The following is a 115,343-nucleotide window of genomic DNA, read 5'->3' on the forward strand; positions in this document are numbered from 1 at the left end:
GTCATCATATTCAGGAAATTGTCAAACATTCCAGTCAAAAAATAGAGATTTTATTGAATGTTGCAATTCCGGATTCTGAACCTATTATTTTAAGTAAAAAGGAAATTAATAATTTTAAGAATTGGTTGGATTCTTAAAACAGTTTGTGCTTAGTTTTTTTTAAACACATAGATACATAGATTTTACAGCTGAAAAAGTCATTTCATTTGTAATAAAACTCATAGCCTTTTGTTTTTTTAGAAACGTTTTCTTTTTATATATCGCTCCGCTGGAGCTTTGAATGAGATCCCGAAAATATTTACTATAAATATAACGCTCCTCCGGAGCTTTCTTTTTCTTTTTTAATTAATGATAAAAAGTCCCAGAGGACAATGTCATTAAGTTAAGTAAAAATCAATAATATTATGCAAAGTCTCTCGAAAATCGAAGATTTGTCATTTCGACGAAGGAGAAATCACACGCGGGATTCGACAAAGATTGGCGATTTTGATTGTAGAATTTCTATTGTGATTTCTCCTGCGTCGAAATGACAATATTGTGTTTAAACTTTGCGTCTTAGCGCCTTTGCGAGATTATTTTATTTTCTAAAAGCTTCTACAAAATGCTAAGTCCAAGGGTGGTGGAATATATTTAAAACTATCAATCGAATGTTTATTTTTTCTCGCATTCTTTAACGATTGCACTATGCGGTAATATTTGCAAGTGAAACGTCTTTTAAGCGATCTTAAAAGCTATGTCTCTATGTGTTTATTTTTTTCTCGCAGATTTGGCAGATTGAGCAGATATTAAAAAACTTTTTAATCTGTGGCTATTCTTTTCTCAAGTAGTTCGCGATTGCTATCTCTATTGTTTAAATCAAGTCCATAGTTTAAAAATAAAATCTGCTCAATCTGCAAAATCTGCGTGAAAAAATATTTATCATAGATTTAACTTGACAATCAATACAGAATCTATGTGTTTAATTTTCTTCAATCCTAATCAAAATTTACAGATATTTGCAGCAACCACTTCTCTCCTATTTTCAAAACAAATGAAAAAAATAATCCTAATTGCTGTTATCGTTTTAGCTATTTTATATTTCCTTAAACAAAAGGTTTACAATCCTTATATGTGGAAAAAAGCCATTAATAGTGAAGAACACCAACTTAAAGTAGGAAGTTTTATTTTTAGTAAAGAAACCGGTATTAACGGAAGTCAGAGTTACCAGAAATATTATTTTATATTTAAAGTAATCGAAATTGACGGCGATTATGTCCGACTTTCGGTGATCAGGCAATTGTCACAAAAAGATAATTTGAAGGAATCTGATTTTTCTATGACTTCAGATCAATATCAAAACTTAAAACAGAATATAAAAAGTCTGACTATCACGCCCATTTTATCTTCAGATTTATACAAAGGCGATGGAGAACCATTCATTTTAAATGATTATTTACTAAATAAATATCCGGTTTTAAAACAATCCAGATATTATTACGAAGACATTCCCACAGAATCAAAAAACAAAGGTTTGCCAGAAAACCCAGCTGATTTAGAAATGTATTTCAGCCTTGTTTATTCTAAAAAAGAAATCCTCAAAAACGGAAACCTTATTCCTTGGACAATGACGAATAGTTTTAATGGTAAACCATCATTATCTCAATATTCAAAAAATATAGATTTAATTATAAATTAATAATCCCTTTAAAATCAAGGGTTTTTAATTTATTTCATGACTTTTTATATTTTTTTTCAAAAATTTGTCCAATATCAAAAGTTCAGTTGTCATTAGGGTATAACATTTAAAATTATACATTATGGAAACTAGAATTAATGCATTCGAAAAAGGTCAAAAAGCGTTAAGCACATTATTTGCAATTACAGGTTATATCAAAAAATCAGGACTTGAAAAATCATTAGTTGATTTAGTCGATTTTAGAGTATCACAAATTAATAGTTGTGCGTATTGTTTAGACATGCACTCAAAAGAAGCTTTGGCAACTGGCGAAACTCCGCAACGATTGTTTGGTTTAAACGCCTGGAGAGAAACTCCTTATTACACATCCAGAGAAAGAGCAGCACTTGCCTGGGCCGAAGCTGTAACGGCTTGTGAAGTTCATGATGAAGTTTATGCCATTGCAAAAACCGAATTTTCTGATGAGGAATTAATCGATCTTACGCTTGTTATTACCACAATAAACACTTGGAATCGTTTTAATCTTGCTTTTCCTAACACGCCCGGAACTTACAGAGTGGGACAATTTGGATAAATAAATCAGACCGTTTTTTATCTGATGTAAAACACTAAATTTATATCTCAGATAAAAAACAGCTTCTTATAAATTATTAGACATAGACACAGATTAAAGGTTTAAAAAAATTTTATTTCACGCAGATTTGGCAGATTGAGCAGATTTAATTCGGATAATCTTTCTTGAATTTGCTTAAATCTTTTAAAATCTGCGTGAAAGTATTTGAAGACGTAGAATATAAACTATGTTGCTATGTATTGAAAATAAAACTTTTTTTTTATTTCACGCAGATTTGACAGATTTGAGCAGATTTAATTTGGATAATCATTTTTTAAATTTGCTTGGATCTTTTTGAAAATATTTGAACATATAGGATATAAATTATATTTCTATATGTTAAAAAAAATATTTCACGCAGATTTGGCAGATTGAGCAGATTTAATTTGGATAATCTTTTTTGAATTTGCTTAAAACTTTTAAAATCTGCGTGAAAAAAATCTGAAGACGTAGAATATAAACTATGTTGCTATGTATTGAAAATAAAAGTTTTTTTTATTTCACGCAGATTTGAGCAGATTTAATTCGGACAATCATTTTTTAAATTTGCTTAAATCTTTTTAAAATCTGCGTGAAAAAAATCTGAAGACGTAGAATTAAACTATGTTGTATGTGTTGAAAATAAAAGTTTTTATTTCACGCAGATTTGGCAGATTGAGCAGATTTAATTTGGATAATCTTTTATGAATCTGCTTAGATCTTTTTAAAATCTGCGTGAAAAATATTTGAAATCAAACCTATAAAAAATAAAACAATGAACGAATTCATATTAATATTCAGAAGAGATTTTTTGACCAAAGAAAATCAGCCTTCACCAGAAGAATTACAACAACATTTAGCGCAATGGCAAAACTGGTTTGGAGGTTTAGCCGCGCGGGATAAGCTCGCAAGACCTTTGCAACGCTGGGATGGCGAAGGAAAAATTGTAAGCAAAGCAAAAGGCATCACAAACGGACCTTTTGTAGAAATCAAAGAATCTATTGGCGGATTAATAATCATTAAGGCCAAAGATTATGACGAAGCCGCCGAAATCGCGCAAGGTTGTCCGGTTTTAAATTTAGGCGGAAATGTAGAGATCCGTCAGGCGATGTAGATGATTGTTAATGGTTGATTGTTGATTTGTATTGAGAATAATGCCCACGGGTTTTTACGGGTTGAACGGGTTGACGCTGGTTTTTTATTTTTCTTTGATCATTGTCAAAGTTTGTCTGCGTATTTTTGTCATCTCGAGGCACGAGGGATGACAAGATTGAACAAAAAATAAAACCCGCGTAAACCAGCTAAACCCGTTAAAATCCGTGGGCAATTTATTAGAATTTAGAATTTTAATATTGGAATTTTAACCTTTACTTTTATGAATCAGGAACTTATCCCCAACTTATTTCGGACGGAATATCAGAAAATCGTTTCGGTGTTATGTAATTTATTTGGTATTCATCATATCGAAATTGCGGAGGATATTGTGAGTGATACTTTTTTGGCGGCTTCAGAAACCTGGGCGATAAACGGAATTCCTGAAAATCCAACGGCTTGGTTGTACACCGTTGCCAAAAATAAAACCAAGAATTACTTTAAGCGAATTGATATTTTTGAAAAGAAAATTGTAACAGAAATCAAATACAATTCTGCTATTAATAATCCTGAAATCGAAATTGATTTATCTGATCAGAATATTGCTGATAGCCAATTGGCGATGATTTTTACGGTTTGTAATCCCTGTAATCCTGATGAAGCCCAGATTGCATTGGCTTTAAATTTATTATGCGGATTTGGGATCAACGAAATTGCCGATGCTTTTTTATCTAATAAGGAAGTGATTTATAAAAGGATCAATCGCGCAAAAGACAAACTCAAGGAAGAGAATATTAAGATTCAGAATCCAAATTCGGTTGAAATAAACGATAGGATTGATACGGTTCTTAAAACTATTTACCTTTTATTTTCCGAAGGCTACTACTCTACTTCGCAAAATTCTACTTTACGAAAAGATCTTTGTGCCGAAGCGATGCGTTTAACTTTTCTGTTAATTCAGAATCAATCCACAAATTTACCGGCAACAAATGCATTAATGGCGTTAATGTGTTTTCATTCTTCGAGATTTGAAGCCAGAACTGCCGAAAATGGTGAAATTATTTTATATGAAAATCAGGATGAATCTCTTTGGAATCAGGAATTAATTGATAAAGGCACTTATTTTTTAAGTCAGTCTTCGAGCGGAAACACGCTTTCAAAATACCATCTTGAAGCCGGAATCGCTTATTGGCATACTCAAAAAAAAGATTCGGATCAAAAATGGCAGAATATTCTCGAATTATATAACAATCTGATCATTTTAGAATATTCGCCAATCGTTGCTTTGAACAGAACTTATGCTTTATCAAAAGTAAAAGGCAAACAAGTAGCAATTGTTGAAGCTGAAAAATTAAATTTGACTGACAATCATTTCTACTATTCTTTACTTGGCAATTTATATGCTGGTTTTGATGACAAAAAGGCCTTACAATACTTTGAGACTGCATTTGGCTTAGCCAAAACAATTTCTGATAAAAATATTATCAGTAAAAACATAAAACTACTTAATATATCGGAAATTGAAAAAGGAAACAAACTTTCATGATTATGTCATTATTTTACATTATTCCCATCTTTAGCGTCAAAGCATTTTTGATAAGGTTTGATTATTGCTAAACAGCTGTTAAATCTTTAATAAATTATAATTGTTAATATTCTAGGAAACCGTATATTTGAGTTAAATAGAATATTAAATATCGTGCAAGAACAAACAAAATCACATAGTTTTATATTTCCCAAAACTCCTACAGGAGTTGACGGCCTTGATGAGATTACTGATGGAGGATTCCCTAAAGGACGACCAACTTTAATCTGCGGTGGTGCCGGCTGCGGAAAAACATTGTTATCGATGCAATTCCTTATTAAAGGTATTACAGAATATAACGAACCCGGAGTTTTCATGTCTTTTGAAGAACCTTCGGATGATCTTACTTTAAATGTAAAGTCCCTTGGTTTCGACCTTGAAAAGCTTAAAGCTGATAAAAAACTCGTCGTAGATCACGTGCGTGTTGAAAGATCTGAAATTGAAGAAGCCGGCGAATACGACCTTGATGGCTTATTTATCAGGTTAGGCTATGCCATTGATTCAATAAAAGCAAAACGTGTTGTACTGGATACAATTGAATCTTTATTTGCAGGTTTAGATAACCAGGCGATTTTGAGAGCCGAATTGCGAAGATTATTTCATTGGCTTAAAGCCAAAGGCGTAACGGCAATTATTACCGGAGAACGCGGTGAAGCAACTTTAACGCGTCAGGGATTAGAAGAATATGTTTCTGATTGTGTGATTGTGCTGGATCATCGTGTGATCGAACAGGTTTCTACAAGAAGACTTCGAATTGTAAAATACAGAGGTTCAACGCATGGTACAAACGAATATCCGTTTCTTATTGATGAAGACGGAATTTCGGTTCTGCCTATTACTTCATTAAAACTAAATAATGAGGTTTCATCTGATATTGTTCCTACGGGATTATCAGGATTAAATGAAATGTTTGAGGGCGGTGGATTTTATCGCGGAAGCAATATATTGGTTTCGGGAACTGCCGGAACTGCAAAAACAACTTTGGCTTGTTACTTTGCGAATCAACAATGCGAGAACAACGAAAAAACAATTTATTTTGCTTTTGAGGAATCGCCGCAACAATTGGTTCGGAACATGAAATCAATAGGTGTTGATCTTCAAAAACATATTGACAGTGGTAATTTGCAAATTCATTCGTCCCGACCGTCTTTAAATGGTCTTGAACTGCATTTGCTTACGCTTAGAAAATTTATCAGGGAATTTAAACCTACCACTATTATAATAGATCCTATTAGTAATTTAATTACGGTAGGAAGCGAACATGAAGTACGTTCAATGCTTGTAAGGCTTATTGATATGCTGAAAGCGAATAATATTACGGCACTTTTTACTTCGTTAAACAAACAAACGGATAATTTCAGGCCTGATCTTGCAGAAGAATCTGTATCATCATTAGTTGATACGTGGGTTACGGTTCGTGATATGGAAGGAATTGGCGAAAGAAACCGCGGAATTTTTATTGTGAAATCAAGAGGAATGGGACATTCTAACCAGGTTAGGGAATTTGTTATTACAAACGAAGGAATCAAATTACTTGATGTAGAATTAGGACCGCAAGGAATTCTTACGGGCGCTGCCAGACAAACGCATCAATTCACGAAAACAATATCTGATATTAAACTTCAGAACGAGATCAATAGAAAAGACAGGGAAATTGAGCGTAAACGCCGGGTTCTTGAAGCTAATATTGAAGCGCTTAAAAATGAATTTGAATCGGCTGAAGAAGAATTAAGCATCCTGAAAGCAACAGAAGAATTACAGGAAAAACTTGCTTCTAAAAAAAAGAAATAAAATGAAAAAGGAAGTTGTAGCAGAGTGGCAATTAAGACTTTATATAGCGGGTCAAACCCCTAAATCTATTACTGCGCTTGAAAATATAAAGAAATATGCCGAGGAATATTTAAAAGGTAAATACAGCATTGAAATTGTTGATTTACTTAAAAATCCACAATTGGCAGAAGGCGATCAGATTTTTGCTGTACCGACATTGGTAAGGAAATTTCCTGAGCCTATTCGTAAAATTATTGGCGATCTTTCAAACGAAGAAAGAGTACTTGTTGGGCTTAATATTAAACCCTTAAACTCTTAAAAAAATGGATATTTTATCTGATGAAGCAAGTACAACCAAACACAAGTTTATGCTTTTCGTTTCAGGTATGTCTGTAAAATCAGGACATGCAATCGAAAATCTACGCAGGATATGCGATAAATATCTTGAAAATAATTATGAACTAGAAATTATTGATATCAGTCGGGACAGCGAACAGGCCGTAATTCATCAAATTGTAGCAATTCCTACATTGATAAAAATGCATCCTGCGCCAAGGAGAATCATTTTAGGTGATTTGTCTGACAAAGAAAAGGTATTAAGAATACTAAATATAAGAGAATAATTTGCAGGAAAATAAAACAAATATCGAATCCTTATTAGCCGAAATAGAAGCATTAAAGGAAAAACTTTATGAATCAAATAGTATTGTAGATGCTATAAAGGACGGAGATGTTGATGCATTAGTAGTAAACACAAACGGAACTCCTCAGCTTTATTCACTTGAAACCGCGGATTATACGTTTAGATTGCTAATCGAGAAATTTGGACAAGGCGCTTTGAGTATTTCAAGAAACGGGCTCATATTATATTGCAATGATTATTTTTCAAAGCTTATAGGTTTGCCATGCGAAAAATTAATTGGCAACTATATATATGAGTACTTTGATAATCAGGACAATTTTGCTTCTATTATAGAAGCTTTAAAATATGGTGTTACCACGCATGAAATTATATTTAAAACAATAAATGACAAAAAAACTTTTCCCGCCAATATATCTTTGACAGATCTTGAACCTGCTGTTCAGGGAATTGGAGTCATTATTACAGATTTAACAGAGAAGAAAAAACACGAAAACGTGCTGTTAAACAATCAAAAAGAACTTGAAGAAAAAATCAACGAGTTAAATAAAACAAATGCTAATCTGGAGGAATTTATTCATGTAATATCACATGATTTAAAAGAACCTCTTAGAAAAATTGTAATGTATAATGGCAGAATCGATGCCAGTTATCTTACTGAAGCTGATACTAAATCGATGAATGTCATGAAAGTATCGGCGTTGCGATTGAATTCTCTTGTGGATGATTTAGTGAGTTATTCATCGCATACAGCGCAGGAAGAACGTACGGAACTTAATTTATCTGAAGTAATTTCTGAAGTAACTGATGACTTGGAAATTTTAATTAACGATAAAAAAGCTCAGATTAAAATTGGAAATTTACCAGTATTGCGAGCTTCAAAAGTACAAATGCGACAACTTTTTGCTAATCTTATAACTAATGCTATAAAATATTGTAAAACAGATCATCCGCCAGTAATTGAAATTGCACAGATCGATAATTTTGAATCTGAAACCCAAAATCAGGATAATCAGTTTATCAAAATTCAGATAAAAGATAATGGAATTGGAATGGAAAAAACACATCTCCTTAAAATTTTTACTATCTTTCAGCGTTTACATGCTAAGAATGAGTACTCCGGAAACGGAATTGGTCTCGCTATTTGCAAAAAAATCATGGAAAACCATTCGGGAAATATTACCGTAGAAAGTAATCTGAACGAAGGAACTACCTTTAATTTATATTTCCCAATTCTATAAAATGTCAAAATTAAATAACTTACATATAATTATTGCCGAAGATGATTCTGATGATGCAGACATTATTTCTCAATCGTTTACTAAAAATCCTGATTTTGCAAAAGTAAGTCTTGTTGCAAATGGCGAGGAACTTTTAAACTTTTTAAAAGACAGTACAAACGAAGTTCCTGACGTTATTTTAACGGATATAAATATGCCAATAATCGATGGTATTGAAGCTTTACAGGAAATTTTAAATAATAATCAATTAAAAAATATTCCTTGTTTTGTTTATTCTACCAGTATAAATCCGGCCTATAAAGCAAAATGCGATGTACTTGGCGTGAAAGCGTATCTTATAAAACCATATTCTATTGAGGATTTTGATAAAATTCCTACCAGTATTCTTTCTTTTATTGGGTAATAATATAATAATCATAAATTTTTTGAATCCAATTATAAAAAGCTGGGGTTTGTGGTTTTGAATCGTTAATTAATACAAACCTTATATTAAAATATTGTAGTTGCCCGAAAACTACATTGAAATAATACAATCTTATATATTATAAAAAAGAGCTGATTTTAAAATTAGCTCTTTTTTTTGTTTTTACTGGTTATTATCTTCAAAAAACTCTTATTTACTCTCTTTTCAACAATAAGCATGTTTTCAAAATTCACTATGCCAACATAGGAAATAACCTAAAATATTCTTTTTAAAATTAAAAAATATATCATTTTTTTCATTATCTTAGTATAAATATCCTACTTGTACTACAAAGATTAATTGTTAAAAAAATGAGAATTATTTAATTTTAACAGTATTTGAAAGATGTTTTTTATGAGAATATTTTATGATTTAACACATTGTCTTATTATTTTTTCGTAGCCAAAAAATTACATATTATTTTCATTTTGCACAAAAAACGATTTCAGTTTAAATGTTTTTATTTTTTATAAAATTATTCTTACCGATTGTTTTTCGTATAAATGTTAAATAATTTATTTCATGAATTTTATTTACCCAAATCTAAAATTATCCTATGAAGATCAGAAAGTTAAAGTTATTATTAGCCTTATTTGTTTGCTTAGCTTATAAAAGTTATGGCGCTCCTGCACCTCCGCTTCCGCAGCCAGAAGCAATTCCTCCTCCGGTAGGTGATCCGGCTCCCATAGACAGCGAAATTTGGATCTTAATGTTAAGTGGAATCTTGCTGGGTGGTTTTTTTCTTACAAAGAAAACAAGTCCAAAAGCTGCAATCTATACTTTACCGGAACAAAAATCAATCAATAGCAAACATATCAAGCTATTAAACTCTAAAAAAATATAAGTTATGAAAAAAATTACATTACTTATTTTAATATTTGCTACCACAAAATGTATCTCGCAAATTTATTTTGGAGCCACAGCAAATATGTATGTCAAAAATGAAGTATTATTTGTAACACAAGACATAAATTTAGCGGCTACATCAAATTTATATTTAAGAAATAATGCGCAATTACTTCAAGGTACAACATCAACTTCTACAAATACCGGAGCTGGCGTAATATCTGTTTATCAAGAAGGTACGTCAGACAATTTTGATTATAATTACTGGTGTTCTCCTGTTGGGAATGCGTCTGCGACTATTGGAAACGAGAATTTTGGAATTACAATGTTAGGCAAACCTACAACTTCAACTGCTTCAACAGCGGCAACAATTTTGCCCGCCACTAATTCTAACGGAACTTCTAATCCATTGGCTATAGCTGCAAAATGGATTTACAAATTAACAAATGCTAATAATTATTCGCAATGGGTATTTGTTGGCGGAACTTCAGCATTAGCAGCCGGCGAAGGTTTTTCTATGAAAGGCACAAGCGGTACGGACGCTACAGATCCTGAAGGAACGGGTGTTACAAATAATCCCGGAGGTGCTCAGCGATATGATTTTATAGGAAAACCAAATGATGGCAATATCACTATTACTCTGGGCGCAAACAATGCGACTTTAACGGGAAATCCATATCCATCTGCTTTACATTTAAATGCTTTTTTATTAGATGGTTCTAATTTAGCAACAAATGGTATCGCGTACTTTTGGGAACAGGACAAAACGGTAAATTCTCACACACTTATTGCTTACAAAGGAGGTTATGGATCATATGCTCCTGTAGATTTAGTTTCTTCCGGTGTATATATACCTGCAACTTTTAATTCTTATAAAGCAGATGGTTCATTAAACTCAACAGGACCTTCTTCGGGTCTTGCAATCGACAGGAGATATTCTCCTATTGGTCAAGGCTTTGTAATTAATGCAAATGCTAACGGAACTGCCACATTCAAAAATAGCCACAGGGTATTTGTGAAAGAAGGAACTAGTGCCTCGCAATTTGAAAAACATGTTTCTACCGAAAAAACTGCTAAAAAAGACGAAGTAACCGGGGAAGTCATTGAGGAAGTTTCGCATTTTAAATTAAATACGATCATCAACAATGAATTTACAAGACAAATAGCATTAGCATTTGTTCCTCAGGCAACGGATGGAATTGATGTAGGTATTGATGCATTAAATATGGATGATGCATTGCCAAATGATGTGACTTTCTGGTTACAAGATGCGAGTTATGTAATTCAGGGAATCAATTTTGATGAAACCAAGAAAATTGCACTTAACGCAAAAGTGACGACCGCTACAACTTTTAAATTTTATATTCCAGAAGTAATAAACTTTGACAACTCGCAAAATATTTACTTGTACGACGCTCTTGATAACTCTTATCATGACATTAAAAATGGTACTTATCAGGTTGATGTAGCACCGGGAATATATAATGACCGATTTAAAATTACGTTTAAAAGTGAAACTTCACTTGGTACGGGAAGTGAAACGTTTAAAAAATTCTTTATCACGCAGGATAATACTAATAGTAAATTAATCGCTTCAAACCCGAATAACTTATCACTAAAATCATTTAAGTTATATGATGTTTTAGGCAAAACGGTATTATCTAAAAAAGATTTGGGAACAGATGAAAATTATACCTTCTCAACCAGCGGATTAAGCAACGGAATTTACATTACAGAGTTTTTAACAATTGATAATGAAAGATTCACTGAAAAAATTGTCATTTCAAATGCAGGTAAATAAAAAACACATATAAAAAAATAATCATTTAATATTAAAATTATGATCAACAAACCTACTCTACAAAATCATAAGACATTCTTGTTGTTGTTTTTCTTTCTTTTGACTTTAGCAGGAAACGCACAAATAGGTATTGGAACAACAACACCCAATGCAACTTCAATTTTAGACATTACTTCTACCACAAAAGGAATGCTTACGCCAAGAATGACAACCGTTCAGCGAAACGCAATAGCAACTCCCGCAGATGGTTTAACGGTATATGATACTGATTTAAAAGTATTTTATTATTACTCAACCGGAACGTCGGCATGGGTTCCAATAATTAGCGGAGTACCCGGAAGAATCAATTTTAAACGTATAAAATCTACAGATAATCTAGCGACTGTATTGGCCACTGAACTTGCGAATGGCGGAGGAACAAAATATTTACTAACGGCTAATACATTATATGAAATCAATGGTTCGGTAGTATTTAATTTACCTATTGATTTAAATAATGCTTACGTACAAGGATTAGACGCAAATGAAGATGTTATCTCAAAAGCTAACGGTAATCTTTTTGAAGGTGCAAATGGAGGAAGCATCAGAGGTGTAACTCTAGTAGTCCCAAACGGACTTGTATTTAACCTTACCGGAGCAGCAACCCAAAATTTAATTTTCAGGGACAGTATTGTTGCCGGGTCTAATACTGTAGGTACAATTTCAGGTTTTGGATTGGTATTTTTAAGTATCGTTAACTATTCAGGAAATGCAAATGGGGTAACATACAATAATATTACACAATTATTGCTTAGTAATACGGCGTGGTTTGGTAATAATCAAGGAGTTTATGAAAAACTGACAGGAACTTTTACTCTTGTGGAAAAACAAGGTGGTTTTAGCCAGGTTGAAGGGACTGCCGTAGGTTTTGATGTGTCTGCAAACCCAACGATAAATGGTGATGCTGTATTAGAATCAGTAGTATTTACAGGAGCTACTACTGCAGGATATGTAAAACCATACACTGGTACAGGAACATTTACAGGTTACAATTTTACTAATAGCTGGACCGTAAGAGCTGCCGGAATACCTACTGAAGGAGATGCAAATGCAGTGGGTGATTTTGCTATAGATTATCCAGTTGGTTCTGGAGCTGCTACTTCATTCACCACCACTAATCCTAGTAATACTGTAAAAGTACTTGGAACTTCAACATCGGCAAATTTATTTAGATTTTCAACTGATGGAGGAATCAGTAACAGACTAAAGTATTTAGGTAAAAAGAAAAGAATTTTTCAAATAGTCGGCTCTATTTCTTTTCAGGTGCCGGCTGCAGGAACGTATATTATTTATGTCGCTAAAAACACAGCTGTTATATCCCAATACAAAATTTATGGTAGAGGTCAGGTAAATGGTGATATTATTGTTCTTCCGTTAAATGCCTCGACTGAATTAGTAAATGGTGACATTGTCGAAGTGTATGCGCAACGTTACACTGGAGGAACCGCAGATATTATTGTTCCTAATATGACATTAACTATTAGATAATTTAAACATCAAAATCTTAAGAAAATAACCATAATCTAACTTTATTGCAAATAGGCTGTCATTTTATGACAGCCTATTTTATTTCATTACTATTCTATATTTTAAAATTTAATAGCAATTTTTCCAATAGTTTTACCTGATTCCAGTAATTCATGCGCCTTTCTGAAATTTTCTACGTTTAAACCAATAAGCGTTTCATTCAACGTTGTTTTTAATATCCCTTCATCTAATAAATCAGCAATTTTATTCAGGATATTATGTTGTTCCTGCATATCATCAGTTTCAAACATTGAACGCGTGTACATTAATTCCCATGAAAATGATACGCTTTTATTCTTCAATTTGTTTAATGCAACAGGATCACTACTTCCCGTAATTGAAGCAATATGTCCTTGTGGTTTAATTAGTTCCACCATTGTATCCCAATATAAATTTGTATCAACAAAGTCCACAATAAAATCCACATTTTTAAATCCCGCTTCATGAACAGAAGTGATTAAATCCTTGTGATCTACAACAAAATCAGCACCTTGTTGTTTACACCAATCAATCGTTTCATGACGCGATGCTGTTGCAATAACGGTTAAACCTGCAATTTTTTTAGCAAGCTGAATCGCGATTGAACCAACTCCGCCAGCACCGCCAATGATTAAAATCGATTTGCCCTTGTCTTTTTCAGGATTGATTCTGATACGGTCAAATAATATTTCCCAAGCCGTTAAACCCGTCAAAGGTATTGCTGCGGCTTCTTCATCACTAATTGATATTGGTTTTCTGCCCACAATTCGCTCGTCGATAATTTGATATTCGGCGTTGCTTCCTTGTTTGATAATATCTCCGGCATAATAAACGGCATCGCCCACCTCAAACAAACTCACATCAGATCCTACAGCTTCTACAATTCCAACAGCGTCCCAACCAATAATTTTTGGCGTTTCTAAAACTGTATCTTTTGCACTATTCTGACGTATTTTATAATCAACCGGATTAACCGAAACGGCACTTATTTTTACAAGCAAATCACGCGAACCGGCAACTGGTTTTGGAGTTTCAAATGATATAAAACTCTCTTTTTCAGTTATTGGCAATGATGTTTTAAATCCTATAGCTTTCATATTCATTATTTTTAAGTTGTAATTCTATCACAAAGATAATCTCAGATTCAATTTTAGAAATGGTATAACTTGATTGTATATCTGTATAAATTTATCAATTTGATTTTCTTTTTTCATAAAATTGAAACCAAAAAAAAGCCGATTATATATAGTATACAATCGGTTTTTTATAATAAATAATTTACTTAAAACTTCGCAGCGAATTCTTTAGCAAAATCTTCTAATTTGATTTTTCCGTCAACAGTAGTTTTACTTCTTAGAAAATGTTCCTGAATTTTTCCACTTCTTAAACCTGAACCCATTTCGGCATATAATTGGGCAATTTCAAGTGGCAAACCAGCTTCTTTCATTCCGCCAAGAGCTTGTTCATCAGTAAATTCGATCCACGGTAATTCTGGTTTATCAATCGCCAGACCTAAAACCTTTGCAACCTCACCTGATGTACGAACATCGCTTATAATATAACGAATGTCTTTTTCTGAAGGCTTTTTTTGCAATTCCTCAGCCACAGCATCTGCAATATCTACAGGATGTACAAACGGAATTGTCGTTGCAGCAGAATAATTAGATCCAATGATTCCTGCGCCTTTTATCATTGGCACATCATTATATAAATTAGTAAAGAAAAATCCCGCACGTAAAAAAGTTAATGAAACGTTTTCTAAACTCTCATATATTTTTTCGATGTTGTAAAGTCCCGCAATTGGACCATTTCCTCCGGATAAATCCGCTCCAATACTGCTTAGCATTACAACGCGCTTTACTCCTGCTGCATTAATTGCAGCTGCAAATGCTTTTCCGGCATTTATAGTATTGGCAATAACATTTGATCCGCCAATATTTGGTGGCGTCATTGCAAAAACGGCATCAGCATTTGTAAATGCATTTTTCAAAAAAGCAGCATCACCAACTAAACCTACGGCTGCTTTTGCGCCCAAAGCTTCAATAGCTTCTACTCTGTCATTATTACTTGTAATCACCGTTACATCATGTCCTGAAGCAATAAGTTTTGTAGTTAAAGGTTTTCCAATGTTTCCTAATGAACCTGAAATTGTAATTTTCATATCTAAATTATTTTTTTATTATCTCAAACAAAGGTATATTTGTACTTACTTTTAAACAAGTACTTACCCTAAAGTATGCACCATGACAGCAATTAAAGAATCATCGACAATTCAGGAAAATAAGCAATATGCCTTAGAAAAATGTCCTGTAACTTATGTAATGGAAAAAATTGGCGGATATTGGAAACCCATTATTATCTACCATCTTTCCGGCGGAAGTAAACGCTACAGCGAATTAAAAAGAGCGATTCCGGCAGTAACCGAAAAAATGCTGATTCAGCATTTAAAGCAGCTTGAAGCAGATAATCTTGTTATCAGAGAAGCAAAACCAGTTGTTCCGCCCTTTGTAACTTACAGACTTAGTAATGCCGGAAATGGTTTAATGCCCGTTATTGAAGCAATGGCATTATGGGCTTTTAAAGATAAAGAAGATGGTTTTAATGCTTCGTAAAAGAAATTCATAAACCAAAATCTGGGCTGTTGGATTTATAAAAATTGGTATACCAAGTTGTCAAACATCTCTATATATTTACGTAAAAATTATAAAGATGAAAAACATATCAATACCACATGCAGGTTTAATTTTAAGAGTTGTATTTGGAATCACAATGTTATCCGCCGTTGCGGATCGCTTCGGGTTTTGGGGCGCGCCTGGTGCTCCGGGAGTTGCGTGGGGAAATTGGGAAAACTTCATCGCCTATACTCAAACCTTAAACTCATTTGCCAGTAAATCTGTAGCCGGAATATTAGGTGCATTAGCAACATTTTTCGAGATTTTATTTGGTTTTTCACTAATTCTGGGCTTCAAAACCAGATATGCCGCTTTAGGAACCTCAGCATTAATGTTACTTTTTGCAATTAGTATGGCGATTTCGGCTTCAATAAAAGCACCATTTGATTATTCGGTTTTAACAAGTGCCGCAGCCGCTTTATTACTTTCTGCCATTGGCAAAACTTCATTTGCACTTGACAATAAATAGTTTTCAATTTTAATGATTTGTAGCTATTCCTGCTCCCGAAGCGGGACGCTTGTATCTTTTCGTTGCTAAAAAGCCAAAAAAAGGATACCGCTATCATGGCTAGGTCTTTAATTTTTATAAGAAATTCTATTTTCCAAACGACTGCGAATCATTTTAAGATATTAATAATGAGTATTTATAAATAACAATCAGAAATCTTGTAAAGTATAAAATTGGTAAAGATGTAAATTTGAAATAATTAATTATTAGAAGAGTTTTTTTTTATTATATATAATCTTACAAATATATTTATTTAATAATATAAAATCCTATTACGGCTAATTTTAAATTAATGAATTATCCAAAATATGATTTAAAAGCTAATTCTGATTTTACTATTTTTGAATTTATTAGTTCCGGTTTACAAGGAGATATTTCTAAAGTAATAAAATATACCGTGACTAATAATCCTGATCTTGTGAATTTAGGTTTTGGGGATAAAATAAATATTAGTACTATTGATGGCACATTTGATATTGATGATATAAATATTACTGACAATGGGGATAGAAATATAATTCTGGCAACTGTTGCAAATGCAACTTACACTTTTACAAAACTAAATCCTGACAAATTTGTGTTCTTTTCAGGAAGTTGCAATATTAGAACCAGACTTTACAGAATGGCTATTACAAATAATTATAAAGAATTAGCTGAAACTTTTATTATCTTTGGTATAATACAAAATCCAGATACAGCAAAATATTACAATATACCTTTTAAAAGCAGTACAAATTTTGTCGGTTTTTTAATTAAAAGAAAATAATCATGAAAAATCCAGATAAAAAAATATCGATACATAAAGATACTCCAAAGATAAAATCTACTATTTTAATAGATAAAAAATTAGACAAAATCAAAAACGTAAATTTTGTTTCAAATAAAATAGAAGAAGTCAATAAAATATTGAAAGATTTTGAGCTATCATTTTAAAATAGTTCTAATTACCAAACTTACCCTAACCTCTTCCTAATTCTGCTTAACGATTGACTTGTAATACCTAGGTAAGACGCAATATGAAATAAGGCAATTCGGTTAAGAATTTCGGGTTGTTCTTTTTGTAATTTTGTATAACGCTGTTCAACATTATTAAAAAGTAGTTCTTCCATTCTGGATTGGGCGTAGATAAAAAACAATTCGGCTAAAAGCCTTCCGGTATTTGCCCATCCGTTATTGACGCTATACAAATTCTGAAGATCTTTGTATTTGATAGCGTATAATTCTGCATCTTCCATAGCTTCAACATAATAAGCGCAAGGATATTGGTAAACAAAACTGGCAAAGGACACGATAAATTTCCCTTCAGAAAAGAAAAACATATTTCTGTCTTCCATTGCTTTTTCATCATAATAATAGATTCTGAAAATCCCTTTTCGGATAAAACCAAGATCAGAACACACAAAATTCTGCATATTAAAAAATTCTCCTTTTTTAATCGTTCTTGTATACCAATATTGATTTCCTTTGTCAAAATCTACTTCTGAAAGATTCGAAAAATGGTTTAAAAAATCAAATAATTCCTTTTTATCATTCATATAATACATCTAAGCCCAGCTCTAATGAACCGGGCTTAAAAATATGAAATAATATATTACTTTGTTTTTAAAAACTCCAATACTTCTTTAGCATGAGCGGCACCTTTAAAGAAATCTCGAAATTTATAGATTACGATTCCTTTATCGTTTAAAACGAAAGTTTCTCTACCGGTTAAAAACAAGGCTTTTTTAACTCCAAATTGCTTAATTACCTTGTTTCCCGGATCACTTAATAATTTAAATGGCAATCGGTTTTTGTCGGCAAAAGTTTTATGGCTTTCTATACCCGCGCCATTAATTCCCAAAACCTGAATGCCGGCATCTGTAAAATCGTGATAACTGTCACGAAAAGCACAAGCTTCTTTAGTACAAACGCCACTTTCATCTTTTGGATAAAAATAAATTACCGTTGTGATTCCAAGCGTATCAGTTGCGCTGTTAAAATTATTTCCGTTTTGATCCTGTAGAGTAAAATAAGGTACTTTATCTCCAACTTTTAATTCATTTATCATTTTTAATATGTTTAAATTTTATAGTGCAAATGTGATCCTAAATAATAGTTGCAAAATTAACTTAAGGTAATTTCTATTTAAAAAGTTCCATTTATAAAACAGAAAACATTCTATCTGTTTGGTTTTAAAACCTTATTAAAAACAGAATTATACGCTTTACATTTTTAAGGTTTATTTAAGCTCGTAAATCCTCTAAGAATAAATATGTATTCGTAAATTAGCATCAACAAAATTTATCCGAATGACAGTACTTACATTTACCCTGATTATGATTCTTGGTGCTTTTTTAGCAGGTTTTATTGGTTCATTATCAGGTTTGGGTGGCGGAATTATCATAATTCCCCTTTTAACAGTCATTCTTGGCGTTGATATTCATTATGCAATTGGCGCGGCATTGGTTTCTGTAATTGCAACTTCTTCAGGTTCAGCCGCGGCTTATGTCAGGGAAGGAATTACAAATATGCGATTGGGAATTTTTCTCGAAATTGCAACGACAATTGGAGCTGTTTGTGGCGCTTTACTTTCTACTATCGCTCCTACTTCATTTATTGCCGTCTTGTTCGGACTTACTTTAATTTTCTCGGCTATCAATTCACTTCGTAAAAAAGAAGAACATATTGTTTTAGAATCTAGTCCTTTAGCTAAAAAACTGCGCCTTGAAGGAACTTATCCTACGCATGATGGCGAAGTTATCAGCTACGGAACTAAAAATGTGGTTGGCGGTTTCGGAATGATGGGAATCGCAGGAATGATGTCCGGTTTGTTAGGGATTGGTTCCGGTGCTTTTAAAGTTATTGCAATGGATAATATTATGAGAATTCCGTTTAAGGTTTCTACCACAACAAGTAATTTTATGATGGGCGTTACAGCAATGGCAAGTTCTGTGATTTATATTCAAAAAGGATATATTGAGCCCGGAATTTGTATGCCGGTTGTAATTGGTGTTTTATTTGGCGCAATGGCGGGAGCAAAAGTGCTGGTAAAAACAAATCCTAAAAAACTAAGAATCTTTTTTGCGTGCCTGATTTTTGTGCTTGCAGTAAACATGATATACAACGGACTTAATGGAAAAATCTAAGGTTATGCAAAAAGAAAAATTTGGAGAAAAAGATTTTCAAACCATCATAGGAAATTTATTGCGCTACGGTGTCTGGATTTCATTGTCAGTGGCTTTTATTGGCGGAATTGTCTATTTAATGGCACATAGCACAGATATTGAAAACTACTCAGTATTTCATGAAAATGACCGCAATATATTTGAGGTTATTGCCGCAATTTATAATGGCGCGATCCAGGGAAATGGGGAATCTTTGATATTTGTTGGAATTATTTTATTATTTCTAACGCCGGTATTACGTGTTTTACTATCGTTATTTTCTTTTTTATTAGAGAAAGATTATTTGTACGTAGTAATTACATTGATCGTTATTATCATTATTCTGATCAGTGTTTCCCTTGGATTCTCACATTGAAAGATGCTTTAAGCTATAAGCTTTGGGCACTAGGCTTTCAAGCTTGCGCATAAAAACCTCTAAAGCTAAATAACAACAATTGCTAAACGCGAAAAAGCTTAAAGCTTATCGCCTAAAGCTAAAAAAGTATAAAAAAATGGAAATAGGAATTGATAGTTTTGCTTCGGCAATGTACGGGGACAATAATACTTTGAGTAGTGTTGATGCGATGGAACAATTACTGCAAAGAATTGAACTGGCGGATCAGGCTGGTCTTGACGTTTTTGGAATTGGAGAACATCATAAAAAAGAGTTTTTAGATTCGGCTACAGCCGTAATATTAAGCGCTGCCGCTGCCCGTACAAAACGTATCAGGTTAGCAAGTGCGGTTTCGGTTTTAAGTGCCGTTGATCCTGTAAGATTGTATCAAAGTTTTGCAACGCTTGATTTAATTTCGAAAGGAAGAGCCGAAATCGTCGCCGGACGCGGATCTGCAATTGAAGCATATCCACTTTTCGGATATAATCTAAATGATTATGATGCCCTTTTTAAAGAGAAATTAGAATTATTACTTCAAATCAGGGATAATGAATTTGTAACGTGGTCGGGGAAATTTCGTCCTGCTTTGAATAATCTTCCTGTTTATCCCAGAGCAATACAGGAAAAAATGCCTATTTGGCTGGGCGTTGGCGGAACTCCGGAATCTTTTGTGAGAGCCGGATCAATGGGATTGCCTTTAATGGTCGCAGTTATTGGCGGACAAACACATCGTTTTAAACCTTTGGTTGATTTGTATCGTGAAGCCGGAAAAGCCACAGGTTATAAACCCGAAGAACTAAAAGTAGGTTTGCATTCACCTGGTTTTGTGGGAAGTACTACCGAAAAAGCCATATCAGAATATTATCCGGGTTATGCAGAACTTTGGACTAAATTAGGAAAAGAACGCGGATGGCCGCCTGTAACTAAAGAAAAATTTGACATGCTTATTGATGATGAAGGCGTTTTAGTTGTTGGCGATCCTGAACGTATTGCTGAGAAAATTTTACGCCACAGCGAATCTCTTGGTGGAATTTCAAGGTTTACTTTCCAAATGGATAATGCAGGTTTAACGCACACTCAATTAATGAATGCCATTGAACTTATTGGTTCTAAAGTTATTCCGTTGATTCATAAAGGATAGTTTTTTTAATTATGAATTGTTAATTATAAATTATTAATCAGTGCTAACAAATTCACAATTTATAATTTATAATTAAACAAAAAAGCATCCGCCATATCGACGGATGCTTTTTTTATGCAAAATTCATTAAGAAATATTCTTAAAATTTATATGTTACACCAACTCTAAAGTTAATTGGCTGTTCTGTTTGCCAGTAATACGCATTAAGATAGGAGTAGTAAGAACCACTGTAAAGATATTTATTTAAAATATTAAATACGTTCGCTGTGATTTTGAACTTTTTAGCATCATATGATAAACCTCCATCCAATTTGAAATAACTTGGTAATTTTTCAAGTCCTACGCTCCATGTATCAGTTTGGCGTCCGTCAAGGAAAGTTCCTCCAATTGATGCACCTAATCCTTTTAATTTCCCGCCTTGAATCGTATAATTTAACCAGGCATTAGCGGTATGTTTTGCATATCCGGGAACAATAGAACCTTCCTTAATAGTTGAAACATTAGACTCAAGTACAATAGATTCTGTAAAGGCGTAATTAGCAATTAAATTAAGACCATCAAAGATTTTTCCTCTTAAATCAAATTCAACACCCTGCGCTCTTTTTTCTCCAAGAACAACACTATATTGTTGACCTGGAGTATTCATTGGGTCAGAAGTAAGTTCATTTTTCTTTAAGATATTATAGGCAGATAAACTTGTACTCCAAGAACCATCAAACCAGTCTTTTTTGATACCTAATTCAATATTATTTCCAGTAAGAGGTTTTACTTCGCCATCTAAAACAATACCTGATTGTGGTGTAAAAGCCTGATCATACAATCCGTAAATCGCAGTACTTTCATTTACAGAATAACTTAATCCTACACGAGGTGTAATGTGACTGTCTTCCTGTGTTTCACCAAAACTTGACTGACTAATCCAGGTATATCTTGCTGCAAGAGTTAATCTTAATTTATTTTCAAAAAAACCAAGTTCATCCTGAATATAAGCAGCAGCATATTCAGAATTCATAAGTCCGCCTGCTCTAGTGCTAAGAGGGGTTTCATGATCAAATGCCGGAAAACCGTTAGATGGTGTGCCATAATTAGGATTGTAAACATTAAATGGATTTTCGGCAGTATCAAGATCATGAGATTGTCCCCAATCTGCCATATAATCTTTGCTTCCTAAATCTACTCCACCTAATACTTTGTGGCTGACTGCTCCCGTATTAAATTTTCCGTTTACGAATATTTGACCTAAATACATATTACTTTCCGCATCCCAAATACCAACATTTCTGATAATATTACCTTTTCCAAGAGTATCATCATCTGAACCAACAGCACTTGGCCAGGAACTATATCCTTGTTGAAGATATTTAAAATAAGAAGTTTGTGCCGTCAATTTCCAGTTATCATCAAATTTATGTTCAAACATAAGATATCCGCTATGATCCTGAATATTAGTGTCCGGCAATCCTGGTTGTGTCATTGTAAATCCAACTGGCAAAGTTGCATATCCTTCAGATTTAGGACCAAATACATAATAAGAACCAACCTCAGTCATGTTTGCATACTGAAAATTATATTCGGCTGTAATTTTTGTTTTATCATCAACCTGATACGAAATTACCGGAGCAATTACATAACGGTCATTGTGTTCAAATGCTCTGTGAGAACCTTTGTTTTGTGCCGCTGCATTAAAACGATATAACAATTTTCCTTTTTTATCCAGTTTTCCGTCAAGATCAATACTTGCTCTGTAAAAATCATAACTTCCCGCCATTACAGTAGCTTCGCCTTTAGTAATTCCAGTTGGTTTTTTAGTAACCACGTTGTAAAGTCCGCTTGGATCACCGCTTGAAAGCATAAATCCTGCCGGTCCTTTTACAAATTCGATATGATCTACAAAGCTCATATCCTCTGTTAGCGGTCCCCAAAAAGAAGAAACCACATTAAAACCATTACGAAAAGCCTGGATTTGAGAGCCACGCATGGTAATATTAGTATACATATCACCCCAGTGTTCTATACGGACAGCACCACTCACGTTTCTGATAACTCCATCACTCATACTCGTAATTTGTTGATCTTTTAAAGTCTGACCACTAATAATTTGAATGTTTTGAGGAATTTCAAGCACCGGAGTCTGAAGACGCAATGACAAAGAAGGTTTATCTTGCTTGTACTTATTTTTTGTAATCACTACTTCGTCAAGATCTTCCTGACTTTCAGAAAGCATGAAGTTTTTAATTGTAGTTTGTTTTGCATTCACAATAATTTGATCTTCGATTGGGTGAATTCCAACAGCATGAATACTAATTGTATAGCTTGCAGGTTTTACATTTTTAATTTCATACTGTCCTTTTTCATTTGTAACAGCAGTATATTTTGTTCCTCTAAGAACTACAGAAACATTCTCTGCGGGTGCGTTTCCGCTTAGCGAAATTTTTCCTGTTACTTTTCCCAGTTCCTGACTCATCATGGGTAATGAGCTTAGAAACACAAGAAATAATAAAACTTTTTTTATTGTCATGTTATTCATTTTAATTGGTTTTGATTGCGGTGGCAAAAGTAATAGCTAAAAATCTGTTTTCCAAATTATTTTTAATCATTCTAAATAAAAATAAATTATGAAGTGTGATTTTTTTCCACAGATTAAAAGGATCAAAGGATTAAAACTTGTTTTAAGAAATCTTTGTGTATTTTAGATAAGTGAAACGCCTTTTTTTTGGAGTATAAAATCTATGTCTCTATGTGTTAGAAATTAATCTGCATTGCAATGAATAAATCTTTTTAATCTTTCAAATCTGTGGCAAAAAATTTCTTTTATATCGCCACAGATTAAATGATTCAAAGCATTAAAAAACTTGTTTCAGAAATCTTTGTGCATTTTAGATAAGTGAAACGCCTTTTTTTTAGAGTATAAAATCTATGTCTCTATGTGTTAAAAATTAATCTGCATTGCAATGAATAAATCTTTTTAATCTTTCAAATCTGTGGCAAAAAATTTCTACCTACCTTTAATCTTTCGAAAAAAACTAATCTTATAGATATATGAATACCACCTCTACAGTTAGAAAAGTTGCAATTGTTGGTTATAACCGGATTCCATTTGCAAGGGCTAATACGGCCTACGCCGAAGTTGGAAATCAGCAAATGATGACCGCCGCACTTAACGGACTTATTGAAAAATACAATCTGCAGGGAAAATTACTTGGCGAAGTTGCCGGAGGTGCCGTAATCAAACATACTTATGATAATAATTTGATTAGAGAATGTGTAATGAAAACCGCTCTTGATCCCGCAACTCCCGCCTGTGATTTACAACAAGCTTGCGATACCGGAATTGAAAGTGCCATTTATATTGCCAACAAAATTGCTCTTGGACAAATAGAATCCGGAATTGCCGGAGGAGTTGATTCTATAAGCGATATGCCCATTGCGGTTAGTGAAAAACTACGCAAAATTTTACTGAATGCGCGAAAAGCAAAATCATTAGGCGAAAAAATAATACTATTTTTAAGCCTTCGCCCAAAGGATTTATCGCCTTTGGTTCCAAAAAATGAAGAATCACAAACCGGACTTTCAATGGGCGGTCATACCGAGATTACCGCAAAACATTACCAAATATCCCGTGAAGATCAGGACAATTTAGCGCTAAAAAGCCATCTAAATATGGCGAAAGCGTATGACGAAGGTTTTTTTGATGATATGATTACTCCGTTTAACGGATTAGACAAAGACAATAACCTGAGAAAGGACAGTACTCTTGAAAAACTGGCAAAATTAAATCCCGCTTTCGATAAAATAAACGGAACGCTTACCGCAGGAAATTCAACTCCATTAACAGATGGCGCTTCTTGCATACTTTTGGCCAGTGAAGAATGGGCAAAAGAAAATAATCTTCCTATTCTCGCTTATATTACTTTTGCAGAAATTGCCGCAATTGAATATGTCAAAAATCAGCAGAATCTTTTATTAGCGCCTTTATTCGCTGCCAGCAGAATGCTCGATAAAGCCGGATTGACTTTACAGGATTTTGATTATTATGAAATTCATGAAGCTTTTGCCGCACAAGTTTTGGCCACTTTAAAAATTTGGGAAAGTCCTGAACTCAGCGCACAATTAGGTTTAAAGAAAACACTTGGCGCAATTGACAGAAATAAACTGAATGTAAAAGGAAGTTCTCTTGCAGCCGCGCATCCCTTTGCCGCAACCGGAGGAAGAATCATTGGCGTTATGGCAAAATTATTAAACGAAAAAGGTTCCGGAAGAGGTTTTATATCCATTTGTGCCGCCGGTGGTCAAGGCGTTACCATGATTATCGAGAAGTAATTAATGACTTAATATAAAAAACGAAGGTCATTATTGTCAGGCTGAGCGGAGTCGAAGCCCTTTCTTACAATAAAGCCTTCGACTCCGCTCAGGGTGACAGTAGTTTTCATAAAGACAAACCCGACAGATTTTAAAACCTGTCGCGTTTACTAAGTTTGACATAAATTATCTTCAGTCCCAGCGGGACAATATATTTATAGAAAATTAGAAATTTATAGAACAGAACCCCATCCGGGTGGCATATTTAATTTTACGAAATAGATATATCGCTCCGCTGGAGCTTATTTCATTCTCGTTGTCAATATGCTATAAATATATTGCTCCTATGGAGCATTTATAAATGCGTCTCTAACTTTAATATTAATAAAATACGACAAACGCGACAGGTTTATCCCGAGGCTTCGGGACTGTCGCGTTTACTAAGTTTGACATAAATTATTTTCAGTCCCAGCGGGACGACATATTTATAGAAATCAGAATTTTACGCAAATAGAACCCCATCGGGGTGATATATTAATTTACAAAAAACGCATATATCGCTCCGCTGGAGCTTTATTTCATTCTCGTTGTCATTATGCTATAAATATATTGCTCCTATGGAGCATTTTAATACATGTCTAGTTTTAATATTTATTCTATACGACAAATCCGACAGGTTTTTAAAATTGCCGGGGTTACTAAGTTTGACATAAATTATCTTCAGTCCCAGCGGGACAATATATCTATAGAAAATTAGAAATTTATACAACAGAACCCCATCGGGATGGCATATTTAATTTTACGAAATAGATATATCGCTCCGCTGGAGCTTTATTTCATTCTCGTTGTCAATATGCTATAAATATATTGCTCCTATGGAGCATTTATAAAATGCGTCTCGAGCTTTAATATTAATACTATACGACAAACCCGACAGGTTTATCCCGAGGCTTCGGGACTGTCGGGGTTAATACAACTACGAAAATGTCCAACAATCGTAATTTTATCTTCAATTTTTAGAAAGCAAATTCTTCAACTGCAGTCAAAGCTTTTGGTAAAGCATTCTCAGCAAAGTCAGGAATTGCAGTTCCTTCTACACGAAAAGTCGTAATATCGGTAATACCTAAAAATCCTAATACCGTACGTAAATAAGGCTCTGAAAAGTCATAACTTTTATAAGGTCCATCAGAAAATATTGCACCTGAAGCAATCGATAAAAACACTTTTTTATCCGTCAATAATCCTTTTGGTCCATTTTCATCATAACTAAAAGTTTTACCTGCACGCGCAACCTGATCGATCCAGCCTTTTAATACTGCCGGAATTCCAAAATTATAAAGCGGAACGCCAATAACAACGATATCAGCTTCTAAAAGTTCAGTTGTTGCAAGATCAGATTGTCTTAAAGTTTCTTTGTGGGCTTCTGTACGATTTTCTTCCGGAGTATAAAAAGCACTAATATCCAATTCACTCAAGTAAGGCAGAGGCGTTTTAGAAAGATCAAGCGTTTTAACCTCGGTTTCGTTATATTCGATTTTCAGTTTTTCCAGAATTGCATTCGATAATTTATTACTAAAAGAAGCATCACCTTTAATGCTTGTTACTATATTCAGAATCTTTTTGCTCATATTTATTATTATTTTGTTTATGATACAAACTTATCTACATTTGCTATCTCTTTTATAGTACTATCCTGGAGGATAGCGCTTTCCTTGAGGATAGTAACATCATTTATATGGAAACAAAAATCGATAATTTAAAAGAATTAGTCTGTGAACCAGAAGAATGCCTAGCTTCATTAAGACCCGTGAGAGATGCATTAGAAGTTTTAAGCGGAAGATGGAAAATACCAATATTAATCGCTTTATCGAACCGACCGAAACGATTCAAACAAATTTCGAAAGACATCAACGGCATAACCGATAAAATGCTGTCGAAAGAACTTAAAGATCTGGAAATAAACAAGCTTGTAACCCGTACTGTGTATGATACTTTTCCGCCAACAGTTGAATACGCCTCTACAGAACACAGTAAATCTTTAAATAATGTTATTATGGCATTAAAAGACTGGGGAACTTTACATCGCAAAGAAATCATTGGAAATTAAATAATTAGGCAGAAAAAGTTTAAATTTGGTTACCCGAATATAAATTCAATCTGAATAATTATGAAAAAAAATCTACTTACCTTTTTCCAAAAGCAGCATTTCAGGCCTATTTTGTATGTCTTTTTTCTATTGCTTTCCTCACAGGCAAATTGCCAGTATATTACACAAAACCTTGCTCCTACAGCAGTAATTAAGGAAGGACTTGCGTTAGAACAATCAGCTGACGGGCGAATATTTATTGCAGAAAGAGGCGGAATTGTAAAAGTATTTCAAAACAATACCGTTTCGACCGTTTTTACAGTAGCAACCGTAACAGATAATGAACAAGGTTTACTTGGACTTACTTTGCATCCGGATTTTGCCACAAACGGTTATATTTATGTGTTTTATTCTATTAACGATGGTGTAATACGTCACCGAATTGAAAGAATAAAAATAGACAATGCCAATCAGGTTGTGAGCAGACAGGAAATTTTACTGTTAGAGCCTATTGGACAAGGTTTTCATAATGGTGGCGATTTAAAATTCTTTAACGGATATCTTTATGTAACCGTTGGAGACAGTCAGCAAAACACAAATGCTCAGGATCTTGATACTTATAAAGGAAAAATCCTAAGAATTACCGAAGATGGTCTGCCCGCACCCGGAAATCCATTTTACGGAACCGGTTCTGTACAAAAACAAAGTATCTGGGTTTATGGTTTCAGAAATCCGTGGAGACTTGTTGCCAATCCCGTAGCCAATAAATTATTTGTTTTAGATGTTGGAACTTCGTGGGAAGAAATCAATGAAATCAGTAACCCGACAATTCGCAATTATGCATGGGGACATCCGCAAGGTGGAGACGGAAAACAAACCGAAACTGATATTTTTACCAACCCAATTTTTACATATGCAACCGGAAGTATCGGAAACGCTTTAACAAATGGTTTACTCTACAATCCTGTAACATCCCGTTATCCTGATTTACAGGGAAAATTTATTATTAAGGATTTTGTCCGAAATGCAATTCGTTCTTTCGACCCCAATATTGCTGATCCGGAATCAACCGAATTTTATACGGCGCCACAACAGCAAGCACTAGGAATGATGTTAGGCAATGATGGTTATATCTATTATTGTGCATACGGAAATACCGGATCTTTAATCAAACTTGATTATATCGCAACCGCTGCGCCAACTATAGTAAATCATCCTGTTTCTCAAACCATAATGCAAACTACGCCCGTAACTTTTACAGTTTCGGCAAGTGGCGTGGGACTTACCTATCAATGGCAATTTAATAATGTAAATATTCCCGGAGCAACAGCGGTCAATTACACAATTCCAACCGTTACTACAGCAAATGCAGGCGCTTACAGAGTTATTGTAACCAATACGGCCGGAAATGCAACCAGTAATCCTGCAACTTTAACAGTAACACCATTTAACAATACGCCTGTAGTTACTATAGTTTCGCCATTGACATCTTTAAAATGGAATGCTGATGATGTAGTTCATTTTGAAGCAACTGCAACAGATGTTGAAGACGGAATATTACCCGCAAGTGCGTATTCATGGAATATCGATCTTTTTCATGAAGACATTCCCGGAGCAGGACATTCACATCCGGGCGGAAGTCCGCAAGGTGTAAAATCAGGAGACTTTACAACATCGAATCAAGGTGAAAAAACACCAAACGTCTGGTATAGATTTACTGTAAAAGTAACGGACAGTAATGGCTTAACAGGAACTGCTTTTGTTGACATTAAACCTAATTTAGTCGATGTAACCGTAACAAGTACTCCCGCTTTATTGGCTTTAGAATTCAATCAGAAACCCGTAACGGCACCATCTACAAAACAAGTTGTGGCTAACGCGACTGTACAAACATTGAATGCACCAACACCGCAATATGTTGGCAATATCAGATATGATTTTGATCATTGGGCTCACGGCGGAGCGGCAAACCAAAACTTCAAAGCTCCTGCATCCGGAACAATCACTTATACTGCCGTTTATACTGCAACGACACTTGGTAATGCTCCATATTTAGGAGTTGTAGCACAAATTCCCGGCATTATTGAAGCCGAAAATTATGATGTAGGACCAACCGCTTATTTTGATACCAATGGCGGAGGCGATGTACCATACAGAGCCGGAGATCGCGTAGGAACCGAAGTTTGTAACGAAGGTGGATTTAATCTTTCCTACGTTTCTAAAGATGAATGGCTTAAATACACAGCAAAAGTAAATACAGCCGGAAATTATACGATTAATTTCAGAACTTCATCTCCTTATGCTAACCGAAAATTACGCCTTGAAGTAGATGGCGTAAATGTAACCGGAACAATTAATATACCTAATACAGGAGGTTTTCAGACGTGGCAAACGACCGCAATTCAAAATATTCCTTTAACTCAGGGCGCTCACGTAATCACTTTGTATTTTGAAGAAGCTGATATCAACATCAATAAAATGGAATTTGTATTAACAGGAAGTACCGCTGCACCAATTGCTGATTATGAAGTAAATACTTCAATGGGATGTTTGAATACTCCCGTGACATTTACCTCTGTTTCTATAGGAACCGTTGATAATTATGTTTGGAGTTTTGGCGAAGGCGCACAACCTGCAACCGCAACAGGAGCTGGTCCTCACACCGTAATTTATGGTACCGAAGGAACAAAAACCGTTTCGTTAACCGTGAGCAATACCATAGGAAATAACATAAAGAACAATTCACCTTTTATGGTTCATAATTGCAATCTTGGTATTGAAAACCCGAACGAAGAATCAAATAAAATCACCGTATTTCCTAATCCTTCAACCGGAATATTCCATTTATCAAAAGAGTTGGAATGGACTGTTTATTCACCTTTAGGGACTCAGGTAAAACAAGGAAAAGGAAACTTAATCAGCATTTCAGAACATCCATCAGGAATTTATTTTATTAAAGTAAAAGGAACTGGCAAAGCGATTTCTATAAGTAAACAGTAAAATCACGTTGATTGTAAAATATTTCAAAACATAGAAATAAATTGCACCCAACAGTTTTAAAAACAAATTGTAATAAATGCAAATCCCAAATCTAATATTAGATTTGGGATTTTTTTATAACTTTCATTACATCACTCTTTCTTCTTCAATCTCTATTCTCCACTTCAATCTTTCCACTTCAATCTATACTCTTTCCTCTTTACTCTTTCCTCTCCAATCTTTCCTCTATACTCTTTCCTCTTCAATCTCTACCCTTTCTTATAAATCTTCTCCTGTCCATTCTGATATATTCTCTTAATTTCTGTCACTCCGTTTTTATCCGAAATAACTTTTATACGAAAATCATCAATTCCGTTCAACAGAAACAAATCCTGATCCAGCGGAATAAGCAAAAAAGTCGCAATATTATTCCAATTATAATACAAATTATCATTCTCGTATTTCAGTTCAGATTTTCCGAATTTACCTTCGTAAGATTTTAAAATTAAAGGTTCAATGTGTGCCGCTTTTTGTCTGTTTTTAATTATGGGAATAAACCAATTAAGATTGTTGCTCAATGAATCCTTATTTTTTAAAGAAAGCTTTTGTAACGCTAAAAGATGCGATTTATTTACAGCTTCTTCGCTTTTGCATAAAACATCAGGCATAACCCCTTTTCCTTCAAAATCGGTATTTGTAACTGGATCTTTTACTTCTCCAAAAGGTATATTTACAGAAAAACCATTTGGTAATACTTTCCGATCAATTGGGTGTGCACCTCCAGCCGTTTTTTCGCCCACAATCGTAACGCGTTTTAAGTCTTGAAGCGAATAACTCATCCATTCAGCAGCCGAAAAAGTAATTTCACTCGTTAGAATATAAATATCAATATCCTCCATGCGTTTCCCCGGAACAGATGGCAATAACCACATTTCCCTGTCCACTTTTTTTCTGTTCTTCTCGTAGTAATAATATTTATAAAGAGGTAATTCCTTATTCGAATAAAAATAACTGCTTAAAAATTGTCCCATTTCCATAGCTCCGCCGTTATTTTTACGCAAATCAATAATCAGAGCATCCGCATTATTTAAAAATTGCATTACACTTGCAGCCTTTTCGCTTGCGATTGCAGGATCTTCAAAATAATTAAATTCTAAATAACCAACATTCCCTTCCAGAATTCGTGCTTGCTGAAAACCAAAATTCCTTTTTTTAGCCGCCGCTAATTCTTCTGCTTTAAGCTTTTTCTGCGATTCTATACTATTGTTTTTTTTACTGGCCGTCCATTCAGGATCATACATCACACTAAAATGCAAATCTTTACTGACATCGATAAGATCTGCGCTCAGTTTTGAAGCAAATTCATTAGGCTTTGAGAGGCTTTTATAACTTCCCTTCTTATAATTCTCGTTCAGTTTTTTAGTTATAGCATCAATCGCTTTAGGTCGGATATAAAACTCTTCCAGTTCCTTTGATAATGAATCGATAATTTGTTTTTGATGTATTTCAGTAAGATAAAAATCTTCATTTGCAGTTTTATTTTGTTGAGAATAGGAACCAATCGAGATTGATAATAGTAAAATTAAAAGGTATTTCATTTTTATGAAGTTTTACAATTTGAAATTATTTTATTTAGAATTTTGTCCAGTAATTCGATTTCTTCACCTGAAACACCGTTAAGAGCAGTTTCTCTGTTAAGCTTAAAAACAGGCGTGAGCAAAACAACCGTTTTTTTGCCCTTTTCGGTTATTATAAGCTTAGTTTTTCTTTTATCAAATTCATCAACTTGCCTTGTCAAATAATCCTTTTTAACCATCAATTCAATGATTCTTGTAATCGAAGCATTGTCCTTGAAGATTAATTTTGCAATTTCTATTTGAGAAATCTTTTCATTATCGTTTAGGATAATTAATACCAAACATTGGTCAACTGTAATATCATTGACAATCTTCTGGATATTTTTCTGGCAAACTTTCCGGTATTCCTTTATTGCCTGTTCGATAGAATAAAGTACGGTTCCTGTGGGCGTTTTCTGTTTCATATTTTCAAAAGTATTTGATATATCAAATATAAATAAATAATTGATATATCAAATACTTTTTTTTTATTTACGTAATCGTCACAAGTAAACCTGACAGGTTTTAAAAATGTGTCGGGTTTAATGCCGAAAAACTTATAAGAAACTTTGCGCCTTCACGCAATGTCATTAAGTTAAACTTTAAAAAATAAAATTATTGCAAATCAAATCCGTTTTTATCCGCATTTTTACGAAGTAAATCTGTTTTAACCGCGTCCAAAATTAGATACTGATTCCACTGATTCGCTAAAGCGAAAACGCTGATAAAACGGATTTTTCTAATTACTTTCTTGATTAAACTATTAAGTAATTTTATAGATTTCCCCTTAACTTAATGACATTGCCCTTCGCGTCTTTGCGAGATTAAATTTTCAAACCCTTAAAAAACCAAATAAAAAAATCCGATAAATACTACAGTGAATTTTTTCTTAAGAAAATCACAAAAAATAGACGTAAAAAAAGCTTTCAAAATGTACAACTACATATATTTTCAGTAGATTTACGACCTGATTGCTCAAATAAAATCAGTAAATAATGGCTTACAATAACAAAGAATTGATTCGCTTTTTAGATGCGCAAAACAAATTATATTTATCTGCACTTTCAGAAATTAAGAAAGGCAAAAAAGAATCACCCTGGATGTGGTTTATTTTTCCGCAGATAAAAGGACTTGCCTCTTGTGATACATCAAAATTTTACGAAATCAAAAATGTCGATGAAGCAATTGCCTTTCTCGAACATCCAATTCTTGGTAAACATCTCATAGAAATCACTGCCGAACTAATCAAAACAGATGAAAAAACGGCCGAAGATATCTTTGGAAATCCTGATAATGAAAAATTGCAATCCTGCATGACGTTGTTTGCCAGCATTCAAAATAGCGAACCCTTATTTAATGATGTCTTAGATAAATATTTCGACGGATCTTCTGATTTTCATACGCTGCAGCTATTATATAGCAACTTCTAGAAATTAAATAAAGCCTATTTTTTAACACATTTTAATATCGATCAATACGCTAATAATTTACTAATTCCAGTATTCGCAACTAAGTTGCGTTAGATAAAAACTCAGAAAGTCCGCTATCTGTAAGGATTCTCAAACAAAAAAAAGAAAATCTTTTTAATTTTTTTACATTTACACTTTTGTCATAATTGTTTAAATTTAACTTCTTTTAGTTGAACCTTTATCTTGCTTTACATCACCATTATAAAACACAACAAAATGCCATTTGTCCGAATCAGTCTTCCAAAAAAGCTTTCGCAGGAAAGTAAAAACAATATTTCAGTATCAATTCACGATTCATTAATAGCCGAATTTCATATTCCTGCAGCTGATTATTTTCATGTTATTGAAGAATTAGAACCTCATCAAATAAAATACCCTGAAAATTATCTTGGTATTTCTCATTCTCAAGATATAATCTATGTTCAGATAACCGCCGGACAAGGACGAACTTTAGAACAAAAGAAAAACTTATACCATCAAATTGCTACGAGAATTTCAACTTCTACAGAAATCCTGATCAATAATGTGATTATTATTTTACTGGAAAATAATGGTTTAGAGAATTGGTCTTTTGGAAACGGAGAAATTCAGGAACCTAAACATTTAAAAAAGTAGTTTAAGTGATTGACTTTATCCGAATACATTAAATATTTTATCAGTCTAAGAATGATATATGTTCTTTATAACTGTAGTTATTCAGAATAAGCGTAAATAAAACAATCAAAATATTTATAAAAAGCATAAAAAAGCCGTTTCAAATTGTCATATGAAACGGCTACATTTTTTATATTATTTTATAATTAAAACTTCATTTTCTGAATCCTTACGGCATTTAATATGGCTAACAATGCTACGCCAACATCGGCAAAAACGGCTTCCCACATTGTGGCTAATCCGCCTGCGCCAAGAATTAGTACAAAAGCTTTGACTACAAAAGCCAAAGTAATATTTTGCCAGACAATTTTTTTGGTTTGTTTTCCAATGTTTATTGCCATTGCAATTTTGCTGGGTTTGTCGTCCTGAATTACGATATCTGCCGTTTCAATTGTGGCGTCACTTCCCAATCCTCCCATCGCAATCCCAACTGTACTTAAAGCGATAACCGGAGCATCATTTACACCATCGCCAACAAAAGCTACGGTTTCGTTTTTGGCTTTTATTTCGTTTAGTTTATTGACTTTATCTTCCGGTAATAAATCCCCGAAAGCATTTGTGATTCCAAGTTTATTGGCAACAAATTGTACAACATTGCTTTTATCCCCGCTTAACATGGTTACTTTAACGCCTAATGCTTTTAGTTTGTTTACAGATTCTTGTGCGTCAGCTTTAATTTCATCGGCAATCGTTAAATATCCTGCAAACTTTTTATCATACGCAATTGCAATTGTCGTGTAAACAACCTCATTTGGATCTATGTCATAATTAATATTGAATTTATCCATCAATTTGAAATTCCCAACATGCAATTCTTTTCCGTTAATCTCTGCTTTTAAACCATGTCCCGAAATTTCTTCAACGTTTTTCAATTCAATTGAAGCATCGATTTCTCCCACGTGATTATGAATTGCCGTCGCCACAGGATGTGTACTCTGACTTTCCAGAACATTAACGAATTTCAGGATTTCTTCCTTATTAAAATCATCGGAAATAATAACTTCCTGAACTTTAAAAACGCCCTCGGTCATGGTTCCGGTTTTATCCATCACCACATTCTGAATCGTTGAAATACTATCAAGAAAATTACTTCCTTTAAACAGGATTCCGTTTTTACTTGCAGCGCCAATTCCGCCAAAATAACCTAACGGAATACTAATTACCAAAGCACACGGACATGAAATTACCAAGAAAACCAAAGCTCTGTACAACCATTGATTAAAAACATAATTGTCAACAAAAAGCATTGGCAGCAAACAAATTGCAATTGCCAGATACACGACAATTGGCGTATAAATTTTAGCAAATTTTCTAATAAATAATTCTGCTGGAGCTTTTTTGGTCGTGGCGTTTTGTACCATTTCCAGAATTTTAGATAATTTGCTGTCGTTATAAGCTTTGGTTACTTTTACTAATGCAATTGTGTTGCTATTAATCATTCCGGCAAGAACAGATTCTCCTTTTACCTTCGTATCAGGTTTACTTTCACCAGTTAACGCTGCGGTATTAAACGAAGCAGTATCTGATAATAATTCACCGTCTAATCCTAATTTTTCTCCCGCTTTAAGCTGAATAATCGATCCAATAGTTACATCAGCCGCTTTGACTTTTGTGGCAACATTATTTTCTAAAACATTAACTTCATCAGGACGCTGGTCCAATAAACTTTTTATATTCGATTTTGCCCGACTTACCGCTAATCCCTGAAAATTTTCACCAATCGTATAAAACAACATTACGGCAACTCCTTCCGGATATTCTCCTATTGCAAAAGCACCAATTGTGGCAATACACATGAGGAAAAATTCTGAAAAAACATCGCCTTTCATAATGCTTTCATAAGCTTCTTTCAAAACGGGAAGTCCAACCGGCAGATAAGCGACAATATACCAGGCAATTCTAACATAACCCGCAAACCAGTTTTGCGGATAATAATGATCGAAGCCAACACCAATAAGCAATAAAATAAAGGATATTATTGCCGGCAGAAACATTTGAAAAATACCGCCTTCGGCATTATGGCTGTGATCGTGGTCGTGTCCGTCATCATCTGAATGTGCGTTTTCTTCATGCGTAGAACAACATCCGGATTGGTTGATTTTCTTTTTTGTTATTTTTTGTTCTTTATGTATATGTTCCATTTTCTCATTTAAAGATTCATCTCAAAGTATTGTCATTTCGACGAAGGAGAAATCTTCGTTGGTTACTCACGTTGCGGAGATTCCTCCTTCGCCGGAAAGACAAGCTGTTGGGGATTATTATTATTATTTAATACTTTCTAAATTTACGGATTTTGTCTTAATAGTTTCCATCCAAAGTTATTTTAATCACGCAAAGTCGCGAAGTCGCAAAGTTTTCTTTCATAATGCTTTTTAGCTTCGCGTTATTTTTGAATTGCCTCCAGCTTTAGCTGAAGATTATAAAAATCAATTTTCGATGGCTTTAGCCGAAATATGAATTTGGCTAAAGCCATTTTATCACAAGTTTATACATTTAGATTGTGTTAGATGCACTGCTGTGCATCTCTACGGAAAAACTTTGCGAGATTAAATTTTTTTCATTCTGAGAGAACGTCAAACTTGAAACAAACAAAACCTGAAACAAAATTTTTTAATGTCCATGTTCTCCCCCGCCCTTCAATGCCGAAAGCAAATAAAAAGCACCTTTTGTAACTATTTTTGCATCGGCTGGAATTTCATTTATAAACTTCACTTCGGTAAAACCTAAATCTGTGGTTCCGGGAATGACTTCAATTGCTTTAAAATGAATTTCTTTTTCGTGAGTTACTGCACCTTCTGTTTTCTTTTCCTGATGTTCCTCATGCTTTTCTTCTTCAATAAAAACAAAGTATTTATCGGCATTCCGAACAACTGCATCTTTTGGCAAAGCGGGAACTGTGGCATTTGTAATGTTGATATTCGCCGAAACGTACATTCCGGGAATTAGTCCTTTTGCATCAGCCGATTCGATTTTTGCGTGAACGGCAACGGTTTTACTTTCATTCGAAAATGATTTATTGATTCCGAAAATCTTTCCTTTAATCGATTTATTCGACTGATTTGTTAAGACAAAATCAATCACTTGTCCAACTGAAATTGAACCCAAATCTTTCTCATAAACATTCAAATCTAAATGCAGCTGGCTATTGTCTACAACCTCAAACAGTGAAACTCCGGTTTGTGCATAAGCGCCTTTTGCAATGCTTATTTTTCCAACATAACCGCTAATTGGCGAGACAATTGGCACTAATGATGTGCTTCCTTTTGTACTTACATGCAAAGCTTCTAATTTGTTTTTTGCTGCCTGAGCTCTCGCTCTTTCTGCTGCTAATTTTGCTTTTACTTCCTGAAAAACTTTCCTCGGATTTACATTTTCATCGCTTAAAGTTTTCTGGCGATTGTATTCTAATTGCAAATATTCAATATTGGCTGTAGCCGAATGGTAATCTTCCTGCATTTCAATTACTTCCAGATTCTGAATCGTTGCCAGGACTTTTCCTTTGTTTACAAATGTTCCTTCCAAAACAAAAATATCCTTTACCGTTCCTCCTATTAAAGTCGAAACTTCGGCGGAATTTTGTGGCGGAACTGTTGTATATCCGTTTGCTTTTATGACTTTATTGAGATTTCTGTTTTCAACTAATCCCGTTTCGATTCCTACAGTTTTATATTGAGATTCGTTTAATGCAACTTCAGTTTCTGATTTTTCTTCTTCAGGTTTTTCTTCTGTTTTTTTCTTCGTACAAGAAACAAGAGAAATAGCCATAAAGAGTACAAACGCAAGAAAATGCAAATTTTTCACCACAGAGTGCACAAAGATTTTATCGTAAAGTTCACTAAGTTTAAATTCTTTGTGAACTTTGTGTTTTTCTCTTTTTGCGAACTCTGCGGTTAATTTTTTTGCGGTTAAACTATTTATATTTTTCATTTTAATTGTTTTTGAGATTTGGAAATTGAAGTTCAATGGCACTTTGATTAAAGTTATGCGTTGCCTCAGCATATTGTTTTTTAATATCAATTGCCTGATTTAAAAAACTGATGTACGACCAATAACTCATATCGCCATTTGCATAGCTTTTTTGTGCTGTATTAATAATCTGATCCGCGTATTGCAATCCTTCCTTCTGATAATAATCCAGTGCTTTTTGTTGCTTTTGAAAGTTATTTTGCAATTCCTGTTTTTGCAGATTCAGCGTTAGTTTATTTTTATCCAAAGCCAATTGCGATTGCGAAATACTAATTGCCGAAGCCTGAGCTTTTGCAGTATTTACGCCTCCAAACAACGGAATCTGTAATCCTGCGGTAAAACCCTGAAACAAAGATTCAGTATTGATGGTTTGCGCAAAATAACCCAATCCTAATTTTGGCGTTCGCATGGCTTTATAGGTATTTGCTTCTTTTTGATAAACCGAAATTTGCTGTTGATAATAATCGGTTAATAAACCTTCTGCTTTTGAATTTTCTTCTTCTTTTAAAATCGAATATTGTAACAATGTGTTTTCATCAGGAACAATATTTTCATCGGTCTGAATAAAAAATTGCAATTGCTTTTGATAAATCGCCAAATCATATTCTAATTGTCCTTTTTGTGTTTCAATCTCTTTTACTTTCGCTTTAGCGCTAATAACTTCAATGTTTCCGCTTTCTCCGGTTTTAAAACGCAATTCGGCATTCTTTAAAAATTTGGTATAAATATCATTTAATTCCAAATTCAATTTCTGAATCGAAACACCATACAAATATTGATAATATGCCAGTGTTACGGCTTTTTCTATTTCATATGATGATAAAGCTTTTCGTTTCTCGGCAAGTTTTACCAGTTCTTCCTGTAATTGTCGGTTCGCTTTTGTGATGTTTCCTATTGGGAAAAATTGCTGAACCGAAACATTATGATCAAAATCGGCACTATTAAATTGTCCGCCCTGATATTGAACCTGAAGCGGTTCCGGCTGAAATGCTGTCTTTTTTAGAACGGTTTGTTTTTCTATTTCTTTATCGGCGATTTTTAAATCAATGTTGTTTGATTTGGCAAGTTCTATTGCTTTTTCTAAACTAATTCTTTCTTGTGCCGATGTTAATGTGGTTACTAATAGGAACGCTATTAACCGCAATGTTCGCAAAGGAAGATTCTCAAAGTTCACAAAGGCTGGTACGTTGATTTTATATATTGAATTCATTTTTTTCTATGTTTTAATTTTCTTTGCCTTAATTTTTTTTCACGCAGATTCTGCAGATTTTAGCAGATTTAATTTTATAAAGTTCATATGATTAAAAATCTGCGCTTATCTGCTTAAATCTTTTAAAATCTGCGTTAAACAAAATCCTATTAATCTGTGGCGAAAAAAAATTATGATTCTGTCTCTTTATTCTTAAACTTCTTCTCTAGCAACAAATACAAGATTGGTAAAACGATTAACGTTAATAATGTGGCTGAAAATAAACCTCCAATTACTACGGTTGCTAAAGGTTTTTGAACCTCTGCTCCTCCGCTGGTTGATAATGCCATTGGCAAAAATCCTAAAGATGCTACCGCTGCGGTCATTAAAACGGGACGTAATCTTGTTTTTGTTCCAATTAAAACTCTTTGTAACGGATCTAATATTCCTTCGGTTTTTAGCTGATTGAAATACGAAATCAATACGATTCCGTTTAAAACCGCGATTCCGAATAAGGCAATAAATCCAATTCCTGCCGAAATACTAAATGGCATTCCGCGTAACCAGAGCGCAAAAACGCCTCCAATTGCTGAAAGTGGAATCGCCGTAAAAATCAAAGCTGCCTGTTTGAAACTTTTAAAAGTAAAATAAAGCAAGACTAATATTAATCCTAAAGCGACCGGCAATGCTATTGAAAGTCGTTTTGTGGCTTCGATTAAATTCTCAAACTGTCCGCCATAAGTCACATAATATCCTGCGGGAAGTTTTAAGTTTTTATCTAATTTTTGCTGAATTTCCTCTACAACGCTTTTAATATCGCGTCCACGAACATTTAAGCCAATCGTGATTCTGCGTTTTCCATCTTCACGTGTAACTTGAACCGGACCTTGCTCATAATCAACTGTTGCCACTTGCGAAAGCGGCACTTGTTGTCCGTTTGGTAACGGAATAAACAAATTACTTACATCCGTAATATCTCCGCGATTGTCCTGATTCATTCTCACAACAACATCAAATCTTTTGCTTTCGTCGTAGATTTTTCCGGCACTTTCTCCGGCAAACGACGATCTTATTATTTGATTGATATCTGAAATATTCAATCCGTATAAAGCGATTTTATTATAATCATATTTGATCGTAATTTGAGGCAATCCTGTCACTTTATCAGCTTTTAAATCGCCAATTCCTTCGATGCTTTTTATCTTCGAAATTAATTCTGTGGCTTTTGCATCGAGAACTTCTAAATCATCACCAAAAATTTTAATGGCAATATCGCTTCGGCTTCCGGTCATTAATTCGTTAAAACGCATTTGAATTGGTTGCGAAATTTCAATATTAGCGCCCGGAATTACTTCCATTTCTTCTTTCATGGCGTTTGCCAATTCTTCCCAGTTATGGTATTTTCGCCCCCATTCTTTTTTGTCTTTTAAAACAATAATCAAATCGCCGCTTTCAATTGGCATTGGATCTGTCGGGATTTCCCCGCTTCCTATTTTGGTTACGATGGTTTTGATTTCAGGGAATTTGGCTTTTAAAATCTGTTCGTATTTTGTGGTCGTTTCAACCATCTGCGTAAGCGAACTTCCGGTCATGATTGTAGCATTTATAGACAAATCGCCTTCTTCGATTGTTGGGATAAATTCTCCTCCCATATTATTAAAAACTATTATTCCGAGTGCGAATAAAGCCAATGATATTCCCAGTACGATCTTTTTAAATTGCAGTGCTTTTTCTAAAAACGGCGTATAAACAGCTTCTAACCAGGCCATCATTCTGTCGCTGAAATTTTCTTTGTGTTTGGTATTTTTAGATAGGAACAAAGCGCTCATCATGGGTACATAAGTCAGCGAAAGGATAAATGCTCCGGCAACGGCAAAACCAACGGTCATTGCCATAGGTTTGAACATTTTTCCTTCGGTTCCTACCAAAGCAAGAATTGGTAAATAGACAATCAAAATGATGATTTCGCCAAACGCGGCACTATTCCTGATTTTTGAAGCCGAATTATAGACTTCAGCGTCCATTTCGCTTTGCGTTAATTCTTTATTGCGTTTGAGTTTTTGCAAATGATGCATCGTGGCTTCGACAATAATTACGGCTCCGTCGACAATAATTCCAAAGTCAATTGCGCCTAAACTCATTAAATTTCCGCTTACGCCAAAGGCATTCATCAATATAATGGCAAAAAGCATTGCTAACGGAATCACAGATGCAACGATTAAACCTGCACGGAGATTTCCGAGGAACAAAATCAGAACAAAAATCACGATTAAAGCGCCTTCGAGTAAGTTTTTTGTAACGGTTCCAATCGCGTTATCGACTAGTTTTCCTCTGTCGATAAAAGCTTCTGCAACAACGCCTTCGGGTAAACTTTTATTGATCTGAATCATTCTTTCTTTAACGCTATGAACGACTGCGCTTGAGTTTTCGCCTTTTAACATTAATACCATTCCGGAAACAATTTCTCCTTTTCCGTCTTTGGTTGAAGCTCCGTAACGCAAGGCAACCCCTTCTCTGACTTCGGCAACATCACGGACTAAAACTGGTGATCCGTTTCGGTTTTTGACTACGACATTTCCTAAATCCTTGGTGTCTTTTGCCATTCCAACGCCACGAATAAAATAGGCTAACTGATCTTTTTTAATATAAGCTCCGCCCGTATTCTGGTTGTTTTTTTCTAAGGCTTCAAAAATTTCTGTAATCGTAACGCCCAGACTATTTAATGTATTCGGGTTTACGGCAATTTCGTATTGTTTCAGTTTTCCGCCCCACGTACTTACATCGGCAACGCCTTTAACGCCTTGCAATTGCGGGATAATAATCCAATCCTGAATGGTTCTTAATTTTACCGCATCGTATTTGTTTTCATAACCTTTTTTGGCATAAACATCATACTGGTAAATTTCTCCTAAACCTGTAGTAATTGGCGCTAATTCGGGCGAACCGGCATAAGCAGGAATATTTTCTTCGGCTTTTTTTAAGCGTTGAAATATTTGTTCTCTTGCCCAATAAATATCAACATCGTCCTCAAAAACTACGGTAACAACGGATAATCCGAAACGGGAAATACTGCGAAGTTCTATAATATCAGGAACTGTTTTTACGGCTTGTTCAAGCGGATAAGTAATTAATTGCTCGACTTCCTGACTTGCCAATGTAGGCGCTGATGTGATAATTTGAACCTGATTATTGGTGATATCCGGCAAAGCATCAAGCGGCAATTGTTTGAGTGAATAACTTCCCCAAGCTATTAATATAAGGGTAAATAGTAGTATAACGAACTTATTCTTTATACTAAACTGTATGATTTTATCTAACATTTTGATGGTATAATGATGTGAGAAATCAGAACAAAAGTTTTGTCTGTTAAATGCTGTGGAAAATCCACAATTCTCTAACCTGAACTTAATCAGGCAATTATTATACTATTTGCGGTGGCTGCCAGATACTTCCCAAGAAATTGGAAGCAAAAACAGAATTATAATTGGGTAATGGTACTGAAATAAGGGAATATGCTACAGGAAAATCAAAACTTAAAGAATTTTGATAGCTTAAAACCTGTGCTCCACAACAATTACACGCACAAAACGGTGAACATAAATCGTTGTCTTTATCATGTGAATGATTTGCTTCTGATGAAAATTGGGCTGTTTTATGAACAGAACTATTTATCTCCATATCTGCACAAGGCATATTGGAAAGCGCCATTAAATAAATTGATAATATAATTGTAATCCATTTCACCTTGCAAAAGTAATATATATTTCTTTTATAAAATTTAAATAATTGAAAATGATGTAATATCACAAAGGCGCTAAACACAAAGTTTAAACACAATATTGTCATTTCTGACCGAAGGGAGAAATCACATTCGTAATTCGGTATCTAAAATTCGCTAATCTTTGTCGCGTTTCTTGTGTGATTTCTGCTAAAGTCGAGATGACAAACCTTTGCGATTTTGCGCGGTATGCAATATTAATTGCCATAACCAATGATATATCGCTCCGCTGGAGCTTTAATTCAGAAATAAAACAATTGAGCTATAAATAATGTACTTCTCCGAAGCTTACAAAAAAAATTAGATTCTATATTAAAAATCCCACGAAAACATTTTTTATTCAAAATATCAATTTCTTAAAAAATATTACAACTGGTAAGAAAATTTATTTAACTTTAACAATAATTAACACATAAAAACTTTCGTGCCTTTTTAAGCCAAAATCCCTACTACACTACAATACAAAAAGATACGCAGACATTCCTTTAAAAACATTAGTACATATTTATTTTACGCAGTTCTATTTTTTAACAATTATAAACACGAAAATCAATGAAATGTAATACACTAATATCCGCCTCTTTATTATTTTTTAGCATACAGATTTTTGGTCAGGTTTACACCGAAAAAATTGTAGGGGCAAAAAATCAGGAGTTAAAAGACAGTCTTAAAGTCGAACCCTATCCCTATGCTTTACCAATTTGGGGAGAAAAAGTAGCTCAAAAAGGGTATAAATTGCCGTATTCCGCAGGACTTTCGGTAAATTATTTCTGGCAGGATTCTGAAATTGACATTACAAATTTACAAGTTGGCTTTAATAATGGTCCTTTATATGATCTGGATGAAATTGTTCGTTTTGATAAATCATCTGTAGAAGTTGGCGCAATTACTATACGTCCTGATATTTGGCTCCTTCCTTTTTTGAATGTCTACGGAGTCTTTGGAAAATCAAAGCCTATAACTAAGATAAACGCGGGAATCTGGATTCCTGACGGTGATAATAACTGGTCACAAATTGCGAGTTTTAATACTAAAGCTAATTTTGATGCCACTACTTTTGGATTAGGATTAACGCCAACAATTGGTATTGGCGGCGGATGGCTGGCACTTGATATGAATATGACATGGAGTGATGTTGATGCTCTGGATAAACCTGCTTTTTCCTATATTTTTGGTCCAAGACTGGGTAAAACTTTCAATCTTCCTAAAGCTGACAGAAATATTGCAGTTTGGGTGGGTGGCTTTAGGGTTCATATTGAAGGAAATACGCAAGGAAATATACCTTTAGCTGATATATTTAATTTAGATAATGCTCAGGAAAAGGTTGATACCGGCTTGAATAAAGTGGCCGAAAACCAAACAAAAGTTGATACCTGGTGGGACGGATTAACGCCTGTACAGCAAAATAATCCGGCAAATGTTGCGAAACACAATACTGCAAACAGAGCATTAACATCAGCAGGTAATTTTTTAGCGACGCTGGACGGTGCTTTGAGCACAGCAGGATCATCAACGGTGCAATATTCATTGCAAAAAGCGCCTAAGGATATGTGGAATTTTATTGTGGGATCTCAGTTTCAATACAGTAAACATTATATGTTTAGGGTCGAAGCCGGATTTTTAGGAACCCGTACGCAATTTTTAGCAGGTCTTCAATATCGTTTTGGACTTTAAACCCAATTATATGAAAAAAGGTTTATTATTACTTATCGCATTGTTTTGTATGGCTCCGGCACGTTCTCAAGTTTTAATTTCCTTACTTTTTGGAGATAAATTAAATTCGCCTTTTCTGGAATTTGGTTTGGATGGCGGGATAAATTTATCTACTATTTTCTAATCTCGATAGTTCAGGAACTAATTTGGGCTTTAATCTTGGTTTTTATTTTGACATTCGATCTAAAAAAAATCCGGCATGGATGATTAATACTGGCGTTATTGTAAAGTCGCCTATGGGTGCACACGGGATTCCGGTTTATTCTTTGAACGATGAAAATCTGGACAATACTTTTGCGGGCGGAAGCGTGAATCGCGAAATCAGGTATTTTAATGTTCCTATTTTGATTAAATATCAGTTTAAAAATAATATTTATCTTAAAACCGGTCCGCAATTTGGATTATTAGCAAAAGCTTTTGATGAGTTTATTAAGGAAGTCGACAAAGATAATGTGGTTTATAAGAAGAATATCCGCGATCAAATTCGGGTTATTGATGCCGGAGTTGCTCTTGGCGCGGGATATCATATGAATGTTGGAAATGGCTTAAATATTACGCTTCAATATTATTACGGATTAGTTCCTGTGATGAAAGGTGACGGACCAAATGTGTATAACAGATCTTTATATCTAACGGCGGGAATCCCTATTGGGAAAGGAAAAGCGGCTCAAAAAAGGGCTGAAAAAGAAAAAGAATTAAATAAAATTATCCTTCCGGAAGATGAAGAACCGAAAAAGAGCAATTAATTTTTAACTGTTTATCGAAATAATAAATCGAAGGATTTCGTTGATGTTTAAAATGTATTCCGGATCGTTATATAAAATCGCGTTATTGGGCATAAAAGGCATATCTGCCGAAAGCGGATTTTGAACTGCAATTGTTCCTCCTGCCTCCTTGATCATTTTTAAACCCTGAGTTCCGTCAGAATTTGAGCCTGACAATAATATTCCGACTAATGATTTGCCGTAAATTTCTGCTGCTGATTCAAAGGAAACATCAATACTTGGACGGCTATAATTAATTTTTTCTGAGATATCTAATGAAAGGGTTTCGTTTTTTTCAAAAAGCAAGTGATAATTTGATGGCGCAACATATACAAATCCAGGCAAAAGCGGCACCTTGTCTTCTGTCATTTTAAACGGAATGCTTGACTTTAACGTGATAAGATCTTCTAAAGTCTGATCGTCTGTACTTTTGCGATGTACAACGATTACTATTGCAAAACCATTTAAGTCCGGCAACTCAGGCAGGATTTGCATTAAGGCATTTAAGCTTCCGGCAGATCCTCCTATAATGACTACTTTACAGCCTGATATTATTTTACCTTCCTCCATATTTTTTCCTTTTCTAACTGTTTGTATTTATTCATAGGAATAGAATATTTGATGGTTTCTTTGGTTCCTAAAGCTAAGAAACCTAAAACGGCTAAACTTTCATCAAATAAATTAATGACTCGTTTTTGAAGGTCATTATCAAAATAAATTAAAACATTACGACATAATATTAAATCAAATTCATTGAATGATGTATCTGAAACTAAATTATGTTGTGAGAATACCATTTTTTCGGCAAGTTCTTCATTGAATTTCGCAATGCCATAATTGGCAATATAATAACTGGAAAAATCTTGCTGACCGCCGGCATCCCGATAGTTTTCTGAGTATTCTTTCATCATTCGCAAAGGGAAAATTCCTTTTTTGGCTGTTTCCAGAACTGTGGCATTTATATCTGTGGCGTAAATTAGGGATTTGTGCAGCAATCCTGCTTCTTTTAGCATTATCACCATTGAATAGACTTCTTCGCCTGTTGAACAGCCTGCGTGCCACAATCTTATAAAGGGTTTTGTTCCTAATAATGGTAAAATTTCGTTCCTGACTACAGAATAAAATGCGGGATCGCGAAACATCTCGGTAACATTTACCGTGATTTCGTCGACCATTCTTTTATAATATTCCGGATCATATCTGACTTTGGACAGAAATTCATGAAAATGTGTAAATCCATCTAAATGAAATAATCTGTTTACACGCCTTTTTAATGAAGCTCTGGAATAGCAGCTAAAGTCAAAACCGTAATATTCATAAACATCATTTATGAGTGTTTCTAATTCGATATCCTCAATCATACTTCATTTAAATTTTGCTTAATACAAGCAGTAATTTATCTACATCAACAGGTTTTGAGATATAATCATCTGCTCCTGCGTCAAGGCATTTTTCTTTATCTCCAATCATAGCTTGCGCTGTTACGGCCACAACAAAAGTCGATCTCCTGTTAGGAAGTGCTTTTATTAACGGAATCGCCTCGTAACCATCCATTTCCGGCATCATCATATCGATTAAAACGGCATCGATGTTTTCATCTGTACTTAATATTTTCAAAGCTTCTTCAGCGCTTAAACAAGACAGGCAATCAAATGATTTGGCACGCAAAGTGTGTTCTAAAGCAAAAATGTTTCTAGAATCATCATCAATAATTAAGAGTCTTTTTTTATTAATATTGTCCACTTTTTAAAAATTAAATTTTGTTTGTTTTTATTTTTTTGCCACAGATTAAAATGATTTTTCCTTAAAATAATCTATGCTAATCTTGTTGCCTTTTTTGCCACAGATTAAAATGATTAAAATGAATTTTTCTAATCTGTGCGAATCCTGTTGCCTTTTTTACCACAAATTAGCGCAAATTAGCGCAAATTTTTAAAAATTAATTCGTGTAAATTTGTGTATCCCGATAGCTATCGGGAGTGGCTAACTTTTTCTTTTCTTTTGCCACAGATTAAAAGATTAAAAATGATTTTCTCAAAATAATCTATGCTAATCCTGTTGCCTTTTTTACCACAAATTAGCGCAAATTAGCGCAAATTTTTAAAAATTAATTCGTGTAAATTTGTGTATCCCGATAGCTATCGGGAGCGGCTAACTTTTTCTTTTCTTTTGCCACAGATTAAAAATGATTTTCTCAAAATAATATTTGAGAATCTTGTTGCCTTTTTTACCACAAATTAGCGCAAATTAGCACAAATTTTTAAAAATTAATTCGTGTAAATTTGTGTATCCCGATAGCTATCGGGAGCGGCTAACTTTTTCTTTTCTTTTGCCACAGATTAAAATGATTAAAATGAATTTTTCTAATCTGTGCGAATCTTTTTAATCTGTGGCTAATTTTTCCATTTATAATTAATAATTTATAATTAAAAATTAAATCTTATCATACAGCCAAACTCGCAATAAGGACAGTAACTGATCTATATCTACAGGTTTTGTGATATAATCTGATGCTCCGGCTTTGATGCATTTTTCCCTGTCGCCGGTCATTGCTTTTGCTGTTACGGCAATTAAGGGTAAATTAAGAAATTTAGAGTTTGCCCGTATTTTTTCGGCTGTTTCATAGCCATCCATATTTGGCATCATCATGTCTAATAAAACGATGTCAGTATCAGGATGTTCCTCTAAAATCTTGATGGCTTCTTTACCATCAAAAGCTGTAATAACATTCATTTTAAAAACTTCTAGGGCTTTTGTCAATGAATAAATATTACGAACGTCGTCATCTACAATTAATACCTTTTTTTCGTGCAGGATATTATTTAGTAAATTTAGCTTTTTATGGCTTTCTTTCTTTTCTTTTCCTTCTTTTTTATCTTCAACTAAATGAAGGAAAAGCGAAACTTCATCCAGCATTCTTTGGTATGAATGTGCTGTTTTTACAATAATCGAATCGGCGTATTTTTTAATTTTCACTTCTTCTTTCATCGATAAACTTTTTCCTGTAAATACAATTACCGGAATATTTTCTAATCCGGGGCTTTTTTTCACTCCGTCTAAAATTTCATAAGCCTGTTTGTCCGGAATTCCCATATCCAGAATTACGCAATCAACTTCTGTTTTGTTTAAAGCGTCTAATCCTTGTGAAACTTCGCTTTGTATTTCAGAATTGATATTGTAAGTTTCTAAGAAATATGCCAAAGCTTTCGCATGTTGCGGATTGTCTTCGATAATTAAAACTTTTTTTGCTTCCTGGTTAATAATGTGTTCTATTCGTAAAAACACATCGGGGATTTTATCAAAAGCAACGGGTTTATCTAAGAAATCAACAGCTCCTTTAAGTAAACTTTCCTGTTTTAATTTGTGCGATGACATAATATGTACCGGAATATGTTTGGTTCCCGAATGATTTTTTAATTCTTCAAGTACTTCCCAACCACTTTTTATTGGCAATTCGATATCTAATAAAACGCCAACCGGTTTGTAAATCAATGTAAAATTTAAAGCATAATCTCCCCGAACGGAAACAACTCCTTTATACCCTTTTTGACGTGTAAATGCCAAAAGTGATTTTGCGAAATTAATATCGTCTTCAACAATTAAAATTACTTTATCACCTGGCAAAATCGAATTTCTGTCGTCATCGATTTCATCCGGAATAGTTGCGCTTAGATACCTGTTTTTTACCGGAGCCTTTTCATCTGCTGTAATTTCAGTAAATTCTGTTGGAGGTATTTTTTCGACATTCATTTTATGAATTGCAGATCCAAAAACGGGTAAACACAATGTAAACGTACTTCCCACATTTTCTGTACTGTGCAGGATAATTTCTCCTCGAAGTAATTTTGCTAATTCACGGCTTATTGACAATCCTAAACCGGTTCCGCCATATTTACGTTTTGTAGAACCATCGGCTTGTTGAAAAGCTTCGAAAATTAAAGGTTGTTTTCCTAACGGAATTCCAATTCCTGTATCTTTTACAATAAAACAAATGATTTTATCATCGTCTGTATTTATTTTAATTTCAACACTAACTGTTCCTTTTTCAGTGAATTTAATCGCATTCGAAATCAGGTTTTTCAAAATTTGCTCTAAACGCATTTTGTCGGTTTTAATGACAATTGGTGCATCTTTAGAAATAATTTCTAATTTAATTCCTTTTTCTTTTGCAACCTGATTGAACAAATTCCATAAATTATCCGTGATTTCTTTGGTGGAAACATCTAAAAATTCAAGTTCCATTTTACCGGCTTCAATTTTAGATAAATCCAGAATTTCATCAATCAATCCTAATAAACTATTTCCTGAACTCTGAATTACTTTTGCAAATTCAATTTCTTCCTCGACCATGCTTTTGTTATTATTTTCGGATAACAAACGGCTTAAAAGTAAAATCGAATTTAAAGGCGTTCTTAATTCGTGCGACATATTCGCCAGGAATTCTGATTTGTAGCGTGTTGTAAGTTCTAAAGCTTCTGATTTTTTCTGGATTTCATTGTTTTTTTCTTCCAATAAAACACTTCTTTCAGACAATTCTTCATTGGTTTGTTCCAACTCTTCCTGTTGTACACGAAGTTCTTCTTCTGATGCCTGAAGTTTTTCTGTTTGTGCTTCTAATTCGGCATTAATCGCTTCTAATTCACTGTGTTGAACCTGAAGTTCTTCAGACTGAGATTTAGTTTCTTCCAGCAATTCCATCACTCTTTTTCTATTTTGAGTCGATTTAATTGCGATTCCTATGTTGTTTGCTACAGCTTTTAAAAACTCCAGATGCAAGTCTGAAAATCCGTAAATACTCGCCAGTTCAATTGCGCCTTCAACTCTGGTATCTAATAACGGAACGGCTACAATATGAGTTGGTTTAATTTCGCCCAAAGCATAATTAATATGAATATCATCTGATGATAAGGCTTTTAATTCCAGTATTTTTCCTGAAATTATAGCTTGCCCAATTAAGCCGTCGCCTTTTTGAATTCGTTCACGATTTTTACTTGGTATATAACTGTATCCGCCTGAAACAATAAGTTCACCTTCATCTAAAACATATAAAACTCCCGCGCTGCTATTGGTATATTGGCATACAAATTCAATAACATCTTTTGATAATTTTTGAAGCGTTTTATCTCCTAACATTACATTATTAAGATTGGCAATACCGGTTTGAAGCCATTCTTTTTGTGATAATAAATCGAAAGATGATTTTAAGGAAACGCCCATACTATTCAGCGATTCTCCCACACTTCCAAGCGCATCTGCCTGATTATCATCTACCCGAATATCATAATTTCCGCTTGAAATATTACTCGCAATTGAGCTGATCGCAAGAATTCTGTCTGCGGTTTCTTTATCTTTTTTGATTAATTCACTTTGAAGCAAACTACGCTCGTTAAAATCTTTCAAAATTCTGATTAAAAAGACAATTGAAATAACAAAGGCAATAATAAAAGCAACAATAATCAAAATGATACTGTAAGTTCCGTAACGTTCTGAGTTTTCGTTGCGTTCTTTTAAAAGATTTTGCTCTGTATTTTCAACTATTTTAATTTGTGCGCGCAATTCACTCATCATATTTCGTCCTTCGTTAAGGTCAAATGTGACTGAATTTTTCCCAATTCGCTTTTTAACGATTTGATTGTTAAGATATTTAAAAAAATTACTGCGAAGTGTTTTTAGTTCTTTTAATTGCCCTTGCTGAGACGGATTATCAACTGTAAGTTCCTGTACTTTATCAAAATAAGCATTAGATCTGATTTCGGCATCATTATATCTTTCTACAAATTGTTCGTCGCCTGTAATTAAATAACCGCGCATACTGGTTTGCGCTTCAATAATTATAGCCGAACCTTCGTTCAGGTTATAAATTACTTCCTGAGTGTGATTTACCCAGAAATTACTATTTAATAAGCTTTTAATACTAAGAAATGAAGCGGTGGAACTGATCATTAAAACCAGTAACGAAACCATCGAACTTATTAATAAATTTCTTTTAAAATTATTATTCTTCATTTTGCCAATTGTGAATTTAGATTATATGTTGCTTGGGGTGTTTTTATGTTTTTTGCCTGAGATTGAAAATTTCAAATGATTTTTAAATCTCTTAAACGGCGATATTATTTATACGTATTTTAAAGGAAGGATGATAATAAAGCTTGCGCCCTCGCCTAACGTACTTTTTGCGGTGATTAATCCGTTATGTTTTTCGATGATTTTTTTGGCAATTGCTAATCCTATTCCAGTTCCTTCATAAGATTGTCGATCGTTTAAACTTTGGAAAATAATAAAGATCCGGTCGAGGTAAATTTCATCAAAGCCAATTCCGTTATCTTTTACAGTGATTCGGCAAAATTTCCCTTCTGACGAAACCGGACTTTCAAAAGATTTTTCGGCAATTAATTCAGATGTAATTTCGATTAATGGATTCTCTGAATTTCCGGAAAATTTTAAGGCGTTCCCAATCAAGTTCTGGAAAACCTGCCTTAGCTGACTCGGAATACTGTCTATTGTGGGAAGTTCGCTGGTTTTTATGGTAGCTTTTTTTCGTTCGATCAGATAATCAAAATCCGAAAGTACTTCTTGCAAAACCTCGTTTAAGTCTGTAACTTCAGGTTTTACTTGTGATGACAATCTTGAATATGCTAATAAATCTGTGATTAAAGTCTGCATTCTTTCTGCTGATTTAATCGTTCTGTCAACATAATCAATTGCTTTTGCATCATCGGCAAGATAAAGTTCTTTGATGATTTTTATAAAGATTTGGATTTTGCGGATCGGTTCATTTAAATCGTGCGAAACTACCCAGGAAAATTGCTGCAGTTCGTGATTTTTCATCTCTAATTCTTCGTTTTTCAAAACCAGTTCTTTGGTTCTTTCGGCAATTTTAATTTCGAGATTATCCTGAGCTTCTTTTCGTATAATGATTTCTTTTGAAAGTAACTCTTTTATGCCTTTTAATTCTCTTTGCTGATCGTAAATCTTAAGGAAAGTTTTTACTTTTAAAATCAGCAAATCGCTGTCAACGGGTTTTGTAATGTATTCGACAGCACCGGTTTCATATCCTTTAAAAATATATTTTTTTTCGATATTAAGTGCTGATAAAAATATAACCGGAATGTCCTTTGTGCGCTTATTGCCCGAAAGAATTTTTACTACTTCAAAACCATCAAGTCCCGGCATCTGAACATCCATAATGATCAGACAATAGTCGGTTTTTAAAATTTTTTTAAGGGCTTCTTCACCAGACTCGGCAGTATCTACATTAATGTCATGCAGCTCTAATGTTTTCTTCAAGGCAATAATATTTGCCTTTATATCGTCAACGATTAATACCATACTGGGTTGGGGAGTAAAGTTTTATGAATTAAAATTTGTTTTTTAGTTTCAAAATGTTTGAAAAATGTTGGTTAAAACAGCTGATTCTATCTTAAATAACGTCAGTCAAACCTTCAAATTTATAAAAAAAATGGAGAAACGTCTTTTACTGAAAATCTAATTCGTTACATAATTCCCATGTTTAAATATGAAATTATTTAACCCTATTTTTTGAGATAATCTTAAATTTCTTACGGTTAATATGTCTTTCAAACTTTAATTATTTTAGAGTCAGATTAATGCTCAAAAAATATAATGTTATGAAAAAGCCAACAACATTTCCTGAACAAAAACAAAATCTTCCGGGTAATGAACACGAAATGAATCCTGAACCGGAAATTATAAGAGAAAACTACGCCGGAAGCGGAAAACTGCTGGGAAAAGTAGCTTTTATAACGGGCGGTGACAGCGGAATTGGCCGAAGTGTTGCCGTACATTTTGCCAGAGAAGGCGCTGATATTGCGATTGTTTATTTAAAAGAAGATAAAGATGCTTTAATAACGCAGGAACTTATTGAAAAAGAAGGCAGACAATGTTTGATTATCAGTGGAGATTTGAAGGACGAAAAATTTTGCAAAAGCGCGGTAAAAAAATGCCATACTCATTTTAAAAAACTAAATATTGTGGTGAATAATGCTGCGGTGCAATTTCCTCAAACTGAATTAGAAGATATCACATCTGCACAACTTCATAAAACTTTTGAAACTAATATTTATCCTTATTTTTATATTACAAAAGCAGCGCTTCAATTTCTACACGAAGGCGATTCGATTATCAATACAAGTTCTGTAACTGCTTATCGCGGAAGTGAACATCTGGCGGATTATTCGAGTACAAAAGGCGCGATTGTTAGTTTTACCAGATCAATATCAACGATGCTTGCCAAAAAGAAAATTCGTGTAAATGGCGTTGCGCCAGGACCAATTTGGACGCCGCTAATTGTGGCAACTTTTGATAAAGTATCTGATTTTGGCAAAGATAATCCTATGGAAAGAGCGGGTCAACCCTCAGAAGTTGGTCCTGCATATGTATTTCTGGCATGTGAAGACAGCAGTTATATCACCGGACAATTTATTCATATTAATGGCGGTGAATTGGTTGGGGGATAAATGTTGTGAAGTCTTGAAGAAGAAAGATGCAAGAAGAAATATGTGAGAAGAAAGATAATAGATGCAAGAACAAAGATTTAATTGAAGGTGATGAAAGATTGGAGATTGAAGATAATAAGAAGAGTAAAACTTTCCAAAACTAAAAACTTAGAACCGTAGCAACTCAGTACCTCAGAACCTTTTAAAAACAAAAAAATGGACTATACAGATATTATTGGGCTTTTTGCCGGAATTTGTGTTACTATTTCGGTGGTTCCGCAGATTATTAAAGTTTGGAAGACAAAAAAGGTGAAGCAAATTTCGCTTAAAACCTTCGGAATTCTGACTTTTGGATTATTCATCTGGATTATTTACGGCATTATCAAAAATGATTTGCCTATAATAATTACCAACAGTGTCTCTTTTTGCCTGAATTTAATGATGGTTTATTTTATTATTTATTATGAGAAGGAATGAAGGTTCTGAGGTGCTAAGTTGATAAGGTTCTGAGTTTTTTGCTGCGTATTTTTGTGGAGTTACTTGCGTGTCCTTCGACTTCGCTCAGGATGACAAAAATTACCGTAAAACTTTGTCTCGTTCGACTTCGCTCAGGATGACAAAAATGAGCATACAACTTTGTGTCATTCGACTTCGATCAGAATGAGAAAAATACAAGTAAAAAAATTCGTTTTAAATCTGCGTTTTCGCTTTAGCGAATCCGTGTCATCCGTGTGCCATTCTCATTTCCTGCGAGCAATTCTTTACATATATAAATAAAAAAACAGCTCATCAAAAGCTGTTTTTTCGTAAAGTAGAAGTGTATGTATTGCTTTTTAGCTAGCTAATTTTTGATTGTATGGCTTATATGATAAAAGGTATTTTTCTTTAAAGATACGTGGCAGATAATTACGGCTCGCTAATCCTGCAGCACTAATTACTTCAGAAATATTCATATGTGAAATTCGTTTGATTTCATTAATTTGTTTTGTGGCCATATTTACAATTGGATCAAAAGTGTTGATATAATTATAACTATGTTGCGCAATCTCCATTTCGATAATTTCTTTTAAAATTACTTTTTTAAGCAGGTTTCTAACAACTCCTTTTTGCGGAACCGTTTTAAGTTCCTGCCATTTATTAGCAATTTTTGCATTTTCAGATCCTGTATAAATGTAGTTTCCTGTTTCATTAATGAATCTTTTCTTAAGCTGAGAAATGATTTCAAAATTCTCATCTTCAGCAAATGCCATTGTTGGCACGCCTATTAAAGAGAATTGAATATGTTTATGACTTTCAAAATACAAAACACTATTTATAACCGATGTGTTGCTTAAAACCCCAGTCTGATTTTCTTTAAGGATTTTTTTCTCACCATTTGCACCAAAACTATGCGCAAATTTTCCACTTTCGCAATAAGCAAAAAGTATTGGAGAAGCCTGAAAAGATTCCATACTTATAGATACATCCTGATTCAATACAAGGTCAAAATGCATATGCGACATATTGTTATCAAGGCAAACTCCGCTAATTGATCCTTTTGCCCATTTTGATTTGAATGTCAAATTGTATTCATTATTGCTGGTGGTCAATTTACCATCAAAACTCTCTTTAAGATCGTTAAAAATGGCGTTGAATCCGCCTGTGTTTAAGTATAGTTTTTTCATAATGGCTGGTTTTAATAAAATGCTTTGTACTTGCTTTTGTACAAAATATAAATTTGGTTTTTTATCTTATTTTGATAATTCAAATTTCATACATATTACTAATCAAACCTTTATACAATTTCAGTAAGATATTTCATAATTAAAAGGACGAGAATTTATAGGATTAAAATTGCCCACAGATTTTACGGATATAACTGGTCTTCACGGGTTAAAAATTTTTAAAACTAAAAGCCTAAGAACTTTTGCAGCTTTGAACCTATGAACCTTTCGTAAAAAAAACTTAGAACCTCAGAACCTTAGCAACTCAGCATCTTCCAAAAAAAAAGCAGCTGCTCCAGATAAATCTGAAACAACTGCTCCCCAGCAAAATAAAAAAAATACTAATCTATTTTTCGTTATGTCAATTCACTAACATCGGCATTTGTTGAATAATTTTCTTCTGGAATATCCTTAAAAAATTCAGCTTCTTCAAGATCCGCCGTTGGACCATATCCTATTAAATGAGTTCCTTTTTTCTGGTCTTTTGTTTCTATTATGTACAAGATCGACATATCATCAGGATCGCTCATTCCTTCATATCTATGATGGGCTACAATAAAAATCTCATCGGGTTTATAAGCATATTTAGATTCTGAATCGATCAAACATCCATCCTGAAATAAATAATTAGTCATATACCCTTGATCCTGATATTTTTTTATATAGTCGGTTTCGTGTTTTTGTTCTTTTTTCATGATCCTCTGAGTTTATGATTTTCTCAAATCAGTTAGTAATTCAAATTTCATCAATCATAACAGATAAAATTAACTCAATAGATTTAAAAATTACCTCATTCAAAAAAAACAAATTAGATGTGTTTTTATTTTACTAATTTTAAAAACTGTCAAAGTTCAATATACAAATGATATAAAATATTGGACAATCACAAATATATTCAAACACATAAAAAACATATATTTTAGAATAAAAAAGAGGTTTATATGATAAATATATTTCTTTCAGATAATTAATAATAAGCGTTTTAAAAAATTGAAACGCCTTTTTAAGAATAAAAAAATCTATGTTTCTATGTGTTAGAATTCAATCAACACAACTAATTATTATATTTATACATCAATATTATTGTTTTAAACCTAAAAACAAAACAAACTTTTAATGAATACTTTAAATCACGATTTCCTTGCAAGAGGAGGCGAAATGGGCGCATTAACACGCGCTAAAGACTGGAGTAAAACACCTATTGGTGCCATTGAATTATGGCCTCAAAGTTTGCGTACTACTTTAGGTATTTTATTAAATTCAAAATTTCCTATGTTTTTGTTTTGGGGACCAGACCATATTTGTTTTTATAATGATGCTTATCGCCCAAGCCTGGGTAACGATGGGAAACATCCTGCGATATTAGGACAAAAAGGTGCTGAATACTGGCCGGAAATATGGGATTTTATAAAGCCATTGATCGATCAGGTTCTTACCGAAGGCGAAGCAACATGGCATGAAAACCAATTATTACCTATATATCGTAACGGAAAAATGGAAGATGTTTACTGGACTTTTAGCTATAGTCCCGTAAATAATGACGATGGAAAAATAGCCGGAGTTCTGGTTATTTGTGATGAAACTACCGAAAAAGTAAAGTTAGTTCAGAATTTAGAAGACAGTAATATACGCTACAAAGACAATATTTTACAGACTCCAAATGCAATGTGCATTTTTAGAGGAAAGGATTATGTTGTAGAAATTGCAAACGAATTAATGCTGGAAATTTGGGAGCGAAAAATAGATCAGGTTCTCAACAAGCCTGTTTTTGAAGCCTTGCCTGAAGTTACAGGACAAGGTTTAGAAGATGTTCTATTGAATGTTTATACCACCGGAGAACGATTTACGGCGTATGAACTTCCGGTTAAACTAACACGCAAAGGCAAGGTTGAAAATACTTTTATCAATGTTGTTTATGAAGCTTTAAAAGAACCTGACGGAACAATTTCAGGCATTGTTGCTATTGCAAATGATGTTACAATTCAAGTCATTGCGAGAACAGCTGTTGAAGAAAGTGAAAAACGTTTTCGAAATACCGTGAAGCAGCTTCCGCTTGGGATTGCAATTCTTAAAGGCGCTGATTTAATTGTTGAAATGGCAAATCCTACTTATCTTCAAATTATAGATAAAACGGAAGATGAAGTTTTAAACAGGCCAGTATTTAATCCGGTACCTGAGGCAAAAGACGTGGTTTATCCGTTGCTTTCAAAAGTATATCAAGACGGAATTCCTTATTATACAGATGAATTAGAGGTTACTTTAAATCGTCATGGAAAACAGGAAGTTTGCTATTTTAATTTGGTTTTTCATCCTTTAAAAGATGAAAATGATGCTATCGAAGGCGTAATAATTGTGACATATGAAGTTACAGAAGCTGTAAATGCGCGTTACCTTTTAACAGAAAGTGAAAGGGCGTTTCGTAATTTAATCATGGATTCTCCTATTGCAATGGCAATTTTTAGAGGAAAAGATCATATCATAGAAATAGCGAATAATGCCATGATGAAAACAATCTGGCAAAGAAAGGAAAAGGAAACTATAGGAAAACCTATTCTTGAAATATTCCCCGAATTACGAGAACAAAAATACTCTGAATTGCTGGATCAGGTGGTTTTGAATAAGAAAATTGTTCGTGAAAATGAGTCACTTGCTTATGTAAATATCAAAGGAAAAATGACCAGGTTTTATTTTGATTATCAGTATACGCCGTTACTTGAAAAAGACGGAAATGCATCCGGAGTTATGGTCACTGTAAATGATGTAACCTCACAGGTAGAAGCCCGTAAAAAAGTTGAAAATGCTGAAGAAAGAGCCAGATTAGCGGCTGAAATTGCCGAAATTGCTACTTGGGATTTGAATGTTCCTACGCAGGAATTAATCTATTCAGAGAATTTGCCTGTTATTTTCGGACATGATAAAGCTTTAAAAATAACGCGGCCTGAAATCCATCGTCAGTTTCATCCTGACGATAAAATTATTTTAAAAGAAGCATTTCAAACAGCTCTTAAAACGAGTATTTACAAGTATGAATTGCGCATTATAAAACCTGATAATTCTATTTCATGGATTAGGGCGCATGGGAAAATATTTTATGATGAAAATAAAATTCCTGCAAAGATGCTTGGTACTATCATGGATATTACCGATGAAAAAAATAATCAGCAGATTTTGATGGAAAGTGAAGAGAAATTCAGGCTCCTCGCCGACTCTATGCCACAACATATCTGGACGAGTGATGCACTTGGAAATTTGAATTATTTTAATGAATCTGTTTTTAGCTATTCAGGAATTCCTGTTGATGATGTGGTAAAAAAAGGATGGCTCCAAATTGTTCATCCTGATGATCGCGAAGCAAATGTAAATGCATGGATGGACGCTATAAAGACCGGAAATGACTTTTTATTAGAACACCGTTTTCGTCGTTATGATGGTGAATACAGATGGCAATTAAGCCGTGCGATTGCACAAAAAGATACTGAAGGAAAGATTCAAATGTGGGTGGGTACAAGTACTGATATTCAGGATCAAAAGAATTTTACAAATCAACTTGAAAAAGAAGTTCAGGAACGAACGGCTCAGTTAGAACTCAAGAATAAAGACCTCATCAATATGAATATTGAATTACAGTCTTTTGCTTATATTTCAAGTCATGATTTACAGGAACCATTACGAAAAATTCAGACTTTTGTGAGTCGATTATCTGATTTAGATGAAGGAAATATTTCGGCGAAAGCCAAAACTTATTTAAGCCGAATTGAATTTTCAGCCAAAAGAATGCAGACTTTAATTCAGGATCTTTTAGAATATTCCAGAACAAACTCTGCCGAAAGAGTATATATAAAAACGAATCTGGATGATATTGCTCAGGAAATATTAAGTGACTTTTCTGATCGTATTGAGGAAAAAAATGCCGTTGTGAATTTTCATCCTTTAGGCGAAGCAACTGTTATTCCGTTCCAGTTTAGGCAATTGCTTCATAATTTGGTTGGAAATGCCTTGAAATTTTCTAAAAAGAATATTCCTCCTGTTATTGATATTAAGGCAAAAAGCATCAAGGGAAGCGATATTAAACAAGATATCAATTACCTGGATAAGATATATTATCATCTTCAGATATCAGATAACGGAATTGGTTTTGATGCTGAATATAAGGAACGTATTTTTGAGGTTTTCCAGCGTTTAAATACTGAAAGTGAATTTGCAGGAACCGGAATTGGTTTGGCAATCGTAAAAAAGATTGTAGAAAACCACAAAGGATTTATTACGGCAAGTGGCGAAAAAAATAAAGGCGCCACTTTTGATATCTACATTCCTGAATTATAGTTTTTTAACTATGTTTTGTAAACAAAGTTTTTATCTGTTGGATTAAATTTTTTCCAGTCGATTTCAAGTGCGTGTTCTATTGACTTTACAATATCTTTCATTAAAATAGGCTTTGTAATGAAGTAATTAGCACCTAATTTGCGACATCTTTCGATTATGCTTGGCTCGTTTGAAGTTGAAAAAATAATCACCGGAATATCGTTTTTCATTTCAGAATTTCGAAGCTCAGTCAAAACATCAAATCCATTTTTTCCCGGCATATTCAAATCTAAAAAAACTACGTTGGGAGTTGGCGGAGGATTGTAAATGGCATTTAATAATTTTTCTCCTCCTGAATAGGTCTTAAGCTGAATTTTTTTTGGTAAGGATTCTATTGCATCTATAAAAATGCTTAAATCATCTTCGTCATCATCAGTATAAAATATAGTCAAATCAGTCATGTGGCGTTTTGTAAATTGGGTATTTTCTTTAAACAAATATAACCAAATTTTCAGATTAATCAATTTGCTTTAATATTATCATTTAAAAAAATTAATAATTGAAATCTCATAATTTTTAAATCTAATTGTGTAAACGCAAAAGAGATAAAAACAGCAACTTTACTATTATCAAAATTTAAGTAAAACCCTTATTATACCATACACATAATGAGACTTTTAAAGGTTTTACTTGAAATAATTACAAACTAAAAAAAATATAAAATCATGGGAGATCATAAAGACCTTACAGACGAATTTGCAGTAGATAAAATTAAAGATCTGGCAGAAAACATAAAAACATGCATGTTTTGTACTTACGACGAATACAGGTTGCAATCGCGCCCAATGTCGGTTCAAAAAATTGATGATTTAGGTCAGCTTTGGTTTTTATCTGACAGAAATAGTACACACAATGCTCAGATTACTTTAAATCCGCAGGTAGAATTGTTTTTTGCTGAACCACACGATAAATTCCTGACGATTCACGGTACCGCAAGTATTGAATACGACAGGGAAACAATTAAAAAATTATATGACCCAATTGTGAAAGTCTGGATGCCAGGTGGCGAAGATGATCCCAATTTAAGCGTGATAAAAGTTGTTCCTGAAGATGGTTATTACTGGAATAATAAAAACGGAAATATCGTTGCTATCGCTAAAATGGCAACCGCATTTGTAACAGGAAAAACCATGGATGACGGTATTGAAGGTAACTTGCAATTGTAGAATTTGACCGTTTATTTTAACCGCAAAGTCCACAAAGATTTACGCAAAGCGCGCTAAGATTAATTTTTTAGACAGCTTTGCGTTTTTTTTATGCTTGTTTTTAGTAACATTTCTGTCATCATTGGCAAGCCTTTGGAACCATAAAGCAGCTTCAATATTGTCAGTCCTATTGCTATGATAAAAACAATCTTTTTCATAAGGATTTGTTTTTATTTCTCGCAGATTTTGCAGATTGAGCAGATTTTTATTTAACAAAGACTATCATCCCGAACGAGTAATCTCGCAGGAAACTACACAAGCATTTTTACATTGTCAAGCCTGAACGAAGATTCTTTGTTCCTCAAAATGGAAAAGCTGGCACGTAACTCAACTGGCGTAACTTCAAACTAGCGTCAATATTGTCATTCTGAGGAACGAAGAATCTCCGCAAGAAACTCTACAAAGTTGTAGGTGATAATTGCGACGGATTAACTAACGAAGATTCTTCGTTCCTCAGAATGACAAGCTTGCGCGTAACTCAAATTTATCCAATATTTTCATCTTAATGAAAATGAAATTTGAACAAATTCAAGAAATCATCATTCCAACATATGTTTTAACTCTAAAGCATTTAAGATTCCGGCTTCGCTGGCGGTATTGTTAAAATACACAAATGCTGATTTTGAATGTATTGCATTCTTTATATAAAGTAATTCTTCAGGTAAATAACTGGAGTAAAACATTTGAGGTTTTCCATGTAGTCTGATGAAAATCAGTGGGAAATCTGTGAAAATAGTATCTGGTAATTGTGGATGACTGACGCTGCAAAACGTAATATTGTGCTTTTTAAAGGCGTCCCAGACTTCCTGATTCCACCAACTTATATGCCGAAATTCGACTACATTTTTGAACTTTAAATCGAGATTATCGATGATTTGATGCAGTTTTTCCGGGCTAAATTGATAACTGGGCGGAAACTGGAACAAAATACAGCCTAATTTCTCTTTTAAACCCGTTTCGCAGATATCATAGAACTCTGAAATCCTTTCCTGACAATCGTCAAATTTCTTGATATGTGTAATTTCCTTGGGTGCTTTTACCGAAAAAATAAAATTTTCAGGCGCTTTATTGTACCAATTTTGAAATACTCTGACTGTGGGAAACTTGTAAAAGCTTCCGTTGAACTCATACGTGCTAAAATGCTGGTAATAAAACTCGAACATCTTTGAAGATGACAGGTTGTCAGGATAGAAAATCCCCTTGCAAAACCGATTATTGAAACTGGAACAGCCTATTTGAATTTCATTGTTCATATGTGTAATTGTTGACAGTTGGTACAATAAAAACTTCTTCTGTTTTTTTTGCCTGTATGCTTTTTTACAAAAGGAAGATTACATCTCAGGCACGTTTTTTTAGTATGAGCAAGCCAATGTTTTTTTAATTCAAATTTCTTTTTCCAATACAGGAATTCGAAACTATAAATCGAACATTCGGCGATAAGCTCATCGAGTTTTTCTGATGGGATTTTTCCAACTAAAGATTCGGGATGAAGTCGGCATCTATACAAAACTTCATTTTTAATAATGTTCCCTACTCCCGAAAAAATATTCTGATCAAGAACTGCATCACAAATCATTTGGTCCGGAATTAAATTCAGACTTTCCTTTGCTTTTTTCGGATCCCAATTTTCATTCATCACGTCGACACTCCAATCGTAATATTGATTGACATCGCCTTCTAAAATTTTAATGGAACAGGTATAGAAATTAATTTCTCCGTCATCAAAACTCAAACTTAATCTTGGCGGAGTTTCCTTCCGTTCGTTTACGCGATAAGTTCCAAACATGAGTAAATGTATTTTAACGGAAAAGTCATCAAAACAAATTAAAAAGTTTTTCCCCCAGGTTTTAAAAGCAAGTATTGTTTTATCATTCAGGCGTTGAATATCGATGGAGCTATTTCCGGAAACAGAAATTATTTTCTGACCAGTAAATTGCTGCACATCTTCTTTTAAGATTAATATGGATGGACCTTCGGGCATAATATGGTTTTTAGATTAATGGGTTTCATTTTTACTGGCTGTATCTTTTATGTAAGATTATTTCACTATTTAATATCTCATAAAATTACTACGTTGACTATCAGTCTAATTATATATTTATTTATTAAAATTGCATTCTAAACACCTGTATATTATACAAGTAGATTGTAGAATTCTGTAAAACATTTTTTTAGATTGAGTAATAGATTTGTAGTAGAAAATTTTATTACAAAAACATACGTCATGGAAACATATAACGATCATACTTATCAGGAAGCTGAACTTTACTTTCAACAAAAATATCAAAGAGGACATTTAGATATCGATACCGCAATTTTAATTGATAGAGCGATTGATTCTCTTCTTAAAAAAGACAATATCACCAGAAATGAAAATATCCCAAATGAGGAACAGGTAATTAATGAAGATGATCATATCACGAATACTGAAAGTGAAGAAGATATATTAAATCAGCCTGAGGAATTTGAAGAGGAAGAAGAACATATTGAAGACGAAGATAATTTTGACGATGATGATTTAGAAAGAAACGATAATTAGTTTTCCTTCCCTTAAATTAAAATATATAAAGACTGTTATTTCGCGATAACAGTCTTTTTTTGTTCGTTTATAATCATCTGTTAATTATACAATTACATGATATAATTCTATAAGAGAAACCATTTTTTTCGTCCGAGATTTGTAATATAGAAATATTAAAAACTAGAAATCATGAATACTTCAGACCAAAATAACAGTATGATTAAAGGAAATAAAGATCCTGAAAATCAGAATCCAAATACAGCCGATAGAAATGATCTTATGAACGAAGAATTATATGATATCGACGACATTAAAGAAACCGATGACGATAATAGCGCAATCGCAGAACGCGGTTATACGGTTAGAAACGGGCATAATCCTGACACCCCAAATCCCGATGAACTTACGGATGATGAAGAGGATTTGACGGATGATTTTCATAGCGAAAGCGACCTCAACTCAAATACTGAGGATTTATACGAAGAAAAATTGGATAACAACGGTAACAATGTTGATGCAATCGACGAACTTGATAATCCGTCTGAAGCTTCATTGGAAAGAGAAGATGAAGATTTCAATGAAACCGAAGATGTCCTGGAAGACATAGACGACGAAGAAGAAGAAAACGATTATGTCGAAGATGATGTTCAGGAAGAAGAAGATACGGAATATCCGGATAATGATCCTAGAAAGTTTTAGAGGAAGGTTTCTTTTAAAAGGTTAAGAGGAACAAAGGTTCAAAGCGACAAAGTTTATTTTATAAGAAGCCGTTAAGTAATTAACGGCTTCTTTTTATGCTTTTTATTTACAATCTTGTCATCCTGACGCAGGAAGGATCGCACAAGTGAATCCGCAAAGATTGCGGAATTACTTTGTAGAATTTATTTTGTGATCTTTCCTTCGTCAGGATGACAAAGCTGGCGGAATCTCTAATTTTTTTTCAAACCAATAAACTCAATCTTGTCATCCTGACATAGGAAGGATCGCACAAGTGAATCCGCAAAGATTGCGGAATTACTTTGTAGAATTTATAATGTGATCCTTCCTCTGTCAGGACGACAAAGCAGGCGGAATCTCTGAACCTCTTTGCCTCTTTTAAAAAAAAACCTTAGAACCTCTGCCCCTTTGAACCTTTGTCCCTCAAAAAAAAAAACCTAATCCCCAATAATTTCCAAAACCGGAATATCATCCATTTTTTCCAATCTCTCCGCCAAACCTGCTTTTGCTTCTTTTAATTCTTCTTCGGCTTCGGTTAGTTCTTCGAGTAATTTTTCTTTTTCTTCGGGAACTTTTCCCATTTTACGCATAATTTCATAAATCTCGCCTTCGGCTTCCATGATTTTCAGGCGTTTGTAATAGGTTAGGGTTTCGGTCATGTGCGCTAATGCAATCATTGCCGTTAGAAACGGATGATTATTAGTTACATTCACATCTTTAATTTTGCCGTGTTCAAGTTCTACTTTTAAGGCAAAAGCAAATTCTTCCATATTAAAAGCTTCATATTTACTTTGCGGATTCAAATATGCCTTAATCGATTCAACATTGTTCATTGTAGACAAATCAACATCAGTTTGTTTATTTTCGCTTAAATCGTTAAAAACAACGTTTCCTATCACTCTTGCTTCGGCAACTGTTGGGTCATTATCAGGATTTTCAAAATCACGCGTCGACCAATCCCAATTTTCAGGATGAACAGGTTTTATATATTTTTCACAAAAATCTGTCACATCATTTTTTAAACTTACCATTACATCGTCTCTTTTGACATAAACATCTTGGTAAGCGCCGCTTTTTGTTCCCATAATTTTTTGATTTTTTGATTTTTTTAGAAAAAGACAAACGACACAAATACCTAAATAAATGTGTCGTTTTAATTTTTTATTTTTATTTACTGTTAAATACTTTTTCGTCCGCTTATTAATGAAATAATAAATAAGACTAAAAATATAAAGAATAAAACTTTAGCGATACTTGCGGCTCCGGCGGCAATTCCTCCAAAACCAAATATTCCGGCTATGATAGCAAGAATAATAAAAATGACTGTATAACGTAACATAAGCTTGTGATTTTAGTTAATAATGATGTTGTTTGTTACTCAAATTTCATACTTTTAAAAGAGATGTATTAACTCTAAGCGATATATTGTTAGCGCGATAAAACGCTATTTATAATAAATTGATCTGATAGTTCTGTATTAATTCCGAAAACGCAATTTCGCTATGCGAAAAATGCTCTTTATTGCTTCGGCATTTTTTTGCACGTTCAAAATACTGCTCAATCGAACCATCCTCATAAGTTGCCACTAATAATGGATGAACATAATAATTCCTGCACACATTTCTGGTATTTCCCAGCGCTTGAGCAGTTGCGTCAAAGGCGGTTAAAATATTCTTTTTAATTTCCTTTTCGTCCTGAGTTGTTCCTATTTCCATTAAAGTTTCAAAAAATATAATCGAAGCCGCCCAGGTTCTAAAATCTTTAGCGCTAAAATATTCTCCCGAAATTTCATGTAAATACTGGTTCACCATATGGCTGTCCAGCACCTTTCTTTCGCCGTTTTTATCATAATATTTAAAAACTTCCCAACCCGGAATTTCTTCGCATCTGCTAACCAGTTTTACCAACTGTTTGTTTCGGGTTGTAATGGTGTGCTTCACCCCTTTTTTTCCGGTGAACTCAAACTTCAGGGAATTTTTATTGATGTTGATATGACGTTTTCTCAAAGTCGAAAGACCGTATGATTTATTGTCTTTCGCATATTTTTCATTCCCAATCCTGATATGCGTTTCCTCCATTAACCTGATAACCAAAGCCACGACTTTATCCTTCGACCATTCTTTTGCTTCCAGATCCTCGTCGACTTTTTTTCTAATCAAAGGTAATTTACTTCCAAATTCGGCTATTTTATAAAACTTAGTTTGGTTTCTAATCAAATTCCATCTTGGATGATATCTGTATTGTTTTCTGTTTTTATCATCTAAACCAACCGCTTGCAAATGTCCGTTTGGCAAGTCAGAAATCTGAACATTTTGCCACGCCGGCGGAAGAACCAAACTATTTATGCGTTTTAATTCGCTTTTTTGTTTAATGCAGCGACCATTTTTTTTATAAATAAAACCTTCCTCGCATTTACATCTTTCAATGGGCAGTTTTTGATTGCTTATGTAAACTAAATCCAGTTTTTCAATAACCAAATGTGGAGTTTTGATCAATTGATTCATTAGTTTTTCGGCTTTTGCTGCTGCATTCATGATGGTTTGGTGTTTATATTGCCACAGAGTAAAGATTTAAAAGATTTTTTTTCCGATATATTCCATTCCTCTTTTACATCTGTGGCTTTACTGTTTTTTTTAATTTTAGATATTACGTAATGACTGAATAAGATTTTTTTTACTCATGTATGAACGTCCCTGAATCCCCACTCTTCTTGCCTCCTGATACAATTCCTCTTTTGTCCATTCGTTATATGGTTTCGAATTTCCTCCTTTTTGGTCCGTCTGAGATGCATTTGCAAGTCCTACAGCTTTTTCATGACTATAACCCTTTTTTAAAAGAGAATTATATTGTTCTTCATTCTGAATTTTTGAATCTGACATGACTTAAAATTTTGAGGTTAATGATTTAGTAATGATGGTATTCCAAAATTCCTCAAAAAGCAGGAATAACCGTTATATAATTCCTGCCTAAACTTTCATAATTAACTCTTGGCTAGATCTTCATAGTTTAAATTTTCTTATCAGGTTTTTTAGGAGCTATTTCCTGCTGTTCCTTCCAATCTTTTCCTTGCTAAAGAAGCAAGAAAAAGGATTTTCCCTCCCATCAGGGCTAGGACATTAGGTTTCATCAGAAAATTATTAGATAATGACAAATCGTTTTTGTTATATTTGCGGTTCTTAAATCTTCACAATTAAGAACAAAACAAAATTTCCCTTATGCTATGTGGTAAAGCTCCGAAAGGACTTTGACGCCGTGAAGAAGCGTAAGACTGCTAACGCATGAGGGTTTTTATTCTTAAATCTTCACATTATGAGTACAAACACTCTTTCAAAAGAAGCTGAAACAAAGCTTCTAAATTTTTTTAATACCACAATTGATCCAAAGGGAATGGCAAAAGCCATAAGACAATTAAATTACGTAGTTGCATTGGGCGTTATGAGGGAACACGAAACCCTTCAAACCGAAATAACCACTCTCGAAAACAGTTTCTACTGGCTCAGCGAACTAGCCGAAATTCTAAATCCTTATCTCGATGTAGAATAAAGTTTATTCGGAAAAAGCTAGAATCAATTAAAACCGAAAAAGCCCTGATTTTAAAAAATCAGGGCTTTTTTTATTGATTGTTTTTTCTAATGATGGCGCGGGCGTCCCGCTCGTGAACACAAAGTTTAAATAGGCTGAAAGCCGAAAAAGCATTAGCGTAGTGCACCACACTACGAATTAAATTTAAAGTAAATTACCCTGAAAGGGCAAAATCAAACTGACGATATAAATTATAAGAAAAGAAGATATTTTTTAGAAAATAACAATCGTTTCTTTGAGATTAGGATTTCGCCCTTTCAGGTCTTGAAACGATAATTGTTTATCCATTCATAGTGCGTCGCACCATGTTATTGCTACGGTCTTTCAGAGCGAAAAGTTTTGAGCCCTTATATTCCGCTCGTATTAAAGTTGGGGAAGAATGTAAAATGTAAATCTATTTAATCAAAATAATATATTTCACTTATACGCCCAGAATACCAAGAATCACGAATATCATAATATGTAAAATTATTCATGTAGTTAGTAAACATTCCATAATATCCTTTTTTTTCTGAAAAATAAAATCGAGTTTTATAGTTGTCAATCAAAAATCTGTCTGTATATTTTTCTCCAGTTTTAAAATTTTTTATTACTGGTTTTACAGATATTTTTAGATTATCATAATAATTTATAATGTTTTTCCAACTGGTAAAACCAGGTATGTTTTGAGTTTTATTAAAAAATTGAACATTTATCTCCTTATAAAATAGAGAATCATTTCTAAATACATAAGTAATAATTTTACTTTTTAACTCATTTTTAAAATAATCTAAATTTTTTCTTTTTTTAATAGAGTCTTCATTATAAAAATTCCATAATTGTGTTGGACATAATTTTCCTTCTTTATCCCTCTCTGGTTTTACATTTGAATACATATCATATTTCGCAATAGATCTAATAGTATCATCAACTTTATCTTCATCATCTAATGTAGCTGTATATGAATATTTATAAAAACCGTTATTTTTTAAATCTTGTTGAGTTATGGGTTTTGTTAAAAAGTGATTAATTGTATCTTTTTTACGACACGATATAAATGATAACAAGACAAATATTATAGTTATATTTTTCATTTACAAATAATACCTTGAATTACTCATACGACCAGAATACCAATCATCTAAAGTATTCCGATAAATATCACCATTTAAATAATTCGTAAATAACTCATAATATTCTTGTTCATCAGATGAGTAATCTATAAAAGTTTCATGATTGTCTATTAGAAATCGTCTAGGATATTTTTCATTTATACTATCGTTTATAAATATTGGTTTTATAGAAATTTTAATATTTTTATAATATTGCATAATTTTTTCTTTACTGGTTAAATCAGCTATTTTTGTTTGCGACCTATCAATAGAATAGACAATTATATTTTTATAGAATAATATATCATTTCTAAATACATAAGTTATGATTCTATCATTTAAATCACTTTGACGATAAGCAACATTTTTTTTCTTTCTAATTGAATCTTCAATATAAAAATGTCCTAATTGAGTTGGATATATTTCTCCTGTTTTGTTTTTATCTGATTTCACGTTCGAGTACATATCATATTTAATAACATATTTAATAGTATCATCGACTTTATCTTTATCATCGATTGTATCAGTATATGAATACTTATAAAAACCATTTTCAATTAATTCTTTAGCTGTTATTTTTTGGGTTAGGTAATGGTTGATTGTATCTGTTTTAGAACATGATGCCAATAATAGCATTATTAGTAAAAAGGTTATTATTTTCATATTAGTTATTGTAATTTTAATCCATAATCTTCCAGCTCCTTCAAAACATCTCTTTTCTCTGTATATTCCTTTATAAATCTTTGAGGTGATACATAACCATTTGTATTTTCTCGTTTATATTCCTGAATAATGGTTTGCTCATCAAGATAAACTGGACCATTTATAGGAAAAGTATATTCTGCAAGACTAAATCGTGGTTCAGTACTTAATGCCAATCCTAGAATTTTTATTGCATTATCAGCAATTACAGGTGCTTTTCCTGATGCAAAACCTACAGATGCTGCCGTTATTCCTAAAATACTTAGCTTTTTATTTAATTCATCACGGTTTCCTGTAACTTTTAGATTCGTATAATTTACATCGGTACGACGATTACAAATAGACGCTTGTATAATATATTCATGATATTTTTTTAATAAATATATTTTTCCGTTTCTAAAGGTAATTTGCTTATTTTTTATCACCAGATTATGCAGTTCCTTTTTATCAACACAACGTTCTGTATTCTTTTTTACTTTAAACGAAGAATCTAGTATATGTATTCCGCTATTATTTTTTAATCTAAATCGTGTAAGCACTTTTTCACCTTTTATTACTCTGCCTTTGTTATCCATATAAATAGTTAATGCACTTAAATAACAATTTCTCGGGGTTGTAAATGTATATTCCCCTTTTTCTACTGGATCTGTATAACATTTATTTAATTCTAAAGATGTTAATGCAGTAATGCAATGAAATAATCCATTGATTTTTATTGAAACACTTTGTGTATAATACGCTCTGGACAAATCTCTATATTGATACTCTTCCCAAGGTTCTGGAACAATTTCTGGCTCGTAATCCCCGAATATTATTGATGATCCCATTTCTAATTTATTTTTTAGTTAATAATTTCCATAAATAGTATACTTTCAAATCTCTTAAACTTTGAATTATTTTTATCGCTCACGTAAATATAGAGCCATAATTATTTAACTATTATCCTTGATAAGTTATTAAAGTATCAGAATAGGACTTTTATTTGATTGTGTTTACGAGCAGAACTTAAATCCCAATATCCAAATAATATAAAAATCTTCAAAAATCCTGTAAGGCATTATTCACACAATCTGAATAATTTTACATTATAACATTTAAACTTTAAAATCATGAAAAAAATACTATTAGCAGGAAAAACATTTTTAGCAGCAGGATTAATTATACTTTCGCTTAATTCTTGTAAAAAAGAAACTAAGCAAGAAGATCCTAAAGAAGTTGCAGAAGATGCAAACGAACAAAAATTTGATACTATAAATGATAAAGAAGATGATTCTGAATTTTTAGTAGATCAGGCTGAAATTAATTTATCTGAGATTGAACTTGGAAAATTAGCACAGCAAAAAGGTACTAATCCTGAAGTGAAGAAATATGGAAAAATGCTTGTTGATGAGCATACCAAAGCCGCTTCTGAAGTAAGTGCTTTAGCAAAAGCTAAAAACTTCACTTTACCTACTTCGGTTACCGAAGACGGAAAAGAGGAATATAACAAACTAAACGAGAAATCTGGTGCTGACTTTGATAAAAAGTTCGCTGATATGATGATCGACGGACACGAAAAAGCAATTGACAAATTGAAAAAAGCTGCTGACAAAGCAACAGATCAAGATGTTAAGCTTTGGGCATCAAACAACATTCCAGGATTAACAGCTCATTTAGAGCATGCCAAAATGTTGAAACAAACCCTGGATAAAAAATAATTTAATTGATTATTTTATTTATTAAACCCCTTAAGATTTGAATTGCTTAAGGGGTTTTTCTTTTTTTAAGGTACTGAGATTCTAAGTTACTAAGGTTCTAAGTGTTATTGTAGAGGCGCACAGCAGTGCGTCTTCTGGTAAAGAACATATTTTCTCTTTAACGATAGGATATGCAAACAAATGCGTTTCTTTAAGTAAATAATACAAAAAGGTCTGACTATTGAAAAGTCAGACCTTTTTGTATTATTTATGTATTAGCTTTAGTTCAAAGTAAAGTTTAAAAAACTTAGAAACTTAGAAACTCAGAACCTGAGCAACTTAAAATTACTTCAAAGAAGCCATATCAATCACAAAACGGTATTTAATATCTCCTTTTAGTAATCTTTCGTAGGCAGCATTTACTTCATTAACGCCAATTATTTCAATATCAGCCGTAATATTATGCTCTGCACAAAAGTCCAGCATTTCCTGAGTTTCGGCAATTCCGCCAATGTTTGATCCAGCAAAACTTCTTCTTCCTAATAAAAGACTGAATGATGTTACCGGAAGCGGCTCCATTGGTGCGCCAACTAAAGTCAGAGTTCCATCTACTTTAAGTAAATTCAAATAAGCATCAATATTATGTTCAGCAGATACACAATCTAAAATAAAGTTTAAAGTTTTAGTGTATTTAGCCATTTGTTCAGGATCTGTAGATAAAACTACTTCATCAGCACCTAAACGTTTTGCATCTTCGGTTTTAGACAATGAAGTCGTAAAAACAACTACATGAGCGCCCATTGCTTTGGCTAATTTGATTCCCATATGTCCTAAACCGCCAATACCTACGATTCCTACTTTTTGTCCAGGTCCTACTTTCCAGTGTTTTAGCGGAGAATAAGTCGTAATTCCGGCACAAAGTAAAGGGGCAACTCCTGCAAGATCCAGTTTATCTGAAACGTGCAATACATAATTTTCATCGACTACAATACTTTGAGAGTAACCTCCAAAAGTTTGTCCGCCCAAATGAACATCAGGAGAATTGAAAGTTAAAGTATTTCCCGGATCGCAAAATTGTTCTACACCGTCTTTGCAATGCTCGCATTCTCTGCAAGAATCAACCATACAACCTACTCCAGCTAAATCACCTACTTTAAAATGCTTTACATGATCGCCTACTTTTGTTACTCTTCCCACAATTTCGTGTCCAGGAACTATTGGGTAAATTGTTCCGTGCCATTCATTTCTCGCAGAATGCAAATCGGAATGGCAGATTCCGCAATATAAAATCTCAATTTCTACATCATGCGCCAATACTGCTCTGCGTTGTATGTCTAATGTTTGTAATGGTGCTTCGGCAGCTTCTGTACCAAAGGCTTTTATGTTTTTTGTTTCCATTTATTTTTGTTTAAAGTTTCAGGTTTTTCTTTGTTTCAGGTTGCCACGAAGGCGTTAAGACACAAAGTTTTATTGTTTTATGTTGCGTATAATTTTAACGCAGATTTATATGGATTTAGGCAGATTTAATTTGATTTAAATACGATCTGCTCAAATCTTTTTAAATCTCCGTGAAAAAAAATATTTCGGCAAAATCGCAGTCCCGAAGCTTCGGGAGAAAAGTTTTCTTTTTTAAAGTTCTGAGACTCTAAGGCTGTAAGCTTTTATACTTAGTAACTTAGAAACTCAGAAACTTAGACTACTTTCTAAAACTGTGATATTTGTCATCCGTAACACTTTCCAGCCACATTCCAGCTCCTTTATCAATTTCTGTAATGATCGAAATATGCGAAAATTTGCTAAAAGGTGTTGCGCCATACCAGTGTTCAATTCCGGGCAAAATAGTAACAACCTCATCTTTATGAAGCAATCTGATTGCGCTTCCTTTTTCCTGAAAATAGCCTATTCCGTTTGTGGCGATAAACAATTGTAATGTTGGATTCACGTGCCAGTTGCATCTTGAACCAGGTTCAAAAGACACTTCCTTAATCACCGTATTATCAGGATGAATATTGCTGGTTTGTTTTTTATATGAAACATCACCAGTCATATATGTATTGGGGATTTTTCCCTCTTCAATAACAGAAGTATAAAGTGTTGACATAAAAATTTATTTTTTGAGATTGATTTTTTATTTAAAATGATCTAACAAAAGCAGTCACTTTTAGATTGTTAGATTGACAACAACACTTTTACCTTAATTATATAAAGCTATTATATTGTTCGTCGGTTACTGGCTCCAGCCAGTCTACGATACCTTTTTCAGTATTGGTGCTAATGGCAATATGCGTAAAATCACTTTCTGGCGAAGCTCCGTGCCAATGTTTTACTTCGGGTTGAATATTAACTACATCACCTTCGTGAAGCAACTGGATTGGTTTTCCTTCTTCCTGATAATATCCTGTTCCTTGTGTCACAATCAGGATTTGTCCGCCTGGATGTGTGTGCCAATTGTTTCTCGCTCCGGCTTCAAAAACCACATTACCCACGGCAGTATTTAAAATTGGATCATTAGGAACTAACATATTTAACCACGCTTTTCCTGTAAAGTAATCTGGAGATGTTAAATCTCCTTTTGGGAAAATGGTTTCGTTTTGATTTTCAGATTTTTTCATAATTATTTGTTTTTTAATATCAGTGCTGAAACTAAATCAGAAAAGCTGGAATGTGCTTTATAGAAGTTGTATTTAGTCAGCGAAAAACCGATAAGGATTAATACTAATTATTTCAGGGCAAAAGTACTTTAGCAATAACAATCAGAAATAACAATAATCAAACAAAAAAGTATGAATTTCAAACAATTTTATACTCGTAACGATTTCGGAATTGTTCCGGTAAGCCTTTTAAAGTAATTATTAAAATAACTTGGATACTCAAATCCCAGAGAATATCCAATATCAGATATACTCCAATCCGTATGTTGCAGCAATGCTTTTGCTTCGCCAATAATCCTTTCGGTAATATGAGCTGTCGTTGGTTTTCCTGTAATTTCTTTTACAGAACGATTAAGATGATTTACATGTACAGCAAGACTTTGTGCATAATCCTGAGGCGTTTTTAGTGCCAATGGTTCGTTTTTTGTTTCAATGGGGAATTGTCTTTCTAATAATTCTAAAAATAAAGAGGTAATTCTCGAAGAAGCATTTTTATGTTTAAAAAAATTTTCTGTAGGCTGCATTTTCATCGATTCATGCAAAATCAGATTGATATAATTACGCATTAAATCATCTTTAAAAACATAATCCGTTTCCTGTTCTTCGATCATTTTTTGAAATAATGAATCTATAAACACTTTTTGTTCAGGTGATAAGGTAAAAATAGGTGTTCCGCCAATTTTAAACAAAGGCGATTCCGGAAGACTTCCTGATCGATCATTTGCTTTTAAAAACTCTTCCGTAAAAACGCAGGCATATCCTTCATAATCAGGTGAAATCATTTCCCACGAATATGGAATATGTGGATTTCCGAAGAATAAAATCGTCCCGTCAGTTTCTATTCCTCTATCAGCATAATGAATTAAACTTTTGCTTGTATTGATACAAATCTTGTAAAAATCCCTGCGATTATAAGTCGGAATTTTACTCACATCACCATTTACCTCATATACTTTAAAACCTTTAAGCTTTAAATCGTTTAAACCATTTTCTGAATTCTGAAATTCTAATTGATCTTTCATGAGGCAAAGTTATGAAAATCAAACAAAAATAAGTTTAAGGTTTTAAGTTTTTTTGTTTTGGGTTGAAATGAGGAGAATTTACCGCAGGAGAACGCAAAGTTTTTTTTAATTTGTATTATGTATAGAAAACGCAAAGTTCGCAAAGCTATATCATGCAAAGCTTTGTGAACTTTGTAATAACCTTATCTTTATAAAGCTTAGCTAACTTTGCGTAAATCTTTGCGTACTCTGTGGTAAAATTTATTCACAAAGCTTTGTGAACTTTGTAATATTAAAACCCCTTATAAAACTTTGCGAATCTTTGCGAAAAAACTTTGTGTACTCTGCGCTAAAATTTATTCGCAAAGCTTAAAATTCTGTACAATAAAATCCAACCCAACAAACCTGAATCCCAAACAAAAAACTTTTTTATCTTTGTCACATGAACGACGTACTTCCCGTTATAGATTATATCTCAAGATATGTTGATTTAACAAATGATGAAAAAACTCATCTGGCTTCGTATTTAAAAATTACGAAAGTTAAAAAAAGACAATTTATTGTACAGCCCGGTTTTGTATGCAAACATAAAAGTTATGTTGTAAAAGGTGCTTTTAGAGGTTATTTAGTTGATAATGAAGGCAAAGAACATACCTTGTCTTTTGCAATCGAAGACTGGTGGATTTCTGATTACAGCAGTTTGATTTATCAGGAACCTGCAACACTTTTTGTTGAAGCTCTTGAAGATTCAGTCTTGATTCAGATTGAATATGAAGACGAGCAAAAATTCCTTGAAGAAATTCCGAAGCTGGAAAAATTCGAACGCATTATTACCCAACGTTCCCTGGCTTTTCATCAAAAACGATTATTATCCAACTTCACCAAAACTGCCGAAGAACGCTATGACGAATTCATGAGCAAATATGCTGCAATTGCAAGCGTGTTCCTCAATATGCATTGGCTTCGTATTTAGGCTTTAGTACTGAATATTTAAGCAAGATTCGTAATAGGAAAACTTTAAAGTAGGCTCTAAGATTCTGGTTACTAAGGTGATAAGACGCGGATTTGACGGATTCGTTATCACGAAGACACGGATTTACACGGATCTTTTTTAAATTCTATATAAAAATCTACGTTTTTGCAATGCAAATCTGTTTTATCCGCGTTGTAATTTATACAGTTTGTATTTTTAACTTAATTGCACCCAACGGGTTAAATTAAGTTAAGTTTTAATCTAATTGCTTACGAATTTAGAACGTATTACCTAAAATTATTTTCTATTTTAGATATTTAAAACATCAAAAGTTAAACCAGTTCAACCTTATTTACTAAACCAGTTCATTTTTATTTTTCTTATTCTGTCCCAGATTTGCATTGTCAATACCGACAAATAATTTTAATTAATAAAAATGAAAAATACTATTCTAATTACCGCATTTTCGATTCTTTTCATGGCTTGCGACAGCGAAAAAAAGCCTGCAACATCTGCCGTTTCTTTTCAAAGTAATTATACATTAAATGATGTTGGTCTTTATCCTGAAGGAATTGATTACGATGCTAAAAATGAAAAATTCCTTTTTAGTTCATTGTACAAAGGAGCCATTTATGCTATGAATCCAAAAGGTGAAGTCACAAATTTTGCCACGAGCAGTAAACTGGTTTTACCAACAGGAGTTTATACTGATGAACTACGAAACCGATTAATTGTGGCTAATGCCAATTTAGGAATTTCCGAAAAAAGTACTGCCGGAAGTGCCGGAACTATTGCCTCAGTAAGTATTTTTAATCTGACTTCGGGCGAATTAATCAAGGAAATTGATTTGAAAAATTTTACACCAAATACAGGTTCTTGTCCCAATGATATTGCGGTAGATTCTAAAGGAAATATCTATATCACCGATTCCTTTTCTCCCAATATCTACAAAATTGATACTGATTATACGGCATCTTTATTTATTACAAACAACTTGTTTCAGCCTGCTCCTAATCAATTTGGCTTAAACGGAATTGTTTTTCATCCGGATGGTTATTTATTGGCTGTAAAAACCGATAATTCGAAATTATTCAAAATATCTCTTTCTAATCCTGCCGTAATTACTGAAGTTACCGGAACAACTTTTAGTGCTCCTGATGGGATAGAACTGGACAAAAACAATAATTTGGTCGTAGTTGAAAACGGCTTGGCTTTAGGCAAAACTTATACTTTTTCAAGTAATAATAACTGGAAAAGCGCTTCAAAAATTAGTGAAACCAATATTGGGAAAGATGAATTTCCTACAACCGCAGCTTTGGCTTCAGATGGAAATGTGTATGTAATTAGTTCAAAATTGGGTAAATTATTGGCTGGAGATAAAACTCAGTCAAAGTATACAATTCAGAAAATAAATTAGTTTCAAGTTGAAATGAGGATAAAAATTTACCGCAGAGTTACGCAAAGTTTTTTTGATTTGTATTATATATAGAAAATGCAAAGTTCGCAAAGCTATACGAAACAAAACTTTGCGAACTTTGCAATTTTATAAAGCCTCGTATTTAAAAAACTTTGCGAATCTTTGCGAAAAAACTTTGTGCACTCTGCGGTAAAATCCTTGCCTATGCGGTAAAATCTTAACTCTTAAACAAAATAAACTACAAAATGATTGTGTAATTATACCAATCGGTATATATTTGCATTTAAATTTATCAATCATGAGTAAAGCTGAAAAAACCAAGCAATTTATTATCGAAAAAACTGCACCTCTTTTTAATATGAAAGGATACAGCGGAACTTCGATGAGTGATATTACCGAGGCGACCGGACTTACAAAAGGAAGTATTTATGGCAATTTCGAAAATAAAGATGAAGTTGCAATTGCCGCTTTTAAGTATAATGTAAAAAAACTGAGTGACACTTTTACAAGGGAAATTGATAAACAAACCACTTTTAAAGGTAAATTATTGGTTTATCCCAGATTATATTCTGACTATTATGATTTAAGGGTAACCAAAGGCGGTTGCCCAATAATAAATACAGCCACAGAAGCAGATGATACGCATCCTGTTTTAAGAAAAAAAGTAGAAAATGCAATTCTCGCATGGAAAGACAGATTAGTTTATTTTATCGAGCAAGGAATTATTGCCGGAGAATTTAAAGCCAAATCAATAGATCCTGAAAAAACTGCATTGACAATTATTGCGATAATCGAAGGCGCTGTAATGATTACTAAAATTACAGGAAATCTTTCGAATTTATCTGATATTATGCTTTCACTAAACAAAATTATAGAAGACTTGGAATAAAGGCAATTGACGAAAATTGCTTTTTTTTCGAATAAAATATACCGATCAGTATTAAAATATAAATAAAACCTAATGGAAAAATTAACGAGATTACAAGTATTACAAAATCACATAGACAGAGAATTTACGGCGTCTCCCTCGCCTTTTATGCTTTGGATGAAACCAGTCGTTATCGCTACTCAGGAAGGAACCGTTACTTTTAAATATTTGATTCGGGAAGAAATGTCGAATCCTGTTAAAAGTTTACACGGAGGCGTAACCGCTGCAATTGCCGATGATTGTATTGGCGCTACAATGTTTTCTTTTAATGAAGACACTTTTTATACCACCATAAATCTGGTTGTCGATTATTTTGCTCCGGCATTTGTTGGTGATACGATTATTGCAAAAACAGCTATTATCCGCAAAGGAAAACAAATTGTAAATGCGCAATGTGAAATTTGGAACTCAGATCAAACCAGATTAATTGCCAGAGCAACTTCTAATCTTCTTAAAACGAATATTGTCAAGAAAGAACTGTAAAATTTAGTACACAGATTCTGTTGATTTCTAAATTAAATCTATGTGTGACTATTTTTTCACGCAGATTTTGCAGATTCTGCAGATTTTTTTAATCAGTGGCTATGATTTTTAAACGCATAGAAACATAGATTGTGTAAACTTTAAAAACGGAATCATACTATGAAATAGAAACGTGTTTCTTTTGACAATCTCCTTCGGGACTATAAAACCTATGTTTCTATGTGTTAAATATTTCAGCACATTTAATTAATATAATATTTTTTTAACCTAAAATATACCGATTGGTATAAAATAAATTTATGAATCCCTTACACCGAAAACTGCTCATTTTTACAGTAATTCTTGCTGCAATTATGGAATTAATTGATATATCGATTGTAAACGTTGCGCTTTCTCACATGAGCGGAAATCTTGGCGCAACACTCGAAGATACTTCGTGGGTTATTACTGCGTACGCAATTGCAAATGTGATTATTATACCTATTACTAGCTTTTTGAGCGCAAAACTGGGCCGACGTAATTATTATATTGGATCTGTAATTTTATTCACTTTCTGTTCTTTCATGTGCGGACATTCTTCGAATATTTGGATGCTGGTATTTTTCAGGTTCCTTCAGGGAATTGGCGGCGGTGCTTTGTTATCGATTTCTCAGGTTGTAGTTTTTGAACTTTTTCCAAAAGACAAGCAATCAACCGCAGGAGCTTTATTTGGAGCAGGAATTTTTATAGGACCTACAATTGGACCAACTCTTGGCGGTTATATTACTGAAAATTATGATTGGCCGTGGATATTTTTAATCAATGTTCCAATTGGGATTCTTGTCATGATTTCGTGTTATTTTCTATTACGGGAACCATCGGTTAAACCGGAAGTTACAAAAGTCGACTGGGCAGGAATTGCTTTACTCGCAATTGGCGTTGGCGCATTACAAACCGTTTTAGAAAGAGGCGAAGTCGAAGATTGGTTCGAAACCCGATATATAATAATTTTGACTTTTATTGCCGTCACTACATTAGTCACCTTTATTTATTGGGAATTATCGATAGAAAAACCCGTTGTTAATCTTCGGGTTTTAAAAAGCAAATCTTTGAGTATTGCGGCTGTTCTAACTTTTGTGACCGGATTTGGAATGTTTATTTCCATTTATATTACTCCAGTTGTGGCGCAACGTTTGCTAAGTTTTTCGCCTTATCAAACTGGATTGCTTTTGCTTCCCGGCGCTTTATTTGCTTTGGTTGCGCTAAAACTTTGTGGCACTTTATTACAAAAAGGTGTTTCGCCTGTTCTTATTATTGCAACAGGATTTCTTTTGTTTATTTATTTTAACTGGCGAATGTCCGGAATGACTTTTAATACAAGTGCTGCTGATATTGCAAGTTCGCTAATTTTTCGCGCACTCGGAATGGCTCTATTAACGGTTCCGCTTACAATGTTGGCGGTTTCATCTCTTGATGATAAAGATGTTGGTCAGGGCGCTTCGCTTAATAATATGATGCGGCAATTGGGTGGTTCATTTGGGGTTTCGATTATTAATACCTACGTTGCACATCGTTTTTCTGCTCATCGAAATGAGTTAATTTCGAATGTTACGTCTTATAATGTAGTGGCGATGGATCGAATAAATGCTTATACAAAATATTTTCAAAGCAAAGGTTTTGCTTATAATGATGCCAAATTTAAAGCGCTGAAATTGATGGAAAATATTGTATTAAAACAATCGTCGTTATTGAGTTATCGCGATGCTTTTTTTCTTGTTGGATTGTTTTTTATTGTGACATTACCGCTTCTGTTATTTGTAATGAACAAATCGAAGAAACCAAAAACGAATATGATTATTTCAGATCATTAAAATTTCATTTAAGATTTAGTTTTAAAGAATATGTCACCCCGATGGGGTTTAGCAAAATAAATTATAAATTTTCTATAAATATAACATCCCTCTGGGATTCATTTTTTAGATTATTATCTAAAAGCTCCAGCGGAGCGTCACATTTATAGAAAATCAATGTCATAAATATAAATGACGTCGGGATCATTTTATTCGATTTATTCAAAAGCTCCAGCGGAGCGCTATATTTATTATTTAAGATATAGATTGTGGAATAAACATATGTCACCCCGCTGGGATTTAACAAAATAAATTATTAAATTTCTATAAATATAACATCCCTCTGGGATTCACTTTTTGCATTATTATCTAAAAGCTCCGGCGGAGCGTTATATTTATAGGAAACATATACACCATAATCTTTAAAGCTCCAACAGAGCGTCATATTTATAGAAACACATACAACATGCTAGTTAAAGCTCCAGCGGAGCGACATGTTTATAGAAAATAAATACCATAAATATAAATCACGCCGGGATTCATTTTATTGATAAAGCTCCAGCGGAGCGTTATATTTATAGAAAAAACATTACGTCAATGCTCGGCAAAGCTCCAGAGGAGCGTCATATTTATAGAAACACATACAACATTCTAGTTAAAGCTCCAGCGGAGCGACATCTATTGCAAAACCTATTTCTTCGAAATAATATTCAAAACTCCTGACTTTAAACCTTTGGCGGAAGCCGATAAAACAACTTCATTTGCGTTTTCATCTTTCTGAATAATGATTTGAGCATAACCATTAAACAATTTACGTTTCCACGGTTCTGGTGGTGTTACTATTTTAATAATTCCCGGATCGGTATTCATGACGTCCCAATCTTTTACTTTTTGCAAAGGCGACGCTCGTATAATAATAAAATTGGTTCCTTCTTTCAAAACAGCTTTATCCAGATGATATTTTTGTGGATCTTCCTGACTTGCATTCACTAAAGTTCCGTTTACAAAAACAGATTCATTTACACCAATTTTTTTATAAAAGAAGTCTACAATATTAGATTGTAAATTATTTTTTAATTCAAATTTTCCGCGGTAAATATATCCAGAAGCCTGATTTTTATAATCTCTGTCTTTAAAAGCTTCTTTCCATTCCTTACTATCATTTAAAGCGGATTGACTTACATCATCACCGGAAAAATGCTTTTCTTCAAAATTTGTAATGGGAACAAGATTCATAGTATCAATAAACTGATCTTTTTCTAACGATGTTGGATTGCCATTTCCTACGCCTAATATTTTTCCGCCTTTAATAGAGAATGTAATTTCGTTATTTGCTGTTGGAACATGAAGCCCTTTTCCATCTGTAACTTCGACCGTTATAACCGAAACATTTTTATTAGCACGATTTTCAGGATCTACAGAAAGTTTTATGCTTTCAGGATTTTCGGTTGTTTTTTGAATGTCCGTTACTATCTTTTTTCCGTTTTTATATCCAATAGCTTCCAGAGTTCCAGGCGTATATTTTACTTTCCATTCTAAATGTCCGTATTGCTCCATTGTCTTTTTTCCGAGGCTCTTTTTGTTTAGAAAAAGTTCGACTTCATCACAATTAGAATGCACCCAAACGTCAATTTCTTTCCCTTCCATTCCGTTCCAGTTCCAATGTGGCATGATATGCAAAACCGGTTCATTTCCCCACCATGATTTCAAATAATACACATTGTCTTTCGGGAAACCGCAAACATCCATCATTCCAAAATACGACGTGACAGATGGCCATCCGTAAGGCGTTGGTTCTCCGCGATAATCAAAACCTGTCCAGATAAACATTCCTGCGAGATATGGACGCGCGGCATAAAACTTCCAGCCTTCTTCAATACTATAAAAAGTTGGACGCGGTTTTTTGTCATAAGCACTTTGATAATGTTTGGCATCATCTGTAAAATAAACTCCTCGCGTTGCAAAAGTCGAACCTTCCTCCGTTCCCATTCCGGGTTGGTTTTTGAATTCATCTCTATGTGCGTCGATATCGCCATTTCCCATATAATTATAGCCCATAATTTCGACTACAGAAGATATTCCGCTTTTAAAACCACTGCTTATTCCCACCGTTACAGGTCTTGTAGGATCGATGCTTTTACTAAATCCCTGCATCACATTTGTAATGCGTTCTCCTATGATTCCGCCTTCAATATTCCATTCTTCATTACCTACAGACCAGCAAAATATACTTGGATGATTGCGATCACGTTCAATCATTCGCTTTAAATTATTCAAATGATACTCGTTAATTCCCATTAAACGGGTTTCGTCAATCACCAACATTCCCAGTTTATCACAGGCATCGAGCAATTCTGGAGTTGGCGGATTATGCGAACAACGATAGGCGTTTGAACCCATTTCTTTCAGCTTCTTGATTCGGTAATATTGCAATTCGTCAGGCAAAGCAGTTCCAATTCCAGCATGATCCTGATGGTTGTTTGTTCCTTTTAGTTTTACCAGTTTTCCGTTAAGGAAAAAACCTTTTTCAGCATCAAAACGAATGGTTCTGATTCCGAAATTCGTTTCGTAACTATCTACAATTTTCCCTTCTTGTTTTATCTTTGTAAGCAAACGATATAAATTCGGTGCATCAATATCCCATAATAACGGATTATTGACTTTTATTTTTGAAGTAAATTTTGTTGTTTTATAAAATTCCGGTGCCGATGCATTTTCAGAAACATTAATAATTTCTTTTCCCGAAGCATCAATAATAGTCTGCGAAATTTCAATTTGACCTTTATAGTTTCCTTTATTTTCAATGGTAACTTCGGCAGTAATTTCAGCGTTATTATTTAGAATTTCTGATGTTACAAAAGTTCCGTTTTGAATTACGTGCAACGGATTTGTTTTTTGCAGATAAACATGTCTGTAAATCCCTACTCCTTCGTAAAACCAGCCTTCTTCCATTGAAGCATCTGCGCGAACTACAATCGTATTTTCTCCGCCATAATTGACATAAGCTGTGACATCATATTCAAAACCATTATAACCGCTTTCTTCTGTTCCGAGGAAATGTCCGTTGAAAAATACTTTTGAATTTCTAAAAACACCATCGAATTTGAGTGAAATAATTTTCCCCTGATCGCTTTGCGGAATGCTGATTTTTTTTCGGTACCAACCTATACTTTTTTCAGGAAATCCTTTTCCGGCAGTTTTAAAACCGTGACTATAACTTGCTTTTTCGCTAAACGGTTGTTCTACAGCCCAATCATGCGGAAGATCTAATTTTCTCCAGGCACGATCATCAAATTCCGGCGCTGCGGGACCATCGCCAAAGCCAGTTTTTGCTAAATAGGAGAAATATCCTTCGGCATGACCAAAATCTTTTTGAGTATCGAACAAATGACCCAACGAAAAACGCCAGTCTTTGTCGATTAATATCAATTCCCGATCTGATTTATTTTGGGAAAACGAATTAAAGGAGATCAATAAAATAAAGTAAAGTAAAATTTCTTTGTGAGAAATAGTTTTCATAAATAGTTTGGTTAGCAAAGAGCGATAAAAATATGATTTTTAAACGGAATAAATTAATAGTATTTTATCAAATTATAATTGCTGATTGTACCAAAATCAAGTCTTTTATTGAAAAAATTTTAATTGATTGTTACTTTTATAGCTCCTTTAAATATTTCGTTTAAGATTTGAAATTCAAGCTTGTAAAGTCTCTTACTAAAATTTAGAATCATTCTATTGCCTCTCTTTTATCAAATTGTTATGTTTTGATGTAATTTTATATTGAAATTAACTTAAAAACCAAAAATCAGTAATTATTATGAGTGTTATAAAAGATGAAAATAAACTTATGAGCACCATTAAGCGCGTCGACCAAAAAATTGACAAACTTAATGACCAAAAGATTATTGCTTTTTTTGAAGCTCTCGGTTTAACTGAAAGAGAAGATGTTCCTAAAAATTTTCTGGAATGGGAAACAATTCTTATTGTCGTTCCGGATCGCCATATCTCGCACGAATTAAAGTATTACAAATATTCAATTGCAAGACTTTCTTTCGTTACTAACTCTAATGCCCAGGAAATCCACATTTTTGATTTTAATGAATGGAAAAATGTTACCCGAAACAAAACTCAATTTCAAATTAGGGAAATGTTGAAAACTACTTTTGGTGGTGTTAGAAATCATTCTGATACATTGAATTAAGTTTCTTTCAGTTCTAATAATACTTCAATAATCACTTACATGAAATGGATTACGAGGGAAAGACCTAAAATTGACCGAATTGCTTGTCCCTGGCTAATCAAGAAATTTGTCGATCCGGAAGCTGAATTTATTTATGTCCCTTTTGATGAAGTTTTAAGTAAAGCGAAGGAATTAGACGCAATTCCGTTTGATATTCCTGATGTAGAATTCACCCATTATAAGGAAGAATGTACGTTTGATTTTATTATTAAAAAATATCAAATCAGCGATCCTGCCGTTTTAATTATGTCTAAAATTGTTCGCGGTGCAGATACGGACCGACATGATATTGCAAAGGAATCAGCCGGACTTTTGGCTATTTCTGCCGGACTTTCATATAATATTACAAATGATTCTGAATTATTAAAAAACGGAATGATACTCTATGATGCGCTTTATAGCTGGGCAACGCATCTTTATAAACAAAATCATTTACAAAATAGTCCTTTCGAAAATTTACTGCATGAAGTATATAATAAGTTTTTGAACGAAAAAAAATCAAACAAAAAAACACCTTTATGGGTTAAAGATTTAAAAGAGATTATTCAGGACCAAATCGATACTCAGTTTACTTTTGATCTAAAAAAAATCTCTAATGATTTAGAGCTTAATCCATCTTATTTATCGCGTGAATTTTCTAAATATTTTGAAGATCTGAACTTTGGTGATTATGTTCGAAAACTGCGAATTGAAAAAGCTATCAATCTTATTCAAAACTCCACTTATACACTCACGGAAATTGGTTATATGACTGGTTTTTCAGATCAAAGTCATTTTACAAGAATATTCAAATTACATACTGGCAAAAATCCTTCTTCTTATAGAAAAAATGCCATAAAAAGTAATTTAGATACAAAAGGTAAATAGCATTCTATTTAAAAGTTTCTTGTCGCTGTAGTTTTGTTTTAATTAAACCAAACTATCATGACTTCGTTGAAACACATTTTTATCTTTTCTTTATTTGCATTAAGTGCATCTGCATTTGCACAAACTACTTATCCTAAAATTACAGGTTATTTTGGTATTCTTCATCCTATTGTAACTGTTAGCAATGAACAAACAAACTTAAATTTCAGAGATTATTATGCCGTAGGTTTCCCTACTGGAATCAACATATGGAAAAGCTCAAAAATAGGTTTCTCTTTTGAAATTGTACCCAATATAAAAGCAGAAGACGGTCATGATAAAGTAACAAATATACTATTTCATCCGGGTGTTCTTGTGGCTTTAGGCAACGGTTATACATTTGCAGGAAGAGCTGCTTTTGAAAGTAGCGGAAGATATGGTTTTACTCCTGTTATTAACAAAACAATTATAAAAAGTGACAATTGCAGTTATTTTGTTGCTGTTCCTTTACCTGTCCGATTTGGTAATGACCATCCCGCAACTTTTACTATAGGTTTTCAATTTGGGATTGCTTTTTAAAATACAGCCTGTTTTAAAAACTTCATGTGCAATGAATTAAAATATTACAAATATTCGATTGCAAGACTTTCATTTGTAACAAACTATAATGCGCAGGAAATTCCCATTTTTGATTCAATGAATGGAAATATGCTACCAGAAATAAAACCCAATTTCAAATTAGGGGAATGCTGAAAACAAGTTTTGGCGGTGTTCTATGATAAAACCAAATCTTTTTTTTCAGGAGCTAATCCCGCTATCCGTTTCAATCTTTTGTGGCAAACCCCGCCACAAAAGGATTTCCACTTCTATCGGGGCTATTACAATCATTTTTCATAACATTATTTTCGTATAGTTTGTCATCCGGAGGAACGACGGATCTGCGTGAAAAACTAACACAATATTTTCCTAAATTGTAGGGATACTTATTGAGATCCACGTTCGGGATGACAAGATTGGGTTACGTCCTGAATGATGGATTAAAATCCATCTCTACAATATGTTTTGTTCCTACGGAACTTCTTAAAAGCTATAATTAATGAAATAGTTTTCAATTTAGAATTACTTTTATTTTTTTGAAGCCAGTTTAATCTCAAAAATTTCAATAAACTTCTGTTCTAATTTTCTCCTTTTTCGATCCTCTTTCCATCTTGAATAGAAAATTATAACAAGTAAAAATAAATTAACGATTGTAGATCCTTTTCTTAATCCTTTTCCAAAAAAAAGAAAAAACAGATTAATTGCAACTAAACAAATTACTGGAGAAAATTTTACCCAAAACAACTGAATTTTACTGTTTGCTTCAACAATACAATCGACTTTAAGTATATTGTTAACATTTTTGTATTTTCCTATTATTATAAAATATGTTGGCGATTTTACTGAATTTATGGTTAAATGAAAACTTTCATCATCAAAAAATCCGTAAAAAGGCTTTTTTCCGCCAAACGAAGGGAATAATCTAAAAGGACTCAAATTTACTTTTAGTGAACCAAATTCTGTACTATTCCTTAATCTTTCTCTGAATTCAGTTATATTGAGTTTTGATTGCATTTATCAATTTGTTTTGAAGAAATTTTAAATTCTTTTGATAATTTCTTTTACTCTCGAAAAAACATAATTTGCTTTTTCATCAAAAACAACCATATCAAAATCACTGCTTCCTTCTATAAAATGACCTTCTTTTTTAGTGTCTGAATATACCTTTTCGAAATATAAATCACGTTTTTTAAGCCAGTCTAATTGTCCTTTTTTCAATTTAGATTGTTCTTTCGAACTCAGTTTCAGTTTTAAATTCTTGTACGCAACATTCAGTAAACTATCTGATTGATTGTAATATTCAATCGCACAATTTTTCATACCACTTCCGTTATTTAAGCATTGCTGATAGGATGATTTTAATTTATTAACTGTTTCTATGGTTTGTGCATTACAGTTGAATGCAAACGTAATTAAGAATAATAGTACTGAATTTTTAATCATGATTTACTCTGAAATTTATTGTTGTTCGTCTATTTGAAATAGCAATATACTCAAAGTTTTTATTAGTTTCAATTTTACTGCGCTGTCAACAAACTTTTTACCATTTCGTTTAAGGCATTTCCGTGGATATTTTTAGCGACGATAATTCCGTTTTTATCGATCAAAAAATTCAATGGCACAGATTGAAGCATATAATCACCAATAACGGGAGATTGCCAGTATTTTAAATCACTTACTTGCGTCCACGGTAATTTTTGCTTTGCGATTGCAGCCAGCCAAAGCGGTTTTTTAGTATCCATTGAAACGCTGTAAATCGTAAATTTATCCGGATAAGTATTGTATAGTTTTATCAATTGCGGTTGTTCCTTAATACTTGGTCCGCACCACGAAGCCCAAAAATCTATTAAAACTAATTCTCCTCTTAAAGAAGAAAGTACAACGTTATTTCCTTTTGTATCCGGAAGATCAATTTCGGGAGCAATATCTCCAATGTCAGTTCCTACAACCTGCGCTTTTGAAGTTGTAATTACGCAGCATAATAATCCTAAAATAAGTAAAGTTTTTTTCATAATTGAATAAGTTTATTTTGTTTGGGGTTGCTTTAATTTCGTGTAAAGTCGTCGCTTTTTGTCATTTCGACGAAGGAGAAATCACACTCGCAGATCGACAAAGATTGGCGATTTTCTTTGCGGAGTTTCTAGTGTGATTTCTCCTTCGTCGAAATGACAGAATCATTAAACTTTGCGCGATTAATTTTTCAAAGCAAATATAAATTTTCTTTATTAAAATCTTCCAATTTCCCTTCCTCCATCTTAAAATTTTCCTAAATATTTTTCTTTAGATTGGTATATCGGGAAAAGTCGATATATTTGCGCCATGGAACCAATAGAAATCTTTAAGGCACTCTCAAACAAATCCAGATTGCAAATGCTGGAATGGTTAAAAGAACCTGAAATAAACTTTCCGGATCAGCTGCAGCATGCAGGATTTGAACACGGAGTTTGTGTTGGACAAATACAAGCCAAAGCCGGCTTAACACAATCAACTGTCTCTGAATACTTGTCTATTTTACAACGTGCAGGATTTATAGAATCGAAACGCGTAGGACAATGGACTTACTATAAACGCAATGAAGGTGCCTTTGAAGCACTCAGTAACTTAATTCAATCTAATTTGTAAATTACTATGAGTACAAACAACCTGTTTTCGCCATTTAACTTAAAAACGTTAAATCTTAAAAATAGAATCGTAATGGCGCCAATGACGCGCTCATTTTCTCCAAACGGAGTTCCAACTGATGAAGTAGCTTCTTACTACCAAAAAAGAGCTGAAGGTCAAGTGGGTTTAATATTATCTGAAGGAACTGTTATTGACAGACTTTCATCATCAAACGATGCTAATGTACCGCATTTTCACGGTGAAGCAGCTCTGAACGGATGGAAAAAAGTAATCAATGAAGTTCATGCTGCAGGAGGTTCAATGGGACCACAAATCTGGCATATGGGAATCATGGATAATCACCATTCAGGATGGGTTCCCCCAGTTCCTTTTGAAGGTCCGTCCGGATTAAACAGACCTGATTTTAGTAACGGAAATACAATGTCTGAAAAAGATATTGAAGATACTATTATTGCTTTTGGAAAGGCTGCTGCCGATGCTAAAAGATTAGGTTTTGATACTATCGAAATTCACGGTGCACACGGATATTTAATTGACCAGTTTTTTAGAGCTGAAACTAATTTACGTACAGATATTTATGGTGGAAAAACACTTCCGGAACGTAATCGTTTTGCTATTGAAGTGGTAAAAGAAATCAGAAAACAAGTGGGTAATGATTTTGCTGTAATCATGAGATTTTCTCAATTTAAACCTTCTGATTATGATTATAAACTGGCTAAAAATCCACAGGAATTAGAAGCGTGGCTTACGCCTCTTGTTGACGCAGGCGTTGATATTTTACACTGTTCTCAACGTAGATTTTGGGAACCTGAATTCGAAGGATCTGATTTGAACTTTGCAGGATGGGCTAAAAAAGTAACCGGAGCAGCAACTATTACGGTAGGTTCTGTTGGACTTTCCGGTGATTTCTTTGGTGCTTTTGCTGGTGAAAGTTCTCAACCAACTTCTCTTGATGAATTAAACAGACGTTTCGACAGAGGTGATTTTGATTTAGTTGCCGTAGGAAGACCTCTTTTATCTGATCCTAATTGGGTTGCAAAAATCAAAGCAGGAAAAACAGATCAATTAAAAGGTTTTAGTAAAGAAGCATTAGGAGCATTGGTTTTAGAATAAGTTTTTTTAAGGTTCAAAGATGCAAAGGTTCAAAGGGACAAAGTTTAGATTGCCCACGGATTAAACGGATTTTGCGGGTTAACGCTGATTTTTTATCATTTTAATCTTTGAATCCCGATAGCTATCGGGAGTGGCATAAAAGATGAAATGCTTTGCATTTCTACGAACAAATTTCTATAAATACAAAAGGGATGAAACACGAATGTTTCATCCCTTTTTTCATATGTATAACTAACAAAATAGTTTAAAAAAGGTTCAGATGTACAAAGTTACCTTTGTTACTTTGAACCTTTGTAACTTTAAACCTTTGTTACTTTAAACCTTTACTCCTTTTCAACAACCAATTTCGTACAGGTTCATCGTAGAATTTCAAACATAAAAAAGCTATTGTAATACTTGAAATTAAAACTCCAATTCCTACCAGATAACCGTCTTTTAAAGAAACTTTATTATCGATTACCCAAGCGGTGTACCAATAAATCAGTGGATAATGTGTGATATAAATTGGGTATGAAATATCTCCTAAAGCTTTGCATATTTTAATCGAAAATGCATTTTTTATTTCTCCTCCTGCTCCAATTGCAACGATTAACGGAAAGAAAATAATGATCACAACTGATTCGTATAAACCGTTCATCCATAAAGTGCTTTCGTCACCAATTCTCGGGATTGAAAAAAGTACCAGAATTAATAAACTGCAAATCCAGAAAGCGCCTTTTATATGAATTAATTTCCCTAATCTTGAAAGTAAAACTCCGGCAAAAAATGGATATAATAATCTGGTAAATCCAACATTTAATTGTTCCAGATTTAAAGACCAACCGCCAATAACATCTCCTTTTGGTCCATAAACCGTGTAATTAATCAGCATTGCGGCAAATATAAAAACAAAGATTCCCAGAACTTTATTTGAAAATCTACGGAAGAATAATGCGTATAAAATATTGGCGATATATTCAAAGAAAAGTGACCAGGCAGGTCCGTTAAGCGGATGCATTTCGCCCCAACCCCTAATTTCTAACGATGGCGGAATTGGCAATAATGTAAACCCAATGACCATTGCTACAATTACTTTCCAGACTGGCATTCCTGCAATCATCGGGAAAATGCCCGAAGCCTGAAAATAGTAAAATATAGCTCCCACGATCATTCCCATAATTACCATGGGCTGTAACCGAATCAAACGGCGTTTGTAAAATTCCCATTGGGTCATTTTCCCCCAGCGATCATCATAAGCATACGCCACAACAAATCCGGATAAAAGAAAAAAGAAATCCACCGCAAGATAACCGTGATTGATAATCTGATTAAAGCGGCTTCCACCGTTATGAGCTTCGAAAATGTGGAATATAACTACTAAAATCGCGGCAACTCCACGTAAGCCGTCCAGTATTTCATAATGTTTTTTTGGTTTAATATCAATCATATTAATTGTTGATTGTTAATGGTTAGTTATTAATGGTTAGTTGTCTTTATTAGTTGTTAATTACTGATGTAATTTGATGGTTTTTCATTAATAATTAACAATCAATAATTTATAATTAAAAATTACTCCTCGTGTTTCTTAAGCCATTCTAATCTGCGTTGATCCGGTAAATGGGTTACTTTGAAGTTTTCAAATTTAGCTTCAAAACCTTTTCCGTCCGGTGATGCAGCCATTAAACCTACCATAACTGGCGTGTTGTCCTGTAAAGGCGCATTTCTGGTCAGGATGTAATTTTTATCATCGTAGGAAAAGAAAACCTCAACAGCATCTAATCTTCTCACGACTTTAATCCATACAAATGGCGGTGCTTTTTCTAAAGTTGTAACGCTCCAATCGCTTTTGTCGTGCGTTACAACCGTGCTAATATTGAATTTTCCGTCGACAAATTCAACTCCGGTTTTAATGTAATTTTTCTCGTCAATACGAAGCATTAATCCCATTTGGTCAAAACGAGCGATGTAGTTTCCGGTTAGTTTTACTTTTGCTTCAAATTCACCTCCGTAAGTTGCATAATAAAACGGAGCATCATCAACAGTGAATCCGTAATGCGAAATGCGCCAGTAATCACTATTTGCCGTTACATTCATAATCAAGGCATTGTCCTTAATTTCCCATTTTTCAGGTTCATTAAACCATTGCATTTTATTGAGGCTTTGCGCCGAAAGATTTTGCGCTAAAAATAAAATCATCGCACTTATTACAATATTTTTCATGTCAATTAATTTAACAATTAATGTTTTTTTGAACCATTAAGAGATTAAGAAAAATTAAGTTTAAGCTCGTTGAACTTAACTTTCTTAATGGTAAAAAAAATTAAAACACAAAGTTTAATTCTCTTATCTCTTAATGAAAATCTTTTTAAGCACTGTAAACGCAACACTTAATTTTTCTTAATCTCTTAATGGTAAAATTTTTAATGGTAAAACATCTTTAAAAAGCAAAGCTGCAACTTTTTACACTTGCAGCTTTACAACCAACCAATTTAGAAATAATGAAATTATTGAAGTGAGAATCCCACTTTAGATTTTATATCTGTAGAAGATGCTCCTATGATTGCTTCAAAAGCTCCCGGTTCAGCAACCCAGTCGTGTTTTTTATCGTCAAAAAAGCTTAATGCCGTTTTATCTACTGTAAAAGTTACTGTTTTTTCTTCTCCCGCTTTAAGCGAAATTTTCTCAAATCCTTTTAATTCTTTAATCGGACGTGGTAATGAAGATTTTAAATCACTGATATAAAGCTGAACAATTTCTGAACCTTCTCTTGATCCTGTGTTTTTTACTTTTACTGTAAACGTAATCTGATCTCCAGCCGACATTTGTTTTTTATCTGCCGTTACTTTTCCATATTCAAAAGTCGTATAACTTAAACCATGACCAAAAGAAAATAATGGCTTTGCTTTTTGCTTGTCTGCCCAACGATATCCTACAAAAATGCTTTCTTTGTAAGTAACATCTTTTCCACCAGGAAATTCTCCTAAAGCATGAGCGCCATTATCCGATAATTTTACTGGGAAAGTAAAAGTCAGTTTTCCTGAAGGATTTACATCTCCAACTAAAACATTAGCCAAAGCATTTCCTGCTTCTGTACCTAAAAACCAACCTTGTAAAATTCCCGGAACTTCTTTTACCCACGGCATTGCCACAGCATTTCCTGAAATATTCACAAAAACTACATTTTTATTTACTTTAACTAACTCAGCTATTAATTTATCTTGTCCGTATGGCAAACCCAATTCCTTACGATCATGTCCTTCATCATCCTGATTTTCACTTTTATTCAAACCTCCAATAAAAATAACAATATCAGCATCTTTCGCAATTTTCAAAGCTTCGGCAGTTAATTCAGCAGGAGAACGTTTCTCCTCTAAACTTACTTTTGCAATTACTCCGTTATAATTACTTGTTGGATCTCCAACATAACCACGAGCATAAACGATTTCAGCCTTAGTACCAATTTTTTTCTTTAATCCTTCAAGAGGTGTAATTTCATATCGTGCTTTAAGAGAAGAACTTCCTCCTCCTACGGTCATCATTTTAATAGCATTTTCACCAATAACAGCGATTTTCTTTGTTTTAGAAAGATTGATTGGTAAAATATTATTGTTGTTTTGAAGCAATACAATTCCTTCTTCAGCAATTTTTAAACCTGCCTGAGCATGTTCTTCTGTTCCAAAAGATCCAAAAGGTCGGTTTTTATCCATTGTTGTTAAGAATGATAAACGTAAAATACGACGTACTTTTTCATCTAATTCCTTAGTTCCAATTTCACCTTTTCTGATCATTTCAGAATATGGTTTGGCTAAAAAGTAATTATCATAAGCATTACTTGTTCCCCATGAAAGTCCATTCGTCCAAGAACCAAACTCCATATCTAAACCATTATGAATTGCTTGTTTTGTATCGTTAACTCCTCCCCAATCAGAAACTACAACGCCTTTAAAACCCCATTCTCCACGAAGAATATCGTTTAGTAAAAATTCGTTGTGACAACATTGCTGACCTTTATATTTATTGTAGGAACCCATAATTGCCCATGCATCACCTTCCTGAACTGCAGCTTTAAAAGCCGGCAAATAAATTTCATAAAGCGCACGATCATCAACAATTACGTTTACAGAATTACGGTTTGTTTCCTGATTGTTTAATGCGAAATGTTTTACACAAGCAGCAACTCCATTTGACTGAACTCCTTTAATATAAGGAACAACCATTTTTGAAGTCAGGAAAGGGTCTTCTCCCATATATTCGAAGTTACGACCGTTTAAAGGCGTTCTGTAAATGTTAACTCCGGGTCCTAACAATACATTTTTGTTACGGTAACGTGCTTCTTCTCCAATAGATTTTCCATATAAAGAAGATAATTCTTTGTTCCAGGTTGCAGAAAGCGCGGTTAAAGCCGGAAATGCAATACAAGAATCGTTTGTCCAGCCTGCCTGATCCCATTCGTCCCATAAAACCTCGGTACGAATTCCGTGTGGTCCGTCAGTCATCCAGTTTTCAGGAATTCCCAAACGTTTTACACCCGGCGAACTAAATTTAGACTGCGCATGAATCATGGCAATTTTTTCCTCAGTGGTCATTCTTTTAAGCGCATCTTCTACACGCTCATTAATTGGCTTTTTATCATCAAGATAAACAGGAACTTTATTCTGTGCATTTACACCGATAGAGCTCAGCAAAAGTAAAACAACAATTGTTTTAACGTTTTTAAACATAACTATTAATTTATTAAAGCATTTAAGGTACAATCTAAAAGGCAGTATAAGTTATAAATACCTTTTAATAATATTGTAAAGCTAAAACGTTATAGTTCGTCTTAGATTTTTAAACGAAAAAAAGTAGTGAAATAAAAAATCAATTATTTGATTGTCAAATAACTAACAAAAAATATCGATCAAAAAAAGTAGTGATTATAAAATAAAAAATTAGTCTTTTAATGAAATTAAGCCAATTTTAATGACCATTTCTTCAAAATCATTTCGGGAAACTGCGGCTTTATTTCGGGCCCTGGTTCTGTAATTATAAATCGTGCTCAAAGAGTATCTCAGGAACGCGGCAATTTTTACACTGTCGGTAATTCCCAACCGAATCAAAGCAAAAATTCGGAGTTCTGTGTTTAGAAGTTCTCCTTGTTTCAAAATGATTTGTTCCTCTTTAATTAAAAGCGCATTGAAATCTTTTACGAAAGTGGGATATAAATTCAAAAAGATAATATCAAAGTTCTTGTACAATTCCTCCAGTTCGTTATCAACCAAAGTAGTTGATTTTAACATTTTATAAATCTCATCAAACTGTTTCGCCGTAGCTTTTTTGTTTAAAATAATGCGGTAATTTTCCAGCTTGTTAATGTACGTAGAACAAAGGCTGAAAAAGTGGGCGATATATTCCTCTTTAATATGATTTGATTCTGATAATTGCGCATTACGTTCCTGCAATTGATTATTAGTTTCTGTAATGTCTTTGTTTAATTCGGCTAATTTCTGGCTCGTTTCATAAAGTTCTCCACGAATTCTGGACACTTTTTTCATTTGTTTATACACGTAAATTACTGCCACAATCAAAAATGCCGACAATAAACTGATGCATAAAAGATACAATTGTAATTCGGTTTTTCGCTTCGCTTCTCTTTCTAAATAAGCGGTATTAATGATCGAATACACTTCGGACATTAACAAGGTTCTAAACTGAACGTTGCAATAAAGTGCGTCTTCAATTGCCGATTGGGTCAATTTATATGCCATATCAACGTCTCCAACCTGATAAAAAACCAACGCCAATTCCTGTAGCGAAGCATTGTCTTTATTGGCATTTCTAATATCTGAAGTTGCAGAAAGTGCGTAGTATTTTTTTCTTAATTCTAATTGATGTTTTGCTTCATAAATACTTCCTAAAAGATAGGTAATCATTGCATATTGCGAATTATCTTCTTTTATTGTACTAAATAATTGCAGTAATTGTTTTTCGGCAAGAGCAAAATTTTTCCTGGCCATTACTTGCTGAATCTTAGTAATTTGATAGTTCAGCGTATTGGGATCTAAAACAGTAACTAATGAATCACGATATTGGCGTATTTGCTGAATGTATTTTATATCGTAACTATTTGCGGCATAGTGCTCAAAAAATTCACGATACGCAACATAATAGGTTTGAAGCAAAGATCGCGATAATGTATTTTTATCTATATTTTTTAAAAGTGCTTCAGATTCGCGGTATTTTCCCGAAGAGGAATATAGCGTAACCAATTGCAAATTTGCGAGATTAAATAATTCCTGATTCTGAAGTTCATTGGCAATTTTCAGATTCTTTTTGACATAAAAAATAGCCGAATCTGAGTTGAATTTCAGATATTCTGTATATAATGTTTTGTTGTAATTGTAATCTTGTTCCTTCGTTAAATCTTCGGATTTTATTTTTTTGAAGTTCGCAATACGTTCTTCTTTTAAACGAACATAATGTCCTTTATTTCTAAGAGCGTCATTTAATTTTGCCAAAATAGTATCTGTGCTATCCGATGAATAAACAGGACTACTTAAAAGAATGAACAGAATAAACGACAGAAAATTTTTCAAAACAATTAAAATATAATGAGACTCACAAATATAAGAAAGTGTGAATACAAATGTGAATTATTTATAGGTCGCAAATTTTGGATTTCGTAACAGAAAAATTATATGAAAACTTTGAGAATTTATTTTAACATATAGAAACATAGTTTTTTGATTTGTTTAAAAGTCATTTCATTCTACATCAATTCATATAGGTAAATAGTTATTTACACTCGAATGTTTTATGTAAATTTGAGTATATTAATTACTAATTTAAAACTATTTACAATGCCTCATTTTATTATTGATTGTTCAGAAAATGTGATTCGGTTAAAATCTGCGGATGATATTATGCATGAAGTTTTTAATTCGGCATTATCAACAGATCTTTTTATTGAATCAGAAATTAAAGTTCGTATCAATCCGTTTTCATATTATAATAACGGAAATTCCCTTGATGATTTTATTCATGTATTTGGATATATCATGGAAGGTCGAAATACGGATCAAAAAGCAAATTTATCAAAAACAATTGTTACCAAACTGAATGAGATTCTTCCTGAAGTTCCGGTGATTTCAATCAATATAAAAGATTTTGAGAAGGCGAGTTATTTTAATAAAACGATGATTTAGGGTTGGATGATTGGTTTATGATATAAATAATTTTATAGCTAAGTTGTTTTTGCTGTAGTATTTGCTAGGTGTTTGTTTTTTTCTCGCAGATTTTGCAGATTGAGCAGATTTTTCTTTTGGTAAAGATTGTCATTCGAGGAACGAAGGATCTCCGTTAGTAACTCGACAAAGATTGGTAATTTTTGCATGAGAAGTTTCTTGCGGAGATCCCTCGTTCCTCGGGATGACAAAAATGCGCAGACCAAATTTTTAGTGTAATTTTTTTAATCTGTGTTAATCTTTTTAATCTGTGGCAAAAAAAGCTTTGTCAAAGTTTTAAACTTGACAAAGCTCCCCCATAATCTATTCTCTTTCTTCTAAAATCTTGACTCTATTCTCTTTCTTCTAAATTAACAGCAATTGGCGCCGCCAAACAACTCTCCGGAATGTCAAAAGCATTGACTAATGAAACGGCATCGGGGCGAATATCCCAACAAAGCTGATTGACCATTTTACGGATTGCTTTTGTTTTTACGGCTTCCATATAACCATCTTCAAGATACCAGGCTTTGTTTTTTTCTATTTGAGAAAGCGCGTATAGATGATTTAGTTTTGTCAAAATTTCTTTTGATTTTTCATCTTCAACTTCTTTTATTGCTAATTGAAATTGCTCTAAAACTATTCTTTCTAAATATGCCTGAGCGACATCTATCATTTGATGTTGCACGACATTAAAAGCGTCATAAGGTTCTAAACCGCCGTCGACTAATTTTTTAATACGTCGTGCGGCAGAAGCCAAAATGGTTTTTTCTCGATGAATAAAAGCCTGTAAATGAAACTCTTCGTCTAATAAATGTTCATCATCTGTTTTGCGGGTTGCAATTGGATTTTTTTCTGTTATAGCTGTTTTTGCATTTTCATATACATAATTGATAATTCCTGCAGCTCCCATTTCTCCAAACGATTTTCTGAATTCAGACAAACGGTTTTTAGCTACTAATTGCATCAAAACCGTATTATCTCCTTCAAAAGTCGTGTATATTTCGGTGTCATTTTTTAGCGCATCAATTCGGTTTTCAGATAAATAGCCTTTTCCGCCAATTGCTTCACGGCATTCCTGTAAAATATCTCGTGTTGACCAGGTCGAATATGATTTCATTCCGGCAGCAAGAGCTTCAATTTCCTGCATTTCCGGTTCGGTTTTATTCAGGAAACGTTTCGTAAGATATTGCAGAGCAAAATGTATGGCGTAGGTTTTTGCTAACGGAGGAAATAATCTGCGTTGGTGCATTCTGTAATTTAAAATCGGAACTTCTGATCCGCCTTCTGGTCCAAATTGTCGGCGTTGATCGCTGTATCGAATCGCAATTGTTAATCCTGATTTGGCTGCCGCCAAAGCGGAACGCGGAATCCCGATTCGTCCTCCAACCAAAGTACCTAACATAGTAAAGAAACGTCGGTTATCACTTGGAATCGGGCTTTCAAACTCTCCTTTATCATTTACGGAGGCAAAACGATCCAGCATATTTTCTTTCGGAATCACGACATTATCAAAACTAATTGTTCCGTTATCAACTCCGTTTAATCCCATTTTATGTCCGCAATCGCCTATTGTGATTCCGTTTAAGGTATTTCCGTTCGTATCTCTTAGCGGAACCACAAATGCATTTACTCCATAATCGTGATCGTCGATAATTAATTTTGCAAAAACGGTTGCCATTTGTCCGTGAACTGCGGCGTTACCAATATATTCTTTCTGCGCGTTTTTATTGGGCGTATGAATCGTAAACGTTTGATCGTTATGATTATAAGTTGCTGTAGTTTCCAGTCCTTTTACGTTTGAACCGTGATGTGTTTCGGTCATTGCAAAACAGCCCGGAATTTTTAAACTTCCAATATCATTTAAGTATTTGGCATAATGTTTTTCGGTTCCTAAGGATTGAACGCTCATTCCCCAAAGCCCAAACTGAACGCCAAATTTTATCACTAAACTCAAATCGTGATAACTTAAGGTTTCCATTACTGCAAAATAATCGGCTATGTTTTCTCCTCCTCCATATCGTGCAGGATATGCCATATTTCCCAGATTTTCTTCTGCTAAAATTTTACACCAATTGTAAACGGTTTGACGATATACATTTATGTCTGTCGAAGTTTCATAAGCAAATTCCGGTCTTGAAATAACCGATTTTACTTTGTTGATTATCGCAGCTTCTTTTCCGTTTAAAATGGCTGTTATTTTCTGAATATCAAAATCGCTGTTGGTTTGTGAATTTGCGGTAAACGAATTGGCTTTGGTTTTGAAATTCTGAAGTGCTTCTTCGCCTAAAATTCCTAGGTCATTTTCTAATTTTATAAAATCAGATTGTAATTTCGAAATGTCAAGATCTTTTTCTGAAAGTGCTACGGCAATCTCAAATATTGATTTTATATCTTCTTTGCTATGAATGCTGTTTTCAATATCTGATTTCCATTGTGCGAGTTCATTTCGCGAAGGCGGATTTGAAATATCTAATCTTGAAATAAGTTGCTGTTTTTCTTCGGGCGAAAGCCATGTCAAATCATTGATAAATTTCTGAATGGTTGTAAACTCTTTCTGAGTCAGCAAATCATCAGACCACACTAAATAAAATAACGGAATAAAGGCTTGAAGTTTGGTGTTTTTCATATAAATATAGTTCGGTTTGTATTGTTTTTTTGCCAAAGATTTTACAGATTAAATGATTACAATACTTTAAAAAAGCATTTTAATCCGTAAAATCTGTGGCAACTTTTTTCTACGTTTTATTGCATAAAAAAGCAGGAATGAAAATACTCATTCCTGCTTTAATACGCTGTTAAGATTCTGGTAATTTTAAATAAACTTTTATTGAAAGTAAAAAAGGGGTTTGCCACGAATTGCACTAATTTTCACGAATTTTATCTGCTAAATCTGGAAAGTTTAAGTTTTTTCGCCACGAATTCACGAATTATTTTAATTAATAAACTGAATAAAAAAATTCGTGAATTCGTGGCAAAACTGCACAAATAAAAAAAAACAGGAATGAGTATTTTCATTCCTGTTTAAATATCCTGTAAAGATTCTGGTAATTAATACTTTAAACCAATAAAAATATAATAACCTAACGTTACTTCGAATCTCTGGATATTGTGGTGAATCTTTGCTTTATGGCAAAAATATGATGTGAATTAAAAACTAATACAGCAAGAAAAATAATGCTGTATGCTATAACTTGTATGTTCCCGATGGGTTCGTGGTAAACGAAAATTGCCAATAGAAAAGCAATCATTGGGTTTATGTTTAAAAGCATTCCTACTGTTGATGAATTAATGCCGGAAAGTGCATATAAATTTAGGAACAGCGGGAAAATCGTAAACAGAATCGCTATGGTTTCTATACAGAAATAAAACTTAAATTCTGTTGGAATTGGTCCGCTATATGCGGGATAAAAAGGCACTAAAAATAAAGCCGCCAATGTAATATGAAATGTCAGGATTATGAATTTATCAAAACCTTTATTGACACGCTGACTTACTAAATATGAGGCGTAAGTAAAACCAATAATGATGCTGAAAAACATGTCCATAATATTAGCATATGATAAAAGTACACAGCCGGAAATGCTTAGTCCTACTGCCATCCATTGGGTTTTGCTTAGTTTTTCATGCAATATAAAATACGCCAGTAATGTGGTTAAAATGGGACAAACCAAATAGGCTAATGAAGTGGCTTTTACGCTAACATGATTCATTACATAGATAAATGTAAACCAGTTTGCCATTAAAAATACGCTTCCGCCGAAGTTTAATAAAACTGTTTTGCGTTTCTCGAAAGCTGTCATTGATTTAAAGGTTTCGATGGCTTCTTTGATTCTTTTTCTTTTGAATGTAAAAGCAATAATCAACATTAAGATGCTACAGCTAAAAACGCGATAGAATAAAATATCAAGTGATGGATATGCGTGTATTGGTTTTAAAACCAAACTAAAAAATCCCCAGATTATAAAGCAGGTAATTGCAGCTGTGTAGTATTTTGTTGTTTTCACGAATCTTGGTTTTGTTTAGTTTTCTTATTAAAGCAAATTTCTAAAAAATAAAACAGCAATACAGATACAGTTTTTGTAAATTGCACCATAACAGTTTTTTTTATGAAAAATTCCAATTACTTGTATCTGCAATTTGCTGACAGGATCGAAAAACAGATAAAATCAGGTGTTTTAAATGTTGGCGATAAACTGCCGTCGATCCGTGAAGTATGCGCTGAAACCGGCTACAGCATGAGCACAGTAAGTAAAGCCTATTATGAAGTCGAAAGCAGATCGCTAATTGAATCGCGCCCGCAATCCGGTTATTATGTAAGTAATACGTCGGCACGAATTATTACTGAACCTTCGCCAAGCAGCCCTGTTTTAAAATGTCTTAATGTGGATCGTGAGGATTTGATCGATCAGGTTTACGGTAATATGACGGATAAAGATATTACGATGCTTTCGTTGGGATTTCCGTCGAATGAGCTTTTGCCAATTGCGAAATTAAACAAGGGAATGATTCAGGCGATGCGAGAATTGCCCAATAGCGGAACAAGTTATGAACAGGTAAAAGGAAATCCAAATTTAAGAAGGGAAATTGCCAGATGGTCGTTTACATGGGGCGGATCGCTGACGGAAGAGGATATTATTACAACGCCGGGTTGTACAAGTGCAATATCGCATTGTTTAATGACGCTGACGAAACCCGGAGATACGATAATTACTGAAAGTCCTGCTTATTTTGGTATTCTGCAACTGGCTAAGTCTCTGGGATTGTACATTATGGAATTGCCTACAAATATGACTACGGGAATTGAATTAGACGCATTAAAAAAAGCACTTTCGACTAAAAAGGTGAAATTGTGTTTGCTGATGAGTAATTTTAGTAATCCGTCCGGAAGTATGATGCCGGCTGAACATAAAATTGAGGTGGTTAAATTGATGGAGTTTTATAATATTCCGTTGATTGAAGATGATATTCACGGCGATTTGTACTTTGGCGCAAGCCGACCCACAAATTGTAAAACTTATGATGAAAGCGGAATTGTATTGTGTTGCAGTTCGGTTTCTAAAACTCTGGCTCCGGGATATCGTGTGGGTTGGGTTTCACCTGGTAAATTTAAAAAAGAGATTTTACGCAACAAAATTTATCATTCGCTTTCCTCGCCTACTATTACGCATCAGGTTGTTGGGGATTTTCTTAAAAATGGCAGATATGAGAATCATCTAAGGAAAATACGTCAGATTTTGAACCATAATTGCAATAATTACATTAATACTGTTTTGGAATCTTTTCCTAAAGGAACTAAGGTAAGTCAGCCGCAAGGTGGATTTTTTCTTTGGATAGAACTGGATAAAAGTATTGATACGGCGGCTTTTTATCATCTTGCCATGCAGCATAAAATTAGTATTGCACCTGGCAGAATTTTCTCTTTTCAGGATCAGTTTTCAAATTGTATGAGATTGAGTTTTGGTTTACCCTGGACGAATGAATTGAGACAATCGATACAAATTTTAGGTAAATTGCTTCATAGGTAATTAAAATTCATTAGATAAAATACACAATATTGTCATTTCGACGCAAGGAGAAATCACACAAGAAACTCTACAAAGATTGGCGCCTTTCTGAGCGGAGTTACGTGTGTGATTTCTCCTTGCGTCGAAATGACAAAAAAATATCCGTTTGATAATTACACTTGATGTATTCATAAAAAAAGCCAGACAACAGTTTTTATACATGTTGTCCGGCTAAACAAATTGAAACCAAAATCAATTTTAATTATAAAACATAATAAGCATTATCTATTTTTTTAGCTTCGGGTTTAAGGTCAAATTCCTTAATAATATCAAATTCACTTTGATACTCGTTTAACATTTGCATCAGGTTCTTTTCGATTGTATTCGAAATTGTTGTAACCGGTGTATCTGTTGGTCGGTTTTCGAAAGGATCCTGTAAATGGATTGCCATTCTTTCGATCAAAAAGAACATTCCTCCAATAATAGTAATCAATGGAATAGCAAACCAGCTTAATAAACTAACTAATCCAAAAGGCAATAATAAAATAAACAAACACAATGTCATTCTAATATACATGCTATATGTTGTTGGAAAAATAGTATTTTTTATACGCTCGCATTTTCCCATTGCATCACATAATCGCGACAATGTATTGTCAATTTCTACTTGTTGATACGTGTTAAGTTTTTTGTCTTTTCTGGCAATTCTTAAATCTCTTGCGTGAAGCAATAATATTGCATTTGGAACATTTTGATGATTTTTTACAAAATTCAGTTCTTCTTCACTAATAAACTCTTTGATTGGTTTTACGGCATCTTTATTACGCAACGCCTGACCTAAGCTATAACACCATGCAATTTGTCTTTTTGTAAAATTTTCTTTGAACTCATTTGCTTCTACTGTAAACTCCGGATCTTTATAAAAGGTTAACATTTGCCTTACTAAAGTTCTGGACTCATTTACAATTGATCCCCAAATAATTCGTGCTTCCCACCATCTGTCATATGCCTGATTTGACTTAAAAGCCAGTAATAGTGAGATAATTGTTCCTACCATTGTTGGTATTGCAATTGGAATATCAACGGCAACGCTGATAAAATAATGATGAAAAATTTCAAACAAAATCGTATAAGTCAATACAAGACCTAATTCTACTTTAATTTTTCCGAGAACGTACTTCATTGGTATTCTTTTCTTTAATAACATATTTTCGGTTTTAAATTAAACATATATATTTTTTAGAAGTTATTTGGTTTTATGCCAATTCTTCGTATAATGACAAAACCGGAAGTCCTAGTTTGTCGTTTACATTTTCTTTTTTAGTTTTCATGAATTTGATTTTTTCTCCTTTACGGGTTTCAACTAACAAATCGATATCGTATTTTGAAATTGCTTCTGATAAATAAGGTGCGAATTTTTCGTAGTCATCATCAAAATTAGAGGTCTGACTTACAATTTCGAATGAAAAATTATCATTCAAAAATTGCTGAACATCCTTTACATGCATATTGGCGCGAGCGTTTTCGATGTAAAGTGCTTTATTGAAATCTTCTTTGTATTTTTCTGTTCCTAAATGTAAAATTGGACATTTTTGATTTCCTGCCAATTGTATCAGATATTGATGAATTCGCTTTGTTTCCTGTTTATAAGAGTTCGTTAAAACAATTAATTTTACTGAGAAAACATCTATAATGCGTTTAAAAACAGGAGATGAAAGTCCGTACTGGTTGTGTACTTTTATTTTGCAGTTTGGTGCGTGGTCTATAATGTAGCGACAAGTTTCAAGTACTTCTTCCTGACTTGCGGTAAGCCCTGTACGCATTTCGCGCAAATATCCTGATGATGAAAAAGTATCTGGAGCATCTGAAACCATCATTAAAATGATTTCACAACCTGATGATTTTGCCTGATCTACTGCTGACTTTACAGCACAAATAGTATCATCTTTTAAAGTCGTAGGTATTAGGAAATTTTTCATATGTATAATCGTTGAGTTTATACATACAAAATAAGTCCTGCAAAATTAGAAGGGTCTTAATTTAAAATTAGAATTTTCTAAGATTCAACATTAGAATTTTTAATGTTGTTTTTCCTGATTTTTGATTTATTGAAAACGATGGTTACAATTGTTCCCTTATTTTGTTCTGATTGAACTTGTATTTCGCCATCGTGCATGCGAATAATTTTAGACGCTAAAGGAAGTCCTAAACCATAACCTATATATTTGGTTGCAATTTTTCCTCTAAAAAATGGTTCATACAAATGCGGAATATCTTCGGGCGGAATTCCTATACCGATATCATTGATAGCAATTTTAATCGATTCCTGGTTGGCAGTAAGCGTTACAAAAACTTCATTATTATCAGAATATTTTACTCCGTTTGTAACAATATTATTGATAGCAAGCTCTAAAAGCGGTTTATTACACGGAATTAATAGCAAATTAGAATCTTGGGGAGCAAAATTAAATTTCATGCTCACACGATTGTCAGGATAAATTTTATCAAGATCAGATTTTACGTCCATTAATAATTCGTCGATTCTGGCAATATCCAATACTTGTTTTTTACCGTCGTAACCCGTTTGTGTCAGTTTTAGTAAACTTTCGGTCAGGTTTCCTAATTTAGAAGCCTGATTGTAAATATTTCCTAAAGATTCTACATATTCTGAAACGTCTCTTTCTTTAAGAAGCATAATTTCAGACTCGGCAATAATGGTTGTAATTGGCGTTTTTAATTCGTGTGAAGCATTGTTTATAAAATTCGCCTGAATTTCAAATGAGGTTTCCAAACGATCCAGCATATCATTAAATGTTTCGGTAAGATCCGAAATTTCATCTGAGTTTTTAACTTCCGGTAATCTGTTATGAAGGTTTGAAGCACTAATTCTATTTACTTCTTTAGTAATTCTTGCAACAGGATTAATAACACGTTTCGCCAGAAAACGTCCTAAAAAGAAGGCTAAAAGGATGAATCCGAAGCCTCCAAAAACTAATATTTTTGCAATAAAAATGGTTGTGGTTTTTCCTCGTCGGTCTCTTGCGCCAACTATTACAATGTATTTTTGATTGTTTTCCTTGAAAACCTGTCCTAAATAATATTTGCTGTTTACTTCAAAATAGTCTTCTCCGGTTTTTAAAACATTGGTATAAAACTCGTTTGGTAAATTTAATTTGGTATTATAATCAAAACTATTGGCGCTGTTTATTTTTAGAACAAATTCTTCTTCCTCAATAAGTTCTTCAAGTCCGTTCTTTTTTAATTCACTATAATATTTACTTTTTTCAGGATCGTTTTGAAAATGAATCGAAGCCACAATTTTAGCTCTGTCCTCTAATCGCTTTAAAAAATGATAGCGGTTATTTTCCCGAAACAAAACAAAAACAACAATACACAATAGTAAAGTACTAAAGGTGGAAAGTGCTACATAAGTAAATGTGATTCTTTTTCTGATATCCATTTTATGGTTTTATAACATAACCTAAACCTTTCATGGTATGAATGAGTTTGGTAGCAAAAGGTTTATCTATTTTTTTTCGTAAATAAGTGATATAAACATCTACAACATTTGTATTCATATCAAAATTAATATCCCAGACATTGTCTAAAATTTGATCTCTGGAAACAATTCTTCCACTGTTTTTAGCTAAATAATACAATAATTTAAACTCTTTGGCGGTTAAAATTATGGATTCACCGTCTCTTTTTACTGATTTAGCACGTGCATTTATCTCTAAATCGCCAACTATTATGGTGTCAATTTTTTCGGTTTCCTGATGTGCTCTTCTGTGCAAAGCATTTACTCTGGCATCAAGTTCTCCAAATTTAAATGGTTTAACCAGATAATCATCAGCGCCGGCGTTGAGTCCGGTTACAATATTTTCTGAAGTTCCAAGGGCTGTTAAAAGCAAAACGGGAATAAAATTTTTACTGGCACGCAAACGTCTGCAAATTTCTATTCCGTTAATATCCGGCAACATAACATCTAAAATCACAACATCAAAATTATAATTATGAAGCATTTCAAGCGCCGTTGTGCCATCCATGGCGACACTAACTTCGTTATTATTTTCGGCAAATCCTTTACGCAAAATGGATAAAAGATTTGGTTCGTCTTCGACTATCAGTAATTTCATTTTGATTCATGTATGTATAACAAAAATAAGGATTGAGTTTAAAAATAAAAATCACAATACTTATAAATTATGATTTAATTATGAACAATAGCTTTTCGTAACCACAAAAAAAGCATTCACGATAATGAATGCTTTTGTATTTTAAAGAATGATTTATGGGGATAAAAAAGACTAATTTTTAAGATTAAAACTCAAAAAGATTCTCCTGCATTTAAGTAAAATCCTTTCGAATTATTTCCCCAGGCATAATCAACAATTAGATTGGTACGTGTTTTTTTGTCGATTAAAATTCGCAAACCAATTCCTGCTGCAGGCTGAACTGAGTTAAAAAGTGGTATTTTATTATCGACATTACTTGCTGTTACAAAATTGGTAAAAACGGTTCCGCTTATCATTTGATCGCAGGTTATTGGGAATCTGAATTCGGTTGAAAGGTAAATTAATCCATTACCTCTAAATAATCCCTGCGTATATCCTTCTCCGCTCCTGCTGCGCTGATCCCAACCTATTGCGGGTAAATTTAAATACGGAACTTTTCCTCGTGTTACAAATTGCCCGTACGTCCAGATGGCTAAAATATATCTTTTATCCTTGCTTGAAACGGGTATAAAATGGCGATATTCTGCATACAAAACATTGCTGTAATCCTGATTATTAAATAAAACAGGATTAAAACGATAGTTGATATTAGCAAACCATCCGCGGGTTGCATTTACCTGATTGTCTCTGGAATCGAAAACTAAATTAAGGCTTATGCCATTTAAGAAATATTCTAAATCATTAAATCCATGTTTTTGACTGTAATTATAATGGTACGTATAATTTCCGTTTTCGACATCCAGATTCTTATCTTTTATACTGGAATACCAATCGAGATTTATTCCTCCGCCTACATAAAAATTCTTATACACTTCAAAAGATACAGTTTGATGAAACTTAAAATAATCGTAATCCATAGGTTGCGCGATCGAATCAATACTAAAACCTTCTTTATTGCTATGATTCGGAATTATATTAGTTCCCAAGCCATAATTGGGCTGGGAGAAAATGTACAATCGATAATCTCCACTTAAAAAAATCTTGTTGTTTTTGAGTAAAATACTGTTTTTTACGTTGACCAGTAATTGTTTTTTTGCGGTATATGTTATTCCAAGATTTGCAACAGAATATTTATCTGATTCCTTTTTTCCTTTAAAGGTATATTGCGCAACTCCACCAAAGAAAAATCCTGTTGCGGGTTGAGAACCAATTGCGGGAATAACTAAGAAAAAATTGTTTTTTGTGGGTTTAATAACGTATACGGAATCTTTCTTTTTAAAGATTTCTAAAATTGTTCTTGGCTGACATAATTCAGAAGAAGTATTTTGAACCTGAGCAATTGAATTGACTGAAATAAATAAGACTAACCCTAAGATTTTATAATGATGAAAGTATTTATTTTTTAAAAATCTTATCATTTGAAAGCTTTAATTTCATGAATAACATTCAACGCTTATGTAAATATATACCTTATTTTCAATATTTTACGAAACAAAATTTATGTTGTTTTAAAATTAAACGCTTATTATTAAAAGAGTAAAAAAAGGCATATTGACAAAACCGATTCGAAAAGCTTTTAGATTTCCTTAAAAAACAAAGATTATTCTACATGATTTTTTGTCAAAGATATTTTATAAGGAAAAATTAATCCAATTTAGTAACTAATTAATGCGGCCTAATTATTATCTTTTCGGTCTAAAATAATCATTAAAAATAACATTGAAAAAAGCATCTGAATATTTCCTTGATAAAGAATACAATACTATTACTTACGGTACAGATGATGCTAATTTTAAGGATTTTGAATGTTGTACTTTTAATAATTGTAATTTTTCTGCCTGTACTTTTTTAGCCGTCACTTTTATTGATTGCATTTTTAATGACTGTATTTTTACCGAAGCCAAAATCAATTATGTTGCTTTTAGAACAGCAACTTTTAATCGATGCGAAATTAAAGAAGTAAATTTTGCAATGTGCGATAAACTTATTTTTGAAGTTCATTTTTACGATTGCATGCTGGATTATTCGAAGTTTTACACTCTAAAAATAAAAGGGACAACATTTACGAATTGCAGCCTAATTGCGGTTGATTTTATGGCTACGGATCTTACAAGTGTTATTTTTGATAATTGCGATTTGTATCGCTCAGAATTTGATAAAGCAATCGCTAACAAAGCCGACTTTAAAACAAGTTACAATTATACTATTGATCCATCAAAAACCAAATTAAAGAAAGCGGTTTTCGCTTTGAAAGAGGTGAAAGGTTTGTTGTTTAAGCATGATGTGATTGTGAGTTAGCACATTAACAAAGTTTAATGAATTTTCTCTTTCTTATAAAATTGTTTCCCAACTCTATTGATGTGATCTATCAAATCAGTGTTTTCGATTTTATCAAACATTATTAAGTCAATAAAATTAGGTATATATAACTCTTCTAATTTATTTTCAATCTGTTGCAAAGTTGATAAATCGATGAATTTTCCCTTTATTGCTAAGTCAATATCCGAATTATCCCTGTAATTACCTTTAGCTCTTGAGCCAAATATTATGACTTCATCAATATTAAAGTATTCCTGAAATACTGAATTAATTTTATTGATGTAATCCGAAGGAAGCCCAAAAGAATTCATAAATTACAGTAGATTAGTTTGTTCCCCACTTCTTTTTTCTTCCATCGTCTCTTGAAAATTTAAAAATAATTGAAAATAATCATTAATAATTTTATCAAATATTTCATTTGCAATTTCCTCATTGTAAGTATGAGAAGTTTTATTACGGCTCTGAATCATATCCATCCATATGTCGGCATTTTCAATTATTTGCAATCTAAAAGCTTCCCTGGTTGCATCTCTGGAACCTCCGACTGTTGAGTTACCTTGAAAAAAAGCATAATCCTTCATTACATTCCAAGCTAATTCATGAGTATATTCAAATCTTTGAATTAGTCCTTCTTTTATTAATTCTTCAACAACATATCCTAAATTTTCGGCAACTAATTCATCTTCGTCATTTAAATAATTATGTTTTATATAATTTACAGATTCGTCCAACTTTAATAATGCTTTATTAAAATTAGAGAACCTTTGTTCCCATATTATATCTTCCATATTATTTTTTATACAAAGTTAGTATTTTTTAAATTTAAAGAAACTATAATTCTGTTTTGAAGTTTATGTTCTTATTTACCTTTACAATTTTTTCTGCATTACATAATCTTCCATCAAATAACCATTTCCAATTTCTATATCTACTTCTTCAATAATTTCAAAGCCTATCTTTTTGTAGAAACCTAAAGCCGCATTGAAACGATTTACATTTAATGATAAAGCAGTGGAGTTATTTTTTAAAGCAAATTTTTCAATTTCTTCAATCACTTTTTTACCAATTCCCTTTCCTTGTGTTTCGGGTAAAAGATATATTTTATGGATTTTAGTAATTGCTTCACTTTTATAATTATGCTCGATTCCTATAAATCCTAAAGTAATTTCATTTTCAGAAATCAAATAAAATAATTGCTCTTTTTTATTGTATTGATTGGTTAAAGCTTCATCAGAATAAATCAGATCTAACATATAATCTAATTGTTCTTTTGATAAAATTTCGCCGTAAGTAATTGGCCAGGTTGTATGTGCTATTTCCTGAATTAGTTTTATATCGCTTATAGTTGCTTCTAAAATCGTGATCATATTCTATTTAAAATGCTTTTATTATTTAGTAAAAATTTGATTTTCCTGTTCGCTTACTCTTATAAAGGTAGTTCGTTTAGTAAGTTCTTTCAATCGTGAAGCGCCAACATAGGTACAAGTGCTTCTCAAACCGCCTAAGATATCCAAAACCGTATTAATTACTTTTCCTTTAAACGGAACCTGAACTGTTTTTCCTTCGCTTGCTCTGTATTCTGCAACTCCGCCAACATGTTTGTCCATTGCGGTTGTAGAACTCATTCCGTAAAATTGTTTGAATTTATGACCGTCAATTTCAATCAGTTCTCCTCCGCTTTCAGTATGTCCGGCTAACATTCCGCCTAACATTACAAAGTCTGAACCTGCGCCAAAGGCTTTTGCAACATCTCCCGGAGTACTGCAACCTCCATCGCTTATAATGTGTCCACCAAGACCGTGAGCAGCATCTGCACATTCTATAATTGCCGAAAGTTGCGGATATCCTACGCCTGTTTTTACACGCGTTGTACAAACTGATCCGGGACCAATTCCGACTTTTACAATATCGGCTCCAGCCAATAATAATTCTTCAACCATTTCGCCGGTTACAACATTTCCGGCAATAATGACTTTATCAGGATATTGTTTTCGGGTTTGTTTTAAGAACTGTACAAAATGCTCCGAATATCCGTTTGCAACATCAATACAAATAAATTTTAGCTGTGGATTTGCTGTTATAATTTGTCCAATTTTCTCAAAATCTTCCTTTCCTGTTCCGGTGCTTATGGCAATATAATCGTAGAAATCAGGGCTTACATTTTTTAGGAAATTATTCCATTCTTGTAATGAATAATGTTTATGAATCGCCGTAAAAAGTTTTTCTTTAGCAAGAACTTCTGCCATTTCAAAAGTTCCAACAGTGTCCATGTTTGCTGCCATTATTGGAATTCCTGTCCAATTTGTAGTGCTATGCAAAAATTTAAAATTTTGTTCTAATGAGACTTCAGATCTGCTTTTCAGGGTTGATCGTTTTGGTCTAATCATTACATCTTTAAACCCTAATTTTAAATCAGTTTCTATTCGCATGGTTTTAAATTTTCGTTACTTTCAAATGTACAATTTAGATTGTTGATTTTAGAGTTTAGATTGTTAAAAACTTTGCGAATATTTGAACGCGGATGACGCGGATTCGCTAAAGCGAAGACGCGGATTTTAGGCGGATCTTTTTTTTTTGATTAAAAAAATTGAAACTTTCCAATTGGAGCGCGTTTCGACTTCACTCAACGTGACAAACGTAAAACCTGAAATCTAAGACCTGAAATCTAAGACCTGAAACAAGGAAAACTTGAAACCAAAACTTTCTAATTGGAACGCGTTTCGACTTCGCTCAACGTGACAAACGTAAAACCTAAAACCTGAAACAAAAACTTCTTATCCGTGAATTGTTTCTCCTTTTCCGTAGTTGGTGATGATTGATTCTTCGTAGGCAAGCCATTCTCTCCAGCGTTTTTCAACGTCAATTCCAACTCCGTATTTTCTGGCGTAAGTGATAAAAGTAACATAATGTCCAGCTTCGCTTTCCATTAAATCTCTGTAGAAAACAGCTAATTCTTCGTCCTGAATATTTTCAGATAAAACTTTGAATCGTTCGCAGCTTCTGGCTTCGATCATGGCTGAAAATAATAATCTTTCAACTAAACCTGAAACACGGCTTCCGTCACCGCTTTTCTTCATATATAAATAAAGCTCGTTTACATAATCGTCTTTTCGTTCGCGTCCTAGTTTCAATCCTCTTTTGATGATGATATTGTGAACTTGCTCAAAATGATCGATTTCTTCTTTGGCTAAAGCCAATAAATCTTTAACCAAATCCTGATGTTCTGAGTTATTGGTGATAATCGTAATCGCGTTTGTTGCTGCTTTTTGCTCGCACCAAGCGTGATCTGTTAAGATTTCTTCTAAATTTTTCTCCACAATATTAACCCATCTAGGGTCTGTTGGCAATTGTAATCTTAGTACGCCCATTTTTTTTAAGTCTTAAAGTTAGAAAGTCATAAAGTTGTAAAGTCAAAATTCCTTAAAATAAAAGTCGAAGATCAAAAACTAAAATAGAAATTTACATTCCATTCCAAGACTTTCGACCTTCGACTTTATGACTTTATGACTATTTTTTAGTATACGAAAATCGGTCTTTCGCTCATCATTTCATTTACTTCGTTTGCTACTTCTTCGATAACTGCTTCATTTGTATGATCTGCAAGAACTCTATCGATTAAAGCTACGATTGTTTCCATATCTTCTTCAACTAAACCACGAGTTGTGATTGCAGCTGTTCCTACACGGATTCCTGATGTTACAAATGGTGATTTATCATCAAATGGAACCATATTTTTATTTACTGTGATTTCTGCTTTTACTAATGCGTTTTCTGCTTCTTTACCAGAAATATTTTTATTTCTTAAATCAATAAGCATCATATGATTATCGGTTCCGCCAGAAATAATTTTATAATCTCTTTTTACAAAAGCATCTGCCATAGCATTTGCATTTTTTTGTAATTGCATTGCATAAGTAAAGAACTCATCTTTTAATGCTTCACCAAAAGCTACTGCTTTAGCAGCGATAATGTGCATTAAAGGTCCGCCTTGATTTCCAGGAAAAACAGCAAGATCTAATAAAGATGACATCATTCTGATTTCTCCTTTTGGAGTTTTCAATCCTTGTGGGTTTTCGAAATCTTTCCCCATTAAAATCAAACCTCCGCGTGGTCCGCGTAAAGTTTTGTGTGTTGTTGTAGAAACAATATGACAATGTGGAATTGGATCATTCATCAATCCTTTTGCAATTAATCCTGCAGGGTGAGAAATATCAGCAAATAAGATTGCTCCTACGCTGTCAGCAATTACTCTGAAACGCTCAAAATCCATATCACGAGAATATGCCGACGCTCCTGCGATGATTAATTTTGGCTGTTCTTTTGTTGCAATTTCCTGAATTTTATCATAATCTAAACGTCCGGTTTCAGCATCTACTCCGTAAAAAACAGGTTTGTATAAACGTCCTGAAAAGTTCACCGGAGAACCGTGAGTTAAGTGACCACCGTGAGATAAATCGAAACCTAATATAGTATCACCAGGATTTAAACAAGCGTGGTAAACTGCTGTATTTGCTTGAGATCCTGAGTGTGGCTGCACGTTTGCGTATTCAGCACCAAATAATTCTTTGGCTCTGTCAATTGCAATTTGCTCAATAACGTCAACTACTTCGCAACCGCCGTAGTATCTTTTGCCAGGATATCCCTCAGCATATTTATTAGTTAAAACAGAACCGGCTGCTTCCATTACTTCATCACTTACAAAATTCTCAGAAGCGATAAGTTCTAATCCGTGAATTTGTCTGTCTTGTTCCTCTAGTATAAGGTCAAAAATTTGTTCGTCGCGTTGCATTTTTTCGTTTTTCGTTAATTTCCTGCAAAAATACAAAAAAACGTTTGTCAAACTGTTAGATTATGATATATTTGACATAGAATTTTTCAACAAATAATTAACATTCACATGCCAATAACCGCTAACGATACCAAAAGAAAATCATGGTTAGAAGTGCCAGAAAATAGCGACTTCCCTATTCAAAATATTCCTTTCGGTGTATTTCTTACTAAAGAAAATGTCGTTACTGTAGGAACACGAATTGGCGATTACGCTATAGATTTAGGGGCTTTACAACAATTAAACTATTTTGCAGGAATAGATTTAACAGATGATATGTTCATGCAGGATACGCTTAATGATTTTATTTCTGATGGAAAAAAAACATGGCGTTTAGTTCGAAATCGTATCGCCGAAATTTTCGACGAAGTTAATCCTCAACTACGAGATTCAACAAAAGATCGAGATATTGTTATTTTTCAAATCGATGATGTAGAAATGCAATTACCTGTGTTAATAGGTGATTATACTGACTTTTACTCCAGTAAAGAGCATGCAACGAACGTAGGGAAAATGTTCCGCGATCCTGAAAATGCTTTATTGCCTAACTGGTTACATATACCTGTAGGATATCACGGAAGAAGTTCTACTATTGTTCCGTCCGGAATTCCGGTTCACAGACCAATGGGACAAACTTTACCAAATGGGGAAAAATATCCCGTTTTTGGTCCGTCACGTTTAGTAGATTTCGAATTGGAAACGGCTTTTATTACAACTGACGTTAATATAATGGGAGAAAATATCCCAACTTACGAAGCCGAAGATTATATTTTTGGGATGGTTTTACTAAATGACTGGAGCGCGCGCGATATCCAGAAATGGGAATATGTGCCTCTTGGACCATTTTTAGCTAAAAACTTTGCCACTTCAATTTCTCCGTGGATTGTAACTATGGATGCACTAGAACCTTTTAGAACTAAAGGTCCAAAACAAGATCCGTCACCGCTTCCTTATTTACAAACTAAAGGAAAAAAAGCTTTTGATATTCATCTTGAAG

General features: G+C 33.5%; 105 protein-coding genes (1 of these 105 running past the window's edge). 49 read left to right on the plus strand and 56 right to left on the minus strand.

Translation table 11 applies throughout. The annotated features are described in order from the left end of the window. Positions 1–1,030 precede the first annotated feature (1,030 nt). The 12 genes from ACHZDT_RS08415 to ACHZDT_RS08470 all read left to right on the plus strand — a co-directional run bounded on the left by ACHZDT_RS08415 (position 1,031) and on the right by ACHZDT_RS08470 (position 13,232). On the plus strand, positions 1,031–1,675 hold the full coding sequence (locus ACHZDT_RS08415; protein ID WP_394774176.1) for a hypothetical protein: 645 nt from the start codon (positions 1,031–1,033) through the stop codon (positions 1,673–1,675). 121 nt (positions 1,676–1,796) lie between these two features. Further along, a complete protein-coding gene (locus tag ACHZDT_RS08420) occupies positions 1,797–2,249 on the plus strand; it encodes a carboxymuconolactone decarboxylase family protein (RefSeq protein ID WP_394774177.1) in 453 nt (150 codons plus the stop codon). 793 nt (positions 2,250–3,042) lie between these two features. Next, positions 3,043–3,381, plus strand: coding sequence for a YciI family protein (locus ACHZDT_RS08425; RefSeq protein ID WP_394774178.1), 339 nt, complete (start codon positions 3,043–3,045; stop codon positions 3,379–3,381). A 261-nt stretch (positions 3,382–3,642) separates the two neighbouring features. Next, on the plus strand, positions 3,643–4,905 hold the full coding sequence (locus tag ACHZDT_RS08430) for an RNA polymerase sigma factor (protein WP_394774179.1): 1,263 nt from the start codon (positions 3,643–3,645) through the stop codon (positions 4,903–4,905). A gap of 153 nt (positions 4,906–5,058) precedes the next feature. Further along, the gene (gene kaiC, locus ACHZDT_RS08435; protein WP_394774180.1) at positions 5,059–6,735 is read left to right on the plus strand and encodes a circadian clock protein KaiC; all 1,677 of its coding nucleotides are present in this window, start codon (positions 5,059–5,061) and stop codon (positions 6,733–6,735) included. Between the two features lies 1 nt (position 6,736). After that, on the plus strand, positions 6,737–7,033 hold the full coding sequence (locus tag ACHZDT_RS08440; protein WP_394774181.1) for a circadian clock KaiB family protein: 297 nt from the start codon (positions 6,737–6,739) through the stop codon (positions 7,031–7,033). 4 nt (positions 7,034–7,037) lie between these two features. Further along, positions 7,038–7,337, plus strand: coding sequence for a circadian clock KaiB family protein (locus tag ACHZDT_RS08445; RefSeq protein ID WP_394774182.1), 300 nt, complete (start codon positions 7,038–7,040; stop codon positions 7,335–7,337). Between the two features lies 1 nt (position 7,338). Beyond that, a complete protein-coding gene (locus ACHZDT_RS08450; RefSeq protein ID WP_394774183.1) occupies positions 7,339–8,595 on the plus strand; it encodes an ATP-binding protein in 1,257 nt (418 codons plus the stop codon). Between the two features lies 1 nt (position 8,596). Then, a complete protein-coding gene (locus ACHZDT_RS08455; protein ID WP_394774184.1) occupies positions 8,597–8,998 on the plus strand; it encodes a response regulator in 402 nt (133 codons plus the stop codon). Positions 8,999–9,614: 616 nt separating this feature from the next. Then, positions 9,615–9,902, plus strand: a complete 288-nt coding sequence (locus ACHZDT_RS08460) for a hypothetical protein (RefSeq protein ID WP_394774185.1) — start codon at positions 9,615–9,617, stop codon at positions 9,900–9,902. A gap of 3 nt (positions 9,903–9,905) precedes the next feature. Beyond that, positions 9,906–11,705 (plus strand): T9SS type A sorting domain-containing protein, encoded by a 1,800-nt coding sequence (locus tag ACHZDT_RS08465; protein ID WP_394774186.1) that lies wholly within the window; start codon positions 9,906–9,908, stop codon positions 11,703–11,705. A gap of 39 nt (positions 11,706–11,744) precedes the next feature. Continuing rightward, positions 11,745–13,232 carry a hypothetical protein gene (locus ACHZDT_RS08470; RefSeq protein ID WP_394774187.1) on the plus strand — a complete coding sequence of 496 codons (1,488 nt, stop codon included), beginning with the start codon at positions 11,745–11,747 and terminating at the stop codon, positions 13,230–13,232. 101 nt (positions 13,233–13,333) lie between these two features. Here ACHZDT_RS08470 and ACHZDT_RS08475 read toward each other — a convergent pair whose 3' ends face one another. Both ACHZDT_RS08475 and ACHZDT_RS08480 read right to left on the minus strand, forming a co-directional pair. Continuing rightward, on the minus strand, positions 13,334–14,347 hold the full coding sequence (locus tag ACHZDT_RS08475; RefSeq protein WP_394774188.1) for a zinc-binding alcohol dehydrogenase family protein: 1,014 nt from the start codon (positions 14,345–14,347) through the stop codon (positions 13,334–13,336). Between the two features lie 185 nt (positions 14,348–14,532). Then, positions 14,533–15,411 carry an NAD(P)H-binding protein gene (locus tag ACHZDT_RS08480; RefSeq protein WP_394774189.1) on the minus strand — a complete coding sequence of 293 codons (879 nt, stop codon included), beginning with the start codon at positions 15,409–15,411 and terminating at the stop codon, positions 14,533–14,535. Positions 15,412–15,493: 82 nt separating this feature from the next. Here ACHZDT_RS08480 and ACHZDT_RS08485 point away from each other — a divergent pair, with 82 nt between their 5' ends. The 4 genes from ACHZDT_RS08485 (at position 15,494) to ACHZDT_RS08500 (ending at position 17,363) form a co-directional block, all read left to right on the plus strand. Next, positions 15,494–15,862, plus strand: coding sequence for a winged helix-turn-helix transcriptional regulator (locus ACHZDT_RS08485; RefSeq protein WP_394774190.1), 369 nt, complete (start codon positions 15,494–15,496; stop codon positions 15,860–15,862). Between the two features lie 97 nt (positions 15,863–15,959). Then, entirely contained in the window at positions 15,960–16,391 is a 432-nt protein-coding gene (locus ACHZDT_RS08490; RefSeq protein WP_394774191.1) for a DoxX family membrane protein, read from the plus strand. Between the two features lie 331 nt (positions 16,392–16,722). Next, on the plus strand, positions 16,723–17,196 hold the full coding sequence (locus tag ACHZDT_RS08495; protein WP_394774192.1) for a DUF6934 family protein: 474 nt from the start codon (positions 16,723–16,725) through the stop codon (positions 17,194–17,196). Between the two features lie 2 nt (positions 17,197–17,198). Then, a complete protein-coding gene (locus ACHZDT_RS08500) occupies positions 17,199–17,363 on the plus strand; it encodes a hypothetical protein (protein WP_394774193.1) in 165 nt (54 codons plus the stop codon). A 20-nt stretch (positions 17,364–17,383) separates the two neighbouring features. Here the strand turns inward: ACHZDT_RS08500 and ACHZDT_RS08505 are convergent, their stop codons facing one another. Then, positions 17,384–17,965, minus strand: coding sequence for a Crp/Fnr family transcriptional regulator (locus tag ACHZDT_RS08505; RefSeq protein ID WP_394774194.1), 582 nt, complete (start codon positions 17,963–17,965; stop codon positions 17,384–17,386). Between the two features lie 56 nt (positions 17,966–18,021). Further along, positions 18,022–18,477: a peroxiredoxin gene (locus tag ACHZDT_RS08510; protein ID WP_394774195.1), complete on the minus strand. Its 456-nt coding sequence runs from the start codon at positions 18,475–18,477 to the stop codon at positions 18,022–18,024. 241 nt (positions 18,478–18,718) lie between these two features. Here ACHZDT_RS08510 and ACHZDT_RS08515 point away from each other — a divergent pair, with 241 nt between their 5' ends. The 3 genes from ACHZDT_RS08515 (at position 18,719) to ACHZDT_RS08525 (ending at position 21,108) form a co-directional block, all read left to right on the plus strand. Continuing rightward, complete coding sequence (locus ACHZDT_RS08515; RefSeq protein ID WP_394774196.1) at positions 18,719–19,555, plus strand: sulfite exporter TauE/SafE family protein; 837 nt, start codon at positions 18,719–18,721, stop codon at positions 19,553–19,555. Positions 19,556–19,559: 4 nt separating this feature from the next. Further along, entirely contained in the window at positions 19,560–19,949 is a 390-nt protein-coding gene (locus ACHZDT_RS08520; protein WP_394774197.1) for a DUF1634 domain-containing protein, read from the plus strand. 136 nt (positions 19,950–20,085) lie between these two features. Beyond that, on the plus strand, positions 20,086–21,108 hold the full coding sequence (locus ACHZDT_RS08525) for an LLM class flavin-dependent oxidoreductase (RefSeq protein WP_394774198.1): 1,023 nt from the start codon (positions 20,086–20,088) through the stop codon (positions 21,106–21,108). A gap of 139 nt (positions 21,109–21,247) precedes the next feature. Here the strand turns inward: ACHZDT_RS08525 and ACHZDT_RS08530 are convergent, their stop codons facing one another. Next, positions 21,248–23,626: a TonB-dependent siderophore receptor gene (locus ACHZDT_RS08530; RefSeq protein ID WP_394774199.1), complete on the minus strand. Its 2,379-nt coding sequence runs from the start codon at positions 23,624–23,626 to the stop codon at positions 21,248–21,250. Positions 23,627–24,147: 521 nt separating this feature from the next. On the opposite strand from ACHZDT_RS08530, the gene ACHZDT_RS08535 reads away from it, so the two are divergent. Then, a complete protein-coding gene (locus ACHZDT_RS08535) occupies positions 24,148–25,428 on the plus strand; it encodes an acetyl-CoA C-acetyltransferase (RefSeq protein ID WP_394774200.1) in 1,281 nt (426 codons plus the stop codon). A 995-nt stretch (positions 25,429–26,423) separates the two neighbouring features. Here the strand turns inward: ACHZDT_RS08535 and ACHZDT_RS08540 are convergent. Further along, the gene (locus ACHZDT_RS08540; protein WP_394774201.1) at positions 26,424–27,035 is read right to left on the minus strand and encodes an FMN-dependent NADH-azoreductase; all 612 of its coding nucleotides are present in this window, start codon (positions 27,033–27,035) and stop codon (positions 26,424–26,426) included. A 107-nt stretch (positions 27,036–27,142) separates the two neighbouring features. Here ACHZDT_RS08540 and ACHZDT_RS08545 point away from each other — a divergent pair, with 107 nt between their 5' ends. Both ACHZDT_RS08545 and ACHZDT_RS08550 read left to right on the plus strand, forming a co-directional pair. Further along, positions 27,143–27,514 carry a winged helix-turn-helix transcriptional regulator gene (locus ACHZDT_RS08545; RefSeq protein WP_394774202.1) on the plus strand — a complete coding sequence of 124 codons (372 nt, stop codon included), beginning with the start codon at positions 27,143–27,145 and terminating at the stop codon, positions 27,512–27,514. Positions 27,515–27,574: 60 nt separating this feature from the next. After that, a complete protein-coding gene (locus ACHZDT_RS08550) occupies positions 27,575–30,493 on the plus strand; it encodes a PQQ-dependent sugar dehydrogenase (protein ID WP_394774203.1) in 2,919 nt (972 codons plus the stop codon). Between the two features lie 248 nt (positions 30,494–30,741). Here ACHZDT_RS08550 and ACHZDT_RS08555 read toward each other — a convergent pair whose 3' ends face one another. Together ACHZDT_RS08555 and ACHZDT_RS08560 are read right to left on the minus strand one after the other, a co-directional pair. After that, positions 30,742–32,070 carry a S41 family peptidase gene (locus tag ACHZDT_RS08555; RefSeq protein WP_394774204.1) on the minus strand — a complete coding sequence of 443 codons (1,329 nt, stop codon included), beginning with the start codon at positions 32,068–32,070 and terminating at the stop codon, positions 30,742–30,744. Between the two features lie 2 nt (positions 32,071–32,072). Then, positions 32,073–32,513: a MarR family winged helix-turn-helix transcriptional regulator gene (locus tag ACHZDT_RS08560; protein WP_394774205.1), complete on the minus strand. Its 441-nt coding sequence runs from the start codon at positions 32,511–32,513 to the stop codon at positions 32,073–32,075. A 570-nt stretch (positions 32,514–33,083) separates the two neighbouring features. Here ACHZDT_RS08560 and ACHZDT_RS08565 point away from each other — a divergent pair. Together ACHZDT_RS08565 and ACHZDT_RS08570 are read left to right on the plus strand one after the other, a co-directional pair. Next, positions 33,084–33,518, plus strand: a complete 435-nt coding sequence (locus tag ACHZDT_RS08565) for a DUF1810 domain-containing protein (RefSeq protein ID WP_394774206.1) — start codon at positions 33,084–33,086, stop codon at positions 33,516–33,518. A gap of 255 nt (positions 33,519–33,773) precedes the next feature. Further along, on the plus strand, positions 33,774–34,172 hold the full coding sequence (locus ACHZDT_RS08570; protein WP_394774207.1) for a tautomerase family protein: 399 nt from the start codon (positions 33,774–33,776) through the stop codon (positions 34,170–34,172). A gap of 185 nt (positions 34,173–34,357) precedes the next feature. Here the strand turns inward: ACHZDT_RS08570 and ACHZDT_RS08575 are convergent, their stop codons facing one another. The 5 genes from ACHZDT_RS08575 to ACHZDT_RS08595 form a co-directional block, all read right to left on the minus strand. After that, on the minus strand, positions 34,358–36,352 hold the full coding sequence (locus ACHZDT_RS08575; RefSeq protein WP_394774208.1) for a heavy metal translocating P-type ATPase: 1,995 nt from the start codon (positions 36,350–36,352) through the stop codon (positions 34,358–34,360). A gap of 469 nt (positions 36,353–36,821) precedes the next feature. Beyond that, positions 36,822–37,976: an efflux RND transporter periplasmic adaptor subunit gene (locus tag ACHZDT_RS08580; RefSeq protein ID WP_394774321.1), complete on the minus strand. Its 1,155-nt coding sequence runs from the start codon at positions 37,974–37,976 to the stop codon at positions 36,822–36,824. A gap of 163 nt (positions 37,977–38,139) precedes the next feature. Continuing rightward, positions 38,140–39,387 carry a TolC family protein gene (locus ACHZDT_RS08585; RefSeq protein WP_394774209.1) on the minus strand — a complete coding sequence of 416 codons (1,248 nt, stop codon included), beginning with the start codon at positions 39,385–39,387 and terminating at the stop codon, positions 38,140–38,142. Positions 39,388–39,557: 170 nt separating this feature from the next. Then, on the minus strand, positions 39,558–42,686 hold the full coding sequence (locus ACHZDT_RS08590; protein WP_394774210.1) for an efflux RND transporter permease subunit: 3,129 nt from the start codon (positions 42,684–42,686) through the stop codon (positions 39,558–39,560). Between the two features lie 100 nt (positions 42,687–42,786). Further along, positions 42,787–43,110, minus strand: a complete 324-nt coding sequence (locus tag ACHZDT_RS08595) for a DUF6660 family protein (protein ID WP_394774211.1) — start codon at positions 43,108–43,110, stop codon at positions 42,787–42,789. A 586-nt stretch (positions 43,111–43,696) separates the two neighbouring features. Here ACHZDT_RS08595 and ACHZDT_RS08600 point away from each other — a divergent pair. From ACHZDT_RS08600 to ACHZDT_RS08610, 3 genes are read left to right on the plus strand one after another with little or no spacing between them, the layout of a single operon-like run. After that, positions 43,697–44,818, plus strand: coding sequence for a hypothetical protein (locus tag ACHZDT_RS08600; protein ID WP_394774212.1), 1,122 nt, complete (start codon positions 43,697–43,699; stop codon positions 44,816–44,818). 10 nt (positions 44,819–44,828) lie between these two features. Then, positions 44,829–44,981: a hypothetical protein gene (locus tag ACHZDT_RS08605; protein WP_394774213.1), complete on the plus strand. Its 153-nt coding sequence runs from the start codon at positions 44,829–44,831 to the stop codon at positions 44,979–44,981. Between the two features lie 22 nt (positions 44,982–45,003). Beyond that, positions 45,004–45,603 (plus strand): outer membrane beta-barrel protein, encoded by a 600-nt coding sequence (locus ACHZDT_RS08610; protein ID WP_394774214.1) that lies wholly within the window; start codon positions 45,004–45,006, stop codon positions 45,601–45,603. A gap of 3 nt (positions 45,604–45,606) precedes the next feature. Here ACHZDT_RS08610 and ACHZDT_RS08615 read toward each other — a convergent pair whose 3' ends face one another. The 5 genes from ACHZDT_RS08615 to ACHZDT_RS08635 form a co-directional block, all read right to left on the minus strand. After that, positions 45,607–46,191, minus strand: a complete 585-nt coding sequence (locus tag ACHZDT_RS08615) for a chemotaxis protein CheB (protein WP_394774215.1) — start codon at positions 46,189–46,191, stop codon at positions 45,607–45,609. Then, positions 46,173–46,982: a CheR family methyltransferase gene (locus ACHZDT_RS08620; RefSeq protein ID WP_394774216.1), complete on the minus strand. Its 810-nt coding sequence runs from the start codon at positions 46,980–46,982 to the stop codon at positions 46,173–46,175. The genes ACHZDT_RS08615 and ACHZDT_RS08620 overlap by 19 nt, the downstream gene beginning before the upstream one ends. A 7-nt stretch (positions 46,983–46,989) precedes the next feature. Continuing rightward, positions 46,990–47,364 (minus strand): response regulator, encoded by a 375-nt coding sequence (locus ACHZDT_RS08625; RefSeq protein WP_394774217.1) that lies wholly within the window; start codon positions 47,362–47,364, stop codon positions 46,990–46,992. A 690-nt stretch (positions 47,365–48,054) separates the two neighbouring features. After that, positions 48,055–51,627, minus strand: a complete 3,573-nt coding sequence (locus tag ACHZDT_RS08630) for a response regulator (RefSeq protein ID WP_394774218.1) — start codon at positions 51,625–51,627, stop codon at positions 48,055–48,057. A gap of 108 nt (positions 51,628–51,735) precedes the next feature. Continuing rightward, positions 51,736–52,950: a response regulator gene (locus ACHZDT_RS08635; RefSeq protein WP_394774219.1), complete on the minus strand. Its 1,215-nt coding sequence runs from the start codon at positions 52,948–52,950 to the stop codon at positions 51,736–51,738. A gap of 299 nt (positions 52,951–53,249) precedes the next feature. Here ACHZDT_RS08635 and ACHZDT_RS08640 point away from each other — a divergent pair, with 299 nt between their 5' ends. Together ACHZDT_RS08640 and ACHZDT_RS08645 are read left to right on the plus strand one after the other, a co-directional pair. Then, positions 53,250–54,098 carry an SDR family oxidoreductase gene (locus ACHZDT_RS08640; RefSeq protein WP_394774220.1) on the plus strand — a complete coding sequence of 283 codons (849 nt, stop codon included), beginning with the start codon at positions 53,250–53,252 and terminating at the stop codon, positions 54,096–54,098. Between the two features lie 195 nt (positions 54,099–54,293). Further along, the gene (locus ACHZDT_RS08645) at positions 54,294–54,554 is read left to right on the plus strand and encodes a SemiSWEET family sugar transporter (RefSeq protein ID WP_394774221.1); all 261 of its coding nucleotides are present in this window, start codon (positions 54,294–54,296) and stop codon (positions 54,552–54,554) included. Between the two features lie 356 nt (positions 54,555–54,910). Here the strand turns inward: ACHZDT_RS08645 and ACHZDT_RS08650 are convergent, their stop codons facing one another. Further along, positions 54,911–55,741 carry a hypothetical protein gene (locus ACHZDT_RS08650; RefSeq protein ID WP_394774222.1) on the minus strand — a complete coding sequence of 277 codons (831 nt, stop codon included), beginning with the start codon at positions 55,739–55,741 and terminating at the stop codon, positions 54,911–54,913. Positions 55,742–56,136: 395 nt separating this feature from the next. Continuing rightward, a complete protein-coding gene (locus tag ACHZDT_RS08655; RefSeq protein ID WP_394774223.1) occupies positions 56,137–56,475 on the minus strand; it encodes a hypothetical protein in 339 nt (112 codons plus the stop codon). A 421-nt stretch (positions 56,476–56,896) separates the two neighbouring features. Here ACHZDT_RS08655 and ACHZDT_RS08660 point away from each other — a divergent pair, with 421 nt between their 5' ends. Then, positions 56,897–60,103, plus strand: a complete 3,207-nt coding sequence (locus ACHZDT_RS08660) for a PAS domain S-box protein (RefSeq protein ID WP_394774224.1) — start codon at positions 56,897–56,899, stop codon at positions 60,101–60,103. A gap of 8 nt (positions 60,104–60,111) precedes the next feature. Here the strand turns inward: ACHZDT_RS08660 and ACHZDT_RS08665 are convergent, their stop codons facing one another. Further along, positions 60,112–60,543 (minus strand): response regulator, encoded by a 432-nt coding sequence (locus tag ACHZDT_RS08665; protein WP_394774226.1) that lies wholly within the window; start codon positions 60,541–60,543, stop codon positions 60,112–60,114. Positions 60,544–60,807: 264 nt separating this feature from the next. On the opposite strand from ACHZDT_RS08665, the gene ACHZDT_RS08670 reads away from it, so the two are divergent. Further along, a complete protein-coding gene (locus ACHZDT_RS08670) occupies positions 60,808–61,308 on the plus strand; it encodes a pyridoxamine 5'-phosphate oxidase family protein (RefSeq protein WP_394774227.1) in 501 nt (166 codons plus the stop codon). Positions 61,309–61,367: 59 nt separating this feature from the next. On the opposite strand, the gene ACHZDT_RS08675 is transcribed toward ACHZDT_RS08670, so the two are convergent. The 3 genes from ACHZDT_RS08675 to ACHZDT_RS08685 all read right to left on the minus strand — a co-directional run bounded on the left by ACHZDT_RS08675 (position 61,368) and on the right by ACHZDT_RS08685 (position 63,328). Next, positions 61,368–61,505: a hypothetical protein gene (locus ACHZDT_RS08675; RefSeq protein ID WP_394774228.1), complete on the minus strand. Its 138-nt coding sequence runs from the start codon at positions 61,503–61,505 to the stop codon at positions 61,368–61,370. A 381-nt stretch (positions 61,506–61,886) separates the two neighbouring features. Then, entirely contained in the window at positions 61,887–62,600 is a 714-nt protein-coding gene (locus ACHZDT_RS08680) for a DUF72 domain-containing protein (protein WP_394774229.1), read from the minus strand. Then, positions 62,597–63,328, minus strand: a complete 732-nt coding sequence (locus ACHZDT_RS08685) for a DNA-formamidopyrimidine glycosylase family protein (RefSeq protein ID WP_394774230.1) — start codon at positions 63,326–63,328, stop codon at positions 62,597–62,599. Before ACHZDT_RS08685 ends, ACHZDT_RS08680 begins: the two co-directional genes overlap by 4 nt. Positions 63,329–63,571: 243 nt before the next feature. Between ACHZDT_RS08685 and ACHZDT_RS08690 the strand changes: the two genes are divergently transcribed. Further along, complete coding sequence (locus tag ACHZDT_RS08690; protein WP_394774231.1) at positions 63,572–63,886, plus strand: hypothetical protein; 315 nt, start codon at positions 63,572–63,574, stop codon at positions 63,884–63,886. A gap of 171 nt (positions 63,887–64,057) precedes the next feature. Further along, positions 64,058–64,567 carry a hypothetical protein gene (locus ACHZDT_RS08695; protein ID WP_394774232.1) on the plus strand — a complete coding sequence of 170 codons (510 nt, stop codon included), beginning with the start codon at positions 64,058–64,060 and terminating at the stop codon, positions 64,565–64,567. Positions 64,568–65,022: 455 nt separating this feature from the next. On the opposite strand, the gene ACHZDT_RS08700 is transcribed toward ACHZDT_RS08695, so the two are convergent. The 4 genes from ACHZDT_RS08700 to ACHZDT_RS08715 all read right to left on the minus strand — a co-directional run bounded on the left by ACHZDT_RS08700 (position 65,023) and on the right by ACHZDT_RS08715 (position 67,464). Beyond that, positions 65,023–65,670, minus strand: a complete 648-nt coding sequence (locus ACHZDT_RS08700; protein WP_394774233.1) for a DUF5661 family protein — start codon at positions 65,668–65,670, stop codon at positions 65,023–65,025. Positions 65,671–65,762: 92 nt separating this feature from the next. After that, positions 65,763–65,924 carry a DUF1328 family protein gene (locus ACHZDT_RS08705; protein WP_082421327.1) on the minus strand — a complete coding sequence of 54 codons (162 nt, stop codon included), beginning with the start codon at positions 65,922–65,924 and terminating at the stop codon, positions 65,763–65,765. A gap of 109 nt (positions 65,925–66,033) precedes the next feature. Continuing rightward, positions 66,034–67,119 (minus strand): DNA topoisomerase IB, encoded by a 1,086-nt coding sequence (locus ACHZDT_RS08710; protein WP_394774234.1) that lies wholly within the window; start codon positions 67,117–67,119, stop codon positions 66,034–66,036. Between the two features lie 105 nt (positions 67,120–67,224). After that, positions 67,225–67,464, minus strand: a complete 240-nt coding sequence (locus ACHZDT_RS08715; RefSeq protein ID WP_394774235.1) for a Rho termination factor — start codon at positions 67,462–67,464, stop codon at positions 67,225–67,227. 430 nt (positions 67,465–67,894) lie between these two features. Between ACHZDT_RS08715 and ACHZDT_RS08720 the strand changes: the two genes are divergently transcribed. After that, complete coding sequence (locus tag ACHZDT_RS08720; RefSeq protein ID WP_394774236.1) at positions 67,895–68,128, plus strand: hypothetical protein; 234 nt, start codon at positions 67,895–67,897, stop codon at positions 68,126–68,128. Positions 68,129–68,565: 437 nt separating this feature from the next. Here ACHZDT_RS08720 and ACHZDT_RS08725 read toward each other — a convergent pair whose 3' ends face one another. The 3 genes from ACHZDT_RS08725 to ACHZDT_RS08735 are packed head-to-tail and all read right to left on the minus strand — an operon-like array spanning position 68,566 to position 70,787. Next, positions 68,566–69,240 (minus strand): hypothetical protein, encoded by a 675-nt coding sequence (locus tag ACHZDT_RS08725; RefSeq protein ID WP_394774237.1) that lies wholly within the window; start codon positions 69,238–69,240, stop codon positions 68,566–68,568. Further along, positions 69,241–69,921 (minus strand): hypothetical protein, encoded by a 681-nt coding sequence (locus ACHZDT_RS08730; protein ID WP_394774239.1) that lies wholly within the window; start codon positions 69,919–69,921, stop codon positions 69,241–69,243. A gap of 5 nt (positions 69,922–69,926) precedes the next feature. Continuing rightward, positions 69,927–70,787: a hypothetical protein gene (locus ACHZDT_RS08735; RefSeq protein WP_394774240.1), complete on the minus strand. Its 861-nt coding sequence runs from the start codon at positions 70,785–70,787 to the stop codon at positions 69,927–69,929. A gap of 282 nt (positions 70,788–71,069) precedes the next feature. Here ACHZDT_RS08735 and ACHZDT_RS08740 point away from each other — a divergent pair, with 282 nt between their 5' ends. Further along, complete coding sequence (locus tag ACHZDT_RS08740; RefSeq protein ID WP_394774241.1) at positions 71,070–71,657, plus strand: DUF4142 domain-containing protein; 588 nt, start codon at positions 71,070–71,072, stop codon at positions 71,655–71,657. A 324-nt stretch (positions 71,658–71,981) separates the two neighbouring features. Here ACHZDT_RS08740 and ACHZDT_RS08745 read toward each other — a convergent pair whose 3' ends face one another. The 4 genes from ACHZDT_RS08745 to ACHZDT_RS08760 form a co-directional block, all read right to left on the minus strand. After that, positions 71,982–73,034, minus strand: a complete 1,053-nt coding sequence (locus ACHZDT_RS08745) for an NAD(P)-dependent alcohol dehydrogenase (protein ID WP_394774242.1) — start codon at positions 73,032–73,034, stop codon at positions 71,982–71,984. A 298-nt stretch (positions 73,035–73,332) separates the two neighbouring features. Next, complete coding sequence (locus ACHZDT_RS08750) at positions 73,333–73,737, minus strand: cupin domain-containing protein (RefSeq protein ID WP_394774243.1); 405 nt, start codon at positions 73,735–73,737, stop codon at positions 73,333–73,335. A gap of 97 nt (positions 73,738–73,834) precedes the next feature. After that, on the minus strand, positions 73,835–74,248 hold the full coding sequence (locus ACHZDT_RS08755) for a cupin domain-containing protein (protein WP_394774245.1): 414 nt from the start codon (positions 74,246–74,248) through the stop codon (positions 73,835–73,837). A gap of 188 nt (positions 74,249–74,436) precedes the next feature. Next, positions 74,437–75,309 carry a helix-turn-helix domain-containing protein gene (locus ACHZDT_RS08760; RefSeq protein ID WP_394774246.1) on the minus strand — a complete coding sequence of 291 codons (873 nt, stop codon included), beginning with the start codon at positions 75,307–75,309 and terminating at the stop codon, positions 74,437–74,439. A gap of 421 nt (positions 75,310–75,730) precedes the next feature. On the opposite strand from ACHZDT_RS08760, the gene ACHZDT_RS08765 reads away from it, so the two are divergent. The 5 genes from ACHZDT_RS08765 (at position 75,731) to ACHZDT_RS08785 (ending at position 80,939) form a co-directional block, all read left to right on the plus strand. Further along, positions 75,731–76,261: a Crp/Fnr family transcriptional regulator gene (locus ACHZDT_RS08765; protein ID WP_394774247.1), complete on the plus strand. Its 531-nt coding sequence runs from the start codon at positions 75,731–75,733 to the stop codon at positions 76,259–76,261. A 436-nt stretch (positions 76,262–76,697) separates the two neighbouring features. After that, on the plus strand, positions 76,698–77,678 hold the full coding sequence (locus tag ACHZDT_RS08770) for an SMP-30/gluconolactonase/LRE family protein (RefSeq protein WP_394774248.1): 981 nt from the start codon (positions 76,698–76,700) through the stop codon (positions 77,676–77,678). A 298-nt stretch (positions 77,679–77,976) separates the two neighbouring features. Then, positions 77,977–78,567, plus strand: a complete 591-nt coding sequence (locus ACHZDT_RS08775; protein WP_394774249.1) for a TetR/AcrR family transcriptional regulator — start codon at positions 77,977–77,979, stop codon at positions 78,565–78,567. Between the two features lie 72 nt (positions 78,568–78,639). Further along, positions 78,640–79,089, plus strand: coding sequence for a PaaI family thioesterase (locus tag ACHZDT_RS08780; protein ID WP_394774250.1), 450 nt, complete (start codon positions 78,640–78,642; stop codon positions 79,087–79,089). Positions 79,090–79,388: 299 nt separating this feature from the next. Beyond that, on the plus strand, positions 79,389–80,939 hold the full coding sequence (locus ACHZDT_RS08785) for a DHA2 family efflux MFS transporter permease subunit (protein WP_394774251.1): 1,551 nt from the start codon (positions 79,389–79,391) through the stop codon (positions 80,937–80,939). A 669-nt stretch (positions 80,940–81,608) separates the two neighbouring features. Here ACHZDT_RS08785 and galA read toward each other — a convergent pair. Next, entirely contained in the window at positions 81,609–84,437 is a 2,829-nt protein-coding gene (gene galA, locus ACHZDT_RS08790; RefSeq protein ID WP_394774252.1) for a beta-galactosidase GalA, read from the minus strand. A gap of 328 nt (positions 84,438–84,765) precedes the next feature. Between galA and ACHZDT_RS08795 the strand changes: the two genes are divergently transcribed. The 3 genes from ACHZDT_RS08795 to ACHZDT_RS08805 are packed head-to-tail and all read left to right on the plus strand — an operon-like array spanning position 84,766 to position 86,583. Then, the gene (locus tag ACHZDT_RS08795; RefSeq protein WP_394774253.1) at positions 84,766–85,119 is read left to right on the plus strand and encodes a hypothetical protein; all 354 of its coding nucleotides are present in this window, start codon (positions 84,766–84,768) and stop codon (positions 85,117–85,119) included. Between the two features lie 39 nt (positions 85,120–85,158). Further along, the gene (locus tag ACHZDT_RS08800) at positions 85,159–86,025 is read left to right on the plus strand and encodes a chromate resistance protein ChrB domain-containing protein (protein ID WP_394774254.1); all 867 of its coding nucleotides are present in this window, start codon (positions 85,159–85,161) and stop codon (positions 86,023–86,025) included. A 57-nt stretch (positions 86,026–86,082) separates the two neighbouring features. Then, entirely contained in the window at positions 86,083–86,583 is a 501-nt protein-coding gene (locus ACHZDT_RS08805) for a hypothetical protein (protein WP_394774255.1), read from the plus strand. Between the two features lie 546 nt (positions 86,584–87,129). On the opposite strand, the gene ACHZDT_RS08810 is transcribed toward ACHZDT_RS08805, so the two are convergent. From ACHZDT_RS08810 to ACHZDT_RS08820, 3 genes are all read right to left on the minus strand, one after another. After that, positions 87,130–87,615, minus strand: coding sequence for a hypothetical protein (locus ACHZDT_RS08810; RefSeq protein ID WP_394774256.1), 486 nt, complete (start codon positions 87,613–87,615; stop codon positions 87,130–87,132). A 24-nt stretch (positions 87,616–87,639) separates the two neighbouring features. Then, positions 87,640–88,044: a lysozyme inhibitor LprI family protein gene (locus ACHZDT_RS08815; protein ID WP_394774257.1), complete on the minus strand. Its 405-nt coding sequence runs from the start codon at positions 88,042–88,044 to the stop codon at positions 87,640–87,642. 74 nt (positions 88,045–88,118) lie between these two features. Continuing rightward, positions 88,119–88,613, minus strand: a complete 495-nt coding sequence (locus tag ACHZDT_RS08820) for a TlpA family protein disulfide reductase (RefSeq protein WP_394774258.1) — start codon at positions 88,611–88,613, stop codon at positions 88,119–88,121. Positions 88,614–88,920: 307 nt separating this feature from the next. Here ACHZDT_RS08820 and ACHZDT_RS08825 point away from each other — a divergent pair, with 307 nt between their 5' ends. Both ACHZDT_RS08825 and ACHZDT_RS08830 read left to right on the plus strand, forming a co-directional pair. Then, the gene (locus ACHZDT_RS08825) at positions 88,921–89,223 is read left to right on the plus strand and encodes a helix-turn-helix transcriptional regulator (protein ID WP_055097872.1); all 303 of its coding nucleotides are present in this window, start codon (positions 88,921–88,923) and stop codon (positions 89,221–89,223) included. A gap of 6 nt (positions 89,224–89,229) precedes the next feature. Next, on the plus strand, positions 89,230–90,336 hold the full coding sequence (locus ACHZDT_RS08830; RefSeq protein ID WP_394774259.1) for an NADH:flavin oxidoreductase: 1,107 nt from the start codon (positions 89,230–89,232) through the stop codon (positions 90,334–90,336). Positions 90,337–90,646: 310 nt separating this feature from the next. On the opposite strand, the gene ACHZDT_RS08835 is transcribed toward ACHZDT_RS08830, so the two are convergent. From ACHZDT_RS08835 to ACHZDT_RS08850, 4 genes are all read right to left on the minus strand, one after another. After that, positions 90,647–91,762: an acyltransferase family protein gene (locus tag ACHZDT_RS08835; RefSeq protein WP_394774260.1), complete on the minus strand. Its 1,116-nt coding sequence runs from the start codon at positions 91,760–91,762 to the stop codon at positions 90,647–90,649. A gap of 122 nt (positions 91,763–91,884) precedes the next feature. Continuing rightward, on the minus strand, positions 91,885–92,535 hold the full coding sequence (locus tag ACHZDT_RS08840; RefSeq protein ID WP_394774261.1) for a DUF1349 domain-containing protein: 651 nt from the start codon (positions 92,533–92,535) through the stop codon (positions 91,885–91,887). 284 nt (positions 92,536–92,819) lie between these two features. Continuing rightward, on the minus strand, positions 92,820–95,036 hold the full coding sequence (locus ACHZDT_RS08845) for a glycoside hydrolase family 3 C-terminal domain-containing protein (RefSeq protein WP_394774263.1): 2,217 nt from the start codon (positions 95,034–95,036) through the stop codon (positions 92,820–92,822). A 210-nt stretch (positions 95,037–95,246) separates the two neighbouring features. Next, on the minus strand, positions 95,247–96,890 hold the full coding sequence (locus ACHZDT_RS08850; protein ID WP_394774264.1) for a DUF6377 domain-containing protein: 1,644 nt from the start codon (positions 96,888–96,890) through the stop codon (positions 95,247–95,249). Positions 96,891–97,154: 264 nt separating this feature from the next. On the opposite strand from ACHZDT_RS08850, the gene ACHZDT_RS08855 reads away from it, so the two are divergent. After that, entirely contained in the window at positions 97,155–97,499 is a 345-nt protein-coding gene (locus ACHZDT_RS08855) for a 5-carboxymethyl-2-hydroxymuconate Delta-isomerase (protein WP_394774265.1), read from the plus strand. Positions 97,500–97,869: 370 nt separating this feature from the next. Here the strand turns inward: ACHZDT_RS08855 and ACHZDT_RS08860 are convergent, their stop codons facing one another. Beyond that, complete coding sequence (locus tag ACHZDT_RS08860; protein ID WP_394774266.1) at positions 97,870–100,146, minus strand: acyl-CoA dehydrogenase; 2,277 nt, start codon at positions 100,144–100,146, stop codon at positions 97,870–97,872. A gap of 460 nt (positions 100,147–100,606) precedes the next feature. After that, a complete protein-coding gene (locus ACHZDT_RS08865) occupies positions 100,607–101,524 on the minus strand; it encodes an EamA family transporter (RefSeq protein ID WP_394774267.1) in 918 nt (305 codons plus the stop codon). A gap of 102 nt (positions 101,525–101,626) precedes the next feature. Here ACHZDT_RS08865 and ACHZDT_RS08870 point away from each other — a divergent pair, with 102 nt between their 5' ends. Next, on the plus strand, positions 101,627–103,045 hold the full coding sequence (locus ACHZDT_RS08870; protein ID WP_394774268.1) for a PLP-dependent aminotransferase family protein: 1,419 nt from the start codon (positions 101,627–101,629) through the stop codon (positions 103,043–103,045). A gap of 241 nt (positions 103,046–103,286) precedes the next feature. Here the strand turns inward: ACHZDT_RS08870 and ACHZDT_RS08875 are convergent, their stop codons facing one another. The 5 genes from ACHZDT_RS08875 to ACHZDT_RS08895 all read right to left on the minus strand — a co-directional run bounded on the left by ACHZDT_RS08875 (position 103,287) and on the right by ACHZDT_RS08895 (position 108,617). Next, a complete protein-coding gene (locus tag ACHZDT_RS08875) occupies positions 103,287–104,231 on the minus strand; it encodes a bestrophin family protein (protein WP_394774269.1) in 945 nt (314 codons plus the stop codon). A 49-nt stretch (positions 104,232–104,280) separates the two neighbouring features. Next, complete coding sequence (locus tag ACHZDT_RS08880) at positions 104,281–105,003, minus strand: universal stress protein (protein WP_394774270.1); 723 nt, start codon at positions 105,001–105,003, stop codon at positions 104,281–104,283. 77 nt (positions 105,004–105,080) lie between these two features. Beyond that, a complete protein-coding gene (locus tag ACHZDT_RS08885; RefSeq protein ID WP_394774271.1) occupies positions 105,081–106,484 on the minus strand; it encodes an ATP-binding protein in 1,404 nt (467 codons plus the stop codon). Between the two features lies 1 nt (position 106,485). Further along, positions 106,486–107,160 carry a response regulator transcription factor gene (locus ACHZDT_RS08890; protein ID WP_394774272.1) on the minus strand — a complete coding sequence of 225 codons (675 nt, stop codon included), beginning with the start codon at positions 107,158–107,160 and terminating at the stop codon, positions 106,486–106,488. A gap of 191 nt (positions 107,161–107,351) precedes the next feature. Beyond that, a complete protein-coding gene (locus ACHZDT_RS08895) occupies positions 107,352–108,617 on the minus strand; it encodes a BamA/TamA family outer membrane protein (protein WP_394774273.1) in 1,266 nt (421 codons plus the stop codon). Between the two features lie 301 nt (positions 108,618–108,918). Here ACHZDT_RS08895 and ACHZDT_RS08900 point away from each other — a divergent pair, with 301 nt between their 5' ends. Further along, positions 108,919–109,497 (plus strand): pentapeptide repeat-containing protein, encoded by a 579-nt coding sequence (locus ACHZDT_RS08900; RefSeq protein ID WP_394774275.1) that lies wholly within the window; start codon positions 108,919–108,921, stop codon positions 109,495–109,497. A 14-nt stretch (positions 109,498–109,511) separates the two neighbouring features. Here the strand turns inward: ACHZDT_RS08900 and ACHZDT_RS08905 are convergent, their stop codons facing one another. From ACHZDT_RS08905 to glyA, 6 genes are all read right to left on the minus strand, one after another. Beyond that, a complete protein-coding gene (locus ACHZDT_RS08905; RefSeq protein WP_394774276.1) occupies positions 109,512–109,829 on the minus strand; it encodes a nucleotidyltransferase domain-containing protein in 318 nt (105 codons plus the stop codon). Between the two features lie 3 nt (positions 109,830–109,832). Next, positions 109,833–110,306, minus strand: coding sequence for a nucleotidyltransferase substrate binding protein (locus tag ACHZDT_RS08910; RefSeq protein ID WP_394774277.1), 474 nt, complete (start codon positions 110,304–110,306; stop codon positions 109,833–109,835). Between the two features lie 81 nt (positions 110,307–110,387). Next, on the minus strand, positions 110,388–110,885 hold the full coding sequence (locus ACHZDT_RS08915; protein ID WP_394774278.1) for a GNAT family N-acetyltransferase: 498 nt from the start codon (positions 110,883–110,885) through the stop codon (positions 110,388–110,390). A 21-nt stretch (positions 110,886–110,906) separates the two neighbouring features. Further along, positions 110,907–111,947, minus strand: coding sequence for a GMP reductase (locus ACHZDT_RS08920; protein ID WP_394774279.1), 1,041 nt, complete (start codon positions 111,945–111,947; stop codon positions 110,907–110,909). Between the two features lie 345 nt (positions 111,948–112,292). Continuing rightward, positions 112,293–112,886: a tRNA-(ms[2]io[6]A)-hydroxylase gene (locus ACHZDT_RS08925; protein WP_394774280.1), complete on the minus strand. Its 594-nt coding sequence runs from the start codon at positions 112,884–112,886 to the stop codon at positions 112,293–112,295. A gap of 146 nt (positions 112,887–113,032) precedes the next feature. Beyond that, positions 113,033–114,307: a serine hydroxymethyltransferase gene (glyA, locus tag ACHZDT_RS08930; RefSeq protein ID WP_394774281.1), complete on the minus strand. Its 1,275-nt coding sequence runs from the start codon at positions 114,305–114,307 to the stop codon at positions 113,033–113,035. A gap of 108 nt (positions 114,308–114,415) precedes the next feature. Here glyA and fahA point away from each other — a divergent pair, with 108 nt between their 5' ends. After that, positions 114,416–115,343 carry the 5' portion of a fumarylacetoacetase gene (fahA, locus tag ACHZDT_RS08935; RefSeq protein ID WP_394774282.1) on the plus strand. 356 nt of this gene lie beyond the right edge of the window, so the window shows 928 of its 1,284 coding nt (coding positions 1–928); the start codon lies at positions 114,416–114,418; its stop codon lies beyond the right edge, outside the window.

Origin of the sequence: Flavobacterium sp., from assembly GCF_043722275.1 — a bacterium.
Classification (GTDB): domain Bacteria; phylum Bacteroidota; class Bacteroidia; order Flavobacteriales; family Flavobacteriaceae; genus Flavobacterium.

Coding starts and splice junctions, on each gene's coding strand:
- ACHZDT_RS08600 (WP_394774212.1), top strand. CDS start 43,697: ATGAAATGTAATACACTAATATCCGCCTCTTTATTATTTTTTAGCATA.
- ACHZDT_RS08860 (WP_394774266.1), bottom strand. CDS start 100,146: ATGAAAAACACCAAACTTCAAGCCTTTATTCCGTTATTTTATTTAGTG.
- ACHZDT_RS08720 (WP_394774236.1), top strand. CDS start 67,895: ATGAGTACAAACACTCTTTCAAAAGAAGCTGAAACAAAGCTTCTAAAT.
- ACHZDT_RS08530 (WP_394774199.1), bottom strand. CDS start 23,626: ATGACAATAAAAAAAGTTTTATTATTTCTTGTGTTTCTAAGCTCATTA.
- ACHZDT_RS08640 (WP_394774220.1), top strand. CDS start 53,250: ATGAAAAAGCCAACAACATTTCCTGAACAAAAACAAAATCTTCCGGGT.
- ACHZDT_RS08585 (WP_394774209.1), bottom strand. CDS start 39,387: ATGAATTCAATATATAAAATCAACGTACCAGCCTTTGTGAACTTTGAG.
- ACHZDT_RS08670 (WP_394774227.1), top strand. CDS start 60,808: ATGGGAGATCATAAAGACCTTACAGACGAATTTGCAGTAGATAAAATT.
- ACHZDT_RS08795 (WP_394774253.1), top strand. CDS start 84,766: ATGAGCACCATTAAGCGCGTCGACCAAAAAATTGACAAACTTAATGAC.
- ACHZDT_RS08615 (WP_394774215.1), bottom strand. CDS start 46,191: ATGGAGGAAGGTAAAATAATATCAGGCTGTAAAGTAGTCATTATAGGA.
- ACHZDT_RS08560 (WP_394774205.1), bottom strand. CDS start 32,513: ATGAAACAGAAAACGCCCACAGGAACCGTACTTTATTCTATCGAACAG.
- ACHZDT_RS08565 (WP_394774206.1), top strand. CDS start 33,084: ATGGCTTACAATAACAAAGAATTGATTCGCTTTTTAGATGCGCAAAAC.
- ACHZDT_RS08540 (WP_394774201.1), bottom strand. CDS start 27,035: ATGAGCAAAAAGATTCTGAATATAGTAACAAGCATTAAAGGTGATGCT.
- ACHZDT_RS08835 (WP_394774260.1), bottom strand. CDS start 91,762: ATGATTGATATTAAACCAAAAAAACATTATGAAATACTGGACGGCTTA.
- ACHZDT_RS08880 (WP_394774270.1), bottom strand. CDS start 105,003: ATGAAAAATTTCCTAATACCTACGACTTTAAAAGATGATACTATTTGT.
- ACHZDT_RS08750 (WP_394774243.1), bottom strand. CDS start 73,737: ATGTCAACACTTTATACTTCTGTTATTGAAGAGGGAAAAATCCCCAAT.
- ACHZDT_RS08445 (WP_394774182.1), top strand. CDS start 7,038: ATGGATATTTTATCTGATGAAGCAAGTACAACCAAACACAAGTTTATG.
- ACHZDT_RS08475 (WP_394774188.1), bottom strand. CDS start 14,347: ATGAAAGCTATAGGATTTAAAACATCATTGCCAATAACTGAAAAAGAG.
- ACHZDT_RS08770 (WP_394774248.1), top strand. CDS start 76,698: ATGAAAAATACTATTCTAATTACCGCATTTTCGATTCTTTTCATGGCT.
- ACHZDT_RS08845 (WP_394774263.1), bottom strand. CDS start 95,036: ATGTTTAAAAACGTTAAAACAATTGTTGTTTTACTTTTGCTGAGCTCT.
- ACHZDT_RS08465 (WP_394774186.1), top strand. CDS start 9,906: ATGAAAAAAATTACATTACTTATTTTAATATTTGCTACCACAAAATGT.
- ACHZDT_RS08420 (WP_394774177.1), top strand. CDS start 1,797: ATGGAAACTAGAATTAATGCATTCGAAAAAGGTCAAAAAGCGTTAAGC.
- ACHZDT_RS08805 (WP_394774255.1), top strand. CDS start 86,083: ATGACTTCGTTGAAACACATTTTTATCTTTTCTTTATTTGCATTAAGT.
- ACHZDT_RS08740 (WP_394774241.1), top strand. CDS start 71,070: ATGAAAAAAATACTATTAGCAGGAAAAACATTTTTAGCAGCAGGATTA.
- ACHZDT_RS08815 (WP_394774257.1), bottom strand. CDS start 88,044: ATGATTAAAAATTCAGTACTATTATTCTTAATTACGTTTGCATTCAAC.
- ACHZDT_RS08515 (WP_394774196.1), top strand. CDS start 18,719: ATGACAGTACTTACATTTACCCTGATTATGATTCTTGGTGCTTTTTTA.
- ACHZDT_RS08775 (WP_394774249.1), top strand. CDS start 77,977: ATGAGTAAAGCTGAAAAAACCAAGCAATTTATTATCGAAAAAACTGCA.
- ACHZDT_RS08825 (WP_055097872.1), top strand. CDS start 88,921: ATGGAACCAATAGAAATCTTTAAGGCACTCTCAAACAAATCCAGATTG.
- ACHZDT_RS08680 (WP_394774229.1), bottom strand. CDS start 62,600: ATGAACAATGAAATTCAAATAGGCTGTTCCAGTTTCAATAATCGGTTT.
- ACHZDT_RS08910 (WP_394774277.1), bottom strand. CDS start 110,306: ATGGAAGATATAATATGGGAACAAAGGTTCTCTAATTTTAATAAAGCA.
- ACHZDT_RS08555 (WP_394774204.1), bottom strand. CDS start 32,070: ATGAAATACCTTTTAATTTTACTATTATCAATCTCGATTGGTTCCTAT.
- ACHZDT_RS08520 (WP_394774197.1), top strand. CDS start 19,560: ATGCAAAAAGAAAAATTTGGAGAAAAAGATTTTCAAACCATCATAGGA.
- ACHZDT_RS08505 (WP_394774194.1), bottom strand. CDS start 17,965: ATGAATGATAAAAAGGAATTATTTGATTTTTTAAACCATTTTTCGAAT.
- ACHZDT_RS08645 (WP_394774221.1), top strand. CDS start 54,294: ATGGACTATACAGATATTATTGGGCTTTTTGCCGGAATTTGTGTTACT.
- ACHZDT_RS08885 (WP_394774271.1), bottom strand. CDS start 106,484: ATGGATATCAGAAAAAGAATCACATTTACTTATGTAGCACTTTCCACC.
- ACHZDT_RS08890 (WP_394774272.1), bottom strand. CDS start 107,160: ATGAAATTACTGATAGTCGAAGACGAACCAAATCTTTTATCCATTTTG.
- ACHZDT_RS08580 (WP_394774321.1), bottom strand. CDS start 37,976: ATGGCTATTTCTCTTGTTTCTTGTACGAAGAAAAAAACAGAAGAAAAA.
- ACHZDT_RS08840 (WP_394774261.1), bottom strand. CDS start 92,535: ATGAAAAATATTGTAATAAGTGCGATGATTTTATTTTTAGCGCAAAAT.
- ACHZDT_RS08440 (WP_394774181.1), top strand. CDS start 6,737: ATGAAAAAGGAAGTTGTAGCAGAGTGGCAATTAAGACTTTATATAGCG.
- ACHZDT_RS08765 (WP_394774247.1), top strand. CDS start 75,731: ATGAACGACGTACTTCCCGTTATAGATTATATCTCAAGATATGTTGAT.
- ACHZDT_RS08820 (WP_394774258.1), bottom strand. CDS start 88,613: ATGAAAAAAACTTTACTTATTTTAGGATTATTATGCTGCGTAATTACA.
- ACHZDT_RS08575 (WP_394774208.1), bottom strand. CDS start 36,352: ATGGAACATATACATAAAGAACAAAAAATAACAAAAAAGAAAATCAAC.
- ACHZDT_RS08685 (WP_394774230.1), bottom strand. CDS start 63,328: ATGCCCGAAGGTCCATCCATATTAATCTTAAAAGAAGATGTGCAGCAA.
- ACHZDT_RS08800 (WP_394774254.1), top strand. CDS start 85,159: ATGAAATGGATTACGAGGGAAAGACCTAAAATTGACCGAATTGCTTGT.
- ACHZDT_RS08715 (WP_394774235.1), bottom strand. CDS start 67,464: ATGTCAGATTCAAAAATTCAGAATGAAGAACAATATAATTCTCTTTTA.
- ACHZDT_RS08415 (WP_394774176.1), top strand. CDS start 1,031: ATGAAAAAAATAATCCTAATTGCTGTTATCGTTTTAGCTATTTTATAT.
- ACHZDT_RS08920 (WP_394774279.1), bottom strand. CDS start 111,947: ATGCGAATAGAAACTGATTTAAAATTAGGGTTTAAAGATGTAATGATT.
- ACHZDT_RS08730 (WP_394774239.1), bottom strand. CDS start 69,921: ATGAAAATAATAACCTTTTTACTAATAATGCTATTATTGGCATCATGT.
- ACHZDT_RS08675 (WP_394774228.1), bottom strand. CDS start 61,505: ATGAAAAAGATTGTTTTTATCATAGCAATAGGACTGACAATATTGAAG.
- ACHZDT_RS08535 (WP_394774200.1), top strand. CDS start 24,148: ATGAATACCACCTCTACAGTTAGAAAAGTTGCAATTGTTGGTTATAAC.
- ACHZDT_RS08810 (WP_394774256.1), bottom strand. CDS start 87,615: ATGCAATCAAAACTCAATATAACTGAATTCAGAGAAAGATTAAGGAAT.
- ACHZDT_RS08605 (WP_394774213.1), top strand. CDS start 44,829: ATGAAAAAAGGTTTATTATTACTTATCGCATTGTTTTGTATGGCTCCG.
- ACHZDT_RS08630 (WP_394774218.1), bottom strand. CDS start 51,627: ATGAAGAATAATAATTTTAAAAGAAATTTATTAATAAGTTCGATGGTT.
- ACHZDT_RS08480 (WP_394774189.1), bottom strand. CDS start 15,411: ATGAAAATTACAATTTCAGGTTCATTAGGAAACATTGGAAAACCTTTA.
- ACHZDT_RS08855 (WP_394774265.1), top strand. CDS start 97,155: ATGCCTCATTTTATTATTGATTGTTCAGAAAATGTGATTCGGTTAAAA.
- ACHZDT_RS08925 (WP_394774280.1), bottom strand. CDS start 112,886: ATGGGCGTACTAAGATTACAATTGCCAACAGACCCTAGATGGGTTAAT.
- ACHZDT_RS08545 (WP_394774202.1), top strand. CDS start 27,143: ATGGAAACAAAAATCGATAATTTAAAAGAATTAGTCTGTGAACCAGAA.
- ACHZDT_RS08510 (WP_394774195.1), bottom strand. CDS start 18,477: ATGATAAATGAATTAAAAGTTGGAGATAAAGTACCTTATTTTACTCTA.
- ACHZDT_RS08655 (WP_394774223.1), bottom strand. CDS start 56,475: ATGAAAAAAGAACAAAAACACGAAACCGACTATATAAAAAAATATCAG.
- ACHZDT_RS08830 (WP_394774259.1), top strand. CDS start 89,230: ATGAGTACAAACAACCTGTTTTCGCCATTTAACTTAAAAACGTTAAAT.
- ACHZDT_RS08710 (WP_394774234.1), bottom strand. CDS start 67,119: ATGAATGCAGCAGCAAAAGCCGAAAAACTAATGAATCAATTGATCAAA.
- ACHZDT_RS08785 (WP_394774251.1), top strand. CDS start 79,389: ATGAATCCCTTACACCGAAAACTGCTCATTTTTACAGTAATTCTTGCT.
- ACHZDT_RS08525 (WP_394774198.1), top strand. CDS start 20,086: ATGGAAATAGGAATTGATAGTTTTGCTTCGGCAATGTACGGGGACAAT.
- ACHZDT_RS08650 (WP_394774222.1), bottom strand. CDS start 55,741: ATGAAAAAACTATACTTAAACACAGGCGGATTCAACGCCATTTTTAAC.
- glyA (WP_394774281.1), bottom strand. CDS start 114,307: ATGCAACGCGACGAACAAATTTTTGACCTTATACTAGAGGAACAAGAC.
- ACHZDT_RS08455 (WP_394774184.1), top strand. CDS start 8,597: ATGTCAAAATTAAATAACTTACATATAATTATTGCCGAAGATGATTCT.
- ACHZDT_RS08725 (WP_394774237.1), bottom strand. CDS start 69,240: ATGAAAAATATAACTATAATATTTGTCTTGTTATCATTTATATCGTGT.
- ACHZDT_RS08780 (WP_394774250.1), top strand. CDS start 78,640: ATGGAAAAATTAACGAGATTACAAGTATTACAAAATCACATAGACAGA.
- ACHZDT_RS08905 (WP_394774276.1), bottom strand. CDS start 109,829: ATGAATTCTTTTGGGCTTCCTTCGGATTACATCAATAAAATTAATTCA.
- ACHZDT_RS08695 (WP_394774232.1), top strand. CDS start 64,058: ATGAATACTTCAGACCAAAATAACAGTATGATTAAAGGAAATAAAGAT.
- ACHZDT_RS08550 (WP_394774203.1), top strand. CDS start 27,575: ATGAAAAAAAATCTACTTACCTTTTTCCAAAAGCAGCATTTCAGGCCT.
- ACHZDT_RS08485 (WP_394774190.1), top strand. CDS start 15,494: ATGACAGCAATTAAAGAATCATCGACAATTCAGGAAAATAAGCAATAT.
- ACHZDT_RS08755 (WP_394774245.1), bottom strand. CDS start 74,248: ATGAAAAAATCTGAAAATCAAAACGAAACCATTTTCCCAAAAGGAGAT.
- ACHZDT_RS08745 (WP_394774242.1), bottom strand. CDS start 73,034: ATGGAAACAAAAAACATAAAAGCCTTTGGTACAGAAGCTGCCGAAGCA.
- ACHZDT_RS08760 (WP_394774246.1), bottom strand. CDS start 75,309: ATGAAAGATCAATTAGAATTTCAGAATTCAGAAAATGGTTTAAACGAT.
- ACHZDT_RS08620 (WP_394774216.1), bottom strand. CDS start 46,982: ATGATTGAGGATATCGAATTAGAAACACTCATAAATGATGTTTATGAA.
- galA (WP_394774252.1), bottom strand. CDS start 84,437: ATGAAAACTATTTCTCACAAAGAAATTTTACTTTACTTTATTTTATTG.
- ACHZDT_RS08705 (WP_082421327.1), bottom strand. CDS start 65,924: ATGTTACGTTATACAGTCATTTTTATTATTCTTGCTATCATAGCCGGA.
- ACHZDT_RS08700 (WP_394774233.1), bottom strand. CDS start 65,670: ATGGGAACAAAAAGCGGCGCTTACCAAGATGTTTATGTCAAAAGAGAC.
- ACHZDT_RS08635 (WP_394774219.1), bottom strand. CDS start 52,950: ATGGTATTAATCGTTGACGATATAAAGGCAAATATTATTGCCTTGAAG.
- ACHZDT_RS08665 (WP_394774226.1), bottom strand. CDS start 60,543: ATGACTGATTTGACTATATTTTATACTGATGATGACGAAGATGATTTA.
- ACHZDT_RS08490 (WP_394774191.1), top strand. CDS start 15,960: ATGAAAAACATATCAATACCACATGCAGGTTTAATTTTAAGAGTTGTA.
- ACHZDT_RS08660 (WP_394774224.1), top strand. CDS start 56,897: ATGAATACTTTAAATCACGATTTCCTTGCAAGAGGAGGCGAAATGGGC.
- ACHZDT_RS08470 (WP_394774187.1), top strand. CDS start 11,745: ATGATCAACAAACCTACTCTACAAAATCATAAGACATTCTTGTTGTTG.
- ACHZDT_RS08875 (WP_394774269.1), bottom strand. CDS start 104,231: ATGTTATTAAAGAAAAGAATACCAATGAAGTACGTTCTCGGAAAAATT.
- ACHZDT_RS08430 (WP_394774179.1), top strand. CDS start 3,643: ATGAATCAGGAACTTATCCCCAACTTATTTCGGACGGAATATCAGAAA.
- ACHZDT_RS08735 (WP_394774240.1), bottom strand. CDS start 70,787: ATGGGATCATCAATAATATTCGGGGATTACGAGCCAGAAATTGTTCCA.
- ACHZDT_RS08590 (WP_394774210.1), bottom strand. CDS start 42,686: ATGTTAGATAAAATCATACAGTTTAGTATAAAGAATAAGTTCGTTATA.
- ACHZDT_RS08570 (WP_394774207.1), top strand. CDS start 33,774: ATGCCATTTGTCCGAATCAGTCTTCCAAAAAAGCTTTCGCAGGAAAGT.
- ACHZDT_RS08460 (WP_394774185.1), top strand. CDS start 9,615: ATGAAGATCAGAAAGTTAAAGTTATTATTAGCCTTATTTGTTTGCTTA.
- ACHZDT_RS08425 (WP_394774178.1), top strand. CDS start 3,043: ATGAACGAATTCATATTAATATTCAGAAGAGATTTTTTGACCAAAGAA.
- ACHZDT_RS08690 (WP_394774231.1), top strand. CDS start 63,572: ATGGAAACATATAACGATCATACTTATCAGGAAGCTGAACTTTACTTT.
- ACHZDT_RS08870 (WP_394774268.1), top strand. CDS start 101,627: ATGAAAAATTCCAATTACTTGTATCTGCAATTTGCTGACAGGATCGAA.
- ACHZDT_RS08915 (WP_394774278.1), bottom strand. CDS start 110,885: ATGATCACGATTTTAGAAGCAACTATAAGCGATATAAAACTAATTCAG.
- ACHZDT_RS08500 (WP_394774193.1), top strand. CDS start 17,199: ATGAAAAATCCAGATAAAAAAATATCGATACATAAAGATACTCCAAAG.
- ACHZDT_RS08895 (WP_394774273.1), bottom strand. CDS start 108,617: ATGATAAGATTTTTAAAAAATAAATACTTTCATCATTATAAAATCTTA.
- ACHZDT_RS08495 (WP_394774192.1), top strand. CDS start 16,723: ATGAATTATCCAAAATATGATTTAAAAGCTAATTCTGATTTTACTATT.